This window comes from Desulfonatronum thiodismutans, assembly GCF_000717475.1.
Lineage (GTDB): Bacteria > Desulfobacterota > Desulfovibrionia > Desulfovibrionales > Desulfonatronaceae > Desulfonatronum > Desulfonatronum thiodismutans.
Window position 1 is genome coordinate 1 of the sequence record NZ_JPIK01000005.1, and the last position, 115,343, is coordinate 115,343.

A 115,343-nucleotide genomic window follows, 5' to 3' on the forward strand; every position below is an offset into this window, starting at 1 on the left:
CGTATGAATAAATACGCTTCGACTTCGAACTTTTTTTGCTCCTTGCACTTGGGGTTTTTGAACGGACTGCCGGATAAGGACTTTTTCAACACTCAGCCAGGCAGATCTGTTGTTCTCAAGCTGTCTGCGGGGTCAGCTTGCCGCTTTCAAGTCTGAAAATTCGTGTCGCGCCATTCAGAATATCTTCCAGATGATGTGTTATCTGAAGAATACCAATCCCCTTGCCACATACGGCGGATTCCAGAAGCCCCTTCATGCTTTCCCGCAATTCATGATCCAGCCCGGTGAATGGTTCGTCCAGTATGAGCAGAGTCGGCTTGATAATCAGTGCCCGCGCCAAAGACACGCGTTGCCGCATCCCGCCGGAGAGTTGTTCCGGATACAGACTTTCAGCCCCGGCAAGTCCCATGTCACGCAAGAGACGCAGTGCCTCACTTTTGTGGTGGCTTCCTGAGTCTTTCAACGGGAGCAAAACGTTCTCCAGCGCATTCCGCCAAGGCAAAAGCCTTGGCTCCTGAAAGACGAAGCCAATTCGCGTGGTATTTGTCGCGACAAGGCCGGAAAGCGGCTTCACTAATCCGGAAGCCATGCGCACCAGGGTTGACTTGCCTTCGCCGCTTGGGCCGGTAATCACAACGGACTCACCCGGAAAAACATCCAGGTCGATGCCGGTGAGAACCACCCGCCCGGAATAGCCATACTGCGCGTCTCGCAAGGAAATGAGCGGTGTCATGCCTTTTCCCCACGTTGCAGTTTCTTCCTGAACTGGCGCAAAAGAGTAACTTCAATCAGGCTGACCATGAGCATGCTGATCAAGGCCACGGCATAAAGTTCCGCCGTGTCCAGATTGGAACGGGCCACGGCCAGGGTGTAACCGAGTCCTTGCGACGCGCCCAAGGTTTCGCCAAGTATGGCGACCCGCATGGCGCCGCCAAGCGCGACAACGCATGAGGACATGAGGGGAGCGCTGACTGCGGGCAAATACAACTCGGTCAGACGCTTGCGAAAGGATAGCCGGTAGGCCCGCGCCATTTCCCGCAGATTGCCCTCCACAGCGCCAATTCCTTCCTGCATCCCGAGATAGAGTGTCGGGGTAACGGTCAGAGCCACAATGACGACAACCATTGTCGAGCCTACGCCGCACCAGAGCATGGCCAGAATGACCAGGACAATACCGGGGACACTGGAAAGTACCCAGCGAAACGGCAACAGAAATTGAGCGATATTCGGGTATATCCCCGCACTGGCGCCAAGGGAGCCGCCGACAAGAACCCCCACGACGAAACCGGCTAAAATCCGGTATAGCGTAGGCACCATGCCGGACATCCAAAAGTCTTTGTCTGACAGTAGTGTTGCCGCCGCGGAAAGCGTCTCCCAAGGAGAAGCGAAGGCGAGAGTGCCACTGCCGGAAGCAAGAAAATGCCATGTGCCGAGAAAGAATAGGCAGCCGGACAGCCTCCAACTCCAACCCTTGAGCCCGGCAGACGCCAAAAGGCGGAATCGACTACGGGGCTGCATCGCCAAGCCCCCATAAGTCCTCACCAGGCAAGCGCCCTCCCACGGAAGCGGGATTAATGGCAAAAAGCCGTTCCAACATGAATCTGGCCGCGTTTTCCCCCTCTTCTCCCGTGAGCAGGCCGAGGGAGCGTAGCTCACTTATCCCCAGACCCGGCGCGGCCTTAAACATTTGGCCGAGTTCCGGGTATTCCACTTCCGCCAACCGTAGGGCTGCTTCTCCATTTTCTTCCGTCCAGGTCGCGCCTTCCAGAAAGGCCCGCAAAACAAGAGCGCTGGCGCTTTCATCCTTCGCCAAAGGACCGACCATGACCAGCGCCGCCGTTGGCATGACGGGCTGTCCTGGGAAGACGTGAGGCCAGACATCCTTAAGCATGAAACGCTTGCTGATTCCCCCTTTTTGTGAATTTTGCATCATCACCAGAGTTGCCGCCGGTTCCGCCAGGAGGGCATGTGTCGCCCGGCCGAGTCGAAGAAGGTTGGCGGCTTCCATGATGCTGCCGCAATGGCGCAGCTTCAATTCCATGCCCTGTTCGGAGGTCAGCGCTTTCAGGGCCAGTTCGGGCATATTCCCTGGCCCGAAAGGAAGCAGGACTTCCTTGCCGTGCAATGATGCAAACTCTTCCGTCGGAGAGGAATCAAGAGCATCAGAACCAGGGGCATCCGTGGCGACAATCCATAACGGCGCGGAATAGACGGCCACAATCCGGCACGGGATTCCCTTGTTGGAGAGAACCGCCGCTGTGGGCAACGTTGTTATCACAGCGTCCACCGCTCCGTTGGCGATCAGGGTCCGCACCTGTTCCGGAGAACGCCAGGGAATGAAATCCGCGCCCATTCCCGCCGCACGGAACGCATCGCTCTTCGAAGCCCGTAAAAGAGGGACGGCCTGTGCAACCGGGGGGGCGGAAAACCGTATGGTTTTGCCGCCCCCGGTATCAGCCCAAGCGGGAAGAATCGATCCAGCGGCTATTGCAAAACAGAGTAATGCAACTTGCAAAAGCGACATTGGATACCCTCCGTCTTCAACGGCTTCTGAAAAACCTCAAGATCAGCGTCGCCGAACAGCATGGGCAAGTTTCTTTTGTAAATCCGGCTGAATCCCGCCTGTATCGCCGCATCGGCAATATAGCCCTCGACAAAGGATACGTCCTGTCCTTCAAGCGCCAGGGAAACGCGGGAAAGGGTCATCAAGGCCGGTTCGGTATTTTCACGGCGTATCCCTTCATGAATGCTGACAAAGAAACCACCAGGATTGAGTGCCGCGTAAATACGTTCCACGAAGGACGGCAAATCCTTCGCGTAGTAAAGACTCTGGCAGGTCCAGATCAGGTCATGGCCCGCGCCCCAATCAAGACGGTTGTAATCACCGGGAAGGAATGAAACCTTCCCGAGTAATCCCGCTGCGTCAGCCTCCTGTTCCGCCAACTGGAGCGCATGTGGAAAATCGCATAAAACCATATGTACCCTTGGCAGGTGTTGGCCAATGCGAAGACTGGTTATGCCCGGGCCGCACCCTAAATCCAGAACGGAACGGAACCGCTCCGCTCCGGGAAGCGAGGCGGCTATGCCGGCCATCGCGTCCGCGACTCCCGCCTTTTGGTACCCGGCAAGCCCTTTTGCGGAACGCTTCCAGTGTTCCGCATCGTGCAGACTGTCCCCGGTCGCCACGGGAGAAAACTCGGAAAACAGACAATCCTTGAACCGATGGATGTTTCTGTGCTGCATGGCTTTCAACGAGATGACGAGTTCTCCAAGATACGCCGGTTTATCTTTCCGGAGATAGGCGTCCGTGATTGTTGCGTTGCGGTAAGAGCCATTTTCTTTTTGCAGCAGTCCAGCAGCGGTCATGGCATCAAGGATATACGCGAGCTTGTCCTGCCGTGATATTCCGATCTTGGCGGCAATGGCGGGCAAGGTGCCTGTATGGGCTACAATATCAGGCAACTCAAGCTCTATAGCCAACTCCAGCAATGCTAAGCGTACCGGAGCAACAAGCCATTCAGCGAGCGTGGCGAACGGGAGCCGTCCGCCCGTGAAAAAAGCTGACGGCTCCAATATGCTGTTTGTCGGGTCATAAATCACAGCTAGAATCTCCAGGTAATGGTCGTGCCGAAAGTCATTGGGTCGCCATCTTCAACAATGGTCTGATCGTTGGCGATCAATTTTTTGATTGCGTAGCGATCATCAAAGACGTTCTTGCCCCACACGGAGAACTCCCAGTTTTCGCCTCGGTAGCCGCCTTGGAGATTTACGGTTTTGTATCCGGAGTCACTAAGAGAGTTTTCCGCATCAAAGTATTGCTTGCCGGAACCGAAGAAATCCGCTTGCGCGAAAAAGCCGGACTGATGTGTGTAGCCGATGCCGAGATTATAGGTCAGGTCAGGCGCCCAGGGCAGGCGGTTGCCCTCGTAGTTCGTGGAACCAACCGTCCATTCATCTATTTTCGAGCGGGCGTAGCCGATCCCACCTCGCAATTCCAGGCCGGTTATCGGGTACGCCTTCAGTTCAAGCTCTGCCCCGGAGGAGTGGGCTTGAGCGGAGTTGGTGAATTTCCAAGTGCCGACGCCACCAGACGGATCTTCTTCTCTGACTTGCTTGTCTCTGATTTTGGAATGGAAAACAGCCATATTGGCGAGCAGTTTGCTATCCAGCCAGTTGCTCTTCAGCCCAGCTTCGTAGTTGGTGCTGTATTCTGGATCATAATAAAAGTTGTCTTGGTTGCTGGCGGAAAATACGTTGAAGCCGCCGGGCAGATAGCCTTGCGACCATGAAACATAGCTGGTCAGATTGTCCGTGATGTCCCAAGAAGTGGAGGCCATCGGGAGAAACTCCGTAAAGTCGGTCCGTTTTCCATAATCCCGGCGGACGCCCAAACCGTTTTCCCAACTCTGGTCGCCATCAAGTCGGGTATGCTCAACGCGGAGTCCTGCCGAAAGGCGAAGATTGTCCAGCAATGAATAGGTGGCCTGCCCGAAAAGCGCTCCGGTTTTTTCCGTGTACTTGGTATGAAGATAGGTTGTTCCCGCGGCCATCATTCGCAGTCTGTCCATGTCCGTACGGGTAGAAGTCCTGGCAAGAAAAACGCCGGACACCCAGGACAGTTTTTGTTCGCCCACTGACGCAAGGCGCAGTTCCTGCGTAAAGTTGTCCTGGTCAATTTTCATGTCGGACACGCCAACCGGGGCAGGCGTCCGGTCGATATCACTTATCATCTTGTAGTCGTAGCCTATATAGCTGGTGATGGAGGTCGCTTTAACCGAATTGCCAGTATAGTCGGCGACAAGAGCGGGGACGACGAGGTTTGATGAGGCTTTGTCGGCGGCATCGGAACGCACTTCATGCCTGCCGGAGCGGTTGGGGCCGGTAGCAAGCCTCATAGTTCCCCTCCCGTCTTCATTGCGGGCGGCATCAAGCGAAAAGCGCAGATCCAACTCCTCGGTAGGAGTGACGCGCAACATAACCCGGCCTGAGTCAAGCTCATGCCGGGCAGCTTGGTCATCCCCCTTGTAGGTATTTTTTACATATCCATCTGTTTGGTGCCGCAGATAGCTCCCAGAGAAATATGCCTTGTCTTCAAGCAAGGGGGCGGCTACGGCTGCACCTACGCGAATAGTGTCATAGTTGCCGATTTCCGTGAAAACCGAGCCCTGAGTCATATTGTCTGGAATGCGACGCACCAAGTTCACTACACCGGATTCACTGTTTTTACCGTACAGCGTCCCTTGCGGCCCTCGAACCACCTCAATACGCTCAATATCGTGCAGATAGATATTCTGCATAAATGAAAGAGGATAGGGAATGCCGTCAATATATAGTCCAGCAGGAGATTGCAATGCCGTATCCCATGTCGAAAACCCGCGAATAACAATTTCATTTCCGGAACTTGTACTTTTCATGTGTACGTTAGTGAAAAGACGTGTTGCATCTTGTAGAGTTTTTGAAGAGGAGTTCTCCAAATCAATGTCACTGGCTACGGAAATACTTGAGGCAATATCCTTTACATTCTGCTCACGCTTTGTTGCTGTAACGGTTACAGTGTCCATTGTGTAGGTGTTTACGGACTGTTGCTCCCCCGCATATGCAGGCAACGCAAGAAATACTGCGGCCATTGCCGCAAATCTGATGATACGACGCATAGCTCCTCCTGATACGATATTTTGTGCTTGAAAACGAATAGCTTTATCATTATGGTAAGACGCGGCACGCGTCTACCCGAAGCGGGGACAAAAACCACCCTGCGCGGGGTCGCTCGGTAATTCAGGATGGGTATGGGAATGAAGCAGGATATAACGTCATTTGCGGGGCCGGACGTTTACGGCATGACAGGGACTGAGACTGTTAATCTCAGGCCCGGCTTGGCCATGCAAATAGCCCATGTCTCCCAGCCCTTCGCTTTCAGGACGGAATTTGCGATTCATGACTCGCCGGTTATCTTCGGGTTCTTGCTTGCCGGACTGAACTGCTGCCGCTACCTGGAAGGGCCGTTGGAAAAAAACGAACGTATCCATAGCGTTGGAAGCAATGGAATAGCGTACCTTCCGGACACGGCTGGCGTCCTGGATTGTAAGGGAGGTATGCATCGGCTGAGCATCATTGTGTCCCAAGAGATCCTTGAACCGTATATTTCTTATGAAAGCGGCAAGATTCCAATGGGATTACGCGGCGCTCTTTCCGGCGCAAAGGAAGCCTTCCATTGGGCGGGACAGCGGAGCACCGCTAAAATGCGGCTCATTTCGGAAATTTTTACAAACGCCTATTCCGGCTCTCTTCGCAGACTGCACCTTGAAACCCGAACTTTGGAGCTTATGGGCTTGCAGTTGAGGGAATATTTGGTTCCTGAACCACGATGCCCGCACCCTGCGCTCAAGGCCTCCGACATCAGCCGTATTAAGGATGCGCGGGCAATCCTGATCCAGGACATGGAAAACCCGCCATCCATGGCGCAATTGGCCAGAATGGCGGGCATCAATGAAAAGAAGCTGAAAATTGGTTTCAAGCAACTATTTGGAATGCCTGCCTTTGAATATTTCCGAAACTACCGCCTGGACATTGCCAAAGAACTGATAGCCTCCGGTATGATGAGCGTTACGGAAGTCGGTATGCACATTGGCTATCAAAACATGAGTCATTTCAGTGCGGAGTTTCGCAAAAAATTCGGGATCTCTCCCAAGAAATTCCAGAGTTATTGACCCTTGTTCTCCCGCCAGCCAGTGCAATCCAAAAAATCATGAGTGTGAAATGGGGCCAATGGAATAGGGTCAAGTCCGCCCTTAACTTCTGTGGGCTTCTTCAAGTAGTTTGACCGAATGGCAAGATCATTGCGGATTGAATATCCCGGAGCCTGGTATCACGTCACGAAACGGGGCAGGCGGTGGGAGCGGTCTTTTCCCGACGATGCGACATTGGCCGCCGCGAATCCTTCTTTTGAGTATCAAAAAACGAGATCACATGATGGGCATGAGTACGGCTTTCGTGGCGCTGGCGGCATTTTTCTGGGGGGTGTCCGGTGGAATCGGCGGCATCCTTATGGCCGACGGCTGGGACGCGTTCGTCGTCTCATTTTACCGGGGCGTGATCGGATTGCTGTGCGTCCTCGTCTGGCTGATGCTGCGCCCGCGCGGCAGCGGGCTGACAAATCGCCGGTTATGGTTCTGGTCGGCCATTGCCGGTATCGGGGTGGCAGGCAATTTTTCGTTCTATTTCGTGAGCATCGGCCAGGGAAGCGTCGCGGTTGCGGCGACGTTGATGTACTGCGCGCCGGTGTTTGTGTACCTTGTGTCGTTCGCCCTGAAGCTGGAAAGGCCCACCCCGCTGAAGTGGGCCGCCATCGCGGTGGTGATGCTCGGTATCGTGTTGCTCACCGGGATTTACGACATCGGCGCGAGCGGCGTCACGGCCATTGGCGCGGGCACCGGGCTGCTTTCCGGGCTGTCTTACGCGATATTCATTTTCGGCTTCAAATATGCGGTGCCGCATGGCAGCCCGCAGGCGATTCTCGCCATTGCGTTCGCGGTACTTGCCGTCATCCTGATCTGGCCGGGCGATGCCGACCAGGCCGTTGCGGTCCTGAGTACTCCGGATTGGCCGCTGTTCGTGGTACTGGGCGTGTTCGGCGCGGGATTGTCGTTCGTTCTTTATATCACCGGCCTGAAGCATACGGTGCCGGCCGTGGCCTCAATCGTGGCCATGGTTGAACCGGTCACCGCTTCGCTGTTCGGCGTCGTGATTTTGAACCAGACCCTGGTTGGTCCGCAAATTTTGGGCATGGGGTTGATATTGGTCACCGTGACCGCGCTAAGCGTAACTTCCCGGTCCGCAAGGCCGCCTTCCGATTTAGCTGCAAAAAGTTCAAACTCTCACATCTGAATAAATACTCTTCGATATTGGTTTTTTAGCTCTTTACATTTTGGTTTTTGAACTGGCTGTGGATAAGGACTATTTCAACACTCAGTCAGCCTAAGAACTCTCCTCAACCCGCAACCCCAAGGAGGGCATCGCCATGAAGTCGCTCGCTTGCACGCCATTGCTGCTTTTGGCTCTGACGCTTTCGGCATGGGCCGAACCAATCACCAAGATCGTGCCCTATGCCATCGGTGAGACGCAATTCGAGGGAACGATAGTCTACCAAGGCGACTCGTCCCAAAACAAGCCAGGGGTTCTGATGGTTCCCAATTGGATGGGCCCCACCGCGCAATCCGTGGAAAAGGCGGCTCGTGTTGCCGGTGATGGGTACGTCGTGTTCATGATCGACATGTACGGCAAGGAGGTCAGGCCGACGAACCGCGCCGAAGCCGCGGCGGCCGCCGGATCGCTTCGGGCGGACAGGCGGTTGATGCGCGAACGGGTCAATGCCGCGCTGGAGGTGTTCAAGGAACAAGCCGGCGACGTTCCGCTGGACCCTTCCCGGATCGCGGCCATTGGTTTCTGCTTCGGAGGAGGGGTCGTGCTGGAACTGGCCCGCGGCGGCACGGAACTGCCCGGCGTGGTCTCCTTTCACGGCAACCTGGACACGCCGGACCCGGCCGACGCGAAACGGATCAAGGCCAAAATTCTGGTGCTCCACGGCGCGAACGATCCGGCCGTGCCGGACGAACAAGTTCAGACCTTTATCCAGGAAATGCGTGACGCCGGGGTGGATTGGCAACTCATCCACTATGGCGGCGCCGTGCACTCCTTCACGGACCCGCACGCGGACACTCCCGGCAGGAACGAATACCACCCGCTGGTTGCCCAACGGGCTTTCATCGCCATGGAGGCGTTTTTCAGGGAAATATTCGAATAGCCCCGCCCTCGCGGACCAAGGGCTTGAAAGCCCAAGGGAAAGCGAGGATTGTTGAAGCGGCGTGACATGGCAGCGCGTGGACTTCGGCGCGAAAACACGACTCACTCAAGGAGCGAAAGATGGCTTACTTCAAATGCGACAACTGCGGAAACACCGTGGAGGCGCGAACGCCGCCGGAAATCTGTCCGGCCTGCGCCCACAAGTGTCTATTCGTGGACGTGACCTGCTACACGCCGGAATGCGGAGGGCCGGAATCCAGAAGCATCAACCCGGCCATGTTTGAAAAAGAACGCACCGCGGACAAGACGGAAAAATAAGCGCGGACCAGGAACGATCGGTGAGGGCGGGCCATGCCGGACGTCCGGCATGGCTCGAAAGACGTACGTTCCGCTTGAGGTCCGCACCGGAACAAGGCCATTGCAACAGCACACATTGGGCACGGCTCCCCCAGCAGTCTCTTGCCGCGCATCTCGGGCTTCAGCCGCTGTCAGCGGGATCATCAAAAAGAACGAGACAAGTTATACTGCTTGAGGTCGATTATTTAAATTTGTTGGCGTTCCAAAAGGGCCATCGCTGTTTTCGGGCTAGCGTTGCATCATTTTATGCCGCCCTTTCAGGGCTATTATTGTTGGGGGGCGTTTTACCCAGGGCGTTGCCCTGGGCTACGGTAGTTCGCCCTTTCAGGGCTTGTCTGAAGCCCCAACGGGGCGACATATTATAGCCCAGGGCAACGCCCTGGGTAGATGAAGTTAAAACAAAAATAGCCCTGTAAGGGCGGCATAAAGGCGTCATCAGATTTTTTTTTATTGTTTCACCCTAAACCAGTATAAAAAGCAAAACCTGACCCTGTTAAATGTACAACAAGCGGGACGGCAAATGGTGTGGGATTGCCCTTGAACAAGCAGCCGATTCTGATCGTTGAGGACGAGCCGAACATCGCCAGGCTGATCGAGACGTACCTCAAGCATGCCGGTTTTGCGACGATCCGGGCCGCCGACGGCCGCCGGGCTCTGGAACTGATTCGCGATGAGCGGCCGCGGCTGGTGATACTTGATCTGCTCCTGCCCGAGATCGACGGCTGGACGGTCGCGCATGAATTGCGGCGCGAGTCGGACATTCCGTTCCTGATCCTGTCGGCCCAGAAGGACGAGATCGACCGGGTGGCGGGCTTCACGGCCGGCGCTGATGACTATGTCGTCAAACCCTTCTCGCCGCGCGAGCTGGTTGAGCGGGTCCGGGCCATTCTCCGGCGTTACGAGGCCGTGTCCAGGAAGGCGCAACCGGCGGTTCTGCGCGCGGGGGGCCTTGAGCTGGATCCGGAACGCTACCGGGTCAGCCGCGGCGGGGACGAGATCGAGCTGACGCTGGTCGAATTCAGGCTGCTGCAGGCCCTGATGCGCGCCCCGGGGCGCGTACTGACCCGCGAGGCGTTGATCGCAAGCATGTACGACGACGAGCCCGATGTCATTGACCGGGTCATCGACGTGCACATCGGCAAGCTGCGGCGCAAGCTGGAACGCGATCCTTCGTCGCCGCGGCTCATCCGCACCGTGCGCGGGGTCGGCTACAGTTTCGTTCCGGAGGACAACGAGCGATGACGGATCGCGCGAAGCTTCCCTGGCGTTCCACGCTGCTGCTCAAGCTCCTGCTCGTCAACCTGCCGGTGATCGTGCTGGTGATGTTCATCGTCTGGTGGGCCATCGGCCATCTCGCCGCTGATTACTTCACGGCACTGATGCAGGAATACGACATCGCCCCGGATACGACCCACGCGATGTTCCTTGAAGCAGTGAACCGTTACCTCCTGTGGGCCGCGCTGTTTGCTCTGCTGCTCGCGACCGTGTCCTCGCTGCTGCTTACCCGCCAGGTGCTCAAACCGCTACGGGCCATGCAGGATGCCACGCGTCAGGTCTCGGCGGGTCACTACGCCGCGCGCGTACCTGTTACGACGAGCGATGAGCTGGCGGATCTGGGCCGTGCCTTCAACCGGATGTCCGAGGCCTTGGAGCGCAACGAGTACCTCCGGCGCAAGCTGGTGGCCGACGTCGCCCACGAGCTGCGTACGCCGCTGACGAACCTGCGCGGCTACCTGGAGGGTGTCGCGGATGGCGTCGTGGCCGCTGATCAGCACACGCTGGAGCTGTTGCAGGGCGAGCTGATGCGGCTGGTGCGGCTGGTCGACGACCTGCATTCGTTGACCGAAGCGGAGGCTGGCGGCTTGCGCCTGGATCGCGAGCATGTTGATCTGGCCGCTCTGGTCGAGCGCGAACTGGAACTGGCCCGACCGATGATCGAGACCGGCGCGATCGTGGTGTCACGGAATTTTTCGGCCGGTTCCGAGCGCATCCATGCCGACCCGGACAAGCTCTCGCGCATCCTGCGCAACCTGTTGGAGAATGCGTGTCGTTATACGCCGCGCGAGGGGCTGATCAGTGTCTCCGGACGGCGCAACGGCGACCGTGTACGTCTCGAGGTCGCCAACACCGGCGCGACGATCCCGGCCGCTGATTTGCCCCACATCTTTGAGCGCTTCTACCGCGTCGAACGTGCGCGCTCCCGCGAGACGGGAGGGGCCGGCATCGGATTGGCGATTGTCCGCGAGCTGGTCGAAGCGCACGACGGGCAGGTTGGCGCGAGCAGTGAGGATGGCTGGACGCGCGTGTGGATCGAGTTGCCTGAGCGCCTCGTTGATTCATCCTGATTGCTTTTACATTTCCTTTACATTGGCTTTATTCCCTCTTCACACAAGGGCGCTAGAAAACACCTCGAGGCCACGGAAACATTGCAAATTTCATCGTGAAACAGGAGGTGCATCATGTCTGTCTGGATCAAAACGGTTTTCGGAATGCTGGCTGCCATCCTGCTGCTACCGGCGATTGCCGGTGCTGAGGGAAGGATCTATGTGAAGGACGGTGTGGCGTTGGGCGGCACTGATCCGGTTGCCTATTTTGAAGTCGGAGAACCCGTCCAAGGCTCCGCGAATCACACCCATGAGTGGCGCGGTGCGCAGTGGCATTTCGCCAGTGCCGAGCATCGCGACATGTTCGCCGGGAACCCGGAGGTCTACGCGCCTCAGTACGGGGGCTGGTGCGCCTGGGCCGCGGCCGAGAACTATGCGGCGGCGACCATACCGGAGGCTTGGAATATCGTCGATGGAAAGCTCTACCTCAATGCCAGTCTGCGGGTGAAGAGCCGTTGGGAACGGGACATTGAAGGTTACATCAGGGCCGCTGACGCCAACTGGCCCAACATCTTTTGACATATGGAAAACCGGGAGGCCAAAATGCATCGTCGTGACTTTCTGCTGCTCACTCTCGGAGCGGGCGTATGCCTGATGCTGCCCGCGGGAGCGGCCATGGGCAATGTCAATGCCAATGTCAATGTCGGGGTGCGCGAGTTTCATCCCGTGACGGATCGTTCCTGGGATCTCGAACCCCTCCCGCATGACCCGGCATTCTGGCGTGACCACGTCTTTGACGCCGCATGGGACATCCTGTTCCGCGACGGGACGGAGCCCCCCTTCTCGAGCCCGCTGGACAAGCTCTACGAGGACGGCACCTACGTCTGCGCGGCCTGTCACCTGCCGCTGTTCAGTTCTGACGCCAAGTACGACAGTCGCACCGGCTGGCCGAGCTTCTACCAGCCCTTCGAAGGTCATATGGGTACGAAGGCGGATCGCAAGCTCTGGAGGGTGCGCACGGAATACCACTGCATCCGCTGCCGTGGACACCAGGGCCATGTGTTCGATGACGGCCCCAAGCCCACGGGCCAACGCTGGTGAAACAACGGGCTCGCCCTGCGCTTCGTGCCGGTCGACGAGCCGCTGCCGCAACTGCGAGGCTGAAAAATGAAACCGATAATGATACTGATTCGGAAACTGCCGTGGATCCCTGTCCTGCTGCTGGCCTGCGTGCTTGTTCCCGCGACCGGCTTTGCCGACGATGAGCAGCGGGCCACGGCCCTGTTCGCGGGGGGCTGCTTCTGGTGCGTGGAAGAGGCGTTCGACGCGGTCGACGGCGTCGTCGCCACCACGTCCGGCTTCGCCGGAGGCCATGTCGAGAATCCATCCTATGAACGGGTGGTCGCCGGGGGCACCGGCCACTACGAGAGCGTGCTGGTCGAGTACGACCCCTCGCGGGTCTCCTACGAGGAACTGCTCTACGCCTTCTGGCGCAATGTCGACCCGCTGGACGGCGGGGGGCAGTTCTGCGACCGGGGCGACCATTACCGGGCGGCCGTCTTTGTCCACGGCGAGGACGAATACCGGGCGGCCCGGAAATCAAAGGAGGAACTGGATCGCTCCGGGCGCTTCGATAAACCGATTGCCACGGAAATTCTCGAACGAACCACCTTCTACCCGGCGGAAGAGCATCACCAGAACTACTACCAAAAGAATCCGTTGCGTTATCGGTACTATGTGACCCGATGCGGCCGCTATTCGCGCCTGAACCAGGTCTGGGGAGACGAGGCCCGGCCGGGGAAGAATTGATCACCCAGTGACCGGCGGTCCGCTGAAAAATGCCGAACTGGCGCGCCGTCGCAAAGGCTTCGAACTCTCGCGTTTGAATAGCCGGACCTCGGCCTCTTTTGCTTCTCGTACTTGAAGTTTTGGGATGGTTCGCTTTGCAGTGAAAACAGGTTGACACTTTTTCGAAAGCACAAATTCGATATACCCTCGAATGAAGAAACGAACCGCCCGCTCCCGTTGGTCGCTAAAGGCACGAGGTACGCCAAGGAAAAGATTTTGGAAAGCAGGGAAAAAGCTGCTTTCCAAAAACATTGCCCCTCCCTGTCGGGAGGAATCAACATCGCCGATAGGCGGTGAGTCTTTTGGCTTCCACATCTTTCCAGCGGAAGCCAAAAAATCTCTTCTTGGCGACCTTTGCGTCCTGAGCGAAGCGGGCGGTTCAATTCCGGAAGTGTCAACAGTTTCTGAACCATCCCGAAGTTTTTCAACGGGCTGACAAGGACCGTTGCGGTACCCGGCTAGTTGAACGTGTTCTGAATCAACTCCATGGCCGGAGCGCCGTCCGGGGTTGAGACGCCCGCGAACCAGCCCGAAACAATGTCCATATTGTTTTTTATCCAGGTTCCGGCCACTTCGGCGGCGGGCAGACCTTCCTGTCCGTATGCGTTGATCCAGAGGCTTTGCGTCTCGGATGTGACCGTCATTTGCTGAAGAAACTGATATGCGTCGGGGTATTGCGCTTTAAACCCGTCGCGGACGACCGTATGGATCAGCGACGCGCTCGCGAAGCTTTCCGTGCCTTCGACAGGCTCCAGGTACTCCATGTCTATTCTGATATTCATCCAGTGCGGCTTCCAGCAGGCGAACGCGACCCATTGGCCGTTGTCGATCAGTCTCATGACCTCCGCCAGCATGATGGGAGTCGTGGTTCCCGTCTGATCCCAGTCGCCGAGCCCCGCCACGTTATTGGCGATGATTTCCTCCATGGCCGTGTGCATGGGCGATCCGACTTCGATATTGTAGATGTGGCGGCTGAATTTGTCGCCATGGGCGGCAAGGTCGGCGAAGCTTTGGACTCCTTCTTCCGCCACGTAGTCGGGCACGCATAAACTGATCAGGGCGTCGTCCAGATTGGTCTGGACGATTTCCACCGCTCCTTTTTCAAGCAAGGGAGTCAGCAGTGGATTTTGCTGCGGGGTCCAGGCTCCCAGGAACGCATCCACGTCGCCGTTTTCCATGCCCTTGTACACCACGGGAGGACCGACCTGGATCTGTTCCGTCGCATACCCCAATGCTTCCAGAAGTTGCGCCGCGATTTCGGTTTTGACCTCCACGCCGGGCCAGGGCGGCACGCCGAACCGAATGGGGGCTTGGGCCAGGGAGACGGATCCCCAGCTTAAAAAGAGAATGATGGCCAGGCACGGGATGGTGAGTGATTTCTTCATGCTTCCTCCTTGGTTGCGATTCAAAAAAGAGAGCCGGCCGGGGCCGGTCGCCCGGAAATGTCGCGGGCGATGCTCATAAAGCGAGGGACTGTTTTTTCGTAAAAATACTTCCATCCCTCGCACAGGACGCTTGCGTGGTTGTTTTTTGTCAGGCGGAACGCGGGGCAATCGCCTTTGCAAAGTTGAAGATAGGGGCAGCGGGCGCATTTTGGAGCCCAGGCCGACTTCTGATCGGAAAACTTCCGATACGCCGCTGAATCAAGAACTTCGTCAAAGGAGTCGTCGTGGACGTTGCCCAGTTTGTGCCCGGGTTGGACAAAAAAATCACAGGGATAGACGTCGCCGTTATATTCGACGACCAGATACTGATCACAACGGTCCGCCATGCGGCATTCCACCGCCTTGCCCATGACCAGTCGCGCCAGGATTGATTCGAAGTTGCGGATGCTGACCGTGCCCATGTCGCCCGCGAACCATTTTTCAAAAATCCGGAGCAAAAACTCTCCCCATTCGGGTCCGGTCAGGCCAAGGCCGGGGCCAGGGCCTGAGCCGGGCCCGTCGTTCCAGGAATCTTGCCGCAAACAGGGGATAAACTGGATATGCCTGAACCCCTGGCTCGTCAGATGGTCGTACACCGCCTCCGGATGGTGCGCGTTGGCCGAGGAAACCAGGCAGACCGCGTTTACCGGCACGCCGTGCTTCCTGAACATCCTGACCCCTTCGACGACCTTGTCATGGGTGGGCCCGCCTCGCGGCGTTTTGCGGAAGGCGTCATGCTGGGCGGCGGGGCCGTCCATGCTGCATCCGGCGAGAAATCTGTACTTCCCCATGTGAGCGGCCATTTCCGGGGTGATCAGGGTGGCGTTGGTCTGGATGCAGTTGACGATTCGGGAACCTTTTCGGGCTGTTTTTTTCTGCAGATCCGTGACCCGCTGAAAAAACTCCTCGCCCATCAGGGCCGGCTCCCCTCCCTGCCAGGTCAGGGAGTAGACCTGCTGCCTGGTTGCAAAATACCGTTCCAGCATGCGCTGAAGCGTTGCGTCGGACATCCGGGGCTTTTGGCCTTCCGGAGAGAGCCTTTTTTTATCCAGATAAAAGCAATACGCGCACGCGAGATTGCAGTCAGCGGAAGCCGGCTTCACCAGCAAGGAAAAAGGGCGCATCAGTTTGGGAGCATTACGCGTTTCTGTAAATCGGGATGGGAGCATTACACATTTTTTGATGAGCCTCACTCTTTTAGGCCGCCCCTTCAGGGCTGGATAAACTATCTCATTGATATCCCAGGGCGTTGCCCTGGGCTGTACTTGTTTCGCCCCTTCAGGGCTTGATTTCAGCCCCAAAGGGGCGACCTGTTATAGCCCAGGGCAACGCCCTGGGACAACGATGGGAAAGCAGACGAGCCCTGTAAGGGCGACCTACCTCAGCGAACGCAGAATTTTGTCATAAACGCGAAATGCTCCCCATCAATTTTCGGGAACCGGGTTTGCGTGCGGGCTGTCGCATGTTCGTGAGGCAATCCTGGCGCAATGTTCCACATCGTTGAGATCGAGGTGATTGCGCATGTATTTCTGAGATGCGTCCTGGATGGGCTGAAAATCCCACGACGTATGTTTCCCGGTCATGTGCGCCTTGAAGACGAGCCTTCTTCTTTTCTGGCTTTTCAGAATTTTGTCGTGCAGAGCATCCAGGTCCTGGTGGTGGGCGACGATGCCTTCGAACTCCAGGCACGCGTCGCGGTATGCGCTGTTGGGGGCAAGATTCTCAAGTTCGTCGGGGTCCGCCTCAAGATCAAAGAGCAGCGGAGGATCGGCGGGGCAGTGGATATATTTGTATCCGCCCTTCCTGACCATGATCATGGGCGCGACGGCGCCTTCGCCCAGGTACTCCGAAATGACCGGCCTCTCGAAATCGTCCGCTTCTCCCCGGAGCAAGGGCGCCAGGCTTCTGCCGTCCAGTTCGGCCGCCGGATTTCGCGCATGAGGGTCGGCGGACAATTCCAGCAGGGTCGGCAGAAGATCGACCAGGGAAACGGGGGCGGCGATCCTGCGCGGTTGAAAAAAATCAGGGCCGGACACGATGAGGGGCACCCTGGCCGACCATTCATGAAAGGACATCTTGTACCAGAGCCCGCGTTCACCCAGCATGTCGCCGTGATCGGCCGTAAGAATGATCACGGTGTTTTCCCGCAGCCCCGCATGCTCCAGGGCCTTCAGGATGCGTCCGATCTTGTCGTCGACGTAGCTGATCTGGCCATAGTAGGCGTGTCTGGCATTGCGGACATACTCCCCGTCCATCTCCCCCCGGCCCATTTTGCAGGCTTGGCGCAGCCTCCGGCTGTGCGGGTCGCACCGGTCATACGCGATATGCCCGACCCGGGGGGGATCGATCTTTTCGTGGTCATAACGGTCCCAGTACTCCTTCGGGCAGGCATACGGATCGTGGGGGTGGGTAAAGGACACCGTCAGGCAGAATGGGCGGTCGTCCCCGTTCCCGTCCTCGGGGCTTTTCCTGGCTCTGGTCCTGGCTCTGGCCAGATCATAAATGTGGCGTTCAGCCAGAAAACCGACCTCGTCGTCGAAATCGATCTGATTGGTCCGTTCACAGGGCCCGGCCTGGTAGACGCTGTCCATGTTGTGATACCACCAGTCAAAGCGATGGTCCGGCCTTTCCCAGTCCGGAGCCCAGCCGTGGTCGGCCGGGTAGACGTCCGTGGTCAGACGTTCCTCAAACCCGTGCAACTGGTCCGCGCCCACGAAATGCATCTTGCCGCACAAGGTGGTCCTGTATCCGTTTGCCCTGAGGTAGTGGGCAAATGTCGGAATGTCCGCCGGAAATTCCGCCCCGTTGTCATAGGCCCCGATTTTGGACGTATGTTGCCCGGACAGCATGGAGAACCGCGAAGGGGCGCAGAGCGGGTTGTTGCAGTAGGCATTGTCGAAGATCACGCCGTCCTCGGCCAATGCATCCATGTGCGGCGTCTTGGTGACCGGATGTCCATAGCAGGGCAGGGCCGGCGCGGCCAACTGGTCCAATTGGATGATCAGGATGTTCGGTTTGCTTGCAGCCATTATCAGTCCTTTTCCGCATACTGGTGGTTGAATCTCTGTTCGATGCTTTCCCTTGCTTCTACCATTCCGGAGACGATCCTGTCGCGGATTTCGCTCCTGTTGAGACGCGCCTCAAGCACCCCAAGTCCCAGAACCAGCACGGTTCGCTCCTGTTCCCTGATGGGAACGGCAAACCGCCGCATTCCCGGATAGAACAGGCCGCCGTCATCCTGGATCCGCGTTTGAAGAGCTTCCCGGATCATGGTCTTCACGTCGTCCAGGGCAATTTCTTCACGATGCGCCGCAAGCTCTTGTTGCAAAAATCCTTCGTCCCGGAGTTGCGCGGGGTCATGGAAAAACACCGAGCCCACCACGGGCAGGCTCAAGGCCAGACTCTGCCCCGCGGACCACATGGACGGCGAGTGCGGGGCCACGAAGCTTTCCAGGCAGAACAAACTGCCTTGGGAGCAGGTGAACAGATTCACGGACGCCTGGAATTCTTCATGAAGCCCGCGCATATGCGCCCTGACGATCCGCATGGGGTCGTTGCTCCTGGCCGCGGCCTTGCCCCAGAAATAGGCCCTGGTGCCCAGGACGTATGTTTTCCCGGGTGTCTTTTGCAGGACATCCATGCCCAGAAGCTCCTTCAGGATCTTGTTCACCGTGGTCGGACTGGGGTTGCCCAGGAAGATGCGGATAGCCGAGAAACCAAGACCTTCCGGATGGCTGGAAATTTCGTCGACCACTTTGAGTGCTCTGAGAAGGGTTGTTTCACTCATATTTTGTACTCATATATATAGTTAAATATGCGAATGTGTAGTGCCTAGCATCGGCGACCAAAGCTGTCAAATCTCGAAACCCACTCACTTCTCTTCGCCATGACCGCGAGGCAAGCCCGGCCAGTCATCACGGCACGGCATCGTCGCCCTGCCCACGGCTTGTTGCACGTCGAGCGGCAAGGCCCCTTTGGCCTGTACCACGCCTTTTGCGGAACAAGCTTGCAAACCCCTTCCGCTTGAATTACGGCCAATCAAATAAATGCCATACGAAAGCGGAACGGCGTTCCTTTCCCGGCCCGCGCTGGTCACGGCGCGGGCGGGAGCCACCCATTGGCCGAGCTCCATGGCCTGGGAGCATTACGCGTTTATGACACAATTCTGCTGAGTAGGTCGCCCTTACAGGGCTCTTCCTGCTTTCCCATCGTTGTCCCAGGGCGTTGCCCTGGGCTATAACATGTCGCCCCTTTGGGGCTGAAATCAAGCCCTGAAAGGGCGAAACAAGTACAGCCCAGGGCAACGCCCTGGGATATCAATGAGATAGTATACCCAGCCCTGAAGGGGCGGCATAAAAGGGTGAGGCTCATCAAAAAATGCGTAATCCTCCCATCCCGATTTACAGAAACGCGTAATGCTCCCCCATGGCCTCCAGCTTCCGATCACAGTCGGCCAGGCGGGTTCGACTTCCGTTTCCGCCATCAAAGCCGTCAGTTGACTATGGATATGTCATCCTCGCGGCCAGGACATTGGAATCGTCGAGGTGATAGGCGGTGCACTGCTTGGAGCGGAGAGTTTCACAGGGTTCACTTTAATTGCGTCGAAGTCGGCTTTATGCACCGTCCCTGAGGATGAACCCACGATTGCCGCATAATGCTGACTTCAGTCCAAGGCATAAAGCTGACTTCAGCACCAGATGAAAGCTATGATTGGCAGTTTATCGTTTTGAAATAATTTGTAAAAAATTGCAGTCGATAATTGCTTGAAACGACATTGATCAACCCAGATGGAAGGAAGTGGCTTTTTTGCGAAGTCAGGATAATAACACTGCTCGGCTAGATAGAGAATTCGCATATGGAAATATTATTGGGCGTGCTGGCCAGTTTGGCCGGGGTGATCGTCGGTGGTGTCTTACAACACATCACATCCCAGCGGAGTATAGACCGCCAGCATGCTTGGGAGCGTTCGCGGCTTGTACATGAAAAGCTAGAGTTAATCGCACAAGTGTCGACGGAGGTAGGAGGCACGTTGAGTAACGTCTACTTTAACGCAATAGTAGCAGTAGAATCTGGCGAGCGCTACAAAACGGAGGTTAATATTCCACTTGCTAAGCTAGAAATGCTTCTAAATTTTTATGCACCAGAGCTTAAAATGCATTATAAGCAGCTAATCGTACTAAGAGATGAGATGGGAAGCACTATAGCTGATCTGGTATCCGGCCGCTTACCCACGGTGAAAGCAGAAAAGCAGGCTCTTAATGAGAAGCTTATAAAAGCGAGCTTCAAGGCATCGAAGATTTGTGAAAAACTAACAGCAGAGGCTTCTCAGCTGGGACGTAAATCTCTGGAACTTAAAGCCGAACAAAGCCATGCAGCCGACGCTCGTTCCTCGCGCGGCTGATGGCGGCCCGTTATACATGAACTCGGAGGTGTTTATGGTTGACAACACAAGAGCTTGCATCGCTTTGATCGCTGTGGTTTTAATTTCAGGCAAAAGGGGCTCTTCTGTGTATGATTATACACAATCAAAGCATATCAATATTAGCGGGAATGTAGATGTGAACAATGTGAACATCTATGATTACGATAGAGGATGCCATGTTTCTGGTAATCCGGGCATTCTTTACGATTATGGAAATAGCGCACATATTCAATTAAAAATTGATGGCAATCAATTTTCTGGGTATGATTATCACAGTAGCTGTCATTTTAGCGGATCAGTTAATGGTGGATCGGTCACTATTTATGATCATGAGACATCATTGCACCATAATTTTACAGTGTAGGTGTCGCATATGAAAACTTTCAAAGAATTTATAGAACAAGAAAGAACTTCAAATGAAGTTGTCGTTAAATTTCGAAATTTACCAACAAATTTGGCACCGAAATTCTTATTTGAATCCCTAAACCTTTTCGAGGAAGGCAAAACCAAAGATTGGGGGAAAGGATATTCATACAGGTTAGATCGCAGACCTGCGAATATGGGGGGGGACCAAATCCATATCTTCAAGAAAAATCAGGCTTGGGCATATCGTGATAATGGAATGAAAAGTGAGCCAAATAAATACACTTCAAAGGCCACAAATATTGTCAAAGATATAGTTTCTGATATTTTCAAAATAAGTAAATCAAACATCGAGGAAGCTTTGATTATTAAAGCAACAGAGGAAGCGATCATAATCGAAGTAAAATTCGTATAACCACGGCATTGAGGACGACGTCAAAAAGCCGCTACGCCTTATGCCGCACGTTATTTTGCAGAGGGCATCAGTCATGAAAGGAAAATTCGGTGTTGTAGGTATTATGGATGGCTGGAAGAAGGGCGATTTGCCCGGGAATCAGATGGTCAACATCGTTCTTAATTCCTATGGGACCTTGAATGATGGTTCGGTAGCAATTACTGCCCAACTGGCATCAGATCAAGAAGTCGACTATGCCGTTGATCAATTAATAAAGGACCTTGAGGTTGCTCGCAAAAAGGCCAAGGAAAGTATCAAGAAAACGAATGAGAAGATTCGGTCCTCGCTCAGCGAAAAATAACAAGGCCAGCCACGGCGACGGCTTTTCCGTTGCAGCTTCGCCTTCACTGCAAAGCCGCGCGTTCTGGCAGCGTTAGCCAGAACAAGGGAAGCGATATGAGCGTTAAGAAGTATCTCGTCGTCAGTCCACACGAAAGTGAATTTCCTAACCCCATAACTTTCAGGAAAGGTGCTCCTCTTGTCGTTGGTGAGGAATATGAGGGATCGGAGGGCTGGGATAATTGGTTTCTCTGCAGCACGCCAGGGCAGGAACCAGGATGGGTTCCTGGTCAAATCATTGAGCGTTTGGACGGTACGGCGGGGCGTGCGCTTGATGACTACACGGCCAGAGAGCTTGATGTGCAAGAAGGAGAGGTGCTCATTGGTACAAGGGCTTTGAATGGTTGGCTATGGTGTGAAAAATCCAGCGGCTCGGCGTCGGGCTGGGTGCCATTAGAGAATCTGAAAGAGATTCCGGAGTAGCTGATTCGTGTCTACAAGGCCAAGGGTTCGCTCCCCGCGGCCACCGGACGCTCGTTCCTCGCGCTGTCTAAGGAAAGCGCTTTGGAGAAGGGTGGTTTCGGTAAGAATATGAATACTGGTGGGGCAAGGGCGACTTAACCCTTCTTCCTTTTGTTCGTGAATATCTTCTTTTGGCGCTCAAAGCGTCGGCTCGGCCATGAAACCTGTCTGAGTTTTGATCGAGAAGGGCTCCACTTCACTCCCCCTCACCCAAGATGCCGGTTTGTTCGTTGACATGTGCACAAAAAACTGTACAGAAATGTACAAAAAGGATGGTGCATCATGACAACAGTCTCCCTGACCGAATTCAGGAGCCATGCTTCGGGCATGCTCAGCCGCGTGGAAAACGGCGAGACAATCGTGGTAGTCCGGCACGGCAAACCCATTGCCGAGGTGTCTCCAATCCGATCCACCGACGCCGCTGAGCCTTCATGGAAGCGTCCGGCCTTGCGGTTGAGCACGAAAGGGGCCGCGCTCTCCACGGCCATTCTGGCTGAGCGAGAGTATGAAAACGTTTCTTGATTCCTCCGCCTTTGCCGAACGGCTCATCGAGGAGGATGGAAGCGAGCAGGTTGAATCCATCTGCCTTGATGCATCCGAACTCGGGCTGAGCGTCATCTGCGTGCCCGAAATCATCTCCGCGCTGAACCGGCGTCTCCGTGAAAACAAGTTGTCCAGGGCGCAGTACCTTGTGGTCAAGAAGCAATTACTGGCTGACGTCCGCGACGCGGACATCATTCAGTTGACCCCTTCCGTGCTGGCCGCCGCGGTTCACGTACTGGAAACGAACCCGGTTCGCGCGATGGATGCGTTGCATGTCGCCTGTGCCCTGGAGTGGAAGGCGGATTTGTTCGCCTCCGCGGACGAGCGCCAGTTGGCGGCGGCACGGCGCACCGGGTTGGCGACACGGCGAACATGATCACGCCGGGATCGGGCTGGTGCGGTCTGAAGTGGGGCCGGTAATTACAAATATCTTCGGACAGTAGCTTCGCCTTCACTACAAAGCCGCGCATGATGGCGGATTTAGGCGAATAAAGGAGAACGAAATGAATATTGAATTGCTGACACAGTTTTTCATGTGGTGCACCATCCTGAACGTGATGTTTCTGGTGATAACGTTTCTGGTCGTAGCATTTGGATTCGGCGGAGATTTCGTTTATCGAATGCACGGCAAGTGGTTTCCTATGCCTCGGGAAACATTCAATGCGGTTATCTACTCATTCATTGGCATGTACAAAATTTTCATATTCGTCTTCAACATTGTACCGTGGATTGCACTGACAATCATCGGGTGACGACGTTCACCCAACAAAACCTCGGAGTCGACTACGGGTTCCGCGTCGAGCGCTCCACCCGAAGGGGAGCATTAGGTGTTTGTCCCGCGGGATCGTTGACCCACGAGCATTTGAAATACAGGGATTATTTAGCCACCCGCTTCGCTAGACCATGCAGGACGACCAAGGCAGACGGAAGAACGTTTCAGCCCATTAACAAAAACAATGGGCTGAAACAGCTGCCTGCGCCCGCGGCGCGAAGTGTTTTTCACCAGCCAAGTCGACTGGGGAAAAGTCCTTCTTTGTCTGCCTTTCTCGTCTGTGGCAAAAAACTCTGGGAAGAGGACAAACTCCTAATGCTCCCCACCAGAAGTGCCTCAGGGCTGACTGCGTCCATCCGGCACGTTAGCCGTAATGGGATAACAAAAACGTGCATCAATACACGCGACAAGCGAGTGCTGCGAACGTAATGACTTTAAATGAATGAACAACATGATACGTCCTTTTAAATCATCGGACATGGAAGATGTCTTGCATATTTGGCTGGAAGCCTCAATCCGGGCACATCGTTTTGTTGGAAAAGAATTTTGGGAATCACGTGTTGATGATATGCGTGAAACATATATTCCGAATTCCGATACATACGTCTTTTCAGAGAACGGAACCATTAGGGGCTTTTTTTCGCTCCATGCAGATTCGTTAGCGGCGATGTTCGTTGCTCCTGATGCCCAGGGTAAAGGCATTGGGCAGCAGTTGATGAGTAAAGCTAAATCGCTGAGAAAGAAATTGAGTCTGACCGTATATCGTGAAAATGAGCAAGGCATTCGGTTTTATAGGAAATGTGGATTCAAGGCCATCAAGGAAAGCGCTGACGAACACACTGGACATATTGAAATATTGATGGAGTACAACTCATAACCGCATGGAGCGGATCGCGTCGTCGAGATCCAGCTCTTCAGATCGCTTCGTGGCGATACACTTTCTTGTATCGCGGAGGCATTTGGATACGGACCTACCGTGCGGTCAGCAGAATCCTGCTCCGCCTCCAATCCAGGCTGAAGAAGGAAAAGGCGCTTCGGAGAAAAGTGGATTCGCAGAAAAAACACTTGCGAGCCAAAGCAGACTTGACCCCGTTCCGCGGCAAACCGTAGATATGGCGCAGCCACTATGGCGACGAAGATAAATCATGACTGATGAACAATTCGAATCATTCTGGGAAATATACTCTGAATCATTTCCGGAGTGCGAGAAAAGAGATCGTGCCGGTCAACTAGCCGTACTTACAAGAAAAGAATATGCAGTGGATTTCTATTCTGAGGCTGACAGGATGATGGGTTTTATCGCCTATTGGGATATAGGCGGATATTATTTTGTTGAACACATTGCCATTGCCGAAACAGGCCGAGGGCGTGGTATCGGCTCCATTCTGATGAACAATTTGATCCAGTCTGGAAGAAATGTGGTTCTCGAAGTGGAACCGCCAGTGGATGATACAACTCTCAGAAGAATCAAATTTTATGAACGATTGGGATTCCATCTGAACCAGCACCATCACATCCAGCCTCCATTACAGGCTGGTGGCAGTCCATTGCATCTGATGCTTATGTCGTTCCCCGATAAAATCTCTGTAGACGATGCCGAATCGATTGAGATATCCCTTCGGGATATTGTCTATGGCGATCGGTAACCCAGCCTGGACAAATCAAAGTATCGTTCCTGGTCAAACCATTGAGCGCTCGGACGGTGCGGCGTGGCGTGCGCTTGATGGCTACACGGTCAGAGAGCTTGCAAAAGCTACGGCGTAAGACTTGGCTCGTCCAGCCGAAGCGCATGCAACGCGTTGAACTCTGTAGAGGAGGAGATTAAGAATTGGAAAACATTTTCCCCCCTCCGATCAAAGCTTTGCCCGAAGCTGATATACCCATCGACGGCATCACGGCGTATTTGTCGCAAGCCGCTGATCACCAACTGATATTCATGCAGTTTGAAATGGATGCTGATTTGCCGGAACATTCACATGCGGCGCAAGTTGGTTTTGTTTTGAGCGGTGTCATCGAATTGACCATCGACGGTGTAAAAAAGCAATTCAGGAAAGGCGATATTTATTCTATTCCCGCCGGCGTTTTGCATTCAGGAAAGGTTCATGCGGGATATTCGGATATAACCTTTTTCGCGGAAGCCGGTCGGTATACGGCGAAAAAATGAACTCCCTCATGTCCAGCCTTTGCAGCGGCCGGGACATGTCGGATCACAACAGTGATATTCAGGGCAATCATGATGATCGAGAAGAAAGTCAAAAATGATGAGGAAACGTTTTTCGCCGCGCTTGGGCGGGCGGGCGACGATGAACTGCGGCTGGATATCGAGATCGTCAGCAACAACCCGGTGATGACCGGGTTGTTGACGAATATCGGCGGCCTGATCGCGATACTCAACAGCCACCGGCAGATCATCTCCATCAACACCGATTTTCTCAAACTGCTGGGCATCGATGATCCGGAGACGGCCCTTGGCCTGCGCCCCGGTGAGGCGCTGAACTGCCTGCATGCCGACGATGGCCCCGGCGGCTGCGGAACCGGCAGGTACTGCTCCTCCTGCGGGGCGGCGATAGCCATTGTCGCCTGTTTGGAGCAGGAAGTCCCCATTGAGAGGAAATGCGCCCTGACGGCTCAAAAAGGGGGCGAGCCGGTCCAATTGCTGCTCCAGGTCCGGGCCAACCCGATCCGCATCAATTCCAAGGTGTACATTCTGCTCTTTCTCCAGGACGTCACGGTCCAGGAGCAACAGGCGGCGCTGGCCAGGGCGTTTTTTCACGACGTCAACAACATGCTGACCATGCTCGTCCAGTCCGGGGAATTGCTGCACATGAAAAGCCCGTCTCAGCTCAGCGAAATCATCCATCAATCTTCCGTCCGGCTGGCCGGAGAGATCGCTCTGCAAAAGGCGCTGTTCGACTCCGGGACATGCTCCTATGCCCCGAGGTGGACGGAGTGCGATCTTGGGCGTCTCTTTGTCGAACTGCGCGGTTTCTTCCAGAACCATGAGGCGGCCCGGGGCAGGGTGGTGCGATTTCCCGAGGCCTTGCCGCGGATCGTACTCAGAACCGACGGCGCGGCGCTGTACCGGATCTTGCTGAACATGGTTCTCAATGCCTTGGAGGCGACCGAGGAGGGGGGCGAGGTGAGCGTGTCGCTGGAGCAGCAGCCCGAGGCCGTCGTGTTTACCGTCTGGAACGCGGCGGTGATCCCTTCGGAAATCGCCTTGCGCATCTTTCAGCGCGGTTACAGTACGAAAAAACAATCCGGCAGGGGCATTGGAACGTATTCGATGAAGCTTTTCGGGGAGACGGTTCTGGGGGGCAAGGTATTCTTCACTTCCGGGGAAGGGGCGGGAACCAGCTTTTCATTTGTTCACCCCTTGAACGCCCCCTGAACAGTCTCAGGGCAGTCTGAAAAGGAATTCCGGAACTGCTCAATAACTCCTGGTAATTGCACCCTCCTGGGCTTGGCCGCCTCGGCCACGATTTGGCGTTTGCTTGACGGAGCTCCTTCGATGCGGCCTTCAGCATAATTGCTTGACTTCCTTCCCAAAAGAAAAAAATGCTCGTTTCCATCCGGAAATGAGCTACTTCAGAGAGGTTATTTTTATCAAACAGAATGGTGGGCTGAGTACGTCTTTCGTGGCACTTGCAGCGCTATGCTGGGGACTATCAGGCGGGATCGCCGGCATCCTTACGGCCCAGGGCTGGGATCCGGTTGTGGTGTCGTTCTACTGGGGTGCCATCGGGTTTTTGGTCGTTATCGTATGGCTATCGATTCGTCCGCGCGGCAGTGGACTAACAAGTCGTCGACTGTGGTTCTGGTCGGCGATTGCCGGTGTGGGCGTAGCTGGCAACCTGGGTTTTTATTTAGTGAGCATCGCGCAGGGCAGTGTCGCGGTTGCGGTGACCCTGATGTACTGTGCACCCGTGTTCGTCTATCTCGTTTCCTTCACACTCAAACTCGAAAGACCGGCTCTGTTCAAGTGGGTTGCTATCGCTCTGGTAATGTTTGGCGTGGTGCTGCTCACAGGCATCTATGAGGGCGAAGCGGGTGAGGTCACACCCATCGCCGCCGGTGCCGGGTTGCTTTCCGGCTTGTTCTATGCGGTATTCATCTTCGGATTTAAGTATGCGGCACCCCACGGCAGCCCACAAGCAATTCTTGTGATAGCCCTAGCTGTTCTTACAATCATACTTATGTGGCTGAGCGATGCCGATCAAGCCCTGGCAGTACTGAAAGCGCCGAGTTGGCCACTGTTCGTGGTCTTGGGGGTGCTTGGCACAGGCTTGTCGTTTATTCTCTATATCGTCGGTTTGAAACATACGACACCGACGGTAGCGTCTATTGTGGCAATGGTCGAGCCGGCCACCGCTTCGCTATTCGGCGTGTTGATTTTAAATGAAACCCTGGCCTCACAGCAGATATTCGGCATGGGACTGATTTTGGTCACTGTTACTGCCCTGAGTGTATATTCGAGCGCTCAAAACGAGCCTCTTACGACTAAACCGCTTGCTACGTATCGCCGAGCCTAAGCATTCAGGCGGCGGACCGGACGGTTTTTGAGCAATCAGTGGGTATGATCGTTGTGACGAGGGTGCAAGTACGCATTCCACTCTGCTGTTATGCCAGAACAAGTCGATTTTGTTGAGAATCGTAGTAGATGGTGGGGCTGACAAGGGGAGTGGCGACCTTGTAGCTCGCCGTGAAGCAGAGGATGATGACATCCGGGTGAATAATCTTCTGCGCCTTGACTCGCAGGTTAATATCAGTACGGAAATTCTCCCGCTCTTCGCGGATTTGTTGTTCGATCTCTGAAAGCTCCTGCTCACATCGCACCCTGGCCTTGAGCACCTCGGCCACAATTTGGCGTTTGTGCGACGGAGCTCTTTCCAGGATGCTCTTGATATCTCCGGAACCCAGGGAGTTGTAGACTTTTTGCAGGGTCTCCTCCAGTTCCTTTTTGCGCTCCATGTTGACTTCCGTTACGCGGCCCGCACCCAGATAAATCTGGGTTTCCACTCCGGCGGGCGAGCCGATTTCCTTGGCCAGGACTCCTTCTCCGCACCGCAGAATGCCGCCGATGATCTTGCCTCTTCCCTCGGTGGCGATGATGTTTCGTTTGGCGGTAACCTTGCAATTGTTGATTTCGTGGGCGATATTCACGTCACCTTGAGCCAGGAGCACGGCGTTTTGGGCATACAGCGCGGATATTCCGCCGCCGGCCTCCACCCTCCCTCCCTGATCCATGATAATGCCGCACCCCACCTGAACCTCGCCGCCGGCAATGATCACGGCGTTCTCGACCACGTCCTTGACCACCACGTTGCCGGGCGCCTCCACCCGGAAGCCGGACGGCACGGAACCGCGGATGTTGACCGACCCCCGTTCCAACTTGATGTTGCCCACTTCCAGGTTGACGTCGCCCTTGGTCTCGAAGACTTCCGTAACCTTGAGGGTGTTGCCCTGAAAAAAGACCATGCCGGAGGCCGTAGCGAAATATTCGTTGCTTTCTTGGGAGCAGCGAACGTTTTCTCCGGCCAACAGGGTGAAGGGACGACGTTCTTTGACCGGCACGGTTTTCCCGAACACGTCGATGCCCGGCTCCCCTGGTTGAGAGGGAATCAACCGACCCAGGATGTCGCCCTCATTCACGGAACGAACGATGGCCCGTGCCCGGAAGTCGATCCTGCCGTCGGCGGTTTCCTGGCCCAGTGCGTCGGGGGTGGAAATCACGGTCGGCTCGAAGCTTCCGTCAACGCCCTCTTTGGGTAACTTGCCCCAACAGAGGATGACGTTTTCCACGGGCGCTCCACGCTCCTTGGCCTTGGCCACGGCTTTGCGCACGGATTCTTCCTGGAGCGGGGCCGTGACCTGCATCCGTTGCAGAGCCTCCTGGAAATGACGAACCTCTGTAGGTTCGTCCCTGAAAGTGCGGTGGTAAATCGTAGCCTTGATGGCCATGTTCTTGTCCACAAAGGAAAAAAGCCCTTGGACGCTGACCCTGTTGTCTTCGATGCTTGGCAGCCCATACTGCTCGGCAATGATCATGGATGCCGTCCGATCCAGGCTGCATCCGTTCTCCTTGGCAATGACAATGTCCGCCTCCCCGGCGCCCGCGGGAGGAGAGACCTGTTCTCCGGTGACCAGGAGACCGGCTTTGCCGGCATATGGGGGGACGTATCCGGCAATGGCGTCTCCGGGAAAAACCGGGAAATTCCAGTCCCCCAGGGGCTCGATGGATGCGTCCTTGGCCGGACGGGCAAGAGTCCCTTTGGCAAGGACCGTCCCCGCGACATCAGATCCATGGGCGAGTTGTTCCACCACCTGCACGGCAACATCCGCGTCCGGGGAAATGCGGACTCCGGCCTCGGTGAGTTTTTTCAACAGACCTTCCAGGCTCAGGGGGCTCCCCTTGCCCTTTGCCGGTAGGGAGTCGATGATGGTGGCCTTCATTTTTTCCGGAGAGATTGTAACCTTGATATCAGCATCATGATCCAGCAGCTCGGCCTTGAACCGACCGTCCTCAAGCGCGGTAATTTCGACACTTTCCGGAGGGCACTGGAAATCGTTCACGGCCATGGCCGTTGCTTCCTCACTGCTTTCCGCGGTCAGGGTCAGGATTGTTTGGCGCATAAGAGCTCTTTCGGAGTGAGTTTACATCTTGATATTATTGTGAATGTCTTATCATTCGGCATGAATGACGAATATGCGGTAATTTGATTGCAATGCTCAATCATTCTGATTAGTTCCATATTTCATCAATGTCATGAAAACGCAAGCATACCAAGCGAGTCATGGGTAAATAACGTCGCCCGGATAACAATCAACCCCAAGGAAGAACCATGCATCCATCACAGCAACTGCTGATCAAGAATCTTTTCCAGGCCCCTGTCCAGAATCATCCGGACCAGGAAATCGTCTACGGCGAATCCCGTCGCTTTACTTACGCCGGGTTTTACGAGCGGGTGGCCCGGCTGGCGGGGATGCTGCTGGCCCGGGGGGTGAAGCCCGGGGACACCGTAGCGGTCATGGACTACGACAGCCATCGTTACCTGGAATGCTACTACGCCGTGCCGATGATCGGAGCGGTGCTGCACACCATCAACATCCGCCTTTCCCCGGAGCAGATGGTCTTTACCATCGGCCACGCCGAGGACGACGTCATTCTGGTCAACGCCGACTTCCTGCCCCTGCTGGAGCAGATCAAGGGACGGCTGGACACCGTGCGAGAGTATATTCTGCTCACGGACAACGACGCACCCCCTCAGACCGCCTTGCCTTTGTCCGGCGAGTACGAGGCCCTGCTGGCCGCCGCCGAGCCGCTGGCCGAGTTTCCGGATTTCGACGAGGACACCCGGGCCACCACCTTCTACACCACCGGGACCACGGGCCTGCCCAAGGGCGTCTTTTTCAGCCATCGGCAACTGGTTCTGCATACCCTGGCCGGACTGGCCGCCCTGAGTTCCAATGCCACCCAGGGGCGCTTGCACCGCGAGGACGTGTACATGCCCATCACGCCCATGTTCCACGTCCACGCCTGGGGCATCCCCTACATGGCGACCCTGCTCGGAGTGAAGCAGGTCTATCCGGGTAAGTACGTTCCCGAGGTTCTGGCCCGGCTGATCAGCACGGAGAAGGTCACCTTCAGCCACTGCGTGCCGACCATCCTGCACATGCTGCTTTCCGATCCCAAATGCGCGGGCTATGACCTGGCGGGCTGGAAGGTGGTCGTCGGCGGGGCGGCCCTGCCCAAGGCCGTGTGCAAGGCGGCCCTGGACCGGGGCGTGGACGTTTTCACGGGCTACGGCATGTCCGAATCCTGCCCCATCCTGACGCTGACCCACCTGTCCGACGCCGAACTGCTTCAGGACCAGGAAAGCCAGATCGCCCTGCGCACCCGGACCGGCCGTCCCTTGCCCCTGGTCCGGCTGCGCCGCGTCGACGACGCCGACCGGGAAGCGCCCGACGACGACAAAACCCCCGGAGCCCTGCAAGTCCGCGCCCCGTGGCTGACGCGGTCCTATCTCAAGGATGAGCGCAATTCGGAAAAATTGTGGACCGACGGTTGGATGAACACCGGAGACGTGGCCTGCCGCGACGCCTCGGGCAGTCTGCGGATCACGGACCGGACCAAGGACGTGATCAAGGTCGGCGGAGAATGGCTCAGTTCCCTGGAGCTGGAGGACATCATCCTGCGCCATCCGGACGTGGCCGAAGCCGCGGTGATCGGCAAGCCGGACCTGCGTTGGGGAGAAACGCCCTTGGCCCTGGTCGTGGCCAGGCAGAGCGTCGCGCTGTCGGAAAAGGCCGTGGCCCATCACGTCAAGAGCTTCGTGGACAAGGGCGTGCTGCCCAAGGAAGCGGTGCTGGTCAAGGTCCGCCTGGTGGAGGCTATCGTCAAGACCAGCGTGGGCAAGACCAACAAGGTGGCCCTGCGGGAGATGTATCTGCAGGAAGAGCGATGAGACACGAGATCAGGGAGCGGTTTTTTGCCGCTCCTTTTTCGCGTTGTTGAAAATTGTAGGCCTGCTGGACAGGCTTCGCGACTTTCGAATGAACCTCCGTTGCTCCGGAGGGAGTTTTTTGGATATTGTCTAAGCGTTGACGCCGATTTTCTTTATTGGTAAAAAGTAAAGTTTTGCGAATTCAAAGATCAGCTTGCGCAGCTCGCTGAGGGAGGACGTATGGCCAGGATTACCGTGGAAGACTGCTTGCAGCAGGTGGACAATCGATTTCTCGTGGTGCAGATGGCCATCAAGCGGGTCCAGCAGTACCGCAAGGGGTACCATTCCCTTGTGGAGAGCGACAACAAGGAAATCGTCACCGCGTTGCGTGAAATTGCCGCGGGCAAGGTGCTGCCCGCCGAGGACATTAAGGAAGCCGGCATCGTCGGCCTGACGAAGTAATCATGGCTGGTCGCAAGGATTTTTACGACGTTCTCGGCGTGGCTCGGGACGCCGCGGAAGACGAGATCAAGAAGGCCTACCGCCGATTGGCCATGAAGTATCATCCGGACCGCAATCCGGATGATCCGCAGGCGGAAGCACGTTTCAAAGAGGCCGCGGAAGCCTACGAAGTGCTGCGCGATCCGCAAAAGCGCGCCCACTACGACCGGTTCGGCCACGAAGGGCTGAACAACTCCGGCTTCCAGGGTTTCCGGAGCAACGAGGACATTTTTTCCACGTTCAGCGATATTTTCGGCGAGTTTTTCGGGTTCGGCTCCCGGGGGCCACGCCCTCAGGCCGGCGCGGACCTGCGGTACAATTTAACCCTGGCGTTTCGCGACGCGGCCAAGGGAACGGAGGTCGAACTCCAGATTCCGCGCAATGAAGTCTGTGGTGACTGCGAAGGCTCCGGCGCGGCCCCGGGCACCCGGCCCGAGACCTGCAAGCATTGCGGCGGCCAGGGGCAGATGATCCAGAATCAGGGCTTTTTCCGTCTGGCCGTGACCTGTCCGGTTTGTCAGGGCCAGGGGGAAATTATCACCTCTCCTTGCCGGGCCTGCCATGGACGGGGGATTGCCCGTAAAACCAGGGAACTGAAAGTCCGCATCCCCGCCGGGGTGGACAACGGCAGCCGCCTGCGGCTGCGCGGCGAAGGCGAACCGGGCCTGCACGGCGGACCTCCGGGCGATCTGTACGTGGTCGTCCACGTGGAGGAAGACAAGGTCTTCCGGCGCCAGGGCCAGAATCTGGTGGTCAAAAAAGACATCAGCTTCGTGGACGCGGCTCTCGGGGCGCGCATCGAGGTGCCTACCCTGGATGAGCCGGTGCCCATGGATGTTCCCAGGGGCACCCAGAGCGGGCATGTTTTTCAGATTTCGAGCATGGGCCTGCCCCATCTGGGCAGTACCCAGCGCGGGGATCTGCTGGTGGAAGTTCAGGTCAAGACCCCCACCAAGCTGACCGGCAAGCAGGAGGAACTGCTTCGGGAGTTCGCCCGCCTGGAGGAGGATCGGCCCATGAAGAAGGTCAAACGTTTTTTTGAAAAGGCCAAGGACGCGGTCAAAGGATAACGGCGATGGACGATAAATTTTCGCATCTGACCGAAGAAGGCGAGTTGACCATGGTCGACGTGGGGACCAAGGAGCAGACCCAGCGGCTGGCCATGGCCCGGGGCGAGGTGGTGCTTTCCGCCAAGACACTGGACCTGCTCATGGCCAAGGCCCTGCCCAAGGGCGACGTGCTGGCCACGGCCAAGATCGCCGGGATCATGGCGGCCAAGAAGACCGCGGAGTTGATCCCCTTGTGCCACGGCCTGAATCTGTCCTACGTGGATTTGCGGTTCGCCGTGGACGTCCAGCGGCAACGGATCGTGATCGACTCGGAAATCCGCTGCACGGACCGCACCGGGGCGGAGATGGAGGCCCTGATGGCCGTGCAGATGGCCGCCATGACCATTTACGACATGTGCAAGGCCGTGCAGAAGGACATAGTCATCGGTCCCTGCCGCCTGATTCACAAGTCCGGAGGCCGGGGCGGGACCTACGACGCCATGCCGGATGAGGACACCGAATAGAGCACTCCGTTGAAAAACACCCAATTGCGGCGTCGCCGCAAAAAGCTCAAACCCGAAGCGNNCGCTTCGGGTTTGAGCTTTTTTAGCGTCTTGGCGGCTTTTTAGAACAGCCCGGAGGCGTTCTCACCAAATCTGACGGACTTTGATCCCCTGGTTCGCCAGGATATCCTTGATGCCCCGAATCGTGTACTCGCCGTAGTGCACGATGGATGCGATCAGGGCGGCGGAGGCCAGACCCTGGGTCAAGGCGTCGGCCATGTGCTCGGGTTTGCCCGCTCCGCCGGAGGCGATCACCGGGATGGACACGGACTCGGCAATCAGCCGGGTCAGGGTCAGTTCATATCCTTCCTTGGTCCCGTCGGCGTCGATGGAGTTGAGGCAGATTTCCCCCGCGCCAAGTTCCTGGACCCGCTTGGCCCAGGCCAGGGCGTCCATCCCCGTGGGCGTTCGCCCGCCGTGAATCACCACCTCGTAACCGGAAGGGATATCCGACGTGGCGGGCACCTTGAGCACGTCCATGCCCACCACCACGCACTGCGAGCCAAAGGCCGCCGCGCCCTGGGAGATGATCTCCGGAGCGCGGACCGCCGCGGAGTTGACGGAGATCTTCTCCGCGCCAGCCAGGAGCACGGCCCGCATGTCCGCGACGTTGCGGATCCCGCCGCCCACGGAAAAGGGAATGAACGTCTTGGAGGCCACCTCCTCCACCACCCGGAGCATGATGCCGCGGCCCTCGCTGGACGCCGTGATGTCGTAGAAGACCAGTTCGTCGGCCCCTTCGTCGGAGTAGAACCTGGCCATGTCCACCGGGTCGCCGATGTCCACGTTGCCCTTAAACTTCACGCCTTTGGTCAGCCGTCCGTCCCGGACGTCCAGGCAGGGGATGATCCGCTTACTGAGCATGGGCCGCCTCCTTGCAGTAGTTATGGAAGTTGGCGAGCAGGGTCAGGCCGGGGCGGCCGCTCTTTTCCGGATGGAACTGGGTGGCCCAGAGTCCGGGCCTGCCGAAAAGCGAAGCGAACTCTTGCCCGTAGAAGGTCGTGGCCAGGACCAGTTCCGGCGACGGCACGGGGAAGTAGCTGTGCACGAAATAGAACTCCGCTTCGTCGGGGACATTGTCCAACAGGACGCACTCTTGCTTGCGGCGCAGACCGTTCCAGCCCATGTGCGGGATGATCAGGTTCCGACCGTCCTCGTCCTTCCAGGTCGGATCGAAGCGGCGACACTCGCCGGGCAGAATGGCCAGGGTTTTGGTGTCGTTTTCCTCGCTGTAGTCCAGCAGAATCTGGCAGCCAACGCAGATGCCCAGAAGCGGTTTGTCCGAACGGACCACTTCCTTGAGCACGGCGTCCAGCCCCTTGTCGCCGAGTTCGGTCATGGCTTGGCCAGCCGCGCCGACGCCGGGGAAAATCACCCCGTCCGCTTGCAGCAGCGCGTTCGGCTCCGCGGTGATCGCGCACGGGATGCCCAGAAAATCCAACGCCCTGCGGACGCTGGTCTGGTTCCCTGCCTCGTAATCCAAAATAGCCAGCATGGCTTGCTCCTCTTCTTTGGTGACGTCTCCAAGCAAACGAACCGCCGTGCGCTCAGCGGTTCTGTTTCCAATCACATATTGGCCTGTTTGTCATCCGGTCCGGACATTCGAGGCATGAAGCCCCCAACAGCAAAGCAGGTACGCTTACGACTCGCCTGAAAGGTGCCGGCGCAGGACGGCTTTCAGCTCTTGGGCGGCGGGTTCGGATTGTGTGAAAATCTGCTCGGCCTTGTGGAAGTGCAGCAGACGGACTCCGGATGTTTCCGGGCGAATGAAAATGTGGGGCTCGCGGTTTTTCACCTTTTCCGCGGTGATGGCCCGCTGCATTATTTCAAAGGTGTTGAACAGGGAGTCCAGCGCGTCGGGTTTGTCCTCGGTTGGTTCCGTTGGTTCCGCCGCTCCGCCGGAAACGTCCACGGCCACGACCAGGTCGCACCGATCGTGGAGCAGGTCAAAGGGCAACGGGTTCACCGTGCCGCCGTCCACCAGCAGCCGACCGTCCAGCTCCACCGGGGAGAACAGGCCGGGAACGGCCATGCTGGCTTTGATCGCCGGGATCAGCGGCCCCTGGTCCAGAACCACTTGTTCCCGCTTCCAGTAGTCCGCGGCCACGACCATCAGGGGGACGGCCAGCTCCTCGAAGGTGGAAACGCGGACCTTTTCATGCAGGAAATCGAGAAACCCCTGGCTGTCCAACAGTCCTCCGTCGTCCAGGTCGGGCCGGATGAGGTCCAGCAGGCTCAATCCCGCGCTGCCTTGGATCAGGGTACTCATGATGTGCCTGTCCTCGGAGGCGAAGTCCAAGGCCAACCGACGCAGGTCCGCCCCGGAAAGGCCGGAGGCGTAGAGGGCTCCGATCACGGCTCCGATGCTGGTTCCGGCGATTATCTTGGGGACGATGTCCAGCTCGTCGAAGACTTCGAGCATGGGAATATGGGCCAAGCCATTGGCCCCGCCGGAACCGAGAGCCAGGCCGACGGTCAAGTCGGCGGAAAGCGTTTCCTCGGACTGATCCCGAGCCGGGGCGGTGAGAGGCAGGGAGACGGCGAACGCCGCGGCTCCGGCCAGGAAGCGGCGACGGGAAATCACGTCTTCTTCTCGCACTTCGGCAATACTTCCTTAAGTTTGGCGACGTGCTCCAGGAGTTTGACCAGCACCTCCCGGACCTGAGCTTCGGTCAGTCCCAGACGTTCAACCACGGCCTCGGAAACAGGGTACTGCATGCCGTCCAGCCCCTGGCCGATGCCGGTCATGGCGGCGGCCGCGGAGCCGACGTGGACGAGATCCAGGGCCACGTCCCGTTCCGGGCAGGATTCGGGGGCGCGAAAATGGCGGACCACGCGCACGATCTCCTCGGGCAGGTTCCAGGAGGCCAGCAGTTCGGCCCCGATTTCCGCGTGACTCGCTCCCAGAATGCGGCGTTCGGCTTCTTCGAAGGAGACGTTCTCACACTCTACCAGTGCGTTGACCTGCTCGTATTCGTTCTCCAGAAATTGACTCAGCACGATCTTGCCGATGTTGGCCAGCAGTCCGGCGGTGAAGGTGTGCGACGGAGCGTCGATGCCCAATTCGGCGGCGGCGAGTTCCGAGGCCACGGCAATGGCCAGGGATTGTTCCAGAAGGGTGCAGGGAGCTTGATCGTAGCCTTCCAATTCCCCGCTGATCCGGGGAGTGACGGCCACGGTGAGCAGGAGCTGGGAAACCCGTTTCGCGCCGAGGCGGACCACGGCGTCGCGAAGATTGTTCACCCGGCTCATGGAGCCGAAATACGGGGTGTTGGCCAGCCGCAGGATGTTGGCGGTAATCCCTGGATCATGCTGTAAGACATTGGCCAGGGCGCCCATGTCCATCTGAGGGTCGCGCAACAGACGCATGCCTTCCTGTACGGCACTGGAAAGCACCGGTACCCGGGTGATCTGGGAGAGGATGATCTTGCGCTTGATCATAGTTCGCGTTCCTCGCGTTTGGACCGGATCAGGACCCGGCCGGTATCCGCAAGCAGATACATGGTCCTGGGGACGCTCCCGCCCATTTCACCGGCCGCGAGCTTCAGGCCGTTGTGCTCCAGCAGGGCCAGCAAGACCTCCTGGTTGCGCAGCCCGGTGTTGAACTGGTTGAGCACGTTCATCATTCGACTGCACCCGGCGGCTTTCAGGACCAGGTTTTGGCGCTGGGCGCCCAGGGCGTACATTTCCCGGATCATGGCCGGGACCCCGGTGCTGACGCACATAGCCGGATTTTCCGAGGCCTTTTTGTTGCCGGAGGGTTTCGGAAGCAGGCAGTGAATCAGCCCGGCGACCTTGAAGACCGGGTCGTAGGCCGCCAGCCCCATGCAGGAGCCCAGGGAGTGAGTGACGAGAATCACTCCGGGTTGTTTGGTCACGCGCATCTCGGAGATGCCGACGTTGATTCTCATGGCTTGATCGGGTGCTGATGGTGAATCGCGGGCCTGGGGGCAAAAGGTTGCGCGACCGGGCTCAATAGGCGTCGCAGAGCCTGCACTCCGTGTTCCCCCTGGCGGCGAGGCGCGATTTGAGATGCATGATCCGGGTGTAGGACTGGTGGATGCGCCACTCCGGCACCCGTCCTTCCCGGACCAGGTTCAGGATGATCTCGCCGGCCTTTTGGGCGATGTTTTTGTCGTAGACCAGGTTGTTGCCGAAGATGATCACGTCCGCCCCGGCCAGGATGGTCTGCTCCAGGGCGGTTTCCAGGTCGTAGTGGTCGGTGATGGCCTGCATCTGCATGTCGTCGGAGATGATCACGCCCTGGAAGCCCATCTGATTGCGAAGCAGACCCTGCATGGTGGCCGGGGAGAGGGTCGCGGGCCAGTCCGGGTCGAGGCGGGCGTTGAACACGTGGGCTGTCATAATCATGTCCGCGCCCGTGGTGCGCAGGATTTCCCGGTACGGTTCCAGCTCCTTCTCGGACCAGGTCCGGGTCACGTCGGTGAAGCCCAGGTGGGAGTCCGTGGTGGAACTGCCGTGGCCCGGAAAGTGTTTGAGGGCCGTGAGCACGCCTTCGGTCTGATGCGCGGCGATCACCGCGGCGGCGTGAACCGCCACCGTATGCGGTTCCGCGGAAAAGCTGCGTTCCAGCTTGCCGATCACCGGATTGTCCGGATTCACGTTCACGTCCACCACTGGAGCCAGATTGACGTTGATTCCCAGCCCGGAGAGCGTCTTCGCGGTCCGATGGGCGTATTCGCCCGTCAGGCTTGGGTCGTTTTGCTCGCCCAGCCAGCCCTGGGAGACCGTGGGCGGAAAGCCGTACCGCTCCTTGAGCCGGTTGACCCGCCCGCCTTCCTGGTCAATGGCCACGAATAACGGCGTCCTGGGGTTCGCGGCGCGCAGGTCCGCTACCAGTTTTTCGAGCTGCTCCGGCGAGGCCACGTTGCGCACCGGGCTGCGCAGGGCCACGTCGTAGTCGAAGATGATCACGCCACCGACCCGCCCCTCCCGGATGTCCCGGACAATGGGGCTGGTTTCGTCCACTTCCAGGCCGCGAAAGCCGATCAACAGCATCTGCCCGATCTTGGTTTCCATGTGCTCGTCCGAGTCCGCTCCTCCGGCCAGGCAGGCGGACAGGAGCAAGGTGATCAAGACGGTCAGGAGTAATCGTCGGCCGAAAAGAAGGAGTGGGAAACGCGGATGGTATTGGTTCATGTTTTTTCACGCAAATGATGGTTATAGGAAAAAGGATCGGCCCTGTTTCTTCAGTTCACGTCCGTCCTACAAAACCCGGCACCCGTCCTCCGTAACCAGGACCATGTATTCCCAGCGGACGCCGCCCCAGTCCGGATAGTACAGGCCGGGCTCCACGGTGACCACCATGCCCGGGGCCAGGATGGTCTTGGTGTCGTGGGGGCTCAGGCTTGGGCCTTCGTGGGTTTCCAGGCCGATGCCGTGGCCCAGGCCGTGGTTGAAACGCTCGTCCACGAAGTGGTCCCGAAAGAAATCCTTGACCAGTTGATAGACGCTGCACACCGGCACGCCCGGACGGATGGCGGCGATGGCCCGGTCCTGGGCCTCGCGGACCAGGTCCATGGTCCGCTTGAACGGGTCCGAGGGGCGCTCCCCCGCCCAGAAGGTCCGGGTCTGGTCCGAGCAGTAGTTCCCCAGCCGGGCTCCGGCGTCCACCAGCACCAGGCAGTCGTCCCGGACCGGGGTGTCGTTGGGCACGGCGTGAGGCTGGGCAGCGTTGGCGTTCACGCCCACGATGGTCGGAAAGGCCAGGTCTTCGGCCCCGCGTTCCCGGAACAGCTTTTCCATGCCCCAGGCTATCTCCCGTTCCGTGCGTCCTGGACGCAGCAGATCCGGGACCAGGGCGAAGACCTCGTGGTTGAGGCGACACGACGCCTCCAGCAGGGCGATTTCCCCGGGGTCCTTGACCAGCCGCAGGGGTTCCACCACGTTCGTGGTCGGCATGAAAGCCACTTCTTCGGAAAGCTCCCCGTGGAGATCAACGCTCAGGGCCCTGGCCTCGAACCCTAGGGGCCGGTGGCCCAGACCGGCCAGGAATTCACGGATCTGTTTGATTTTGGGGCTGGTGTAGATGAACAGCCGTTCCTTGGGCCAGACCTTGCCGGCGACGATTTCGTAGCGCGGGTCCGTGAGCAGCCAGTCCTCGCCGCTGGCCGCGATCACCAGCATGCCCGCGCTTTCATTGCATTGCGGGTCGTGGAGTTCGAAGCCGCTGAGGTAGAATCGGTTGGCCGGACTGGAAACCAGCAGGGCCGGAAGTCCGGCATTCTTGAGCTTTTCACGCAGCTTTTCGCGGCGTTGGGCGTGGATTTCGGGCATGGAGGGGGCAGGGTTGAAGGTCGGTCGGGTGAAAAAGCCGGTGCGCGTATCGGGCGCACGCTTCCGGATTCCCTAAACCATTCAAAGTTGCCCTGCAATCCTCAATCCGCTATGGACTGGAAAGCCGTCCCGATTCATCCAAGTCCTCGGGCGACATCACGATAAGGAGACCACAGCACGATGAAAAAAGCACTGATCACCGGCATAACCGGTCAAGACGGAGCCTATCTGGCCGAATTTCTGCTGGAAAAGGGTTACGAGGTCCACGGCGTCAAACGTCGCTCCTCGCTGTTCAACACCCAGCGGGTGGACCATCTCTACCGCGACCCCCACGAGGAAAACGTCCGCTTCCTGATGCATTACGGGGACCTGACCGACGCCACCAACCTGACCCGGATCATTCAGGAGATTCAACCGGACGAGGTTTACAACCTGGCGGCCCAGAGCCACGTCAAGGTCTCCTTCGAGAGCCCGGAATACACGGCCAACGCCGACGCCCTGGGCACCCTGCGGATGCTGGAGGCCATCCGTCTCCTGGGCCTGACGGACAAGACCCGTTTCTATCAGGCCTCCACTTCGGAACTTTACGGCAAGGTCCAGGAAGTGCCCCAGCGCGAAACCACGCCGTTCTATCCCCGTTCCCCCTACGCCGTGGCCAAGCTCTACGCTTTCTGGATCACGGTGAATTACCGCGAGGCCTACAACATTTTCGGCTGCAACGGGATCCTTTTCAACCACGAATCCCCGGTGCGCGGGGAAACCTTCGTCACCCGGAAAATCACCCGGGCCGCGGCCCGGATTGCCCTGGGCCTGGAAAAGGATCTTTTCCTGGGCAACCTGGGTGCGTTGCGGGACTGGGGGCACGCCAAGGATTTCGTCCGCGCCCAGTGGCTGATCCTCCAGCAGGACCAGCCCGAAGACTTCGTCATCGCCACGGGAGAACAGCATTCGGTGCGGGAGTTCTGCCAACTGGCCTTCCGGGAAGTGGGCATTGAACTGCGCTGGGAAGGAGAGGGCCTGAACGAAAAGGGCATCGTCGCCAAATACGAGCCCTCCCCGGTGATCCAATCCTGCCTGGAGCGCATCGGCAAACAGGTCGCCTTTGCCGAGGGCGACGTGCTGGTGTCCGTGGACCCCCGCTACTTCCGGCCCACGGAAGTGGAAAGCCTCCTGGGAGACCCGACCAAGTCACGGGAAAAGCTGGGCTGGACCCCGGAGATCAGCTTTCCGGAAATGGTCACGGAAATGGTCGCCTACGACGTCCGGGAAGCTTCCCGCGAATCCATCTGCCTCCACAGCGGCTTCCCCCTGCCCGGCAGTTGCGAGGCGTTTATGTAGCGCCACCCTGCCGCTTTGAAGACCGAAAGGCCCGACATCCGTGTTTTCTACGCGGACGTCGGGCCTTTTTTTGTGCTCCCGGCGAGTATGCCGCAAAAGTCGCGGACGAACGATCTCGACGGGTGGCCGGGCTGATCACTTCAGCCCGGCCACCCGTGGTTGTCTTTAGCGTTCTTCCGTCATGTCCTTGACCAGGTTGTGCAGCATCCGGACCTGGTCCAGCAGTTCCCGGATGGCTTGGTCGGAGCGGTTCATGGCTTCGGTGGTTTCCGAGGACAGGCGACTGATGTCCTCCAGGCTGACCTTGATCTGGTCGCTGGCCGCGGACTGTTCTTCCGTGGCCGTGGCGATGGAGTGGACGTCCGTGGCAGCGGCGCTGACCAGGGTGACGATCTGCTCCAGGGCTTGGCCGGACTTCTTGGCCAGTTCCGTGGCCTCATGGACCACGGCCACGGCGTTTTCCATGGCCTGGATGTTGGTTTTCGTGCCGTGTTGGATGGAGGCTATGGCTTGGCCGACCTCCTTGGTGGCATGCATGGTCTTTTCCGCCAGCTTCCGAACCTCGTCCGCGACCACGGCGAAACCGCGTCCGGCGTCTCCGGCCCGAGCCGCCTCAATGGCCGCGTTCAGGGCCAGCAGGTTGGTCTGGTCCGCGATGTCCTCAATCACGTTCATAATGTTGCTGATGCCTTCCGCCTCCTTGCCGAGTCCGCCCAGATTGTCGCGCAGCGATTCGGCCTGATGCTGGACCTTGACGATGGCTTCGACGGCTTTCTGGACGATCTCCGAGCCCTGCAGGGCCTGTTTGTGAGACTCATCGGCCCGACCGGCAACATTGGAAGCGTTTCTGGACACCTCCAGGACCGTGGCGTTCATTTCCTCCATGGCCGTGGAACTTTCGGAAACCCGTTCGTTCTGGCCCTGCGCGCTCTGGGCGGAATGCCGGACCTGGGTGGAAAGCTCGTGCAGTGATTCGTTCAGCCGATCCACGATGGTCTCGACGCTGGACGCGGCGTGTTGAATGCCTTCGTCCTTGGCCTGCTCCGCCCTCTGCTTGGCCTCAAAGGCCTCCTGGGCCGCCTCCATGGCCCGTCGCGACTCGGTTTCGGCTTCCCGCGACTTGTCTTCGGCTTCGAGAATTTTTTCCTTGAGCTTGCCCACCATGCCCTGGACGGACTGTTTGAGCGAGGCCAGTTCGCCGCGGAAGTTTCCTCTGATTTCCTTGTCCAGGTTGCCCTGTTCCACGGCCAGGGAGTACGCCTGCAAGCGGCCCAGCGGATTGCTGATCAGCCGGGAGAACAGCAGGTACACGGCGACCACGATGGCCAGAAGGCCCGCCGCGCCCAAGGGGAAAAAGACCTGGTTGGCCGCGGCGATGGTGGCATAGATGGAGGACATGGGGATGAAGACGATTTCCGCGGTTTCCACCCGGTTTTCCAGCCTGGCCGGATAGTCGAAGGTATAGCGCTGCTGCATGGACAGGGGGGCATCCTCGGGTGCGGCATGGCAAGGAATGCAGCTTGCGGCGTTAACCGCTCCCTGGGCGATGATGAAGTGGTCCACGCCGTTTACCTGCCGGACGCCGCGCCACTCCAGCTCTTTCTCTCCGGCAAGGTGCATCCGGTCCAGCAGTTCGATCAGTTCGGCCTCCACCGGGGTGGCCTTGTTCTTGGGGTTCATGGGTTTGGTGGATGGGGTCCGGAACTGGATTTCATACTTGCGGTCCTCGGGCATGACCTCGAAGACCCGGTTGGCGGCGTACGAGGTGGACTGCAATTCCACCACGAACTCGTCCGGGCCGAGAATGCGCGTGGCCTCGGGACGGACCACCGAGCCGATATGGCTGCGCACGGCCTTCATGCTGAACAGAATCATGTCCGCCTTTTGTTCGTATTGAGTCGTGATTTCCTGTTCCATGATTCTGTTGATGCTCAGAATCAGGGTGCCCACCGCCAGGAAACAAAATCCGGCGGACAGCAGAATGAAAATTCTGCTCAGCTTCATGTTCTTCTCCTTGAGTGCAAATATTTATGGCTAAACGTCGACATGGTTTACGTGGGCCAGGGCCGTCGAGAGGCCGTCAAAATCGGTTGCTTTTGCTTACCAGCGACTTGCTGGAAAAAGCAACCAAAAAGGTCAAGAATTGGAGCCATCGAAGCGTCAAGACGGTCCGAGGGCATGCATTGCGAAACGGCCATGATTTTTCGAAGAATGTCCGGGAATCGTCGCTCAACCGTTTAGCTCGGGAAACGGGGCCAGATCTTCCCCAATGAAGTCCATGCCTCGTGGAGGGTGGAGAATTTCCAGGCTGGTTGTCGAGTGGTCGAGCAGGGCCGAGGAGACGAGCAGGAGCTCCAGATATTTGGTGTTTTTGATGCGGACCATCCGCAGCTCTTCCGGCGAAACCGCCCCCAGGGTGTGGATTGTCGCGGCCAGAGCCAGGCGGTCAGTTGGTAAGTGCAAGGGGAGGGCGGCTTTTTCCGGGCTCAGGCCGGTCAGGGCGTTGATCGCGGTTTTTTCGCGGTCCATGGCCCGGGCCACCCGGTCCGTGGTCACGTCCGCGAATCCGATTCCCAGAGCGTTGCCCGTTGTGCCGGGGCTCAGGTCCCGGACGAAAATGCGTTTGATGCATGGCGTGGAGGTGAAGTCGCCCAGGATGTCCCGGTTGCGGCCGGTGACATTGGTGTCCATGCCGGTGCCGCTGACGTCCTTGCCGATCTCGTCCACCACGAGCACGTCCAGCTCATCAAAAGGCAGCTTGGGTGCCAGGCGCTTGGCCAGGGCCAAAAGCCGCGGCTCCTGCTCTGGAATTTCGTTTGGCGGCAGCAGGCGCAGGGTATGCAGGCGACCCAGGCCGTTTTCCACCAACCCGACCCCGCAAAGCAGATTGCCGCGTTCCAGGATCACCCGGGCCGCGGCGTCGATCAGCGCGTACATCCCATGCACCGGAGCCAGGCCGTGCAGGAGCCGGGCTCCCTCGTCGTTGCCCAGGCCCACGGCCAGCATTTTCATCAGCCCGCTTTCCACCGGGGCCTTGAATTTGGTGTGTGCCTTGATCCGATTCACGACCACCAGGTGATCCGCCTCGGCGGCCTGGGCGTCTACGAGCACGGGCATACCTAGGTCGGAATCGCCCAGGCGGACTGTTCCCAGGCCGATGCGCAAAGGCGTGTCCATGGTCAGTTCCGAGATTCCCAGGTCGGCCAGGACTCGGGTCTGGCCCTCGGACGTGGCCCCGCCGTGGCTGCCCATGGCCGAAACGATGAACGGCCGGGCCCCCAGGCCGCGAAACAGGTCGCACAGGCTTCGGGCCACATGGGCCAGACGGTCGATGCCCCGGCTGCCCACGGCAATGGCCACGCTCTGCCCGGGTCGGACACATCGTTCCAGGCCGATGCGCGCGGCCTCTTCGGCCACGGTACGGGGCACGTCGTCCAGGGTTTCGTTTTCCAGTCGTTGTCTGACCAACGCCATGTCCGGCAGATGAATTCGGGCCAGGAGGGCGGGCAGAGCCGAAGCGTTCATGGTGTTCCGCTCAGGTACCCGGCGTATCGGATTCGGCGGCGACCATGGTCCTGATCCGGCAAACTCCGCAGACCTCCGCGGAGGTGGGATAACCGCAAACAGTGCAGGGCGAGAGCGGGTCCTCCCGGTGCTCGGCCCAGGCGGCGAAAACCGGGCGTCCGTCGCGCAGGAAGTTCTCGTAAAACTGGACCTTGGCCCCATGCATGCGTTCTTCCAGGTTGGACCAAAGGTTCTTGTAGACCGGAAAGCTGGCCCTGCCGCTGTAGGGGCACCCGGCAATGACGTGGTCGATGCCGCGCAGAAAGCTGAAATTGGCGATTTCGAACTCGGTCAGCCGGTACATGGGCTTGACCTTGCGGGCAAAGCCGTCCGCGGCCGGCAGGACCGGGCCCTGGTCGCTGAGATAGGATGCGTCCCAGCGCACGGTGTTGGCGAACAGCCGACTGACCTCGTCGTCCAGGTTGTGGCCCGTGGCCAGTACGGAGAAGCCGTTTTCCAGGGCGAACTTGTTGAAGTAGTGGCGCTTGAGCTTGCCGCAGACCGAACAAATGGGCCGCTTGATCCGGGACTTGACCAGGGGAATGGCCAGCCCCTCCCGGCGCAGCTCGACGACCGCAAGCGGCAGACCCAGCTTGGCGAAAAAGCCTTCGCAAGCCGCCCGGGCGTCCGTGGAGGAGCCCGGAATGTCCAGATCCACGTGCAGCCCGTGGACGTCGTGGCCGAGTTCGTGGAGCAGCAAGGTCAGGGCCAGGGAGTCCTTGCCTCCGCTGACCGCCACCAGCACCCGGTCATCCGGGGCGATCATCTTATGGCGATGGATGGCCCGCTCCACCTGGGAGCGGACGAAAACCGGATAGCAGTCGGGACAGAACGCGGTATTGTGGCTGGGCAGGGCCACGGCCGCTAGGGCTTTGCATTTACGGCATTTCATGGGGTCATCCTCGGGAAGCGACGGTCCGGACGACGATTTCGTCGCCGATGTTCAGGCGGCGATCCGGCGTGAGCAACTCGCCGTCGCGGATGACCAGCGCGGAGTTGACGCCCAGTCCCAGTTCGCGCAGCAGCTTGAGCGCCGTGCAGGCCTTGGGCAGCCGTAGTTCCCGGCCCTGGGGTTCCAATCGTACATGAATCATATTCTCACCTCGACAAAAAGATCGTCTTTGTCTATCCGTGAACCCGTGTAAACTCAACCGCGTCGCCGTGGCGACAAGTTGGAAGACTCTTGGCCTTGAGCCCCAAATGTCGAAATCGGGATCGGTATCGATATTGAAAAAGCAATGCACTACCCTGTGATAACGTCATCTTCTTGGGCATGACGTTCGACTTGGATTTCGATTCAGATAGCAGGTAAGGATCGAGAACAAATCTGCTCTGCCCAGACGAATATTCGCGGTTGAGTGTCGTGACCGTTCCGTGTATGGTTGAAGAGATTTATGGTAGTTTTCGGACTGATCGGACGCCTGTCTTCCCGTCCGGCACGGCGGCTCCGGTCGCTGAATACGAGGGCCGTCGGGCGGGAGCACGATGGCTGATTGAAAATACGCCGAACATACCGCAACCCCGTCGCATTTCATCGCTGAAGCCGTGAAAGCTGGATGCGTCCTATCCCAAGGAGGGCACTATGGCTAAAGGAAAAATTCTCGTCGTCGACGATGAGCACCACATTCGGTTGTTGTACCAGGAAGAACTCCAGATGGAGGACTACGACGTCGTCACCTCGGACGGCTCGGAAAACATTCTGGAGGTGCTGTCCCGGGAAAAACCCCAGGTGGTGGTCCTGGACATCAAGCTGGAGGGCAATCGCTCGGGCTTGGATCTGCTTCAGGAGATTCGCGGCCAGGATCAATCCATTCCGGTTATTCTCTGCACGGCCTACGATAGCTTCCAACACGACCTGAAATCCATCGCCGCCGACTTCTACGTGGTCAAGTCCGTGGACCTGACCGAGTTGAAGAGCAAGGTGGAACAGGCCTTGAAAAAGGCCGAAAAGCAGAGCAGCGGTTCCGGCGAGAACCAACCGTCCTATTTCTGATCATTGATAAGCATCGTTTGAGCGCAAAAAAAAAGCCGGGCCTCGCAAAAGGTCCGGCTTTTTTTTCGGCGACGCAAGAGTCGGAAGTTTTCAATGGACTGCTATCTGCCCTGGCCGCGGCGAAATTGCCGAACGGCCCGGTTGTGCTCCTCCAGGGTGCGGCTGAAGGTGTGCGAGCCGTCGTTGTTGGAAACGAAGTAGATCAGGTTGTGTTCTTCGGGCTGGAGCGCGGCCCGCAGCGAGGCCAGGCCGGGAGAAGCGATGGGCCCCGGCGGCAGCCCCGCGTGCATGTAGGTGTTGTAGAGATTGCTCGGGTCGTCCAGGTGCCTTCTGAACAGCGGCCCGGAAAAGTCCGGCCCCAGGCCGTAGATGGTCGTGGGGTCGCATTGCAGGCGCATGCCGATGCGCAGCCGGTTGGCGAAAACCCCGGCCACCCGTTCGCGCTCCTCGGCCAATCCGGTTTCCTTTTCCACCAAGGAGGCCAGAATTACCAGGTCCCGCACCGTTTCCGGGTCGGGACGGCCTTTTGGCCAGAGGTGCTGATCCGTGGCCCTTCGGAACATCTCCAGCATCATTTCCACGATGGGCCGGGCGTCCTGGTTTCGAGGCCGAGGAAGAAAATAGGTTTCAGGGAACAGGAAGCCTTCGGCGTGGTCAGCGGGGATGTCGAACCGGCGCAGCAGTTCCGGGTCCGATACGGCCTGGGCGAAGTTTTCGAAGCTGGCCAACCCGGATTCCTCCACGATCCGTCCGGTCTGCCACCAGGTCAGGCCCTCGGGGATCCGCAACCGGTGCAGGTGGACCCGGCCGGAGGTCAGGACGCCCAGAACCTGGCGAGGCGTCCAGCCGGTGTTCAACTCGAATTCACCCGCCTGGACCGACGCGCCGAGCCCCATGAGCTGCGCGTAAAAGCGAAACCGTTGCCCGCTGGAAACGATGTTTTCCCGCTCCAGGAGCCCGCTGATTCGAACCATGGACATGCCCGGGACGATGTCCACCAGGCGGGTTTCCCCCGGCTGCTCCGGCGGAACATGCAGGAATCGGTAAGCGTCCCAGGCCGCCGCGCCGCCGACAAGCAGCAGGACGACCAATAAAAAAAGAAAAGCCTTGCGCAACCGGCCCCCGGGTTTGCCGACAGGCGTTGCGACCTGGAGGTCCGGACCGGGCTGCTCGGCTTTAAAATCGGGATTCGGGCGATCAACCGTCACGGGCCAGCACCTCCATGGCCTGGTCCACGCTCAGATCGTCGTGGACGATGCCGTGCATGGCCCTGAGCAGGGATTTCGGATTTTCAGCCTGAAAGATATTCCGGCCTATGGATAGTCCGGCTCCTCCAGCCTTGATGGAGTCGGAAACGACCTGGAGCACGTCGCGAACACTGTTCATCTTCGGCCCCCCGGCAATGACCACGGGTACGCAGCAGGCGTCGACCACCTGCTGGAAGGTGTCCATATCCCCTGTATACGGCACCTTGACCAGATCCGCGCCCAACTCCACGCCCACCCTGGCGCAATGGGCCACCACTTCCGGGTCATACTCGTTGGGCACCTTTGGCCCCCTGGCGTACATCATGGCCAACATGGGCATGCCCCAGGAGGCCGCGGCGGCGCTGACCCGGCCCATGTCCTCCAGCATCTCCCGCTCGTTCTCGTCGCCCAGATTGACGTGCACGGACACCCCGTCCGCGCCCAGGCGCAGAGCTTCCTCCACCGAGGCCACCAGGGTCTTTGCGTTGGGGAAGGGGGAGAGGGAGGTGCTGGCCGAGAGGTGAATGATCAGCCCGATGTCCGGCCCGCTGCCTCGGTGCCCGCAGCGCACCAACCCTTTGTGCATGACCACGGCGTTGGCCCCGCCCCCCGCGATCTGGCTCAGGGTCCGGCGCATGTCGGTCAGGCCCGACAACGGCCCCACGGTCACGCCGTGATCCAAGGGCACGATGATGGCCCGCCGGGTATCGCGATTCAGAATCCGTTCCAGTCTGATCTGTTTTCCAAGATGCATGGCGCTGACTCCTGTGAGGGCGGTTGAAAGGGCGGAAACCCGGAATAATCCGTTGAAGGGATGATCTAGCCAGGAGTGGTTCCAAAAATCAAGCGCAAAGGCGCGCTCATTGCGTCAGGCGATCAATCCGTCGACTCCCGGATGCAAGGCTGAACATGAAGCGGGCAAATCCGGAAGATAAAAAAAGATCCAATCTTGCTTTGCGTCCGCGCCCGGCCTATCGTTTCCGCACCCATGAACCATAATGACCCAAAGCAGTGAGAGGTTCCTTGCATGCTGGACAACGAAACCCTGCGTACCATCGCGGCCCGCCGCAGCATCCGGCTCTTCACGGACCGGGAGGTCAGCGACGAAACCGTCCACGCGGTCCTGACCGCTGCCAACCAGGCCCCTTCGGCGCATAACGAGCAATCCTGGCGTTTCATCGTGCTTCGCGGGGACAAGAAGATGGAGCTGGCCCGGCTGACCACGGAACGAGCCGCCGACTTTCCCAAGCCTTCGTCCTCCCTGCTGCGCATGGCGGCCCGGAGCATCACCAGCGCGCCCATCGTGGTGGCCGTGGTGAACACCGGCAACCTGATCGCCCGGGGCGAGAAGCTGTTCAAGCTGGACATTTCGGAAGCGCGCGACTTCTTCCGGACCATGGAAATCCAAAGCTCCGCCGCGGCGGTGCAGAACCTGCTCCTGGCGGCCACTTCGCTGGGCTTGGGCTCGGTCTGGCTGGGGATACTCTTCCTGATCAAGGAGGACGTGCGTCGGTTCCTGGGCGAGCCCGAGGGTGAATTCATGGCCGTCATTCCCCTGGGCTACACGGAACGCACGATCAAGGGGCCGAACAAAGTCCCAGCGCAAGAGGTCACGCGGCATCTCGCCTGAGAAAACGGAGTACGTGGGTGAAGGAGTACCTCCTTCATGCATTCCGCCGTCCGCCGGTTTTGATCGCTATGCCTTCCAAAAGGCCGGCAGCAGGAAGATGATCACGGCGTAGAGTTCCAGCCGCCCCAGGAGCATGCCCCAGGCGAGCAGCCATTTGGCGGCGGCGGGCAGGTGGGCGAAGTTCTGCGCCGGGCCCACGCCGCCGAAGCCCGGGCCGATGTTGCCCATGGCCGCGATGGCCGCGCTGAAGGCCGTGATCAGGTCCAGGCCCATGGCGGCCAGCATCAGGGACAGAACCAAGTACAGAGCCGCGAACAGCCCCAGAAACCCCCAGACCCCGCTGATCACGCTTTCCTCCACGGGCTTGCCGCTCATCTTGACCTGGACCACGGCCTGGGGATGGATGACCCGAAAGCCTTCCCTGTACATATGTTTGGCCGCCAGAAGAAGCCGCATGCACTTCACGCCTCCGGCAGTGGACCCGGCGCATCCGCCGATGAACATGGTCAGGAAAAGGACGGCCACTGCCAGAGGCGGCCAGAGGGCGAAGTCCGCTGTGGCGTAGCCGGTGGTGGTGATGATGGAGACCAGGTTGAAGGCGCTGTACAGGAAGGCCTCGCCGAGGGTTTCGTACGACCGGTTCGCCCAAAGAGTCAGGGCGATCACGGTGACGGTCCCCAGCACGAGCAGCGTGAAAAACCGGACCTCGGAATTGCGCCACAAGGCCAGGGGGCGTCCGCGCAGGGCCTGATAGTGCAGGGCGAAATTGATCGCGCCCAGGAACATGAACACCGTGACCACCAACTGCAGATAGACGCTCTGGTAGTGGCCCATGGACAGGTTTTTGGTGGAGTAGCCGCCCGTGGCAATGGTGGCGAACATATGGCACAGGGCGTCAAAGAGGTTCATCCCGCCCAGCAGCAACAGAACCACCAGCACGGTGGAAAACAGCAGGTAGACCTTCCACAGGGACAAGGCCGCGGCCCGGACCCGTGGCTTGATCCGGTCCTGTCTGCCCCCGGAAAATTCGGCCCGGTAGAGATGCATGCCGCCCACCCCGAGAATAGGCAGGACGGCAACGGACAGCACGATGATGCCCATGCCGCCGATCCACTGGGTCATGCTCCGCCAGAACAGCAGGCCCGGAGCCACGGCCTCGATGTCCGTGAGCACCGAGGAGCCCGTGGTGGTGAAGCCGGAGACCGACTCGAAAAAAGCGTCCGCGAAGGTGTCGAACATTCCGCCGAGATAAAAGGGCAGGGCCCCGACCAGCCCGGCGCTGACCCAGCACAGGGCCACCACGGCCATGGCCTCCCGGCTGGTCACGATTTCCGGGGCGTGCTTGCGCCAAACCAGGTACAGGGCTCCCCCCCCGAGGCTGACCGAGACCATGGAGAACAGCAGGGGCGTGACGCCCGCGTCTCCGTAATACAACGAACAGGCCAGGGCCGGAATCATAAGCAGACCCACGGCGGCGATGATCGCGCCGGTGTAGGAGAAGATGCCTCGCCAGTGCATGAAGTCGCCTCGCGTCGTGGATCAGATGTATTCCAGTTTGACGGCCAATGCCCGTTCCACCTTGGAGATGTTCGCCCGGATGGAGAGGATCACGATTCTGTCGCCGGGCCGGATCACGCTGTCCCCGTCCGGAATGATCACCTCTTCGCCGCGAATCACGCAGAGGATCAGCGCGCCCTTGGGAAACCGCAGATCCTTGATCGGCTTGTGCACGATGGGCGACTTCTCCTGGGCCACGGCTTCCAGGGCCTCGGCCTCCTCGCCGCGGATGAAGACCGAGGAAATGACCTTGCCTCGGCGGACATGGCGAAAAATGGTGTGGACCGCGGAAATCCGGGGACTGATCACGTTTTCCAGGCCGATGGCCCGGACCAGGGGAATGTAGGCGAACTTGTTGATCCTGGTGATGGTTTTGGCCGCGCCCAGCCGTTTGGCCAGCAGGGAAAGCAGGACGTTGGTCTCTTCGCCGCCGGTCAGGGCGATGAAGGCGTCGATTTCCCGGATGCCCTCCTCCTGAAGCAGATCCCCGTCCGAGCCGTCGCCGTGGAGCACGATGGTCTTGTCCAGTTCCCCGGCCAGCTTTTCACAGCGTTGCGGGTCGCGTTCGATGAGCTTGACGGACAGGCCTTTGCGTTCCAGGGCTTTGGCGGCCAAGAGCCCCACGCTGCCTCCGCCGACGATCATGGCGTTGCGGATCTTTGTCGTGCAAGGGGAAAACAGGGGCAGGACGCGTTCGACCCGGTCGCCGCCGCAGATGAAGTAGACCACGTCTTCCCTGCGCAAGGCGTCCGGCCCGGTGGGGATCAGCAGTCTCTCGTCGCGGACGATGGCCGCGACGATGAACCGGTCGTCCCGGTAGCGGTCCGGGATGTCCATCAGCCGCACGCCGATCAACGGGCTGTCCGGACAGACCCGCACCCCGATCAGTTTGACCCGGCCCCCGGCAAAGTGGTTGACCTCCATGGCTCCGGGAATCTCCAGCATCCGTTCCAGAGCCAGGACCACTTCCTGATCCGGATTGATCACGTGGGCGATGTTCAGGATTTCCCGAGTCAGGGTGGATTTGTAGTGCAGGTACTCCTGGTTGCGGATCCGGGCCAGCTTGGTCAGTTCCGGGGCCAGGGATCGGGCGAACAGGCAGGCCGTGAGGTTGGTTTCATCGCTGTCCGTGACCGCCAGCAGCAGCTTGGCCTCCTGGATCCCGGCCTGCTCCAGAAGCACCGGGCTGCTCCCGGACCCCAGAATGGTCTGCACGTCCAGATGATCGTTGATCCGCCTGAGAGCCTCCGGGCTCTTGTCGATGACCACCACGTCCTTGTGCTCCAGCGAAAGACGCTGAGCCACGTGAAACCCGATCTCCCCGGCCCCGATGATCACGATGCGCATGCGGCGGATGCTCCTTGTGGAAATTGTCGGTCCGTTTCGCGAACCTTCCCGGTGGGTTCCATAGGCCCGGCAAGACCTTCAGGCAAGAAAACTTTGCCAGGGACAAATCGGCGTTTTCTTGATGTTTGGATGGGGTTTTGACACAAGCCGTTTGGCGTTGCTCACGGAACCATGGCAGGGGGTTGCCGGAAACGCAAAAAAAGACCTGACCCTCGTCCAGTCCCCATCCTGGGGCGATTATGGCGGCTAAAAAGTGTCCGCCATTTTTTTAGCCCCCGTGAACCACCCCTTTCAAGGAAAGAGAAATCCGGCGACGCTCCAGGTCCACTTCCAGGACCCGGGCCCGGACGTGCTGGCCTGTGCGGACCACTTCCGCGGGATCGCGCACGAAGCGGTCCGCCATCTGGCTGACATGGACCAGCCCGTCCTGGTGCACGCCCACGTCCACGAAGGCCCCGAACCGGGTCACGTTGGTCACGATGCCCGGCAGGACCATGCCCGGGGAGAGGTCTTCCGGACGATGCATGCCCTCGGCAAAGGCAAAGTGTTCAAAGGTCGGCCGGGGGTCCCGACCGGGGCGGTCCAGTTCGGCCAGGATGTCGGTCAGCGTGGGCAGCCCCGCCTCTTCGGACAGATAGCGATGCGGATCAATCCCCGCCCTGGTTCGGCCATCCCGTATCAGTTCGCGCACCCCGACGCCCATGTCACGGGCCATGCGCTCCACTAGGCCGTACCGCTCGGGATGGATGCCCGAGGCGTCCAGGGGATTGTCCGCGTCCCGGATGCGCAGGAAGCCGGCGGCCTGCTCAAAGGCCTTGGGGCCGAGCCGCTTCACCCGGAGCAGGTCCCGCCTGGAGCCAAATGCTCCGTTTTCATCTCTCCAGGCCACGATGTTCCTGGCCAGGGCCGGCCCCAGCCCGGAAACAAAGGACAACAGGGCGGCGCTGGCCGTGTTCAGCTCCACGCCCACCGCGTTGACGCAACTGACGACGGTATCGTCCAGGGCCCGTTTCAACGCCGCCTGGTCCACGTCGTGCTGGTATTGGCCCACGCCGATGGCCTTGGGATCGATCTTGACCAGCTCGGCCAGGGGGTCCATCAACCGCCGCCCGATGGACACGGCCCCGCGCACGGTCAGGTCCAGGTCCGGAAACTCCTCCCGGGCGATGTCCGAGCCGGAATACACCGAGGCCCCGGATTCGTTGACCATGACCACGAAGACGCCTTGCAGTCCCAGAGAGCGGACAAAAGCCTCTGTCTCCCGCCCGGCGGTGCCGTTGCCCACGGCCACGGCCTGGACGGCGAACCGCTCCACCAACTCCCGGATGCACCGCGCTGATTCCGCTGCCTGCCGTTCCGACCCGACCACGAAAACGGTCTCGTGATGCAGCAGCCCGCCCTGCTCGTCCAGACAGGCCAGCTTGGCCCCGGTGCGAAATCCCGGGTCCAGGGCCATGGTCCGCTTGCGGCCCAGGGGCGGGGACAGGAGCAGCTCGCGCAGGTTCGCGGAAAACACGCCGATCGCCTCCGCATCAGCCCGGGTTTTCAGGTTCGCCCGCAGTTCCGTCTCCATGGACGGCGCGAGCAGTCGCCGGTATCCGTCCTGAACAGCCAGGCGCACCTGCCGTGCGCAGGCTCCCCCTCCGCGCACGAAGCGGCGTTCCAGCTCGGCCGCGGCCAACACCTCGTCCGGACGCACCTCCACGGAAAGAACAGCCTCCCGTTCGCCCCGGAACAGGGCCAGAATCCGATGGCCGGGAGCGGTTGCCGCGGGCTCCTCCCAGTCGTTCCAATCCCTGAACTTGGCCGCCACGGCCGGGTCGATCTTGGCCGCGCCCCTGGCCGGACGGGACCGCAGCCGGGCCTTGGTCGTGAACAGGGCGCGCATCGCGGCTCTGGCCCCGGCATCCTCGGAAATGCGCTCAGCCAGGATATCCCTGGCCCCGGCCAGGGCCTGTTCCGTTGTTTCCACGCCCCTGGGCGGATCGACAAAAGAGGACGCGGCAACAACCGGGTCCGCGGCCCGCTGTTCCATGAGCAGGTCGGCCAGGGGTTCCAGCCCCTTCTCCACGGCCATCATCGCCCGGGTGCGCCGCTTGGGCCGATGGGGAAGATAGACGTCCTCCAGTTCGGTCAGGGACCGGGCCCCCTCCAGGGCGGCGCGCAAGGCCTCGGACAACAGCTCCCGTTCCTCCAGGGAGGCCAGCATGGCCGCCCGACGCTTGTCCAACTCAGCCAACGCCTCCAGCCCGTCGCGCACCTTGCGCACGACCACCTCGTCCAGGGAACCCGTGGCCTCCTTACGGTACCGGGCGATGAACACCTCGGTGGAGCCTTCCCGGAGCAAATCCGCCACGGCCTGAACCTGTCGCGTCGTCAGGCCGAGCTGCGCGGCCACCTGATTGATATGGGTCAAATGCGTTGTTCCTTTAAAGAAATTAATGTGTTGTCGCGTTCAGCGGACAAGGTTGCGGAGGCCATGGGTGGCCTTTGCTGGGATCGCGAGGCTCTGCACTCGCGGGTTTTGAAGAGCGGGTACGGAGCCCCGCGTTCCCAGGTATTGCGTTCCCGGCGCTGCTCCAGGGGCAGTCTTCGGGACGGGTTGCGAGTCCGGCGGTTTTCGATGTCGCGCCGACTCGGATCCAGTTGCTGATTTTTCGCCGGTAGACGCTCGACGGTTTCCTTCGGCAGACATCTCGGCGAGATGAAAAGTGACATGCTGAACCACGTCATTGGAGTCGAAATGCAGCAGGTATCCGCGCGAATGCCATCCGCGGGGCTCCGCTTCAGTGAGGGATTTCATGTTCATGGCGGGCTCGCGAGACGTGCTTCCTCGAATCAATTTTCTCTGGAAAAAGCACAAGGCATGACCCGTGTCAACGTACTGGGCGGACAGGGAGGGTATGGCGCGCTCGCGTCCTAGTCATTGCCAGCATCGGTCAATACGACTATTCTTGCGAACTCGTTTCCGTGCTTGAGCCGTGTAACGTCCCGTCATCTTAGCTCCTTGCCCGTTATGTTTCAGGAGGTTCCCGCTTATGGAAGTCGCCACCGTACTTGATCAGGTCGCCAATCTACAGATCCTGAACCAGTTCCTGTTGTCCTTGTTTTTACTCATCCCCATGGTTCTGGTGGCCAGGACGGCCGTGGCCGGAACGCGGTATTCGCCGATTCTGATCATCGTCATTTTCGGTCTGACCATGGGCTACGTCCTGGTGGCCAGCGGAGTTTCCACTCCAGGGCTGCCCCAGTTCTCGCTGATCGATCTGATCAGCAGGGCGACCATCGTGGCTCTGACCGTCTCCTTTTTCGTGGGCGGCCAGGAGCTGCGCAAGATTCTGGGCGGCATCGAGCTGGATCCGGACGACATGGTGACTCCGTCCAAGGAAGAAACCTTCGTGGGAACGGGGCGGACGCAATTGATCTTTATTGTCCGGGCCTTTTTTCTGCTCATCGGGATCGAGGCCTTGTACCGGCTGACACTTGGCCTGAGTTTTTCGGACCTGAGCCGGTTCTATCCGCTGATCGCCTACCTTGGCTTGGTGGGCGCGGTGATCATGATCGACCATAAGGCCCAGGTTGCCAACAAGCGACTGTACATCAAGATGGGCATCGTGGAAATGGTGGCTATTCTCGGTATTCTTTTGGGATCCTACACCATTGCCATGTGGATCAAGCCGATCATCGCCCTGCCGCAGATCTTCTTCGCCATGATCATTTCCGCCGGGCTGGGGGCGTTGATGTACCGCTGGCGGTTCGGGCCGACGATCCGGGCCTTGCTCTTCGCCGGCATTCCCGTGGTCTTGGCGGCCAACTTCATGATCGGCGGGTCGCGGATCACCGAAGCTTTCGCCATCACCGGAATGAACGCCGTGCTGGCCTACGGCTTTTTCGGCCAGATGTTCTGGATGTTCGGCGGCATCGCTTTGTTGATGCTTTTCGGCAAGACCGAGCACGCCCGGAACCTGGCGCCGGGCATGGCCGGGGCGTTGTCCCACTCCGGGCTGACCGGGGCCTGCACGGCCGGAGACCTGGGCAAAACAGCGGCCTATCGGGCGCCGATCATGATCAACGTTCCGTTTTTCGGACACATCTTTGTCTTTTCCGTCCTGGCCATGAGCGCCCAGCAGGGCAGCCTGATGATGTGGCCCTCCCTGTTGATCGTCCTGGCCGGAGTGATCTTGACCGTCTTCTCCCTGAAGACCATGAGCAAGGCCGACGGCAAGGACGCCAACGAGGTCAAGGGACTGATGCAGTTTTCCTTCGGCTGGCAATTGTGCGCGGTGTTCGGAGGATTCGTGCTGCTCAGCGTTGTCGGCATGCCCTTGGGCTTTACGGCCATGTCCGTCTCCTCGGGGATTTCCCACTTCGGACTTTTCGCCGCCACCCAGGGCGGAATGTTCGGTGAAGAGGCGTCTCTGCTGATTCCCTTCATCTTCTCCATGCCGTTTTTGGTCCACCCCCTGGTCTTTTTCATGTTCGGTCGGGCCATGGAAAGCGACGGCCAAATGCCCCGCGTCCCGGTCTTCATCCTGGCGGGCATTGGGCTGTTGGGCGTGCTCTACTCCATGATCGCCGTGTAGCAGTCCGTTGAAAAACTCCCAATTGCCGCGTCGCCGCAAAAAGTTCAAACTCTCACGTATGAAGAAATACGCTTCGATCTTGAACTTTTTTTGCTCCTTGCACTTGGGGTTTTTGAACGGACTGCCGGATTTCGAACCCAGGACCGGGAACCGCTGAACCGTTGAACCCACTCGCCACCATGTCCGACCATCGCGTAACCAAGTTCGCCATTCCGGAAATCATCTTCGGCCAGGGCAGCATCGGCTATCTGGCTCAATGCTCGCGCCGACTGGGGGCGAAGCGGGCTTTGTTGGTTACGGACCAGGGGCTGATCGATTCCGGGTGGGCTGGGCACGTGATGGATATTCTGCGGGGCGATGGGTTGGACTTTCTCCTCTTCGACAAGGTCAACTCCAATCCCCGGGACTATCAGGTCCATGAAGGCGCGGACCTGTACACCCTGGAAAAGGCGGACGTGATCATCGCCCTGGGCGGGGGCAGTCCCATGGACACGGCCAAGGGCGTGGGGACCATCGTAGGCAACGGCGGGCGGATCGCGGACTATGAGGGAGCGAACCGGATCATGCGGCCCCTGCCGCCGATGATTTTCATCCCCACCAACGCCGGCAGCGGTTCGGATATTTCCCAATTCTGCATCATCACGGACGTGGAGCGGCAGGTGAAGATGTCCATCATCAGCCGGTCCCTGGTACCCAACGTCTCCATCATCGACCCGAATTTGCTGATGACCAAGGGCAATCAACTGGTCGTTTCATCGGCCATCGACGCCCTGGCCCATGCCATCGAATCCTTCGTCTCGCCCCTGGCTTCGCCCTTCACGGAAAACCAAGCCTTAAAAGCCATCGAATTGATCGCCAAGAACCTTCAACCAGCCCTGGAAAACCGCACGCCGCAAGTCATGGAGCAGCTCTCCATCGCCAGCACCGCCGCGGGGATGTCCTTCAGCAACGCCGGGTTGGGCATCGGCCACGCCCTGGCGCACTCTCTGGGCGGAATCTTCGACACTTTGCACGGCTTGGTGCATCCCATCGTGCTGCCGGCGGTGATGCGCTACAATCTTCCGGCCTGTCCGGAAAAGATGTGCACCATCGGGCGGATCATTCAAGGAGGGGTGGAAAGTTGCTCTCCGAGCCAGGGAGAGGAAGGCATCTCCCAATTGGAGGAGCTTTTTGCCCGGCTGGACGTGCCGCACCGGATGAGGGACATCGTGCCCGATGCCTCCAAGCTGGAGCAAATCTGCCGAATGGCCGTGCACGACGCCTGCATGTTGACCAACCCCCGCAAGGCCGACTGGGAGGACCTCTTGGCCATTTGCAGGGAGGCATGGTGATGGTCCAACCTACGGACCTGCAGGACCTGATCGGCATCGAGCACAGCAAGCTCGGCTTTTTTCAGGAACTGCGCCAGAAGGTGGAGGAACTCAAGGAGTCCAACAAGCGTTCCGAGGAGCAGCGCCGAGAAATCGCGGCGATTCTGGACGGGATCACGGACGTGATGATGGTCTTGTCCGAGAACCTTCGGATCATCTCGGTCAATCACGTTTTTCGGCACTTGTTTGATGATCCCCATCCCGAGGGAAAGTTCTGCTACGAACTCTTTCGCCATGAGGATCACCCCTGCCCGGAATGTCCGGCGTTTCGTTCCCTGGCCACCAACTCCGTCTGCCGGGACACGGCAATCTTCAAACTCAAGGGCCGCAATCTGCAATTCGAGATGGTCGCTTCGCCGCTGAAAAATCCAGAGTGGCCGGAACACCGGGTGCTGATATTCAAGCGCGATGTGACCTTGGAGAAGGAATATCAGGCCAAGTATTACCAGGTGGAAAAGATGGCCACCATGGGCATGCTGGCCGCCGGCGTGGCCCACGAGGTGAACAACCCCATGGCGGCCATTCGCGGCTTTGCCGAGGGCCTGCAGCGGAGGCTGCCTCGGATCGAGGGAGAGGTGGACCCGGAGTTGGCCCAGGACTTTCGCGAGTATACGGACATCATTCTCAAGGAATGTCATCGCTGTCAGAAAATCATCCAGACCCTGTTGACCTTTAGTCGCCCGGTTTCCGCCGCTTTTTACCCTCTGGCCCTGAATATGATCGTCACGGACACCCTGCGCCTGGTGGACCATCATCTGCGTAAGCGCGAGGGGTTGAAGATCCAGCTGCGGCTGGCCGATGAACTCCCGCTGATCTACGGGGATGAGTCCCAGCTCAAGCAGGTGATCCTGAACCTGTTGGTCAACGCCTTGGATGCCATCCAGGGCGAGGGGACCATCCAGATTCGGACCCGTTTCGTGGGCGAGGCGGAGGTTTGCCTCTGCGTCGAGGACACCGGCTGTGGCATTCCTCCGGAAAATTTGGATAAGATGTTCGAGCCCTTTTTCACTACCAAGGCCGTGGGCAAGGGAATCGGGATCGGACTGGCCTCCTGCTACAATATCGTCCAGGAGCACGGCGGGGATATCTCCGTCACCAGCGAGGTGGGCAAAGGGTCCCGATTTACCGTCTGCCTCCCATTGAACGCGAATGAAGGATCTCGTGAGCGAGCACTATTCAGTCCTCGTCGTTGACGACGAGGAATCCATCCTCAAGCTGTTTCAGAAGGAGTTCTCCCGTCCGGAGCGGACCATTCACGTCGCGCCTTCCGCGGCCCAGGCGCGGCAGTTGACCCGGCGCAACCTCTACGACGTGGTGATCCTGGACATCCGCCTGCCGGACGCGGACGGGCTGGATTTATTCACCGAGTTCAAGGAACGGCTCCAGGATGTGGAAATCATCCTGATCACCGGCCACGGGAACATCGACAGCGCGGTCCAAGCCATGAAAATGGGGGCCTACGACTACATCACCAAGCCCTTCAATCTGGACAAGCTGGAACTGGTCATTGAGCGGGCTTGGCAACGGGCCTGCATGCAACGGGAAAACCGCGGCTACAGGTTGTCGTCGGTCAGTCAACGGGCGCACCGGATGGTGGGCAACTCGGAAAGCATCAAACAGGTCCGTTACCTGGCGAGCCGGGCCGCGCCCACGGACGTTCCGGTCCTGCTGACCGGGGAAAGCGGGGTGGGCAAGGATGTGGCGGCCCAGGTCATCCATTCCGGCAGCAAGCGGGCGGACAAGCCGTTTATCATTAAAAACTGCGCGGCCCTGGTCAAAGAGCTGGCCCGGAGCGAGCTGTTCGGCCACGTTAAAGGTTCCTTCACCGGGGCCACGGAGTCCCGAGAGGGGCTGATGGCCTTCGCCCACAAGGGCACGCTGTTCCTGGACGAAATCGGCGAACTGCCCATCGAGGTCCAGGCCTCGCTGTTGCGGGTCCTGGAGAACAAGACCTATCGCCGGGTGGGGGAAAAAGAGGAGCGAACCATCGACATCCGGTTCATCTTCGCCACCAGCCGCAACCTGTTCACCGAGGTGGAGGAGGGCCGATTTCAGGAGGCCCTGTTGCACCGGATCAACGTGTTCAACATCCATACGCCGCCCCTACGGGAGCGCAAGGAAGACATTCCCCTGCTGGTGGAGCATTTCCTGGCCAGTTTGCCAACCACGCCGACCCGCTACCGGATTACGGACAAGGCCATGCACTGTCTGCTGAACTATTCCTGGCCCGGCAACGTGCGCGAACTGCGCAACGTATTGGAGCGGAGCATGATTCTGGCCGACGAGGGGATTATTTCGGACCGGGCCTTGCCCCGGGAACTGGTGGATCAGTCGCCGCATCTGGCGGAAGGGGAGGACGCCGATGGGCTCTTTTCTCTGCGGGTCATGGAACGAGAGCACATTACGCGGGTTTTGAACCATTTCGAGGGCAACCGGCAGCAAGCGGCCAAGGCCATGGGCATTGGCCGGAAAACCCTCTACCGCAAGATAAAGGAATACGAACTGAACTGACGGGTCTGGTTGCGTGTCTTTTTGACCCAAGAGGCGGTTTGTTCCGTGTCAAGGTGATACACGGCTTTTAACCGTCCGAGAAAGAAAGCTATTGCCTGCTTTGGACGAGCGGTTTGCCTCTGAAAACGGTGGGTTGACCCCCGGCGCGCCCTCCAAAGTGTCCCCTTGGGGCCGGGCTTGGCGCGGGGGTATGAACGACCCATGTGAATTTACTGGATTTTTCTGTATGGCCCGGAAGTTGCTGTAGGGGAGCCAACAGTCGCTGCAGCGGAAAGCAAGAGTGAATGTTGTGTTTCTTCTCCCCTTTAACCAAAAGGATGGTTAGCATTATGGCCGTACGTGAACAAGTTTATGGATTTTTCATTCCCAGCGTGACGTTGATCGGCATCGGCGCCCACAAGGAAATCCCCGCCAAGATCAAGGCCTTGGGCGGCAAGAAGCCCCTGCTGGTCACCGACAAGGGCATCACCGGAATCGGGATGACCGACCAGATCGTGAAGCTGCTCAAGGACGCCAAGATGGACTGCGTGGTCTACGACGAGACCATCCCCAACCCCACGGACGACAACGTCCATGCCGGCGTGGAAGTCTACAAGAAAAACAAGTGCGACAGCCTGATCACCCTGGGCGGCGGCAGCTCCCACGACTGCGGCAAGGGCGTCGGCCTGGTCATCGCCAACGGTGGCAAGATTCACGATTTTGAGGGCGTGGACAAGTCCACCAAGCCCATGCCTCCGTATGTCGCCGTGAACACCACCGCCGGCACGGCTTCCGAAATGACCCGCTTCTGCATCATCACCGACACGTCCCGCAAGGTGAAGATGGCCATCGTGGACTGGCGCGTCACCCCGGGCGTGGCCGTTGACGATCCGCTGCTGATGATGGGCATGCCCCCGGCGCTGACCGCCGCCACCGGCATGGACGCCCTGACCCACGCCGTGGAAGCCTACGTTTCCACCATCGCCACCCCGATGACCGACGCCTGCGCCGAAAAGGCCATCGAACTGATCTTCCAGCACCTGCGTCCCGCCGTGGCCAACGGTCAGGACATCAATGCCCGCGAAGGCATGTGCTACGCCCAGTACCTGGCCGGCATGGCCTTTAACAACGCCAGCCTGGGCCACGTGCACGCCATGGCTCACCAGTTGGGTGGCTTCTACGACCTGCCCCACGGCGAGTGCAACGCCATCCTGTTGCCCCACGTGGAGAAGTTCAACCTGATCGCCAAGGTAGAGCGTTTCGCCAAGATGGCGCAGTTGATGGGCGAGAACATCGAGGGCCTGAGCCCGCGCGCCGCGGCGGAAAAGGCTCTGGACGCCATCAGGGAGCTTTCCGCCGACGTGGGCATCCCCTCCGGCCTGGTCGAACTGGGCAAGCGTTACGGAAAGAAGGTAAAGAAGGAAGACATCGCCGTGATGACCGGCAATGCCCAGAAGGACGCCTGCGGGTTCACCAACCCCCGGTGCCCCAAGGACGCCGACGTGGCCGCCATCTTCGAGGCCGCGCTGTAAGACTCGCTTTTATGGTTTGGTCGGGAAGGTCGGGCCGTTGGCTCGGCCTTCCTGGTTTTTAGGGTTTTCACGGTTCAACGGTTGACATGAAAATTGCCGGACAACTGAAATATTCCGCCATCGTCAGCATGACTTGAATGGCTTGATTGAACCGTGAACCATTGAACCATGAACCTAAATCAGATCTCGAGGAGGTCCGGTCGTTGACGAAGTTTGTTCGGGTACGCTACCTGACTTGCTTTCAAGGGTCTGATCTCCTTTTCCTCTGATTCCCCCGCCAACCCTCCCTCCAAGGAGCCGAGAACACATGGAAGTCGTCGACATTCATGCTTCGTGCGATCACGAATTCATAGCCCAGGTCGAAGCGGAGAGCGAACAAAAAGTCCGGCTCTGCTACCAGTGCGGCAACTGTACCGCCGGGTGTCCATACACCTTTGCCTACGACATTCCGGTCAGCCAGGTGATGCGTCTGCTGCAAGCCGGTCAGAAAGTGCGCCTGCTGTCCTGCAAGTCCATCTGGCTGTGCGCCACCTGCGAATCCTGCACAACTCGCTGTCCCAACGAAATCGACGTGGCTCGGATCATGGACGTGCTCCGGCACATGGCCCGACGCGAAGGCTACGCCACGGAGAAGAACGTAAAGACGTTCTGGGACACGTTTCTGGATTCCGTGGAAAAGCATGGCCGCGTCTTCGAGATGGGCCTGCTGGCGACGTACGTGGCCAAGACCGGTCGGTTCTGGACGGACATGGATCTTGGTCCGAAAATCCTGCCCAAAGGCAAGCTCTCCTTCAAACCCCATGAAATTCAAGGCAAGGACAAGGTCGCCGAGATTTTCAAACGCTTCAGGGAGACGCAGCAATGACCAAATACGCCTATTATCCCGGTTGTTCCGGACAGGGCACCTCCCAGGAGTACGACTCCTCCACCCGGGCGGTTTGTCGCGCCCTGGGCGTGAATCTCGTGGACATTCCGGATTGGAGCTGTTGCGGCTCCACCCCGGCGCATACCGTGGATCACCTGCTTTCCTCGGCCTTGGCGGCCCGGAACCTGGCCCTGGCCGAGGATATGGACGCGGCCGCGGTGATCACGCCTTGCCCGAGCTGTCTGACCAATCTGAAGGCCGCGGTGCACCGGATGAGCGACCGGGAGTTTCGCCTTCAAGTGAATAAGCTCCTGGACAAGCCCGTGGACCGCTCCACCCCGGTGAAGTCGGTATTGCAGGTCCTGGCCGAGGACGTGGGGTCCGATGCCGTGGCTGAAATGCTCCCGAACAAACCCCTGGCCGGGCTGAAGCTCGCCCCGTACTACGGGTGCATCATGAACCGCCCTCCGGAGGTAATGCAGTTTGACGACCATGAGAATCCAACCGCCATGGACAAGCTCATGGCCGCTCTCGGCGCGGAAGTTTTGCCGTTCCCATTGAAAGTAGAGTGCTGCGGCGCCTCTTTCGGCATTCCGCGTAAGGACATCGTGGCCAAGCTTTCCGGCAAGCTGCTGGAGGCGGCCGCGGGCCTCGGCGCCCATGCCGTGGTCACGGCCTGCCCGCTGTGTCAGATGAATTTGGATCTGCGTCAGGGACAGGCCTCCGCGGCCATGGGGCGCAAATTTCAGCTGCCCGTGTTCTACTATACGCAGTTGCTTGGTCTGGCCCTGGGTATTCCGCAGAGCGAACTGGGATTGTCCAAGCTCTGCGTCAATCCCCGGCTGGCTCTTGATGCCATGTACGCGGCACAAGCCGAGAAGCGGGAGCGGGAAGCCAAAAGCGAGGCCGACAAGCAAACCCTCAAGGCCAAGGCCGCCTAGTTGTCCGTTGGACTTGGGATTTTTGAACGAACAGCAAGATACGGTTTTTTCAACACTCAGCTGGAGCGTAGGGCGAAGCTGGAGGAACGTTCATGAAGATCGGAGTTTTCATCTGTCATTGCGGCAGCAATATCGGTGGAACGGTGGACGCGGCCAAGGTCGCCGAGGCCGCTCGCGCCTTTCCCGACGTGGTTTTCACGTCGGATACCATGTACGCCTGTTCCGAGCCGGGACAGGACGGAATCATCCAGGCCATCAAGGACAACCAACTCGACGGCGTGGTGGTGTCCTCCTGCACGCCCAGGATGCACGAGCCCACGTTCCGGCGCACCGTGGAACGGGCAGGGCTGAACCGGTTTATGTTCGAGATGGCCAACATCCGCGAGCACGTCTCCTGGATCGGCAAGGACAAGGAAGCGAACACCAACAAGGCCATCGAGCTGACCGGCATCGCCGTGGAAAAGCTGCGCCAGGACCAGCCCCTGTTCGCCAAGCAGTTCGACATCAACAAGCGGGTTATGGTCATCGGCGGCGGCGTGGCCGGGATTCAGGCCGCCCTGGACTGTGCCGACGGGGACCGGGAAGTGGTCCTGGTGGAGCGCGAATCTACCATTGGCGGCAAGATGGCCAAGCTGGACAAGACCTTTCCCACCGTGGACTGCAGCAGCTGCATCCTCGGCCCGAAGATGGTGGACGTGGCCCAGCATTCCAAGATCAAGCTTTACGCCATGTCCGAGGTGGAGGAGATCTCGGGCTACGTGGGCAACTTCGAGGTCAAGATCAAGCGCAAGGCCCCCTACGTGAACTGGGAATTGTGCACCGGATGCGGTCTGTGCATGGAGAAGTGTCCGAGCAAAAAATCCAAGGATCGCTTTAACGAACAGGTGGGCACGACCACGGCCATCAACATCCCCTTTCCCCAGGCCATTCCCAAAAAAGCCGTGATCGACCCGAAATTCTGCATCAAGCTCACCAAGGGCAAGTGCGGAATCTGCGCCAAGGTCTGTCCGACCAAGGCCATTGTCTTTGATCAACAGGAAGAGATTGTCAGCGAAAGCGTCGGGGCCATCGTCGCGGCCACGGGATATGACCTGTTCGACATCAGCAAGTACGGCGAATATGGCGGCGGACGTCTGCCGGACGTGATCACCGGGATGCAATACGAGCGACTGCTTTCAGCCTCCGGGCCTACGGGCGGGCACGTCAAGCGGCCTTCCGACGGCAAGGAACCCAAGACCATCGTCTTCGTGCAGTGCGTCGGCTCCCGGGACAAGAGCGTGGACCGGCCCTACTGTTCGGGGTTCTGCTGCATGTACACGGCCAAGCAGGCCATCCTGACCAAGGACCACATCCCGGATTCCACCTCCTATGTCTTTTACATGGACATCCGCGCGCCGGGAAAGATGTACGACGAGTTCACCCGCCGGGCCATGGAGGAATACGGCACCCAGTACGTCCGGGGCCGGGTTTCCATGATCTATCCCAAGGGCGACAAACTGCTGGTCCGTGGCGCGGATACCCTGATGGGCACGCAGGTGGAAGTTGAGGCCGATCTTGTGGTCCTGGCCGCCGGGGCCGAGGCCTCTGTCGGCGCACCGCAGTTGGCGGAAAAGCTGCGCATTTCCTACGACAAATACGGCTTCTTCATGGAGAGCCACCCCAAGCTGCGGCCCGTGGAGACCAACACCGCCGGGGTGTACCTGGCCGGAGCCTGCCAGGGTCCGAAGGATATCCCGGCCTCCGTGGCCCAGGGCAGCGCCGCCGCGGCCAAGGTTCTGGCCTTGTTCGCCAAGGACAAGCTGGAAAACGATCCGATGATATCCTTCGTGGACATCAAGAGGTGCGTTGGCTGCGGCAAGTGCGTCCAGGTCTGTCCCTTTGGCGCGATCAAGGAAGTGGACTTCCGGGGCGAGCCCAAGGCCGAGGTTATTGAAACCGTCTGTCAGGGCTGCGGCCTGTGTACCGCCACTTGTCCCCAGGGCGCGATCCAGCTCTCCCATTTTACCGACAACCAGATTCTCGCCGAGGTGAACGCCTTATGTCAGCTCTAGCCGGAAAAGAACTTCGAATCGTTGGCTTTTTGTGCAACTGGTGCTCCTACGGCGGAGCGGACACGGCCGGAGTGGGGCGGTTTTCCCAGCCCACGGACCTGCGAATCATCCGCGTGCCCTGTTCGGGCCGGATCAATCCCCTGTTCGTGGCCAAGACGCTGCTCTCCGGTGCGGACGGCGTTCTGGTATCCGGCTGTCACCCCCGGGATTGCCACTATGCCGAGGGCAATTTCTACGCCCGCCGTCGGCTGGAAGTTTTCAAGAGGCTTTTGCCGACAATGGGCATCGATCCGGACCGGTTCGAGTACACCTGGGTTTCCGCGTCCGAAGGGCAACGGTGGCAGAAGGTGGTGACCACCTTCACGGAGCAGATTCACAAGCTCGGCCCGGCACCCCGGTTCGGCTTGGCCCACGAACAGAACCCGGCAACCGCGGCGGCGTGCTAAGGAGCGCAACAGTGACGATTCTCACGCAACTCAAGGAACAGATCACGGCGCAACTGCCGAAGCTGGACATGGTCATCGGCTGGGAGCGGGGCTACGACGCGCTGCACGCCACGCCCTTGTTCATGCGCTCCGTGGAAGACGTGGAGCGGCTGCAAATCGGGCCCCTGGCCGTGCACAACACCGCGACCTACCTCACGGGCTTGAAAAACAAGAAGGTCGGACTGGTGGTCAAGGGCTGCGACAGTCGGGCCGTGATCCAGTTGCAGCAGGAAGGATTGATCAACCGCGAGAACGTGGTGGTCTTCGGCTTTCCCTGCGACGGGGTGGTGGACCTGACCAAGCTGCGCCACCATATCGGCGATATCGGCCGGGTCAAGGAGGTCAAGGCCTCATCCTCGGAATTGCAATTGACCCTGGACGGCCAGGAGCAGCAGGTGACCTTGGCCGACGTTCTGGCGGACAAGTGTACCCGTTGCCGCTTTCCCAACGCCCTGGTCCACGATCACTTCGCGGGCGCGCCCCGGGAAGCCCATGCCGCGAGCGACGACTACGCCGACGTTCAGGCTTTCGAATCACAGCCCCTGGAAGCCCGGTTCGAGCATTGGAAGCAGGAAATGAGCCGCTGCATCCGGTGCTACGCCTGCCGCAACGCCTGCCCGATGTGCGTCTGCCGGGACCACTGCGTGGCCCAGAGCCGTGATCCGCACTGGGTGACCCAGGAGGACGCGGTTCGGGAAAAATGGTTGTTCCAGGTAATCCACGCCATGCACTTGGCCGGGCGTTGCGTGGAATGCGGGGAGTGCCAGCGGGCCTGTCCGGTGGACATCCCGATCCTGGCGCTGAAGCGCAAGCTGAACAAGGAAATCAAGGAAGTTTTCAACCACGATGCCGGTGTTGATCCCAACGCAATACCGCCATTGCTCTCCTTCCAGGTGGAAGAGGAGAACATCAACGAGCGAGGTTGGTGATGGCCGAGGCCAAATTCATAGCAAACGACAAGCTGACGGCCTGGCTGGACGAATTGTCCGCGACGATGCGGGTGCTCGCTCCGGCCAGACAAGGCGACGCGGTGGTCTTTGCCCCGTATGTCGCGGGCCAGAATGTGGAATTGGGACAGGAGGCAACGGCCCCGCCCAAAAGCGCCGTCTTCCCGGCCAGCGAGGATCTGCTGCGCTACGACTACCGCAAGAACCCGGAAGACCTGGGTCAGGTGGACGTGGAGCTGTTTCCGACTATTACTCCGGAGCCTACCCTGGTTTTCGGTTCCCGGCCCTGCGGCGCGCGGGGATTCCTGATTTTTGACCGGGTTTATGACGGCGCGAAGTACAAAGACCCGTACTATCTGGCCCGCAGGGAAGCCACGGTGTTTGCCACGATAGCCTGCCTCCAAACCGAGAACGCCTGTTTTTGTCACAGTGTGGGCTCAGCTCCGGGGGATGCGACGGGTTCGGATTTGTTGCTGACGCCCCTGGATGACGGATACGCGGTGGAGGCGGTCAGCAAGAAGGGCGAAGCCCTGCTGGGCAGCTCCCTGCTCGCGGCCGGGAAGAAAAAGGCCGCTCAGGCCAAGAAGCTGCGGGAGCAGGCCCTGAAAGACATGGGCGAACCGCAAGACTTCGGTCCGGCCAAGGACAAACTGCTGGCGCTGTTCGACGACATGGGGTTCTGGGAGGACGTCTCGGCCAAGTGTATCAGTTGCGGGGCCTGCACCTATCTCTGCCCCACCTGTTACTGTTTCAACATCACCGACGAAAATGCGGGGTTGACCGGCCGGCGGGTGCGCTCCTGGGACAACTGCATGTCCTTTCAGTTCACTCTGGAAGCCAGCGGTCACAACCCCCGCCCCACCAAGGCCCATCGCCTGAAGAACCGGGTCGGGCACAAGTTCAGCTACTATCCGGCCCTGCATGAGGGGATCATCGCCTGTTGCGGTTGCGGCCGGTGCATCAAAAGCTGTCCCGTGAGCGTGGACATCCGGGAAATCGTGACCAAGGCCATGGCCCATGAACCACCGGCTGTCGAGGAGGCCGCGAAATGACCCAGAACCCGAAACAGTCGCCGCTGATGGCCAATCCCTATCTACCGGAGATCGGCACGATCATCGAGACGATCCAGGAAACGCACAACATCAAAACTTTCCGGATCGTCCTGGGCAGTGAAGAGCGGATGCAAAACTTCCACTACGAGCCGGGTCAGGTGGGGCAACTCTCCGTGTTCGGCATCGGCGAGGCCACCTTTGTGATCAACTCCCCGCCCACGCGCAAGGAGTACCTGCAATTCAGCGTGATGCGCGCCGGCGAGGTGACCGCCAAGCTGCATTCCCTGTCCAAGGGCGACCGGATCGGCGTGCGCGCCCCGCTGGGCAATCACTTCCCCTATGAGTCCATGAAGGGCAAGGACGTCGTCTTCATCGGCGGCGGAATCGGCATGGCTCCGCTGCGCACCCTGCTCCTCTTCATGCTGGACAACCGCGAGGACTACGGCAAGATCAGCGTGCTGTACGGCGCGCGCAGCCCCCAGGACATGGCTTTCAGCTACGAACTGCCCGAATGGCTGGAGCGCAAGGACATGGAGACCGTGCTGACCATCGACCGGGAGGCTGAAGGCTGGGAGCACAAGGTCGGGCTGATCCCCAACGTGCTCCTGGAGATGGCCCCCAAGCCCAAGAAGACCATGGCCGTGACCTGCGGCCCGCCGATCATGATCAAGTTCACCCTTCAGGCCCTGAAGAAACTGGGTTTCAAGGACGACCAGATCGTCACCACCCTGGAAAAGCGCATGAAGTGCGGCGTGGGCATCTGCGGACGCTGCAACATCGGCACGAAATACGTTTGCGTGGACGGGCCGGTGTTTACCTACGAACAATTGCGCGAACTGCCCAATGAACTTTGATCCGGGCGCGCTCGGTTTTGGCTTGCGACGGATTTGAACCAAGGAGAGAGCCAATGGCTGGATTTTTTCAGGCGGCCGAAATTGCCGAAGCCGCCGTGACTATCGAACAACAGGGGCAGGCCTTTTACGTCAACGCGGCCCAGGCCGCGAAGAACCCGGACGTGAAGGACTTCTTTCTATTCTTTGCCAAGGAAGAAGCCCGGCACGAACAAATTTTCCAGCAGCTCAAGGACAGGCTGGGCAAGGTCGAATTGCCGGCGTGGAGCACGACGGAAGAGTACGGGATGTACTTGCGAGCCCTTATCGATTCCCATTCGATCTTTTCTCCGGAACTGCAAAAAAGATTGGCCGAAGCCGCCAGTGAAAACGAGGCTGTTCGTCTGGCCATGGGCTTTGAAAAGGACACTATCCTGTTTTTCATGGAGATGAAGGAACTGGTTCCGGATTCAGAAAAGAAGTTCGTGCAGCAGTGCATCGACGAGGAACGCTCGCACTTGCGTCAGCTTTCGAAAATGCTGGCGTAGCGAGCGGTTCCCGCCCCCTCGTCCTTTAGGTCTTTTGCCGGATTCCTTGAATTTGTGAGCGTGCACGAGGACGAGGACGATATATTCTGGCTAACCGTTGGATTGATTTGCGTTTGAGCCGGACGCTGCGACTCGGGGCTGGCTGCCCAGCTGTTTACATCCCGGTGATCGGGACGTAAATTGGACCTGCTGGATGGATATTCGGCGGTCCGGGGATTTGGCGGAGTGTTTTTTTGCTTGCAGGCATAACATATCAAGGAGGTTCTTCGATGGACAAGATTTTACGAATTGATGTTGGCGCGCAGGGTGGTCCCAAGGCCACAGTGGAGCCGGTGGGCGACTACGCAGGCATGGGCGGTCGGGGCATGACCACCATGGTGGTGTACAAGGAAGTCCCGGCTGATTGTCATCCCTTGGGACCGGAAAACAAGCTGGTTATTTCCCCCGGCTTGATGAGCGGTTCGGCTGCCTCTTCCTCCGGCCGCCTTTCCGTGGGCTGCAAGAGCCCGTTGACCGGAACCATCAAGGAATCCAACGCCGGCGGCACCGCTGCCCAGGCCCTGGGACGTCTCGGCTACGCCGCGGTGATTCTGGAAGGCGAGCGCCAGGGCGACGACATGTACAAGGTGTTCATCGACGATCAGGGCGTGAAGATCGAGAAGGCCAACGAACTGAAGATGCTGCCCAACTACGACCTGATCGACAAGCTGAAGCCAGTTTACGGAGAAAAGGTTTCCGTGATCTCCATCGGCACGGCTGGCGAGATGCGCTTTTCCAACTCCTCCATCGCCGTGACGGATCCGGAATTCCGGCCCACCCGGCACTGCGGACGCGGTGGCGTCGGCGCGGTCATGGGCTCCAAGGGCATCAAGTGCATCGTAGTTGACGCTTCCAACACCAAGATGCGCCAGCCCGTGAATCCGGAAGGGTTCAAGGAAGCCAACCGCAAGTTCGTGGAAGGACTGAAGCAGCACGCGGTCACCGGCCAGGGCCTGCCCACCTACGGCACCAACGTGCTGACCAACGTGCTCAACGAAGCCGGCGGCTATCCCACCTACAACTTCCGCGAGGGCCGTTACAAACACCATCAGAACCTGTCCGGCGAACTCCAGGCCGAGAACATGAAGAACCGCGAAGGCGGCCAGCCCACCCACGGCTGCCACCGCGGCTGCGCCATCCAGTGCTCCGGAATCTACACGGACAAGGACGGCAACTACATGACCAAGCAGCCGGAATACGAGACCGTCTGGTCCCACGGCGGCAATTGCGGGATCGACGATTTGGACGTGGTGGCCAAGCTGGACTACCTGGACGACAACTATGGCCTGGACACAATTGAAATGGGCGTGACCATCGGCGTGGCCATGGAAGCCGGGGTGATCGAGTTCGGCGACGGCGAAGGAGCCATCAATCTGGTCCACGAAGTGGGCAAAGGCACTCCGCTGGGTCGTATCCTGGGAGCAGGCACCGCCACCACGGCCCGCTGCTACGGCCTGGAGCACGCTCCGGTGGTCAAGGGCCAGGCCATGCCGGCTTATGATCCGCGTTCGGTCAAGGGCATCGGCGTGACCTACGCCACGTCCACCATGGGCGCGGACCACACCGCCGGATATGCCGTGGCCACGAACATCCTCAAGGTCGGCGGCGACGTCGATCCTCTGAAAGTGGAAGGCCAGGCCGAGCTGTCCCGGAACCTGCAGGTGGCCACCGCGGCTCTGGACGCCACGGGCTACTGCCTGTTCATCGCCTTCGCCATTCTGGATCAGCCCGAGACCTTCAACGCCATGGTTGATTCCATCAACCAGATGTACGGTCTGAGCATGACCGGCGACGACGTGGTCGCCCTGGGCCAGAAGATCCTGAAGATGGAGCAGGAGTTCAACAAGAAGGCAGGATTCGGTCCGGAACACGACCGCCTGCCCCGATACTTCTCCCGCGAGCCGTTGACCCCGCACAACGTGGTCTTCGACGTGCCAGCCGAAGAGCTGGACAAGGTCTACAACTTCTAGCTTCTCCCCGCACCATGCGGTGCTTTCGCGGGAGACCCCGTAACGGGGTCTCCCGCGTTTTCTCCTTCAACTTCCCTATTCCGCCATGACCTACACCGCCGATTTCCCGGAACCCTACGACAAGACACTCGATAATCTCCCCATGGTGCTGATGCGCCACGACGCACCGGAGCGGTTCAGTCTGCTGCTCCAGGGCGGATTTTTGATGCCCGTGCCGGAGCCTTGCACCCTGCGGGAGTTTCTGTGTGAGCTGGTGGGGGTCTGCGGGGTGTACACCGAAAAGACAATCCAGACCATTTTCCTTGACGGCCTGGCCATCGACGATCTGGACACGGCCATGATCAAGCCCGGCGCCCGCTTGGCCCTTTCCGCGGCCATGCCCGGCCTAGCCGGAGCGACCATGCGGCGGGGCGGTTATTATCGCAAAATGCGTGAGGGCATTTCCCAGAAAGTCCTGGACGGGGCCGAGGCCACCGCCAAGGAGGCCTTCCGGTTGCAAGTCCGATTGTACAACGCCGTGGGCAGGGATCTGGCCGGTCTCTTCCTACATTTGGGCATTCTCGTACCCACCACGGATTTCAAGAAATTCCTCGCTTCCCAACCCCAAAAATTTTTCGACCACCTTCATGCCGTTGAACTGGACGGCGTCCCGCTGCCCCACACTCAGGACGCCGTCGATTCCTGGCCCCTGCCCGAGGGATATCTCGGACTCCGGGTCGCTGACGTTGCGTAGGGACGAACATGCCCTGCAGCCTTTCCTGAGTGGCTGACCGTTTCCATTTCTTTCAACTCCCATCTTCAAGCAAGGGCACTGGCGCGAAAAGCGACGGGGAAAATCCTTGACCTTGTTTCGGATAATTATTATCCATAGAGAAACTTTTTCCAAAAAGGCTTCGCCCTGATGACCAATCACCACCACGCAACAGATTCTAAAGCCCGCCAAGAGCAGATGACCGCCCGGCTCAAGGAACGCGATTTTCGGCTGACCCCGCAGCGGTTGGCCGTGCTCAGGATATTGGCTTCCAGCGACGGACATCCCTCGGTGGAACGGATTTACGAGCAGGTCCGCCGGGATTTCCCGACCACGAGCATTGCGACGGTTTACAAGACCGTGGCCCTGCTCCGGGAACTGGGCGAGGTCCTGGAATTGGGTTTTCCCGATGGCAGCAACCGCTACGACGGCAGCAAGCCTTATCCCCATCCCCATGTCATCTGCACTAAGTGCAAGACGATTCTGGATCCGGAACTGAACGGCCTGACCGATCTGACCAAAGAGGTCAGCCAGGAAACCGGCTTTCGGGTCACCACGCATCGTGTTGATTTTTTCGGGGTCTGCCGGGCCTGTCAGGAAGCGGGGGCCGGGAAAGAGACGGAAGGTATCGGTTCGTAGGAGATGGCAACCAAATCGTTATCAGCACCTCAACCGTTCACGGAACGAAAGGAGACTGCAGTATGAGTGAAACAGGAAAATGCCCCGTCACGGGCAAGACGCACGACCATCCGGCCGCCAAAGGCACGTCGAATCGCGAATGGTGGCCCAATCAAATGGACTTGGACATTCTGCACCAGCACGCCCCGGCTTCCAACCCATTGGGGCCGGATTTCAACTACGCCGAGGAGTTCAAGAAGCTTGACCTGGCCGCGGTGAAAAAAGATCTCGTCGCCCTGATGACCGACTCCCAGGAGTGGTGGCCGGCGGACTGGGGGCATTACGGCGGGCTGATGATCCGCATGGCCTGGCACAGCGCGGGCACCTACCGCACGGCGGACGGACGCGGCGGCGGGGGCACCGGGAACCAGCGCTTCGCGCCCATCAACAGCTGGCCGGACAACGTCAATCTGGACAAGTCCCGGCGATTGCTCTGGCCGATCAAGAAAAAATACGGCAACAAGCTTTCCTGGGCCGACCTGATGATTCTGGCAGGCAACTGCGCGCTGGAGTCCATGGGCTTCAAGACCTTTGGCTTCGGCGGCGGACGAGAGGATATCTGGCAACCGGAAGAGGATATCTACTGGGGTTCGGAGGCTGAATGGCTGGGCGACAGGCGCTACAGCGGAGATCGTGACCTGGAAAATCCGCTGGCCGCGGTGCAGATGGGCCTGATCTACGTGAACCCCGAAGGCCCGAACGGCAACCCTGATCCGGTGGCCTCGGGCCGCGACGTGCGGGAAACCTTTGCCCGCATGGGGATGAATGATGAAGAGACCGTGGCCCTGACTGCCGGTGGTCACACCTTTGGCAAGTGCCACGGCGCGGGACCTGCCGACCACGTAGGCCCTGAACCAGAAGCTGCCCCGATTGAAGAACAGGGCTTCGGCTGGAAGAGCAGCTTTGGCAGTGGAAAAGGCGGCGATACCATCAGCAGTGGCATCGAGGGAGCCTGGAAGCCCAACCCGACGAAGTGGGACATGGGCTATCTCAAGGTGCTGTTCAAATACGAGTGGGAACTGGTCAAAAGCCCGGCCGGAGCGAACCAGTGGCTGGCCAAGGACGTGGAGGACGAAGACATGATCGTCGACGCCCACGATCCTTCGAAGAAACGCCGTCCGATGATGACCACGGCGGATCTGTCGCTGCGCTTCGACCCGATCTACGAGCCCATTGCCCGGCGCTACCTGAATGATCCGGAAGGTTTCGCGGATGCGTTCGCCCGAGCTTGGTTCAAGCTGACCCACCGGGACATGGGCCCCAAGGCTCGCTACCTCGGCCCGGAAGTCCCGTCCGAAGACTTGATCTGGCAGGATCCGGTTCCGGCTGTTGATCACCCCCTGATCGAGGCCAAGGACGTGGCCGACCTCAAGGCCAAGGTTTTGGCTTCCGGCCTGTCCGTGGCGGAGTTGGTCTCCACGGCCTGGGCCTCGGCCTCCACCTTCCGCGGCTCCGACAAGCGCGGCGGGGCCAACGGCGCACGGATTCGTCTGGCACCGCAAAAGGATTGGGCCGTGAATCAGCCAGAGCAACTGGCCAAGGTGCTGGATGTGCTGGAATCCATCCAAAAGGGGTTCCACGCGGCCCAGTCCGGCGGCAAGAAAGTCTCCCTGGCGGACCTGATCGTCCTGGCCGGTTGCGCTGGCGTCGAGGCCGCGGCTAAGGCCGCGGGACATTCCGTGGAAGTGCCCTTTTTTCCAGGCCGTACGGACGCCTCGCAGGACCAGACCGATCAGGAATCCTTCGCTCTGCTGGAACCCGAAGCCGACGGCTTCCGCAACTATCAGAAGAAGGCCTATTCCGTGTCCGCCGAGGAGATGCTGGTGGACAAGGCTCAGTTGCTGACTCTGAGCGCTCCGGAAATGACCGTGCTCGTTGGCGGTTTGCGGGTGCTGGGCGCCAATGTCGGTGGATCGGCCAACGGTGTGTTCACGAACCGACCTGGAGCCCTGACCACCGACTTCTTTACCAATCTGCTGGACATGGGCACGGTGTGGAAATCCGCTTCCGAGGCCGGAGACACCTTTGAAGGCCGGGACCGCAAGACCGGGGACCTGAAGTGGACCGGTACCCGCGTGGACCTGATTTTCGGCTCCAACTCGCGATTGCGCGCCCTGGCCGAAGTTTACGCCCAGGACGACGCCCAGGAAAAATTCCTGCGCGACTTCGTCGCGGCCTGGACCAAGGTCATGAACCTGGATCGATTCGACCTGATCTGATCCCGGTCTCACTGCCGAGATGGTTCAAAATGGTGAACGGACCACAGCACCATCTTTCGGGCATTCATTCGGCGTAGGGGCGGGTTTGAAACCCGCCCCTACAACGACAGGCCGCGGATAATCCGATGAAATCCCCGCGGTAGCGGCACACGCTGCTACTCAAATGTCAACAGGCTCTGAACAATCCTTCATGATTAACAGGACATTTATTCCTTGTCATTTGGAAGATCGGCCTTATCTTTTGTCTCGAACATGCTTGACGAGTGTCGCTGTTCATGATTGCAAGGCTTGCGGTGAACATTATGCGTTTTGTGGGCTACATGCCTTGACCACCCTTTCATCAACCAGATTGCAAGGAGATTTTGAAAATGTCTGAAAAGCGTTGCTGCCCCCATTGCGGCGTGGAGTTGACCTCGACCTTGGGACCGCCGGAGTCCGGCTGGGGGGCGCTGTTGGTCTGTGAAAACAATGATTGCACAGTCTTCAGGGGCTCCAATGAGAACATCAAATACAAGCCCGGCGATTCTCCACTGGGTTGCCGCTATGCAGAAGACGTGGAAGGCGGATATAAGTCTTTCAATATGCTGGCGTTTCGTGGATTCTAGCCTTTTACTTCTTCGCTCAAGCTCCCTGGGGACGATTGTTCTCGGGGAGTTTTTTTTGTATCGTTCAGGCCATGGAACATGACCCACCCTCCCAATGGCTGGATTGGTCCAGGGAGATTCAAGCCTTGAGCCAGACCGGCCTCGCCTTTGCCCAGACCCACTACGAGCGAACCCGATACCATCGCCTGTTGGAGTTAGCCTCGGAAATGGTTTCCAGCCAGACTTGTCTGGGAGCCGACGATGTCTTGCGCACCTTTCTGGTGCAGCCCGGCTATGCCACGGTCAAAGTTGACGTGCGCGGGGCCGTGGTCCGGGACGACCGCATTCTGCTGGTCCGGGAGCGGACCGACGGCAAATGGGCCATGCCCGGCGGCTGGGCCGACGTTGGTGAGTACCCTTCGGCCATGGTCGCCCGAGAGATTCTCGAGGAAAGCGGATACGAAGCCAAGCCGGTCCGGCTGATCGGCGTGTACGACGCTAACCGGGCCGGACGGCCCATGGAGTTCTTTCACGCCTACAAGGTACTGTTTCTCTGTGAACTGACCGGCGGAGCGCCTTCGGCCAGCGATGAAACCTCGGACGTGGGCTTTTTTCCCTTCGACGATCTGCCGCCGCTTTCCGAGCACCGCACTAACCACATCCATCTCTCGGAGGTCCGTCGCCATCTGGCGGACCCGACCCGCCCGGCCGCATTCGATTGATCGCGGTCATGTTCCTTGTCCAACCTCGAGCCGCTCTTTCCGACAGGCAACCCGTCGGATGGTGGCTCCGTACACGGATTGATTCATGAAACCGATTGTTCCGCTTGCCGTGATTTTGATGATCTCCCTCGTGGCCGGATGCTCCGGCAAGAACCCACACTACGACCCTGACAAGCCGCATCACACTCCCTCGGGCTTTCAGAACAACTATCCCCATTCCCGGCCCAGCGGCCTGGACTTCTGGCGCTGGTTCTTCCAGAGACGGTTGGCCGGACTGCCAAAAAAGCCCACATTGGAACTGGCCCCGGTGGCTCCGGACCTGGAGTATCTGCAAGCCAACCGCTCCGAGCCGACCGTGACCTGGGTTGGGCACGCTACTGTTCTGATGCAGATGGGCGGGCTGAACATTCTCACGGACCCCATCTTCTCGCAGCGAGCTTCCCCGGTGCAATGGGCCGGGCCAAAGCGCTGGCAGCCGCCCGGAATAGCCCTGGCCGACCTGCCGCGTATCGATCTGGTGCTGATCTCCCACAGCCATTACGACCACTTGGATATCCGTTCGGTGCGTGGGCTGGCGGCTCAACCCGGCGGCTCGCCGGAGTTTATGGTTCCCTTGGGCCTCAAGGAATGGTTCGAGCGCAACGTCCCCGCCTCCCGCGGCCACGTGCGGGATTTTGACTGGTGGGACAATCTGGAAGTGGATGACGAAGAGCGTCGGGCCACGGTCCACTTCGTCCCGGCCCAGCACTGGTCCCAGCGCACGTTGCGGGATCGAAATCGGACTCTGTGGGGCGGCTGGGTGGTGGAGCAGCCGGACTTCGTCTTTTATTTCGCCGGAGACATGGGCTATTCCCAGGATACCAAGGACATCGGAGAACGCTTCGGCGGCTTCGACTTGGCGGCCATTCCGGTGGGGGCCTATGAGCCGCGGTGGTTCATGCGCAGCCAGCACATCAATCCGGAGGAAGCGGTGCTGGTGCACCAGGATGTCCAGGCTCGCCGCTCCATTGGCGTGCATTGGGGAACTTTTCACGGGATCACGGACGAGCCCTTGGATCAGCCCATCGCCGATCTGGCAGAAGCCCGGCAACGGCACGGCCTGGCCGAAGACGACTTCTTTTTACTGCGCCACGGCGAAACGCGGCGACTTGACGATAACAGGTGACCAAGGAGTCTGATCCATGCCCGGAATCCGCAAAAGCCTTTTGCAGCTCATCTTCTCCGGATCGTTCATGAAGCGCTGGAACGACAAACTGCGGCCCATGGAATTGATGGAGGTGGACAAGCAGGCCCATAAGATGATCGTGGCCTGGATGCTCTTTGAGCTGAACACCCGGGAGATGTCCGCGGAAGAGAAGTTGGCTATCGGCGAGCGGATCGTGGAAGGCGGGATTTTCGAGTATCTGTACCGTCTGGTGATCACGGACATCAAACCGCCGGTGTTTTATCAGATCAAGGCCAATCCGGCCCATTACCGCCAATTGACGGACTGGGTCCTGGACCGGCTCAAGCCTCGGGTGGAGTGCCTCGGAACGCCCTTCTGGGACCGGTTGCGGCTGTGGCTGGATCACCCGGAAGAAGGGGATCTGGCGCGGCGGATTCTGGACGCGGCCCACAGTTACGCCAGTCGGTGGGAATTTCACCTGATTACTCACGTTCAGAACTACGACGACGAATTGGAGGAGATCGAGGAGAGCTTTCGCGGACAACTGGAGACGCACCGCGACTTGGCGGGCATGCCGGAGCTGCTTCAAGGCACGGGAAGCCATCTGGGTCGTCTGGCGCATCTCAGCGGACAGTTGCGCTTCCAGAAACGGTGGTCCCAGACCCCGAGGGTCCCGGAGACCTCGGTCCTGGGGCATATGTTCGTGGTGGCCTGTTTCGGCTACTTTTTCAGTATGGCGGTGGGGGCGTGCCGGGCCAGAGCACAAAACAACTTTTTCGCCGGACTGGTCCACGATCTGCCGGAGCTGCTGACCAGGGACATCATTTCGCCGGTGAAGCGCTCGGTGGCCCGGATCGGTGATCTGATCCGGGAGTATGAGTTCAAGGAGTTGGAGCGGCGGGTCTTCGCTCCTTTGGAAAAGGGCGGATATTCCGATCTGTCGGAACGGCTGTCCTATTTTCTAGGCTTGGACGTGGGCTCGGAGTTTGTGAGCACGGTCATCCTGGATGGTTTGATCCGGGAAGTGAACTGGGACCAACTTCAGACCACCTACAACCAGGACCGTTTCGACCCCAAGGACGGCAACCTGCTCAAGGTTTGCGACAATCTGGCCGCCTTTATGGAGGCATACACTTCCTTGCGTAACGGCATCAGCAGCGACCAACTTCAGCAGGCCCTCTGGCGCATCCGGGCCGAATACCAGCAGACCAGCCTGGGCGACGGAGTGCACATCGGCGCTCTGCTGGCCGACTTCGACTGATCCGTCTCCCGTCCTTCCGTCCTCATCCCATCATCATGCCCATCAAGGCGCGGACCATTTTGTCGTTGTAGCCGGGGCTCTGACTCAGCGCGTTCAGTGCGCTGCCCGAGGTCAGGGCCTCGGCGTACGGGCGATCGGTGATCATGGCGCAATAGGAATCCACCACCGCGCACAACTGGCCGATCATGCTGAGTTCCTTGCCGGGCAGCTTTTGCGGATAGCCCTTGCCGTCCAACCGTTCATGGTGTTCCAGAGCCTGTTTGAGGATCAAGTCCGAGCGGACCTCCAAGGAGTGGAGCATTTTTCCACCGATCCAGCAGTGTTCCCGGATTTTTTCCAGTTCGTCCCGGGTCAGCGGCATGGCCTTGGCACGAATGAAGGCCGGAATCTTGGACATGCCCAGGTCGTGGACCAGCAGCCCCATGGCTACCTCGTCCAGATGCTTGCGGCGCAGATCGCCGTCATTGAGGCGCAGGTACAGGGCCAATCCGATGAAAAGGGAGTTGACGCCGTGATTGGCAAGGGAGTGCTCTTTCCAGAGATTTTTTCTGAGTTGCTTGATCCGATACGGGTCCTGCCACAGGTATTCGGTCAGAACGAGCAGGTCGGTTTGCAGGGCTGAGAGCACCGGGGCCACGGGCTGATCCAGAAAGGCGTTAAGGCGATCGGTCAAGCCTTGCTGGAAAATCAGGGCGATTTCCACGCTTTTCAAGCTGGAGTCCACCAAGACCAAGTCAAGTTGCTTGCTGATATGCTGGGCGTAAACCGGGTGGTCCTTGCGGGCGACGAAGACCAGCCCCTGGGCGCATTTGTCCAGGATCATCTGACGTTGATCCGCCGAGATCCGTTGACCGGACTGGGTCAAGGGGATCAGCTGGGCAACCTGCTCCCTGAATTCAAACGTATCCAGGGGCAGACGAAATTTCGGAAAACTCTCCAGGATCACCGGGCTGACCTGATAATATTCCTCATGCAGGTCTTCGTTCGGCTCTATGGCTTTGTTACGCATGCGCGTTCCTCGTCAGACAATGGTGCGTCTTTTCTCATTTTTTCCTCGCTGTTCCACTTAATGGCAATCCCTATCAAAAGCAACCCGCTCCTTCTGTGCTTCATGGGGGGATTTGTTCTTGATTATCACGCCCCACCGGATTGATATCGAAATCATGATCGAAATCGGCCACGGGACTGTTTTTGCCTCTTGGTGCTTGACGAGCCTCGCGGTCTATATTTTTGGTATTTTATTGTGAACGCTTGGTTTTTCTGTAAAATTGAAAAATGCTTGACATTTAGAAAGATGTGCGGAACAAGGTGGGAAAAAGTGGGAAAATGTGGGGATGAGTGGAAAGATGGTGACCTTTCGCGGACATGCATATCGCAGCCTGGACCCCAAGGGGCGTCTGGTGCTTCCTGCGGAATTTCGGGATGTTATCCTCTCCGCTGGGACGCATGCTCGGGTCATTCTGACGAATTTCGATGGATGCGTGGTGGGATACTCACTTCAGGAGTGGGAACGAATCGAAGAGAGTTTTCAGCGCATCAACATGCTGAATCGACAGTTGCGGGATTTTCAGCGTTTTTTCATCTCCGGGGCCATGGAAGTGGAACTGGACAAACAGGGCCGAATTCTCATTCCTCCTCATTTGAGAACCTACGCCGGTCTCACGCGGGAAGTCGCCTTGGCCGGCGTTGGACGAAAATTCGAGATCTGGGACTTGGAGCGGTTTGAAGAACAACGGCGCAAAATGGAAGAGAGCTTTGATCTGGTCATGGACGCCCTGGCTCAGACAGAGTGCGATCTGCGTCTGTAGTCGCGTCGGCTCCGTGTCCGCCGATGCTCGTTGCGGGTTCCCTCTCCCGCGACTTCGTCTTTACGCCTTGAGAGGTCGTCATGACGTCCTTGCCTGAATCCTCTGCTCTCCCCGCGCATCAACCGGTCCTGGTCGAAGCGGTCCTGACGCATCTCGCTCCACGCCCTGGCGGGCGCTACCTGGACGGGACCCTGGGACTGGGCGGGCACGCCGGGGCCGTGTTGGAGGCGACCGGCGGCGCGGCTCGTATCTTGGGGCTGGACCGCGATCCATTGGCCTTGGAGGCGGCGACAAAGAGGCTTCGCGGGACTTGGCCAACGGCCGAATTGACATTGCGTCACGAGTGTTTCAGCCGGTTTTCGGACATCATGGATGAGCTGGGCTGGGAACGACTGGACGGCGCGTTGCTGGATCTCGGCTTCTCCTCCTTTCAGGTGGACACTCCGGCGCGTGGGTTCAGCTTTCTTGCCGACGGCCCCTTGGACATGCGGATGAATCCTCACGGCGCAGGAGTGACGGCGCGAGAAGTGGTCAACGCGTATCCCGCACGACAACTCGCGAAGATCATTTATGAGTTCGGTGAAGAACCTTTGGGCGGAAGAATTGCCAGGGCCATCGAAACAGCGCGTCGCGACGATCCCATCGAAACCACCCTGGAATTGGCGCATATCGTTGAGCAGGCCTATCCTCCAGCAAGGAGGGCCCGGGCTCGCAACCATCCGGCGACCCGTACCTTTCAGGCTCTGCGGATGTTCGTCAACGATGAGACCGGAGAAATCAGCCGGTTTTTGGGACAGATTGTGCCGCGACTGGCTGAAAACGCACGAATCGTAATCATATCGTTTCATTCCATCGAGGATCGTATCGTCAAGCGGTATTTCGTGGAGCAGGCCAAGGCGTGTCTGTGTCCGCCCAGGCAGCCCTTTTGCTTGTGCGGCCATCGGGCGACATTGAAAATACTGACCAAGAAGCCGTTGATCGCATCCAGCGCCGAATTGACCGCCAATCCTCGTAGTCGTAGCGCGAAGCTTCGGGCGGCCGAACGGATCGCCGACTGAGGAGTTCTTTTCCGCTCCAAATTTTCAGGTTCGCATCATGAGTGCAAATGCCAATGCTCCCAGAAGAAAACGACCAACCGGCTGGTATTGGGCCACGTCATTGTTGGGGCTTTGCGGGTTGGTCCTGGGGTTGGCGGTGGTCTGGGTCAATATTGAACGTCTGGACCTAGCCTATGAATTGAAACAACTTCAGACCGAACTGGAGCGTAAGAATGACCTCCAGGCCAAGCTGGAAGTGGAACGTATGAACCTGTTGTCTTCGTCCCGACTGCGGGCGTTGGCTGAAGAAAACGGACTCCGCCAAGCCGAACCCGGCCGGATCAGGCTTCTGAGTCCTTGAGTTCGGCAGGCCGTTGATGGTGTTAGACACATGAAAAACGACCGACTGAATAAAGCCTCGTCCCGTGACTGGGTCCAGATTCGCATGGCTCTGTTGGGGGCTTGCGTACTCTTGATCTGGGGAGGGCTGTGGTATCGAGCGTTTCAGGTGCAGGTCGTGCGCGGGCCGGAATTGACGGCCATGGCCGCCAGGCAGCACAAGGCCGCGGAATTCGAGCGGGGGATGCGAGGCGAAATTTTCGACCGTCAAGGGAGACTACTGGCCAAAAGCACGGGAATCCAGTCCGTGTACGTCCGTCCCTTGGAGCTGGAAAACCCTGAGGCGGCGGTTCCGATTTTGGCGGCCGCCCTGGAGATGCCCGCCGGTCAGGTCCGGACCTTGCTCGGAAGACCTCAAAATTTCATCTGGCTGTCTCGCCAGATCAGCGACCGCAACGCCCGGAACATCATCAACGCCGGGCTGCGAGGTGTGTATCTGGCCGAGGAGTCAGCCAGATTCTATCCCCATGGACATTTGGCCGGGCAGGTACTCGGCTTCGTGGGACTGGACGGAGAAGGACTGGAGGGTGTTGAAAAGACCTACGACGAAATGCTGGCCGGTCGCAAAGCCACCTTTGTGGCCCAGCGGGATGCCTCCGGACGGCGGATGTATCTGGACGCCCAAGGCCGTGAAGAGGACCTGCGGGGCCGCAACGTCACCTTGACCTTGGACGCGCAGATTCAGTTCTTCGCCGAGGAAGCCCTGGCCGTGACCGTCAAGTCCTTCAACGGCAAAACCGGGATGGCCCTGGTGGTCCATGTGCCCAGCGGAGATATCCTGGCCATGGCCAACTACCCGTTTTTCAATCCGAACATGCCGCGCCAGAATGCGGAACAGTGGCGCAATCGAATCCTTTTGGACGCCCTGGAACCGGGGTCTACGCTCAAGCCCATGTTGATGGCCGCGGCCCTGGAAGAACGAGTGATCACCAACGACACGATCTATTACTGTGAGGAAGGTCAATGGCGGCTGACCGGGGTGAACATTCGCGACGTTAAAGGACGGGGGTGGCTCCCGGCGAACAAGATCCTGCGGTATTCCAGCAATATCTGCTCGGCCAAAATCGGACTGGATCTCGGCGCGACAAAATATCACGACTATCTCCAAAAAATGGGTTTCGGCGAGCGGTCCGGCTTGCCTCTGCTCGGCGAGAACCCCGGTCTCCTCAGGCCTCCCAAATCATGGTATCCGGTGGACCTGGCCGCCGTCTCCTTTGGACAAGGCATGTCCGCCAACGCCCTGCAGATGGCCAGGGCGTATCTCGTTTTGGCCAACCGCGGAGTGATGCGTCCGTTGCGGCTCATCCGCGATCCGGAACAGGACGTCGGCAATCTATCCGTGGTTTTTCGGGAAGAGGTCGCTCAGACCGTGATGCGCATGCTCCGGGAAGTGGTGGAGGAAGACGGTACGGGCACGCAGGCCCGGATTCCCGGAGTGATCGGTGCCGGCAAGACCGGCACGGCCCAGAAGGCCACGGCCTCCGGTCGCTATGGAGATCGGTACGTGGCTTCCTTTGCGGGTTTTTATCCGGGTGATAATCCGGAATATTTCATCTACGTGGTGGTCGATGAGCCCCATCCCCAGCACTATGGAGGAGTTGTGGCCGCGCCCGCTGTACGTGACATTGGTCTGCGATCCCTGGCCTACGCCGGGAAACTTCCGGAAGGAACCGTTTTCAGCGCTCAAGAGGGCGCACGAGGTCAGATACAAAGTCTGAGCGTTCAGGGAACAGGAGTTGCCAGGGCAGGCCTGGAACGGAGTCTCGACCCTTCCCTTGAAGACAACACGGCAATCGATTTTGCATTGGCGGATGCGCTGACAATTGGCCAAGACATGGTCCCCAACGTGACGGGAATGAGCGTTCGCCGGGCCGTGGAGCGACTGCGCGGCTTCGGTGTGCTGCCCGAGGTTGAAGGCGGCGGTGGGATCGTTTCCCGGCAGGTTCCAGAGCCGGGGCAGCCTTGGCCCGCTCATGAACGGCGACTCACCCTGTGGCTGGAGGTGTCATGAGCCAGACGACCAAGCCGAGGGTTGATCTTTGGGGAACGCTTCTCCAAAAGGTTCGCGATGGATTGATGATTCGAACTCACTCCAAAGCAGTCCAGCCCGGGGAAGCTTTTCTCGCGTTGCCGGGGTCGCGAACGGACGGAGCGGCGTTCATCGCGGAGGCGGTGACGCGCAAAGCCGGATACGTGATCGCCCCGGAGGGATGTGAGTATGATCCGGCCGACGAAGATGCAAAAGGGACGATGATTCTGGAACATCCTGACCCTCGGCGGGCTTTGGGAGAACTGGCCGCGGCCCATCACGGCACGGACCTGGACTGTCCTGTGCTGGTGGGAGTGACCGGGACCAACGGTAAGACCACCGTGGTTTCCCTGACAGCCCATTTGTTGCGGTCTGCGGGGATGCGTGTCGGGACCATCGGGACCATCGGCGCCCATTGGCCCGGCGGGGAATGCGATCTCGGCATGACCACTCCGGACTGCTGGCGGCTGCACGGAGTTTTGGCCCAGATGCGGAAAGCCGGGGTGACCCATGTCTGCATGGAAGTCTCCTCCCATGCCCTGGATCAGCAACGCACCGCCGGTTTGAATTTCGAGGTCGCGGTACTGACCAACGTCACCCAGGACCACTTGGATTATCACCAGGACATGGAAAGCTATTTTCAGGCCAAGGCTTTGTTGTTCGCTTCAGGAGCTTCTGGTCCGAAGCATCGCGTGGTGAACATGGACGACGACCATGGTCGTCGCTTGTTCAGCCGCTGGGGCGGGTTGGGATATAGTTTGGAACAGGGCTTGAACCGTGTTCCGGATAGGACGCGGCCGGACGTGGGAGAGCCAGCGGAGCTTCTCCAAGGCGAGATCCTGGCCTGCGACCGATCCGGGCTGCACCTCGGGATGAGCTGGAGATCGTCCGCGTGGTCGCTGCGTTCTTCCCTGGTCGGGCGGTATAACGCGGCTAACCTGCTGGCGGCTCAGGGAGTCGGGTTGCGGCTGGGAATCGCGTCAAAACAAATGGAGGCACTGGAGAGCTTTTTCGGCGTTCCCGGGCGGCTGGAGCGGGTTCCCAACCGACAAGGTCTGGATATTTTCGTGGATTACGCCCACACCCCCGACGCCTTGGAAAACGTTGCCGATGCGTTGCGAAAAGCGGGATTTCAGCGTCTGATCATCGTGTTTGGGTGCGGTGGGAATCGGGACAAAACCAAGCGTCCCTTGATGGGGCAAGCCGTAGGCCGCCATGCGGACGTGGCTGTCCTGACCTCTGACAACCCCCGGCGTGAAGACCCGAAAGCGATCCTGGTCGACGTCCTGCCCGGCCTCACGGACTGTCCGCGAGTGGTCACGGAAGTGGATCGAAGGCTGGCTATTCAACTCGCCCTGGACATGCTGCGTCCTGGCGACGCGCTGTTGGTGGCCGGCAAGGGGCACGAGTCGACGCAGCAGATCGGCGACGAAAAACACCCTTTTCACGATCCCACGGTCATTCGTCGGATTTTGGGTGAGATTGATACCGAGCCTGCTTTTAGTGACGCGGAGGCGGCCTCATGCGCATGAGTCTGGGCAATATAGCCGGAGTCCTGGGACTTACAGAGCCGATCGGTGCCGATGGCCTCTCGGTTACCGGTGTTGGCATCGACAGCCGGGACATTCGGCCTGGAGATCTGTTTTTTTGTCTTCCAGGCGATCGCAGCGACGGCCATCATCATGCGGTCCAGGCCGTGGACAACGGAGCCGTGGCCGTAGTGGCCACGAGGGCCGTGCCCGATTTGGCTGGACGAACTCCGGTGTTGGTGCTCCGCGATGGTGTGACCGCCCAAGCCGCTCTGGGCGAGGTAGCCTCGACCTGGCGCGAAGAATTCGCGGGACGGGTGGTCGGCGTGACCGGCTCCGCAGGCAAGACCACGGTCAAGGAAATGGTGGCCCAAGTCTGTTCCAGGGCCGGGACCACGTGCCGAAACCGGTTAAACTTGAACAACCAGATCGGACTGCCCTTGTCCTTGTTGGCCTGCACCGGGGAAGAGGATTTTTGGGTCATGGAAGCCGGGATCAGCCGCCCCGGGGACATGGATGAACTGGGCGCGATTCTGCGTCCGGATTTGGCGATCCTGCTCAATGCCGGCCCCGCGCACCTGGCCGAGCTGGGTGGCGTGCCCGGAGTGGCCGCGGAAAAGTCTCGGCTGGCTACGTATCTCAGTCCAGAGGGTAAGGCCTTGGTCAACATGGATTGCCCGGAGTTATGGCGGGAAAGCTTGGCCTCCACGGACCGAATTCACGGATTTTCCACGCTGGCCCCGGATGCGGAGTTCTGGTGCGGGAAGCCGTTCCGGATCGGTTCGGACCGGATGGGGCTGGAGTTGCGTCTGCAAGGCCAGAATCTGGCCCTTTCCTGGCCGACGGAGCGCACTCCCGTGGCGCAGAACGTGCTGGCCACGGCCGCCGCGGCCACCCTGCTGGGCATCGACCCGGGCGCGATTCAGGATGGTTTGAGCGTTGATTTGGCCCTGCCGGGACGCTTCAATGTTGAACGTCACGGAGCTTGGATCCTGGTGGACGACACCTATAACGCCAATCCCCTGTCCATGCGTTTGGCTCTGAGCAGGGCTCATGCCCTGGCCGAGGGGCGCCGCCTGGTTTGCGTTCTGGGAGACATGCTGGAATTGGGGGCCTCGGCCGGGGCCGAGCACTACGAGCTTGGCCGGGTCTTGGGCGGAGTCTGCTCCGAGGTCTTCTATCACGGCGGACACGGTGCGGACGTCCGGAACGGATTGGCGACGGTGAAGGCAATGGCGGGGTTCACGGTATGTGAAACTCCTGAACACTTCCTGGAAGCGTGGCGCAAGTCAGTTGTGACCAGAGGAACCGTCCGTGGAGCCGGTCAAGACGAGAGTGCAGGCGTGATCCTGTTCAAGGGATCCCGGGCCGGAAAAATGGAACTTTATCTTGAAGCCCTGCGAACGGAGCCGAACGCATGATCTATCACCTCCTCTACCCGCTGGGGAGCGAATACATCGTTTTTAACGTGTTTCGCTACATCACCTTTCGATCCGTGTACGCCCTGCTCACCGCGTTGCTGATATCCATCGTCCTGGGGCCACTTTTCATCGCCTGGCTGCAACGGTTGAAGTGCGGCCAGCACATCCGAGAGGACGTGCCCAAGCACAACGGCAAGGCCGGAACTCCGACCATGGGCGGCCTGCTGATCGCTTTTTCCCTGCTGACCAGTGTCCTGCTCTGGGGGGACCTGACCAACGTCTACCTCTGGCTGACCATTTTCGTCTTCGTGGGTTTCGGTCTGGTGGGCTTGTGGGACGACTTCCTGAAGGTGGTCAAAAAACGTAATCAGGGCTTGAGCGCCGGAGGCAAGCTGCTGGGACAGATCGTGGTAGCCCTGGGGGCGATATCGCTATTGTTGCTCCAACCGGCCTATTCCACGATCCTGTATTTTCCGTTTTTGAAGATGCTTCAGCCGGACATGCTCTGGATGTACATCCCCTTCGCCGTGCTGGTGATGGTCGGCTCGTCCAACGGAGTCAACCTGACCGATGGGCTGGACGGCCTGGCAATTGTGCCGTTGATCGTGGCCGCGGCATGCTTCGGCATCTTCGTTTACGTAGCCGGTCACGTGCAGATCGCCAAGTATCTCCAAGTGGCCTACGTGCCCGGTGTCGGCGAGGTGACGGTTTTCTGCGCCGCCTTGGTGGGCGCGGGGCTGGGCTTTTTGTGGTTCAACGCCTACCCGGCCCAGGTGTTCATGGGCGACGTGGGCAGTCTGAGTCTGGGCGGCGTCCTGGGGTTCATCGCCGTGTTGGCCAAGCAGGAACTGCTGCTGTTGATTGTGGGAGGGCTTTTCGTGATAGAGACCCTCTCCGTGATCCTTCAGGTAGGGTATTTCAAGGTGACAGGTGGCAAGCGCATCTTTCGGATGGCGCCCCTGCACCACCATTTTGAACTCCAAGGCGTGCCGGAGTCCAAGATCATTGTCCGGTGCTGGATTTTTTCCATCATCATGGCCCTGATTTCCTTGAGCGCCTTGAAACTCCGCTAATAAGTTCGAGCACGACACATGTCCAACCCGCACCAGTTATTGCCCGGTTCAGCGCCGTCACGGGTCCAACCCGGAAAAATAGCCGTGGTCGTCGGCACGGGCCAATCTGGCATGGCCGCGGCCGCCTTGCTGGACCATCTGGGCGGCGCGGTTCGATTGGTGGATTCCGGGAAGGTGAGTCGAGAGGTCCGTGACCAGGCTGAAAAGCGGGGCTGGGACGTGCGGGAGGGCGGTCATTGCACTGAGCAGTTCGACCACGCCGCTTTGGTGGTCCTCAGTCCGGGCGTGAACCGGCGCAAGCTGGAGCCCTGGTTGACCGGCCTTGGGACGGATCAGGTGATCTCGGAACTGGAACTGGCCCTGGGTTTTGTGGACGAACCGATTATTGCGGTGACCGGAACCAACGGTAAAACCACGACCACCACCCTGATCGGACGCTTTCTGGAAGCCACGGGCCGCCGTGTGTTCGTAGGCGGAAACATCGGGACACCGCTGTCCCGGTATGTTTGGGAACGCATGCTGGCCGCGGAAACCGGTTCACCCTCGGATTTCAAGAAAGCCGATATCCTTGTTTTGGAAGTAAGCAGTTTTCAACTTCTGAACACGCGTTCGCTGTGTCCCAATGTCGGCGTGCTGCTCAACGTCAGTCCGAACCATTTGGATTATCACCAGGATATGGAAGAGTATCTTCAGGCCAAGCTGTCCCTGTTCGCCAGCCAGGAACCCGAGGATACGGCTGTTTTTCCCGAGGAAATGCGGGAGCTGGTCCAGGCGCGTCGCGTGACCCTGGCCAGGACCGAGTATTTTGGCACGCAATCCGATTTGACCTGTCCGGCCCTACCCGGACGGCACAATCAGGCCAACATCGCCGCCGCGTTCCAGGCCTGCCTGCCCTTCGGCCTAACCCGCGCCGCTGCCCAGACGGTCCTGGACGGGTTCACCGGCTTGCCCCACCGGCTGCAAATCGTGGCCGAGCAGAGCGGCGTGGTTTTCGTGGACGACTCCAAGGGCACCACGGTCCAGGCCCTGCGGGCCGCTCTGGAGGCCTTTGACCGTCCGGTGCTACTGCTGGCCGGAGGTGTGTTTAAAGGTGGCGACCTGGCTGGCCTGAAACCTCTCGTGCAAAGCAAGGCTCGGGCCGTGGGGCTGTTCGGGGCCAGCCGGGAAATTTTCGAGGCGGCCTGGGCCGATGCCGGGACGCCGCTGTTTTGGGAACCGACCCTGGAACGGGCCATGGACCGGCTCTGGCTCCAGGCCCGTCCCGGGGACGTGATATTGCTCTCGCCGGCCACGGCCAGTTTCGACCTCTTCCGGGACTACAAGCATCGCGGCATGACGTTTCAGAATCACCTCCAGACCCTTGCGGAGCGAGACCATGGTTAGGCTTGCCGCTGTGTCCGCCCGCGGGCCCGGAGCAGGGCGCGGCGAAGGAGTTGATTTCTGGTTGCTGTCCGTGGCCCTGCTGCTCTCCGGTTTGGGCCTGGTAATGGTACTCAGCTCCACCGGAATCATGGCCGAACGTTTCTACGCGGATAAATACTATTTTTTCAAGCGACACCTGGTCTTTCTGATCATCGGGCTGGGCGTGATGAGTGCGGCCGCGGCCATTCCCCGTCAGTTGTATCTTCGACTCACGTATGTCTGGCTGGCCCTGGCCGGAGGCCTGCTGGTTCTGACCCTGGTTTCGCCCTTGGGGGTGCAGGCCGGAGGGGCGACACGCTGGCTGTCTTTGGGACCAATCATGATCCAGCCCCTGGAAGTTGCCAAAGTGGCCCTGGTCCTTTATCTGGCCTCGTTTTTCAGCCGCAAGCAGGAAATGATCCGCACCTTCGGGGTGGGCTTTTTGCCGCCGGTGTTCATCACCGGGGCGTTGTGCCTTTTGCTCCTGGCCCAGCCGGATTTCGGCGGAGCGGCCTCGCTAATGCTGATCCTTTTTTGCATCAGTTTCGTAGGGGGAACCCGGCTGGTCTATTTAGGGGCGACCTCGTTCATGGCCCTGATGGGAGCGATTTTCCTGGTGATGAGTTCCCCCTACCGCTTCCGACGCTGGTTCGCGTTTCTGGACCCGTTCCAGGACGCCCAGGACGTAGGCTATCAACTGGTTCAATCCCTGTACGCCCTGGGCGGTGGAGGCTGGCTGGGCGAGGGATTGGGGGCCGGGAAGCAGAAGCTGTTTTTTCTGCCCGCGGCGCATACGGATTTTATCATGGCCGTGATCGGCGAGGAGCTGGGCTTTGTCGGCGTATCCGTGATTTTCGTCCTGGTGGGCGTCTTGCTCTGGCGAGGACTGCGCATCGCCAGGTTGCAGGACGGCTTGCAGGAGCGGTTCGTCGCCTTCGGCATGCTGTTGATTCTTGCTCTGGGAGCCGTGCTGAATATGGCCGTGGTTCTGGGCGTGGTCCCGCCCAAAGGCGTTCCCATGCCGTTTCTGAGCTACGGAGGGTCCAGCCTGGTCATCTCCTTGCTCTGCGTGGGCGTGTTGTTGAACCTGTCACGGAGCGCCGGAGCGTCGGCAGGTCGGCTAAACGGAGCAACGCTATGAACCGGGTGATCCTGACTACCGGGGGAACCGGAGGGCATATTTTCCCGGCCCTGGCCGTGGCCGAAGAGCTGCGAGAGCGGCATCCCGACATCCGGTTGCTCTTCGTGGGCGGTGGGCGCGGGCCGGAAGGCGGGTGGGCGGCTAGCGCCGGCCTGGACTTCCAGGCCCTCCCGGTCTCCGGCGTACTGGGACGGGGTTGGCGGGCCCTGGGCATATTGTGGTGGTTGCCGCTCAGCGTGTCGCGAGCCATTGCCATTGTTCGCGGGTTCAAGCCGGATGTGGTGCTGGGCTTGGGCGGCTATGCCGGGTTTCCCCTGGTTCTGGCGGCCTGGATGATGCGCGTGCCGACGGCGATTCACGAGCAGAACGGTCTGCCCGGGATGACCAACAGGCTGCTGGGAAGGCTGGTACGCCGAGTGCTGCTTTCCCTGCCGGACGATAACCATCTGTTCGATCCTCGGAAGGTGGTAGTCACCGGGAATCCGTTGCGCAAGGCGGTTCGCCTCCTGCGCTCCGCCCAACCCGAAGGGGACAGCCCGCGGCGTAATGTGTTGATCCTCGGCGGAAGCCAGGGGGCCAGGGCCTTGAATCAAGCCGTATTGGACTCCATGGACGGGTTTCGCGAAGAGCGGATCTCCCTGTGGCATCAGACCGGGAAGGCGGACTGGGAGAGGATTTCCGGGGAGTATGCCCGGGCCGGCTGGAAGCAGGTCCGCGTGGAGCCGTTCATTGAGGACGTGGCCGAGGCCTACGCCTGGGCGGATTTGGTGGTGTGCCGGGCCGGAGCGACGACGCTGGCTGAATTGACGGTCATGGGCAAACCCAGCGTCTTGGTTCCCTTCCCCTATGCCACCCATGACCACCAGATGCTCAATGCCCGGAAGTTGGAGCAGGCCGGGGCGGCCATGGTGTTGGTGGAAAGCTATCTGGCTCAGGTCCAATTATGGACCGTGATCAAGGATTTGTTGGATATTCCCGGCAAGTTGCGGGACATGCGCAAGGCAGCCTGGGAATTGGGGCGGCCGGAGGCCGGGGCTGACGTGGTTCGAGAACTTGAAGGATTGGTGCAACGGGGATGAAGTCAAAAGTCACGTCCATCCACATGGTCGGCCTGGGCGGTTCCGGAATGAGCGGCATCGCGGAAGTGTTGCTGAATTTGGGCTATAGCGTCTCGGGTTCGGACGTGGCCCCCAGCCCAGTGCTGGATCACCTGCGGACCCTCGGCGCGGTCACGTATGTCGGGCATTGCAGGGGGCGCTTGGATCAAGCCCAGGTGCTGGTCAAGTCCACGGCGGTGCGGGACGACAATCCGGAGGTCCAGGAAGCACGGGACCTGGGAATTCCAATCATTCCCAGGGCGGAAATGCTGGCCGAACTGATGCGGCTGCGGACCGGAATCGCCGTGGCCGGAACCCACGGCAAGACCACCACCACGTCAATTCTGGCGACCCTTTTTAAGGAAGCTGAGCTGGACCCCACGGTGATCATCGGCGGACGGCTGCGCAATTACGGCAGTAACGCCTTGCTGGGCCAGGGAGAGTACCTGATCGCCGAAGCGGATGAATCCGACGGCTCGTTTCTGTGCCTGTTTCCGATCATCAGCGTGGTGACCAACATCGACGCGGACCATCTGGATTTTTACCCGGACTTGGCGAGCATCAAGGAGGCCTTTGTCCAGTTCATGAACAAGGTGCCGTTCTACGGACTGAACGTGGTCTGCGGCGACGATCCAGGTGTCCAGGAAGTTTTGCCCCAGGTCCGTCGTCCTGTTGTGACCTATGGGTTTGGTGCGGACAACGATGTGCGCGGAGAACTACTGGAAGGTCGCCCGGGCAATCCCTTCCAGATCAGTTGGCGCGGAGAAACCTGGGCCGAAGTCAATTTGGCTCAACCGGGGCGGCATAATGTGCTGAATGCTTTGGGCGCTGTGGGCGTGGCCATTGAAATCGGCATGCCCAAAGAAGCGGTGCTGCGCGGTTTGACCAACTTTGGCGGTGTGGGGCGGCGTTTCGAGATCAAGGGCGAGCGTGACGGCGTGACCGTGGTGGACGACTATGGGCATCACCCCAAGGAAATAGTCGCGACATTGCGCACCGCGCGGGAGTTTTTTCCGGGGAGACGGCTGGTGGTGTTGTTTCAGCCCCACCGTTTTTCCCGAACCAAAGCCCTGTTCGGTGATTTTTGCCGGGCCTTCGACCAAGCCGACCGTTTGTTGTTGCTGGAGATTTATCCGGCATCGGAAGCTCCTTTGCCCGGCATCAGTGGAAGCAGTCTGGCTCAGGGCATTCGGCAGGTCAGCCAGACCCCGGTGGACTTCTTCCCGGATATGGGCACGGCAGGTGAGGCTCTGCCGGACATCCTGCGACCGGGCGACGTGCTGTTGACTTTGGGGGCCGGCAATGTGTGGCAGGCTGGACAAGGTTTTTTGGCGGCTGCGTGAGGATGATCCCGTGAAGGTAACGAGAGGCCCGCTTCTGGCCGACCGGACGACTTTGCGATTGGGCGGCAAGGCCATGGCCGAGATCGTGGTCCGTGAATCCCCGGACTTGGATGACCTAGCCGGCCTGTTGGCCGAGCAAACGGCCAAACTCGGTGCCCGGCCTATGGTCTTGGGGGAAGGAAGCAACATCCTGGCCGCGAACCGGGATCTGGACCTGGTTTTGCTCCGACTGGAAGGCGGCGGTGATCCTGAGATCATGGAATTGGGCGGGGATGGAAACCAGATTCCAGGAAAGGACCGGGAAGGGGTCCGGATTCGGGTCCCAGGAGCCTTGCGGCTTCCGCGGCTGCTGGGCTGGTGCGCGGCTCGCGGCTTGCGCGGCTTGGAGCCATGGGCGGGGATTCCCGGATCCGTGGGCGGGGCCGTGGCCATGAATGCCGGTTCGTACGGGCTGGAGATGGGCCAGGTTCTGGAGCGAGTTTTGATCTGGACCCCGGAGCGGGGTGGCCGGTGGCTTGATGCCGCTGATCTCCAGTTCGGATACCGGCGGTTCGACTCGGGGCTTGACGATGCGGTTCAGCTGGTGCTGGCCGCGGAATTGCGGGTCGAAAGCGACGTGCCTGATGAAGTCCGAGCGCGGATGCGCAAATGGTTCGATCGGAAGAAACAGACTCAGCCGATCACCATGGCCTCGGCCGGGTGCGTGTTCAAGAATCCCGACGAGGAGAACCCGGCGGGCAGGCTTCTGGACCTGGTCGGGTTGCGCGGGTTTCAGAGAGGCGACATGGCCTTTTCCGAGCTGCACGCGAATTTTTTGATCAACCTCGGGGGCGGGTCTGCTGACGACGCCTTTGCTCTGCTGGATCTGGCACGGGAACGGGTTGCATCTCGCTTCGGTCTGGAACTGGAAACCGAGGTCAAGGTGCTGGCATGAGCGTGGCCGCCGCGAGGCTCCGATCCGGCGGTTGGTTCAGCCCCGGAGCGCGCCAAAGCAACAAGTGGGCGCGCAAGCAAAGCTCGAGCTCCGTGCCAAAGCGAACGGCAAAGCCGACAGTGAAGCCGGCCCGGAACAAAGCAACCAGGAAACCGCTGCGTATCGGCGCGCTGTTGGCGGGGCTGGTCCTGTTCATGTTACGTTTTTTCGGCTGGACCTTGGGGCTGCTGCTGGTGGCGACGCTGCTGGGGAGCATCAGCCTCGGGCTGGTCTACGGTTACCGGGCGTTGACCACGTCCACCCATTTTGCCGTCTCAAACGTGGAGATTATCGGCAACAGGCAGCTCAGCACCCCGGAAGTGCTGAATCTGAGCGGCGTGACCGTGGGCATGAACATCCTGGAGGTCAGTCTGGGTGAAATCAGTCGCAAACTGCAGCACAACCCATGGATTGAAAGCGCTTCGGTCCGACGGGTGCTTCCGGACGGGGTGGCCATCGACATCGTGGAGCGCGAGCCGTTTTTCTGGGTTCAACAGGGTGGATCGCTGTATTACGCGGATCGCAAAGGGGGCCCCATCGCCGCGCTGGAACTGGGTCGCTTCGTGTCCTTGCCGGTCCTGATCCTGGAGGACGGCGCGGAACCGAATTGGCCATTGATGGAAGAGTGGGTGCGGGCCGTGGAGCGTTTGGAGTTCCCGTTCGGGTTTTCAGAGGTGGCTTGGTTAAAGGTGGAGGACGCGAATCATTTACGCATCCATCTGGAAGATCGGGGCTTGGTGATTCATTTTGATCTGAGCGACTGGCGCGGGCATCGTGCAATTATGAATCAGGTTTGGGAAGATTTGCGCTCTCGTGGAGAGCTGAACAATATTGAACGGTTGACCGTCATGTCGGGCAAGGCCTGGGTCCTGTTGAAACAGCCCTGACAGCGAAATCGAGGAGCGGAAAATGGCGAAAAAATCATCATCCAAATCCGATCTGATCGTCGGGCTGGACATCGGAACCACCAAGATCTGCACCGTGGTAGGAGAGGCCACGCCCAACGGCGTGGACGTGGTGGGCATCGGCACGGCTCCGTCCTCGGGCCTGCGCAAAGGCGTGGTGGTGAATATCGAGCAGACCGTGCAGTGCATCAAAAAGGCTCTGGAAGAGGCCGAACTGATGGCCGGCTGCGAGATCCGTTCGGTGTATTCCGGCATCGCCGGCAGCCACATCAAGGGCTTCAACAGCCACGGCGTAATCGCGGTCAAGGGCGGAGAAGTGACGCCCAAGGACGTGGAGCGGGTCATCGACGCGGCCAAAGCCGTAGCCATTCCCCTGGACCGCGAGGTGATCCACATCCTGCCCCAGGAGTTCATCGTCGACGAACAAAACGGTATCGCCGACCCCATCGGGATGGCCGGGGTGCGGCTGGAGGTCAAGGTGCACATCGTGACCGGAGCCGTGAGCAGCGCCCAGAACATCATTCGTTCCTGCCATCGGGCCGGCCTGGACGTGGCGGACATCGTCCTGCAGTCCCTGGCATCCACCGAGGCCGTGTTGACTCCGGAGGAGCGAGAAATCGGCGTGGCCCTGGTGGATATCGGTGGAGGGACCACGGACGTGGCGATTTTCTCCAACAATTCCATTAAATATACATCGGTCCTGGCTTTGGGCGGCAGCAACCTGACCAACGACATCGCCTTCGGCCTGCGCACGCCGATGCTGGCCGCGGAAAAAATCAAGATAAAATACGGCTGCGCCCTGACGGACATCGTGCAAAAGGACGAGATCATCGACGTGCCCAGCGTGGGCGGTCGTGAGGCCCGGCGGGTTTCCCGACGGGTGCTGGCGGAGATCTGCGAGCCGCGGATGGAGGAAATTCTAGCCCTGGTGGAACAGGATCTGAACCAGTCCGGGTGCAAAAATCTGATTGGAGCCGGAATCGTCCTGACCGGAGGATCAGCTTTGCTGGATGGGATGTCTGAGCTGGGCGAGCAGATTTTCAACCTGCCCACCCGCGTCGGCTATCCGCGGGAAGTGGGCGGGTTGAAGGACGTGGTGATGAACCCGATGTATTCCACCGCCGTGGGGCTGCTGATGTACGGGGCACGCAAGGAAGGACTGGATCAGCGGTTCCGGATTCGGGACACCCATATTTTCAACCGTATCCTGAACCGGATGCGCAAGTGGTTTTCGGATGTTTCCTGAGTGGAACGCGGGATGATAAAATTTGAAATTTGAAATTTGAGATTCACCGAGTGTGCGCGGTGATGCCTCGTCGGAACGCTGAGCGACGGAGATGAGTGAGAAGGGCGATAACGGAGCGGACGGGGAAATCGCCCAAGGATATGGAACAACATTTTTTGACCATCAGGTAAGCGAACAGGGAGGAGAAGCGTATGCAGTTCATGGAACTTGAGAACGACATCAATGCAATGATCAAGGTCGTCGGGGTCGGCGGCGGGGGCAGCAACGCCGTGAACAACATGATTTGTTCTTCTTTGAAGGGCGTCACGTTCATCGCGGCCAATACGGACGTACAGGCCTTGAACAGATCTCGGGCTGAATTCAAGATTCAATTGGGCGAGAAGCTGACCAAGGGGCTGGGAGCCGGGGCGAATCCGGACATTGGTCGCGAGGCGGCTCTGGAAAGCGTGGACGAAATCCGCAAGATTCTGGAGCCGGCGGACATGGTCTTCGTCACCGCGGGCATGGGCGGCGGTACCGGCACCGGCGCGGCCCCGGTCATCGCCCAGGTGGCCCGGGAAATGGGCGCCTTGACCGTGGCCGTGGTGTCCAAGCCGTTCTATTTCGAGGGCAAGAAACGATTGCTTCAGGCCGAGAAAGGGGCCGCGGCCCTGGCCGACGCCGTGGATACGATCATCACCATTCCCAACGATCGGCTGCTCTCCCTGGCTGCCCAAAAGGCCGCCTTCCTGGACATGCTCAAGAAGGCCGACGAGGTGCTGTTCTACGCGGTCAAAGGTATTTCGGACCTGATCATGGTCCCTGGGCTGATCAATCTGGACTTCGCGGACGTCAAGGCGGTCATGTCCGAGATGGGGCTGGCCATGATGGGCACGGGCATCGCCAAGGGCGAGGGCCGGGCTCGGGAGGCCGCTCTGAAGGCCATCAACAGTCCGCTGCTGGAGGACGTGAGCATTGACGGAGCCAAGGGCGTGCTGCTGAACATCACCTGCGCTCCGGATATGACCATTGATGAAGTTAGCGAGGCGGCCAGCATCATTCATGAGGCGGCCCACGACGACGCCAAGATTTTCTTCGGCACCGTGTTTGACGAGGATGCCGGCGACGAGATGCGGATCACAGTGATCGCCACGGGCATCGGCACGAACGCCGCTACTGTCGGGCGAGGCGAGGATTCGTCCCGAGTGATTGATCTGGGCGGGGTGCGCAACAACGCGGGCAACTCCGGCAATATCGTCCGACGTCCGTACGTTCCTTCCAGCGCTGAGGATCGCAGCATCCCGGCCTATCTGCGCAAGGGACTACGCAGTGAACACGGTCAACTCAACCAAGGACAATCTCAGGGTCCTTCCAGAGGATTGGCCCAGCCCCATACTCAAGCGCCGAACAGGATGCTTCGTGTGGCCTCCGGCGGGGGGGGAGAGGATTTCGTCTTTGATGAAGAGGAGTTCGAGATTCCGTCCTTTCTGCGCAAGCAGGCGGATTGATTCAGTTCGCGGAGTTTCAAAGCCTGACCTCGACAATCAAGTGGACCATGGCCGGTGCGTCGTCGGTGTGCGTACCGCCACAACAACGCCGGAGTAACGGGTGAAACGCGGTCGCCGTCCCCCCGGCTCGCGGGCCACTCCAGAGCAGGAATGGGGCGGTCGCCTGCCCATTGCCCTGGTCTTTCCCCAGAAGCCCGCTTTGGCCTATTCCAGCCTGGGATGGCAGGCGGTGTTGGAGCTGTTGCGGTCTCGTCCGACGTTGGCAGTGGAGCCGGTGTTCTGGGACCCGGACCGGTTCGAGTTGGTCCGGCCCTTTGGAAAACGCGGACTGGGCGCCTTTGGCATCGTGGCTTTCAGCCTGACCTACGAGTTCGATTACCTCCATTTGTTCCGTATCCTGACGGCATCCGGGATCGCCCCCGACGCCGTGCGACGCCCCTCCTGGCCACTGGTCATGGCCGGAGGGGCGCTCGCGTTTATGAACCCCGCCCCCATCGCTCCCAGCGTGGATCTGTTCTGGGTGGGGGAGGCCGAGGCCGGTCTGGCCGACTGTTTGGAGGTCTTGGCTGAAGCGTATGTCCGTAACGGCTCCCGTGACGAGGCTCTGGACTTGGTCGGGGCCATGCCTGGGGTCTACGTTCCCGGAAAAAGCAGGTCGCCCGTACGTCGAGCCATGCACCTGCATTCCTCACCCCTGGGCGGACTGGAAGCCCCGGTCAGCTCCAGTTTCATCACCCCGGACGCCGTGTTCCGGGACACCCTGCTACTGGAAGTCAACCGGGGCTGTCCGCACGGTTGCCGGTTCTGCGCCGCGGGATACGTGTACCGTCCGCCCAGACTTGCTTCCCTGGACGACCTCCAGGAAATCGTGCTGCGTAAACAGCCGCGTAAAGTGGGGCTGGTGGGCACGGCCTTGACGGACTGGCCGTACTTGGAACGTTTTCTTACCTGGCTGGGCGAGCGAAAGGTCGACGTCTCCTTGTCCTCCTTGCGGGCCGAGGGTCTAACCGAAGAGCTGCTGGACACCCTGCGCGCCCTGGGAACGCGCACGATCACCTTGGCCCTGGAAGGGGCCGGCCGGACGTTGCGGGACTCGATGAACAAGCACGTCCGTGAAGAGGCCTTTCTGCGAACCGTGGAACGGCTTTCCCGTAAAGGGTTCAATCATCTGAAAATTTATCTGCTTGTGGGCTGGCCTGGGGAGACCGACGCGGACTGGGAAGAGTTCGGCCTGTTCCTGCGGGAAGTGGACCGGGTCCGGGTTAGTGGCGGCGGGCGAGGCAAAACCAACCTGAAGTTGATCACCCTGGGGCTGGGTTGCTTGGTGCCCAAACCCTGGACGCCTTTGCAATGGGCGGCCATGGCCGATGAACAGGCCTTCAAGGATCGAATTTCCCAAGTCCGTAAGGCGACCAAAAGCATGACCGGGGTTCAGGTCCGCTCGGACGCTCCGGGGTTGGCCAGGATTCAAGGGCTCTTGGCCCGTGGTGACGAGCGGGTTCACGAGTTGATCCGGCTTGCCGCCGACCTGAAAGGTCGTGAACTGGAGGTGTGGACCGCGGCTTTGGCACGGTGGCCGGGCGATCCGGCTTGGTATCTGGACCGGGAACGGGCGCGGGACGAGGTTTTTCCGTGGGAAGTGATCGATCCGGGGGTGGACCGGGAATACCTATGGCGGGAATGGGAAAAGGCCGGGACGCGACGCATGTCGCCGCCCTGCCCCATGGATTTCGCCCCGGACGGACTTCAGGCTGGGTGCCTGAAGTGCCGCCGGTGCGGACTGCAAAAAAGGCTTCAGACCTGAAGCCAGACTACACGCCTCAGGAAAAGCCTCTTCCCGGAGCGCATCCGGAGCTCGGAGCAAAACTGGAGGGCGAGGTTTCAACGAAGGGTCCGGACGTGGATGCACGGCAGACGGACATGACTTTCACGGCTTGTCCCGAGCCACACTTCGGGCAGAACTTGGTTTCCTGGTCCGAAAGCCGGGCCAGTTCCTCGAAAACATGGTTGCACTGGGGACAGGCGTATTCGAAAATGGGCATGGGCGTGCTCCTTGGGATTAAGAGTGACGGTAGATCGAGGCAGCGGTGCGCCCCGGCCCAGGTTGTTTACTTTGCAGGTTCGAATATTTCAACTTCCATGAACGCCCAAAGGATGATCCAACGTTGACGAGGTCGTGGCATGCGTCTTTGCGTCATTAATTGCTCGCTTCAAAAAGAGTTCCAATCCTTGGGACATACGGTTCTGGGGCTGCACCCCAAGCCTGGGATTCACGATCTGCCCCGCCTGCTGGAAGAGCATCGCTTCGAGCCGGACGTGGTGATTCAACAGGAAAGCCTTGGCCCGCGGGTGCTTCTGAAGGGCCTGGGGAAGGTTTCCGGGCTCAAGGTCTTCTGGTCCATTGACACGCATTTGAATGTTTTCTGGCAGATGGAGTACGTCCGTCTGTTCGATTTGGTCTGCTCCACGCAACGGAACTGGAGCGATTCTCTGCAAAAGCTGACCAACGTCCCGGCATTCTGGCTGCCATGGTTTGGACGTCGCCTGTCTTGGAAGGGGTGGAGTCAGCGGCAGCGTGCGGTCTGTTTCGTGGGCCGGGTGACCGAGCATCGTCCTTCCCGGAAACGATTCGTCGATTTTTTGCGCCGCGAGTTCCAAATGGAACTAATCCAGGACGTCTCTTTTCAACAGATGCTGGAGGTCTACCAGGAAACGCAATTGGCGCCTAACGAGTCCATTTTCGGGGAAATCAATTTCCGGTTGTTCGAGGCCGCGTCCTGCGGATGCCTCGTGCTCAATCCTTCCGGGATTCCAGGGCTGGAAGAAACCTTTGCACCGGACAGAGAAATCGGGGTATTCAGCCACGCCCTGGAACTCAAGTCCAAGATCAACCATTACTCTCGTAATGAACGTTTGGCTGAACAAACAGCCAAGGCGGCCTGGGCCAGGATCCAGGAAGAGCATCTGGCGATCCATCGCGCGCAAAAGCTGCTTGAGACCGCAACCCAAGCCCCGGCCAGATCATCGACGTTGTCCGAACCTCCCGCTCTGCCGTGGGCATTGACGCTGTATCGCCTGTGGCAGGCTCGGCGGGCGCCCCTGGGCGAGGAAGGCTTGCGTCACCTGTTGCTTGATCTGCCCGAGTCTCCACGCAAGCGAGAGGCTTTGTTGGGTTTCTGGTTGGGGACGTACCAACGGGGTTTGGTCCTTCACGACCTCAGGGCGCTACTCCAGCCCGACCTGCCTTTTGAAAATGACCTGGCACTCGCTCGGACAGCTTCCCTGGCGGCCTTGCATCTGGGAGAACTCGCCTTGGCCAAGGCTTTCTGGATGCGCCATCAAAAGCTTTCCGGGCGTTCTCCCAGACCCCCCCTGAGTCCGCTGGATATGTATTGTTCCTGGGCCGGAACGTTTCAGCGACAGAACCTGCTGTCTCGGCCCGGGCTGCCTTTTGACCACGAGCGCCATCTTCCCGAATCCGCCCTGGAATGTCTGATCCTGGCCCATCGTCTGGATTCCCGGAACATGACCGTTTGCCGGTCCATGGACGCATTGCTGGATAAGCAACCGGGCTTTGAACCGCTGCGGCTATCCTTGCTGTCCCATCTCACTCTGCATCAACCCGGTAACTGGCTGGCGGGGTTGAAACTGGGTCTGGTCAACCTCCAAGGGTTCAGGCTAGAAGAAGGTTTGGAGGAGTTGCTTCTGGCAGCTTCGAGGGCCGAACAGCACAGTGAAACGCGAAAATTCAACAACGCCCTGGCCACGGCCGACCCGGACGGCTCGATCCGCGCGGCCCTGGGTATTCAACCCGGTGCATAGCGATTAATCCGATGCCTTTGTCTCATGCTTGAACTGCTGCGCATTCGCAACCTCGCCCTGATCGACGATCTGGAACTTGAATTCGGTCCAGGCTTGAATGTGATCACCGGTGAAACCGGGGCTGGAAAATCTTTCATCCTCCGGGCTCTGGATTTTCTGCTTGGTGAAAAGCTGGCCGTGAACCTTGTGCGTCCGGGCCATGACAAGGCACGGGTGGAGGCGGTTTTCGTTAGCGGTGAGAATGGCTCCTGCGCCGAAACGGTGATCCGGCGCGAACTGTCAGCGCAGTCCGGTCGTTCTCGGGTCTGGGTCAACGATGAACTGGCTTCCCAGGAGAGTCTGAAACGGTTGCGTTCCAGGTTGATCCTTCACGCCAGCCAACATTCTCAGCAGCAACTCCGCTTGCCCTCCTTCCATGCCCGCCTGCTGGACCGGTTTCTGGAACAGCCGGAATTGGTCCGGGAAAAGGATCGCCGCCTGGCCGCGTTGTCCACCCTGGTGGATCGCCAACGCGAATTGGAAGAGCGCTTGCGGGATTTGCTGGAACGCAAGGATCTTCTGGAATACCAGCGCTCGGAAATCGCCAAGGTTGATCCGAATCCCGGGGAAGAAGAAAAATTGGAATCGCGCAAACAGGTCCTGCGCGACCAGGCCCAGGCCCAGCAACACGTCGATTCAGCCATAGAACTGCTTTGCACACCGGATACCGGCCTGCACGACGCCCTGGGAAAGTTGCGCAAGGCCGTACTGAATCTGGAAAGCACGGTTTCACCGCGAATTTCGGAGACGGTTTCAGGGGCTGCGGAGGTGGAGGCGGGTGAAGCGGCTCCAAAGCCGGTTTCCGAGGCCGAAGCGCTGCTTCAGTTTGGCGAGCACCTCCACGACTTGGAGCGCCGCCTGCGCGGCAGGGCCAGGACCCAGACCGCCCAGGGAGAACTGGAATCCATCGAGGCCCGGCTCTGGGACCTCTCTCAACTCAAACGCAAACTGAAACGCCCACTGGAGGAAATCGTCCGCCTCAAGGAAGAAGTGGACGCCAATTTGTCCTATCTGGACGCTTCCGGGCTGGACCTGAAGCAATTGGAGCGCGACATCGAAAAGGCGCGAAGCGACCTGGCCGAAACCCTGGCCGCGCTGGACGCGGATCGACGACGTACCGCTACGGACGTCGGAGGACGCTTGGGCAGAGACTTGCGGGACCTGGGCTTTTCCGAACATCTGAATATTGAATTCACCTTCGCCCCCCTGGAAATCTTTCCCGGTCTGACCGAACACCGCCCTCGCTTGCTCTGGGCCCCCAACCCCGGTCAGCCCTTCCAACCCCTGGAGGAAATTGCCTCCGGCGGCGAGCTGTCCCGCGTGCTCCTGGCGATCATCGGCCTGATGGCCGACGCTGACAATCCAACCCTGATCTTTGACGAAGTGGACGCCGGCATCGGCGGCATGACCCTGAACAAGGTCGCCGACCGCCTGCGCTCCCTGGCCTCGGTGCAGCAAGTCCTGGTGATCACCCACTGGCCACAGCTGGCGGCCCAGGGCGAGATACACTTTCAGGTCCGCAAGGAAGTCGTGGACGGGGCCACCTTTACCCGCTGCACGGTCCTGGAAGGGACAGCCAGGGAAGAGGAACTGCGGCGGATGACCGGTGGCGGATGGAGTGTTGAGGATGACCGCGGTGAATGATATGTTCCCACTGAATATTGGAAAAATGACACATAATGATGCAGACGATGCCGGGAATTTTCGAACGACTATTTTGCCGTCACGACTGAACCCTGAAGATAAGGAGAGCCCCCATGCCCAACCAATTGGACCAACTCAAGGCCCATTCCATTGTTGTCGCGGACACGGGTGATTTTGCCAGCATCAAGGAGTATCAGCCCCAGGATGCCACCACCAACCCCAGTCTGATTCTCAAGGCCGCGGGGATGAAGGAGTACGGGGATATGGTGGACGGGGTCATAGCCCAGGCACGGGGTGACGCCGGATCGACGGAGGCTTTTTTGGCTGAGGCCATGGACAAGCTGTTCGTGGCCTTTGGCGTGGAAATCCTGAAGATCGTGCCGGGGCGGGTCTCCACCGAGGTGGACGCCCGGTTGAGCTTTGACGTGCAGGGCTCGGTGGACAAGGCTAGGCGACTGATAGAGCTGTACGAGCGGGCCGGAGTGGATCGGGAGCGGGTGTTGATCAAGCTGGCCGGAACCTGGGAGGGGATCGTCGCCGCCAAGGTCCTGGCCAAGGAGGGCATCCGCTGCAACATGACCCTGCTGTTTTCCTTTGCCCAGGCCGTGGCCTGCGCCGAGGCCGGGGTGCAGCTGATTTCCCCCTTCGTGGGCCGGATCATGGATTGGTACAAGAAGCATGAGGGTCGGGACGGATACGCCCCTCAGGACGATCCCGGCGTCCACTCCGTGACGCGGATCTACAACTACTACAAAAAACACGGCTACCCCACCGAGGTCATGGGGGCCAGCTTCCGCAACGCCGGAGAAATACTGGAGTTGGCCGGCTGCGATCTGCTGACCATCAGCCCGGACTTGCTTCGGGAGTTGCATGACGGCCAAGGCACGCTGGAGCGCAAGCTGAGTCCCGAATCTGCGCAAAGCCTCGGGGAGGAGAAGCTGTCCCTGGATGAAAAAGCCTTCCGCTGGATGCTCAACGAGGATCAGATGGCCACGGAAAAACTCTCCGACGGCATCCGCCTGTTCGCGGCGGACGCGGTCAAGCTGGAGCGGATGATCCTGGACAAGGGCTGACCTTGTAAAAAAATCGGCGACGACAGGGGCGTCCGCGATACGCCCCTACCTTCCAAAGCCTTCCATGATCTCTCCATCCGGGGCCGAGCCGAAGCCCAGGGAGAGGAGGAAGCGTTCGTCCTCGCTCCATCTGGACCGGATCTTGACCCAGAGTTCCAGATAGACCTTGGTTCCCAGCAATTCTTCCAATTCCAGCCGGGCGTTTTGTCCGATCTGCTTCAGGTTGCGGCCCTGCTTGCCGATGACCATGGCCTTGTGGGTGTCCCGCTCCACGAAGATCACGGCGTGAATCCGGGTCAGGCCGGGCTTGCTCGTGTCGTCCCAATTTTCGATGTCCACGGCGGTCCGGTAGGGCAGTTCCTCGTGCAGGTTCAAAAAGAGTTTTTCCCGGATGATTTCCGAGGCCATGAACCGCACCGGCACGGTGGAAAGCTGGTCTTCGGGAAACAGGGGTGGGCCCAGGGGCAGGGACTTGGCGATGCCGGCGATCAGGGTCTCCACGTTTTCCCCGGTGGTCGCGGACAGGGGGATGATTTCAGCTTCCGGCCACGTTCCGGCGATCTGCTCCATCAGGGGCAACAGCCGCTTGCGATCCTTGACCCTGTCGATCTTGTTCACCGCGACCAGCAGCGGCTGAGGCAAGCGAACCCGTGAACCGTGCAAAGGTTGGAGGTCCTCGGAAAAAAGGTGGGGGCGGTCCGTGTACAGCGCTCCATCCAGGACGATCACGGCCATATCCGCCCGGGCCAGGGCCTGCCAGGCGGCCTTGAGCAGAAAAGAGTTCATCTTGCCCCGCAGGCGGTGCAGGCCGGGGGTGTCCAGAAACACGACCTGCAAGCCGTCCCTGGTCAGAATTCCGGTGACCTGGTTGCGGGTTGTCTGGGGTTTGGGACTGACGATGCTCACTTTCTGACCCAGCATGGCGTTGAGCAGGGTGGATTTTCCGGAGTTGGGGGGGCCGAGCAGGGCCGTCCAGCCGGTCCGGAAGGTATCCAAGTCGTGCGCTTGGTTCGTTTTGGTCAGGTCATGGGGGACGGAGGTGTCTTGATGGGACATGGTTTTTTCCTTGTGTGGCGAAGGTGGAGTCGTGATCGTGTCATGGCGATTTATGGAATTCATTGTATCCAGAAATCGTCACCCTCACCCTGGCGGAGAGGGAGGTGAAGGATGTTTTTTTCGAAAATCTCCTCATAGGTTTGGTGTCGCGGCGGCGGCCTGGAGCCAGACCAGCTCATCCAGTTGGCGGACGATGCGGCCGAACAGGCCGCCGTATCCGGGAAAGCGGCCGATCAGCTCCCGGCGTTGTTTCTGGACCTGGTCGCAGGCGCTGCCTTCCGGGGAAGAAGGCGTACGCTGCATGACCAGGCGTTCGGCGATGAGGTAGGCTTCCATTTTTTTGCGAAACTCGTGAACCAGGGCTTCCATGTCATCGGCGTGACGTGTCCAAAGGGCCTCGGTTTCGGCATGGGGCGGCAGGGAGCGAATGGTCTGAACCTGGGCGTAGAGGGTGGTCAGTACGAAGCCGGGGATGCCACGCCGCCAGCCCAAAAGCCAGGGGTGCCGCCAGAACAGGAGAAAATGCCGCATGCCCAGGGCGATGATCGCCTCCAGGTGAGCGGCGATACGGGCCAGGCGCGGATCATCCCAGACGATGGGCGTTTCAGCGAAGTTCCAGGCCGGAGCGGTCCGATTTCCGAAAAGACACGGGGGTTGCCCCATAAAGAAAGAAAGCATATGGCCCAGCCAGGAATTGGCCGCCGGGGAGTTGGGGGTTTCCAGATGGGCATAGCTCAGGATATATCGCCCCGTTCCGGCCGGGCCCGTGACGATGCACGGTTCGTCGCGAAGCCGTTCCGGATCCAGGTTGATCCCGTAGAGCCGTTCCCAGGCGGAGCGCTCCGGTGCAGCCACCTGCTCCAGGGCCAGGTCGGAAACCCAGAAGTCCGGGCCGGGGCGGACATAGGCGGCCAGAACCTCGATGCCCGTGGTCGTGTCCTTTGGGATGGCGAACTGGGAAGGCCACCAGACCGGAAGATCGATCAGGGTGGGGATGTCTTGCGGAACCAGCGGGTGGCCTTGTTGAGGCGCGCAAGCCACCGAGCCGCTGAAGTTGGGCAGACGCTGGGCCATAGGTTTGCGGCATAAGGGACATACTGCCAGCCCGTGGTTGTCAGGCAGGGCTAGGCCCGCGCCACCGCACAAGCCGACGTAGACGCCGCCGGAACGCAGATAGTCGCCCACGGCCTTGCGCCCGTCCGGCCCCAAGGCTTCGGCCTTGAATCTGGCCCATCCTCCGGGTACGAACAGGGCCGCCGGAGGCTGGTCGCGCAGCAGGCCCGCCGCGATTTCCGAGGCCCTGGCCAAGCGCAAGGGGACGCCCCAGGCGGCCAGGCACCTCCAGAGCAGGATCGCCCAAAGATGCGACTCGTCCCATAAGAGACAGATGGAGCCCGATCCTGGGCCTGAGCCTGAGCCCGTGGGGCGCGGAAAGTGCCTTGTTCCCAAAATTTTCATGTCGGGGGCGTCCATGGGCTGGTGGAGTACCAGGACCGCCGACGCGAAACAAGCCATGGCAGTCCACTTGAGTGTAAAACAAGTCCTAATTCAGCAGGCCGTTCAAAAACCTCAAGTGCAAGGAACAAAAAAAGTTCAAGGTCGAAGCGTATGTGTTGATACGTGAGAGTTTGAACTTTTTGCAGTGACGCAGCAATTGGGAGTTTTTCAACGGGCTGCCGCCGTTCACGACGAATGAGAGGGAGAAGACATCCAATGACCGAAACCAAATTGTCCAAGGGGTACGAACCCCGTGACGTGGAAGCCAAATGGCTGGAATACTGGGAGGAGCAGGGTACGTTCACTGCTCCGGCCCAGGCGGATCGACCAACCTATTCCATGGTCATCCCGCCGCCCAACGTCACGGGCTCCCTGCACATGGGTCACGCCCTGAATCTGACCCTCCAGGACATCCTGGCCCGGTTTCATCGCCAGCAAGGCCGTGACGTGCTTTGGGTGCCGGGGACCGACCACGCCGGGATCGCTACCCAGAACGTGGTGGAAAAATCACTGGCCGCTCAGGGCAAAAGCCGGGAGGAACTGGGCCGTGAAGCCTTCGTGGAGCGGGTCTGGGCCTGGAAGGAGGAGTACGGCGGCAAGATTTTGAACCAGGTGCGTCGTCTGGGGGCTTCGGTGGACTGGACCCGGCTGCGCTTCACCATGGACGACGGGTTGTCCAAGGCCGTGCGGGAGGTGTTCGTCCGGCTGTACGAGGAAGGGCTGATCTACAAGGGCGACTACATCATCAACTGGTGCCCCCGGTGCCATACGGCCCTGGCCGACCTGGAGGTGGAACATGCCCAGGCCGACGGTCGACTGCATGCCATTCGTTACCCGTTGGCCGACGGCTCCGGAGGCCTGACGGTGATGACCACCCGGCCGGAAACCATGCTCGGCGACACCGCGGTGGCCGTGCATCCCGAGGACGAGCGGTTCGCGCACCTGGTGGGCAAGGAGGTCATCCTGCCCCTGGTGGGCCGCAAGCTGCCGATCATCGCCGACGCCTACGTGGACCGGGAGTTCGGCACGGGCTGCCTGAAGGTCACCCCGGCCCACGACATGAACGATTTTGAACTGGGCCGACGCCACGATCTGGCCGTGGTCAAGGTCATCGACGATCACGGTCGGATGAGCGCCGAAGCCGGGATGGAGTACGCCGGTCTGGATCGCATGGAATGCCGCAAGCGCATCGTCGCGGACCTGGAGGAAAAAGGGTTTCTGGTTCGCGTGGAAGACCACCCGCACAGCGTGGGGCATTGTTACCGTTGCCGGACAGTGATCGAGCCCGCGGTCTCCAAACAGTGGTTCGTGGCCGTAGGGCCTTTGGCCGCCAAGGCCCGCAAGGCCGTGGAGGACGGGCGGACGGCGATTTATCCCCGGCAGTGGGAGCGGACCTATTTCGACTGGCTGGACAACATCCGGGACTGGTGCATTTCTCGTCAGATATGGTGGGGCCATCGTATCCCGGCCTGGACTTGCCAGTCTTGCGGCGAGATGATCGTCTCCCGGGAAGATCCAAAAAGCTGTCCCAAATGTCCGGGCAAGCTTGTCCAGGAAAGCGACGTGTTGGATACGTGGTTCTCCTCGGCCCTCTGGCCCTTTTCGACTCTGGGCTGGCCGGACGAGACCTCGGAACTGAAAAGCTACTATCCCACCTCGGTGCTGGTCACGGGGTTCGACATCCTCTTTTTCTGGGTGGCCCGGATGATGATGATGGGCCTGCACTTCCGCGATGAGGTCCCCTTTCAACACGTCTACATCCATGCCCTGGTCCGGGACAGCGACGGCCAGAAGATGAGCAAGTCCAAGGGCAACGTGATCGACCCTCTGACCATGGTCGATCAGTACGGCACGGATGCCCTGCGGATGACCCTGACGGCCATGGCGGCCATGGGCCGGGACATCAAGCTGTCCGAGGACCGGATTCAGGGCTATCGGTTTTTCGTGAACAAGCTTTGGAACGCAGCCCGCTTCGCCCTGATCAACCTGCCCCAGGACGGAGCCGGGGACGTGCTTCCCGCTTCGGCGGACCTGGATCTGCGCCACCGTTGGATCCTGACCCGTCTGGAGCAGGTCAAGCAGGAAAACGCCGCGGCCATCACCGAATACCGGTTCAACGACGCGGCCATGGGGCTGTACCAGTTCATCTGGCATGAACTCTGCGACTGGTATCTGGAAATGGTCAAACCGGATCTGCCCGGAGCCGTCCAGGCTGAAAAAGGTGAAGCCCAGGAACAGAATAAAGCCGAGTCCCAGGCCACGGCCCAGGTTTGCCTGCAAACCGTGCTTTCCGAAGTGCTGCTCCTGCTCCACCCCGTCATGCCCTTCGTGACCCAGGAAATTTGGAACTCCCTGCCCGCCCGCGGCGCCAGAGCCAATCTGGCCGCCCAACCCTATCCTCCGGCTCGGCCTGGCCAGTTGGACGAACAGGCCTTGCGGGACATGGGGCTGATTCAGGAGGTCGTGGTCAGCGTGCGCAACATTCGGTCCGAACTCAGCATTGGGCCGTCTCAAAAACTGGACGTGCTGGTGCGTTGCCGGGAGGCCTCCCTGGCCGAAGTCCTCTCGACGAACCGGGAGACCATCGTTCATCTGGCCCGTCTTGAGGGATTTCAGGTCGAAGCGGACCTGAACCCGCCCAAGGCCTCGGCTTCCGCCGTGGTTCAGGGGGTGGAAGTGTTCGTGCCCCTGGCCGGGGCCGTGGACTTCCAGACCGAACTGGCCCGCCTGGAGAAGGAATTGAACAAGGCGGCCAAGGAACTGGACATCGTCACCCGCAAAGTGAACAATGATGATTTTCTGGCCAAGGCACCGGCCGAAGTGGTGGAAAAAGAGCGGGCTAAGGCCAGGGATATCGCCGAAAAACAATCCAAACTGCTGGCCCTGCGCGAACGGTTGCAGGGGCTGATGGAGTAGGAGCATTCATGTCCAAAGTCTACCTGCTGGGCGCCGGGCCCGGCGATCCGGAGTTGATCACGCTCAAGGCCAAGCGGTTGTTGGAGAGCGCGGATACGGTGGTTTACGACTATCTGGCCAATCCGCGATTTCTGGCTTGGTGCCGACCGGACGCGGAAATATATTACGTCGGCAAGAAAGGCGGCGACCATACCCTGCCCCAGGACAAGATCAACGATCTGTTGGTGGAGCGGGCCAAGGCGGGGAAGGTCGTGGCCCGGCTCAAGGGGGGAGATCCGTACGTCTTCGGGCGGGGGGCGGAGGAGGTTGAGGAGCTTTTGGAGCACGGCATCGAATTCGAGGTGGTCCCCGGGGTGACCTCGGCCGTGGCCGCTCCGGCGTATGCCGGGATTCCGCTGACCCATCGCCGTTTCGCCTCTTCGGTGTCCTTCATCACCGGCCACGAGGACCCGACCAAGGCCGAGAGCGCTCATGACTGGGAGGCTTTGGCGCGAAGCACCAGCACCCTGGTTTTTTTCATGGGCGTGAAGAACCTGCCGGAAATTTCGGCCAATCTGATCAAGGCCGGACTGCCCGGAAGCACCCCGGCGGCCCTGGTCCGCTGGGGAACAACCTGCCGGCAGCGCTCGCTGATTTCCACATTGGCCGATATTGCCGAGGAGTCCCAAAAACAGGGGTTCAAGCCTCCATCCTTGTTGGTGGTGGGCAAAGTGGTTTCCCTGCACGACAAGCTGAACTGGTTCGAGCGGCGACCTCTGCTGGGCAAGGGCGTGGTGGTCACCCGCTCCCGGGAGCAGGCCAGCGACGTGGTGGCCACCCTGGAGAACCTGGGAGCCTGTTGCTATGAGTTTCCGACCATTGCCGTGGAACCCATGAAGGATGCGGCGCCCATTCAGGAAGCCGCCGGACGGCTGGGCGACTACGACTGGGTGGTCTTCACATCGGTCAATGGCGTGCGCATGTTCTGGGACGTGCTGGAAGGCCAGGGGCTGGACGCCCGGGCCTTTGCCGCAACCAGGGTGGCGGCCATTGGCCCGGCCACGGCCGAGGGGCTGGCTGGGCGGGGCATCCGGGCCGATTTCGTCCCGGAAAAGTACGTGGCCGAGGACATCGTCCAGGGGCTGCTGGCCAGGGACGTAGTCGGCAAGCGGGTGCTGATTCCCAGGGCCGAGCTGGCTCGTGAAGTCCTGCCCGAAGAATTGCTCCGGGCAGGAGCCCAGGTGGAGGTGCTGCCGGTGTACCGGACACTGCCGGTGGCCAAGGGCGCACAGGACGTGACGACCGCCCTGGAGAACGGAGAGATTCAGTACATTACGTTCACCAGTTCCTCCACGGTGACCAACTTTTTCGCGGCCATCCGCCCGGACTTGATTCAAAAGCACCGCGCCGCGCTGAAACTGGTCTGCATCGGGCCGGTTACCGAACGCACCTTGCAAAACCATGGCTTTCAGGGCGACATTCAGCCCGAGGACTATACCATTCCGGCCATGGTTCAGGCCATCCTGGATCATGCCGGTCAAGGCCGCTCCGGGGGCGCGGGGGCATGACCCTACCCATTGGCGTGCTCATTTCCGGAAGCGGGTCCAATCTCCAGGCCCTGATCGACCGGATGGAAGCCGGGGTACTGGATGTGACCATCCAGACAGTGATTTCCAACATCCACGGAGTCAAGGGGTTGGAACGGGCAGCGAAACATGGCATCTTCTCTCAGACTCTGTCCCATCGGGACTATTCGGACCGGGAGTCCTACGACCGGGTATTGGTCCGCGCCCTACGCGACGCCGGGGTCCAGGCCTTGGTCCTGGCCGGATTCATGCGTCTTGTGGGGCCGGAACTCCTGGCCGCCTTCCCTGGGCGGGTGCTGAACATCCATCCGGCGCTGCTGCCGTCCTTTCCCGGGCTGCACGCCCAGGACCAGGCCGCGGCGTACGGAGTCCGTTTGGCCGGATGCACGGTGCATTTCGTGGATGAAGAGGTGGACCACGGCCCGATCATCATCCAGGCCGCGGTCCCGGCCTTGCCCGGTGAGGAGGCCGAAGCACTGGGCGGCCGCATCCTGGCTTTGGAGCATCGTATTTTTCCTCAGGCCCTCCAATGGCTGGCCGAAGGCAGGCTGGACGTCCAAAATCGTCAGGTGGTGGTCCGTCCCGGAGAGCGACCCTTAGCCACCAGGAACGACCTGCCGCCGTGTCTGGTTTTTCCGCCGTTGGAAGAGGGGTTTTAGGGAGAACGAACATGAGCGAATTTGAGTTTGAACTGTCCCAGGCGGAGCGGGATTATCTGCGGGAGTTGGCCCGGCTGAGCATTGCTTCCCGGTTTGACGCGAACGTGATGCTGCCGAAGCCGATTTCGGAAAAGCTGGAGCAGCCATTCGGCGCGTTCGTGACCCTTAAGAAGCAAGGCCATTTGCGCGGGTGTATCGGACATGTCATCGGCGACCAGCCGATCCGGGAAACCATCATCCGCATGGCCGCGGCCGCGGCCTTCAACGATCCCCGGTTTCCCCCGGTGAACAAGGAGGAACTCACCGATCTGAGCGTGGAGATTTCAATCCTCAGCCCGCTGGTCCCCTGCGCTGCCGAGGATGTCGTTCCGGGCCGACACGGACTGCTGGTGCGCCGCGGCCCGCATTCCGGCCTGCTTTTGCCCCAGGTGGCCGCGGAACACGTCTGGGACCGGGAGACGTTTCTAGCCCAGACCTGCCGAAAAGCCGGACTCCCCGGCAATGCTTGGCAGCAACAGGGCACGGAGATATTTTGCTTCGAGGCGGTCATTTTTTAGCTGACCGGCAAGGTCGTTTCAGCGTTGCATGGAGGGTTTGTCATGAATTCTGATCACACCCAGTCCCCTTTGATCCTTATCGTTGACGACGAGGCGGTGAACAGGCTGATTCTGGAGTCCAACTTGAAACGGCAGGGGTTTCGGACCATCTCCACGTCGTCGGGTCAGGAGTGCCTTGATCTGGCCCGACGGGATCAGCCGGATCTGGTACTCCTGGACATCATCATGCCCGGAATGGACGGCTTTCAGACCTGCCAACTCCTCAAGGACGCTCCTGAAACCCGGGACATTCCAGTCATCTTCCTCTCCGCGCTCACGGATACCGGCGTGAAGACCAAGGGGTTCGAGGCCGGCGGGGTGGATTACGTCAGCAAACCCTTTGACGCCAAGGAACTCCTGGCCCGGGTGCGCACGCATCTGACGTTGCGCAATCAGGAACGACAGCTACGGGTCTATTCGGAGAAGCTTGAGGAGATGGTCGACGAGCGGACCACCAAGCTGAAGCAGGCCGAACAGGAGCTGCAACGCAATTACGACATGCAGACCGCTTTGAATCAACTGCTCCACCTTTCCTTGCAGGAGCTGCCCTTGGAGGAACTGCTGCAACAGTGTCTGGACAGCATCCTGGGCATTTCCTGGCTGACATTGCAGAATCGAGGCTGCGTCTACCTCCAGGAGGACGAAGGAAGCGTTTACCGCATGGTGGCGCAGCGCAATTTGCCGGAACACGTTCAGGACCAATGCGCGACCATCGTTCCAGGAGAGTGCGCTTGCGGAAAGGCCATCGAGGAACAACGCGTTCTGGTGGTCCCGGATGAGGATATCGAGCACAACAAGCTTGCACCGGAAGGCGTCGAACCGCACAGTAATATCTGCGTTCCAATTCGATCCCAGCACGCGACATTGGGAGTTTTGAACCTCTATGTCCATCGGGGTGCTCGGATGACGCAGCCGGAGTCGATCTTTTTCGGGGCCGTGGCCAACACCCTGATGCAGATGATCCTCTACAAACGGGCCGAGCAGCGCATGCTGCACCATGTCCTTCACGAGCCGCTGAGCAACCTGCCCAACAGGACGGCCTTGTTGGACGGCCTGAACATGGAGATCAAACAGGCCCGCGACGTGGAAGGCTATCGATTCGCCCTGGTGTTGATTAATCTGGACCGCTTCAATCGGTTCAACGAAAGTTTGGGTTACGATCTGGGCGACAAATTGATCCTCTCCAGCATTCAGCGCATTCTTGATGAACGCAAGGCGGACGAGGACGTCTTTCACTTGGGCGGGGACGGGTTCGCCGTTTTGAACCGTCGGTTGCAAGAGGTTGCCGATCCGCTGCTCCTGGCTGAGCGGATACTGGACAGCCTGAAGCACCCGCATCAACTTGACAACCATGAAATCCAGACCTCGGCCTCGGCCGGGGTGGTGCTCTCCGATGCCCGGTACAATCAAGGCGAGGATCTGCTACGGGACGCGGACATCGCCTTGCATTTGGCCAAGTCCCGTGGGCGGGGCCGGTTCGAGGTCTTCAGCCATGTGATGCACGAAAAAGCCAGGCAGACCATGCAGACCTTCATGGATCTGCGTTTGGCCCTGCAACGGGACGAATTCGTCCTGTTCTATCAGCCCATCATTTGTCTGACCACACGACGGATTGTTGGGGTGGAGGCGCTGATTCGTTGGATTCACCCCGTCCGGGGCATGATCAGTCCCGCGGAATTCATTCCCTTGGCCGAGGAGACCGGATTGATCCTGCCCATGGGGCGCTGGGTCCTGGGAAAAGCTTGCCTGGATATGCGCGATTTCACCGGGAGCAAAGATTCGCCGAACTCTCCGAAGCCGTTCATGGTCAGCGTGAACTTATCCGGAAAGCAGTTCGCCCAGTCAGATCTCTACGAGCAGGTGGAGG

105 protein-coding genes (1 of these 105 running past the window's edge) are annotated in these 115,343 nt (G+C 59.6%); 74 read left to right on the forward strand and 31 right to left on the reverse strand.

Annotation, left to right across the window (positions count from 1 at the left end):
* Positions 1-115: 115 nt before the first annotated feature.
* From GY33_RS0103285 to GY33_RS0103305, 5 genes are all read right to left on the reverse strand, one after another.
* Positions 116-733, reverse strand: coding sequence for an ABC transporter ATP-binding protein (locus GY33_RS0103285; protein ID WP_051822251.1), 618 nt, complete (start codon positions 731-733; stop codon positions 116-118).
* On the reverse strand, positions 730-1,317 hold the full coding sequence (locus GY33_RS0103290) for an ABC transporter permease (RefSeq protein WP_235185450.1): 588 nt from the start codon (positions 1,315-1,317) through the stop codon (positions 730-732). Before GY33_RS0103290 ends, GY33_RS0103285 begins: the two co-directional genes overlap by 4 nt.
* A gap of 187 nt (positions 1,318-1,504) precedes the next feature.
* Complete coding sequence (locus GY33_RS0103295) at positions 1,505-2,353, reverse strand: substrate-binding domain-containing protein (RefSeq protein ID WP_031385966.1); 849 nt, start codon at positions 2,351-2,353, stop codon at positions 1,505-1,507.
* A gap of 131 nt (positions 2,354-2,484) precedes the next feature.
* Complete coding sequence (locus tag GY33_RS0103300; protein ID WP_031385967.1) at positions 2,485-3,600, reverse strand: class I SAM-dependent methyltransferase; 1,116 nt, start codon at positions 3,598-3,600, stop codon at positions 2,485-2,487.
* A 2-nt stretch (positions 3,601-3,602) separates the two neighbouring features.
* On the reverse strand, positions 3,603-5,654 hold the full coding sequence (locus tag GY33_RS0103305) for a TonB-dependent receptor (RefSeq protein ID WP_031385968.1): 2,052 nt from the start codon (positions 5,652-5,654) through the stop codon (positions 3,603-3,605).
* A gap of 138 nt (positions 5,655-5,792) precedes the next feature.
* Here GY33_RS0103305 and GY33_RS0103310 point away from each other — a divergent pair, with 138 nt between their 5' ends.
* From GY33_RS0103310 to msrA, 9 genes are all read left to right on the forward strand, one after another.
* Positions 5,793-6,707 carry a helix-turn-helix transcriptional regulator gene (locus GY33_RS0103310; RefSeq protein ID WP_235185451.1) on the forward strand — a complete coding sequence of 305 codons (915 nt, stop codon included), beginning with the start codon at positions 5,793-5,795 and terminating at the stop codon, positions 6,705-6,707.
* Between the two features lie 259 nt (positions 6,708-6,966).
* Positions 6,967-7,884: a DMT family transporter gene (locus GY33_RS0103315; RefSeq protein WP_031385970.1), complete on the forward strand. Its 918-nt coding sequence runs from the start codon at positions 6,967-6,969 to the stop codon at positions 7,882-7,884.
* Between the two features lie 133 nt (positions 7,885-8,017).
* Positions 8,018-8,800, forward strand: coding sequence for a dienelactone hydrolase family protein (locus GY33_RS0103320; protein ID WP_031385971.1), 783 nt, complete (start codon positions 8,018-8,020; stop codon positions 8,798-8,800).
* Positions 8,801-8,919: 119 nt separating this feature from the next.
* A complete protein-coding gene (locus tag GY33_RS0103325; RefSeq protein ID WP_031385972.1) occupies positions 8,920-9,117 on the forward strand; it encodes a rubredoxin-like domain-containing protein in 198 nt (65 codons plus the stop codon).
* A gap of 576 nt (positions 9,118-9,693) precedes the next feature.
* The gene (locus tag GY33_RS0103330; RefSeq protein WP_031385973.1) at positions 9,694-10,398 is read left to right on the forward strand and encodes a response regulator transcription factor; all 705 of its coding nucleotides are present in this window, start codon (positions 9,694-9,696) and stop codon (positions 10,396-10,398) included.
* Positions 10,395-11,501 carry a sensor histidine kinase gene (locus GY33_RS0103335; RefSeq protein ID WP_035271179.1) on the forward strand — a complete coding sequence of 369 codons (1,107 nt, stop codon included), beginning with the start codon at positions 10,395-10,397 and terminating at the stop codon, positions 11,499-11,501. Before GY33_RS0103330 ends, GY33_RS0103335 begins: the two co-directional genes overlap by 4 nt.
* 114 nt (positions 11,502-11,615) lie before the next feature.
* On the forward strand, positions 11,616-12,059 hold the full coding sequence (locus GY33_RS0103340) for a YHS domain-containing (seleno)protein (protein WP_031385975.1): 444 nt from the start codon (positions 11,616-11,618) through the stop codon (positions 12,057-12,059).
* Between the two features lie 24 nt (positions 12,060-12,083).
* Positions 12,084-12,581 (forward strand): peptide-methionine (R)-S-oxide reductase MsrB, encoded by a 498-nt coding sequence (gene msrB, locus GY33_RS18945; protein ID WP_035271320.1) that lies wholly within the window; start codon positions 12,084-12,086, stop codon positions 12,579-12,581.
* Between the two features lie 78 nt (positions 12,582-12,659).
* Positions 12,660-13,289: a peptide-methionine (S)-S-oxide reductase MsrA gene (msrA, locus tag GY33_RS0103350; RefSeq protein WP_031385977.1), complete on the forward strand. Its 630-nt coding sequence runs from the start codon at positions 12,660-12,662 to the stop codon at positions 13,287-13,289.
* Here the strand turns inward: msrA and GY33_RS0103355 are convergent, their stop codons facing one another.
* From GY33_RS0103355 to GY33_RS0103375, 5 genes are all read right to left on the reverse strand, one after another.
* The gene (locus GY33_RS0103355; RefSeq protein WP_031385978.1) at positions 13,290-13,580 is read right to left on the reverse strand and encodes a hypothetical protein; all 291 of its coding nucleotides are present in this window, start codon (positions 13,578-13,580) and stop codon (positions 13,290-13,292) included. It lies immediately after the preceding gene.
* A 206-nt stretch (positions 13,581-13,786) separates the two neighbouring features.
* A complete protein-coding gene (locus tag GY33_RS0103360; protein WP_031385979.1) occupies positions 13,787-14,713 on the reverse strand; it encodes an ABC transporter substrate-binding protein in 927 nt (308 codons plus the stop codon).
* Positions 14,714-14,733: 20 nt separating this feature from the next.
* Positions 14,734-15,921 carry an anaerobic sulfatase maturase gene (locus GY33_RS0103365; protein ID WP_326923839.1) on the reverse strand — a complete coding sequence of 396 codons (1,188 nt, stop codon included), beginning with the start codon at positions 15,919-15,921 and terminating at the stop codon, positions 14,734-14,736.
* Positions 15,922-16,176: 255 nt separating this feature from the next.
* Complete coding sequence (gene betC / locus GY33_RS0103370) at positions 16,177-17,781, reverse strand: choline-sulfatase (protein WP_035271181.1); 1,605 nt, start codon at positions 17,779-17,781, stop codon at positions 16,177-16,179.
* Positions 17,782-17,783: 2 nt separating this feature from the next.
* Positions 17,784-18,539 (reverse strand): IclR family transcriptional regulator, encoded by a 756-nt coding sequence (locus GY33_RS0103375; RefSeq protein WP_031385982.1) that lies wholly within the window; start codon positions 18,537-18,539, stop codon positions 17,784-17,786.
* Positions 18,540-19,607: 1,068 nt separating this feature from the next.
* Here GY33_RS0103375 and GY33_RS0103380 point away from each other — a divergent pair.
* The 13 genes from GY33_RS0103380 (at position 19,608) to GY33_RS0103440 (ending at position 27,639) form a co-directional block, all read left to right on the forward strand.
* Entirely contained in the window at positions 19,608-20,153 is a 546-nt protein-coding gene (locus tag GY33_RS0103380) for a hypothetical protein (protein ID WP_031385983.1), read from the forward strand.
* Between the two features lie 34 nt (positions 20,154-20,187).
* On the forward strand, positions 20,188-20,538 hold the full coding sequence (locus GY33_RS20260; RefSeq protein WP_084184799.1) for a hypothetical protein: 351 nt from the start codon (positions 20,188-20,190) through the stop codon (positions 20,536-20,538).
* Between the two features lie 9 nt (positions 20,539-20,547).
* Positions 20,548-20,952, forward strand: coding sequence for a hypothetical protein (locus tag GY33_RS20865; RefSeq protein ID WP_152555061.1), 405 nt, complete (start codon positions 20,548-20,550; stop codon positions 20,950-20,952).
* A gap of 73 nt (positions 20,953-21,025) precedes the next feature.
* Entirely contained in the window at positions 21,026-21,292 is a 267-nt protein-coding gene (locus GY33_RS0103395) for a hypothetical protein (RefSeq protein ID WP_152555062.1), read from the forward strand.
* 95 nt (positions 21,293-21,387) lie between these two features.
* Positions 21,388-21,753, forward strand: a complete 366-nt coding sequence (locus GY33_RS0103400) for an SH3 domain-containing protein (RefSeq protein ID WP_031385986.1) — start codon at positions 21,388-21,390, stop codon at positions 21,751-21,753.
* A 321-nt stretch (positions 21,754-22,074) separates the two neighbouring features.
* Positions 22,075-22,314 (forward strand): type II toxin-antitoxin system Phd/YefM family antitoxin, encoded by a 240-nt coding sequence (locus tag GY33_RS0103405; protein ID WP_031385987.1) that lies wholly within the window; start codon positions 22,075-22,077, stop codon positions 22,312-22,314.
* The gene (locus GY33_RS0103410) at positions 22,298-22,711 is read left to right on the forward strand and encodes a type II toxin-antitoxin system VapC family toxin (RefSeq protein WP_031385988.1); all 414 of its coding nucleotides are present in this window, start codon (positions 22,298-22,300) and stop codon (positions 22,709-22,711) included. The genes GY33_RS0103405 and GY33_RS0103410 overlap by 17 nt, the downstream gene beginning before the upstream one ends.
* A 127-nt stretch (positions 22,712-22,838) precedes the next feature.
* A complete protein-coding gene (locus GY33_RS0103415) occupies positions 22,839-23,087 on the forward strand; it encodes a DUF6868 family protein (RefSeq protein WP_031385989.1) in 249 nt (82 codons plus the stop codon).
* A 462-nt stretch (positions 23,088-23,549) separates the two neighbouring features.
* Positions 23,550-23,984: an N-acetyltransferase gene (locus GY33_RS0103420; RefSeq protein WP_200874827.1), complete on the forward strand. Its 435-nt coding sequence runs from the start codon at positions 23,550-23,552 to the stop codon at positions 23,982-23,984.
* Positions 23,985-24,252: 268 nt separating this feature from the next.
* Positions 24,253-24,753, forward strand: coding sequence for a GNAT family N-acetyltransferase (locus GY33_RS0103425; protein WP_051822252.1), 501 nt, complete (start codon positions 24,253-24,255; stop codon positions 24,751-24,753).
* Positions 24,754-24,935: 182 nt separating this feature from the next.
* Positions 24,936-25,271 carry a cupin domain-containing protein gene (locus GY33_RS0103430; protein WP_031385992.1) on the forward strand — a complete coding sequence of 112 codons (336 nt, stop codon included), beginning with the start codon at positions 24,936-24,938 and terminating at the stop codon, positions 25,269-25,271.
* 69 nt (positions 25,272-25,340) lie between these two features.
* On the forward strand, positions 25,341-26,498 hold the full coding sequence (locus GY33_RS0103435; protein ID WP_084184757.1) for a sensor histidine kinase: 1,158 nt from the start codon (positions 25,341-25,343) through the stop codon (positions 26,496-26,498).
* A 142-nt stretch (positions 26,499-26,640) separates the two neighbouring features.
* The gene (locus GY33_RS0103440) at positions 26,641-27,639 is read left to right on the forward strand and encodes a DMT family transporter (protein WP_235185452.1); all 999 of its coding nucleotides are present in this window, start codon (positions 26,641-26,643) and stop codon (positions 27,637-27,639) included.
* Positions 27,640-27,727: 88 nt separating this feature from the next.
* Here GY33_RS0103440 and GY33_RS0103445 read toward each other — a convergent pair whose 3' ends face one another.
* Positions 27,728-29,740 (reverse strand): FapA family protein, encoded by a 2,013-nt coding sequence (locus GY33_RS0103445; RefSeq protein WP_031385995.1) that lies wholly within the window; start codon positions 29,738-29,740, stop codon positions 27,728-27,730.
* A 209-nt stretch (positions 29,741-29,949) separates the two neighbouring features.
* On the opposite strand from GY33_RS0103445, the gene GY33_RS0103450 reads away from it, so the two are divergent.
* The 4 genes from GY33_RS0103450 to moaC all read left to right on the forward strand — a co-directional run bounded on the left by GY33_RS0103450 (position 29,950) and on the right by moaC (position 33,625).
* Positions 29,950-31,572, forward strand: a complete 1,623-nt coding sequence (locus GY33_RS0103450) for a long-chain fatty acid--CoA ligase (RefSeq protein WP_031385996.1) — start codon at positions 29,950-29,952, stop codon at positions 31,570-31,572.
* Positions 31,573-31,791: 219 nt separating this feature from the next.
* Entirely contained in the window at positions 31,792-32,013 is a 222-nt protein-coding gene (gene rpoZ / locus GY33_RS0103455; RefSeq protein ID WP_031385997.1) for a DNA-directed RNA polymerase subunit omega, read from the forward strand.
* Between the two features lie 2 nt (positions 32,014-32,015).
* A complete protein-coding gene (gene dnaJ, locus GY33_RS0103460; RefSeq protein ID WP_031385998.1) occupies positions 32,016-33,122 on the forward strand; it encodes a molecular chaperone DnaJ in 1,107 nt (368 codons plus the stop codon).
* A 5-nt stretch (positions 33,123-33,127) separates the two neighbouring features.
* Positions 33,128-33,625 carry a cyclic pyranopterin monophosphate synthase MoaC gene (gene moaC / locus GY33_RS0103465; RefSeq protein ID WP_031385999.1) on the forward strand — a complete coding sequence of 166 codons (498 nt, stop codon included), beginning with the start codon at positions 33,128-33,130 and terminating at the stop codon, positions 33,623-33,625.
* Positions 33,626-33,748: 123 nt separating this feature from the next.
* Here moaC and hisF read toward each other — a convergent pair whose 3' ends face one another.
* The 7 genes from hisF to GY33_RS0103500 all read right to left on the reverse strand — a co-directional run bounded on the left by hisF (position 33,749) and on the right by GY33_RS0103500 (position 39,961).
* Positions 33,749-34,528: an imidazole glycerol phosphate synthase subunit HisF gene (hisF, locus tag GY33_RS0103470; protein WP_031386000.1), complete on the reverse strand. Its 780-nt coding sequence runs from the start codon at positions 34,526-34,528 to the stop codon at positions 33,749-33,751.
* On the reverse strand, positions 34,518-35,159 hold the full coding sequence (gene hisH, locus GY33_RS0103475) for an imidazole glycerol phosphate synthase subunit HisH (RefSeq protein ID WP_031386001.1): 642 nt from the start codon (positions 35,157-35,159) through the stop codon (positions 34,518-34,520). Before hisH ends, hisF begins: the two co-directional genes overlap by 11 nt.
* A 144-nt stretch (positions 35,160-35,303) precedes the next feature.
* Positions 35,304-36,263, reverse strand: a complete 960-nt coding sequence (locus tag GY33_RS0103480) for a patatin-like phospholipase family protein (RefSeq protein WP_200874828.1) — start codon at positions 36,261-36,263, stop codon at positions 35,304-35,306.
* Positions 36,245-37,105 (reverse strand): HDOD domain-containing protein, encoded by an 861-nt coding sequence (locus tag GY33_RS0103485; RefSeq protein ID WP_031386003.1) that lies wholly within the window; start codon positions 37,103-37,105, stop codon positions 36,245-36,247. The genes GY33_RS0103480 and GY33_RS0103485 overlap by 19 nt, the downstream gene beginning before the upstream one ends.
* Entirely contained in the window at positions 37,102-37,575 is a 474-nt protein-coding gene (locus GY33_RS0103490) for a chemotaxis protein CheD (RefSeq protein ID WP_031386004.1), read from the reverse strand. The genes GY33_RS0103485 and GY33_RS0103490 overlap by 4 nt, the downstream gene beginning before the upstream one ends.
* A 61-nt stretch (positions 37,576-37,636) precedes the next feature.
* Positions 37,637-38,824, reverse strand: coding sequence for a glycoside hydrolase family 3 protein (locus tag GY33_RS0103495; protein ID WP_051822254.1), 1,188 nt, complete (start codon positions 38,822-38,824; stop codon positions 37,637-37,639).
* A 66-nt stretch (positions 38,825-38,890) separates the two neighbouring features.
* Positions 38,891-39,961, reverse strand: coding sequence for a M24 family metallopeptidase (locus GY33_RS0103500; RefSeq protein ID WP_031386006.1), 1,071 nt, complete (start codon positions 39,959-39,961; stop codon positions 38,891-38,893).
* 180 nt (positions 39,962-40,141) lie between these two features.
* Between GY33_RS0103500 and gmd the strand changes: the two genes are divergently transcribed.
* Positions 40,142-41,299, forward strand: a complete 1,158-nt coding sequence (gene gmd, locus GY33_RS0103505; protein WP_031386007.1) for a GDP-mannose 4,6-dehydratase — start codon at positions 40,142-40,144, stop codon at positions 41,297-41,299.
* 165 nt (positions 41,300-41,464) lie between these two features.
* On the opposite strand, the gene GY33_RS18950 is transcribed toward gmd, so the two are convergent.
* The 4 genes from GY33_RS18950 to GY33_RS0103525 all read right to left on the reverse strand — a co-directional run bounded on the left by GY33_RS18950 (position 41,465) and on the right by GY33_RS0103525 (position 45,957).
* Complete coding sequence (locus GY33_RS18950) at positions 41,465-43,303, reverse strand: methyl-accepting chemotaxis protein (protein ID WP_035271187.1); 1,839 nt, start codon at positions 43,301-43,303, stop codon at positions 41,465-41,467.
* Between the two features lie 225 nt (positions 43,304-43,528).
* The gene (locus tag GY33_RS0103515; RefSeq protein WP_031386009.1) at positions 43,529-44,824 is read right to left on the reverse strand and encodes a nickel pincer cofactor-dependent isomerase, group 22; all 1,296 of its coding nucleotides are present in this window, start codon (positions 44,822-44,824) and stop codon (positions 43,529-43,531) included.
* A gap of 10 nt (positions 44,825-44,834) precedes the next feature.
* The gene (locus GY33_RS0103520) at positions 44,835-45,755 is read right to left on the reverse strand and encodes an ATP-binding protein (protein WP_031386010.1); all 921 of its coding nucleotides are present in this window, start codon (positions 45,753-45,755) and stop codon (positions 44,835-44,837) included.
* Between the two features lie 4 nt (positions 45,756-45,759).
* On the reverse strand, positions 45,760-45,957 hold the full coding sequence (locus tag GY33_RS0103525; RefSeq protein ID WP_031386011.1) for a ubiquitin family protein: 198 nt from the start codon (positions 45,955-45,957) through the stop codon (positions 45,760-45,762).
* A gap of 488 nt (positions 45,958-46,445) precedes the next feature.
* Here GY33_RS0103525 and GY33_RS0103530 point away from each other — a divergent pair, with 488 nt between their 5' ends.
* Entirely contained in the window at positions 46,446-46,856 is a 411-nt protein-coding gene (locus GY33_RS0103530; protein WP_031386012.1) for a response regulator, read from the forward strand.
* A gap of 101 nt (positions 46,857-46,957) precedes the next feature.
* Here GY33_RS0103530 and mltG read toward each other — a convergent pair whose 3' ends face one another.
* Positions 46,958-48,064 (reverse strand): endolytic transglycosylase MltG, encoded by a 1,107-nt coding sequence (gene mltG / locus GY33_RS0103535; protein WP_235185453.1) that lies wholly within the window; start codon positions 48,062-48,064, stop codon positions 46,958-46,960.
* The gene (locus GY33_RS0103540; RefSeq protein ID WP_031386014.1) at positions 48,054-48,857 is read right to left on the reverse strand and encodes a 2-amino-3,7-dideoxy-D-threo-hept-6-ulosonate synthase; all 804 of its coding nucleotides are present in this window, start codon (positions 48,855-48,857) and stop codon (positions 48,054-48,056) included. Before GY33_RS0103540 ends, mltG begins: the two co-directional genes overlap by 11 nt.
* 273 nt (positions 48,858-49,130) lie before the next feature.
* Between GY33_RS0103540 and GY33_RS0103545 the strand changes: the two genes are divergently transcribed.
* The gene (locus GY33_RS0103545; protein WP_031386015.1) at positions 49,131-49,733 is read left to right on the forward strand and encodes a nitroreductase family protein; all 603 of its coding nucleotides are present in this window, start codon (positions 49,131-49,133) and stop codon (positions 49,731-49,733) included.
* Between the two features lie 66 nt (positions 49,734-49,799).
* Here GY33_RS0103545 and GY33_RS0103550 read toward each other — a convergent pair whose 3' ends face one another.
* The 3 genes from GY33_RS0103550 to GY33_RS0103560 all read right to left on the reverse strand — a co-directional run bounded on the left by GY33_RS0103550 (position 49,800) and on the right by GY33_RS0103560 (position 55,053).
* Positions 49,800-51,251 carry a TrkH family potassium uptake protein gene (locus GY33_RS0103550; protein WP_031386016.1) on the reverse strand — a complete coding sequence of 484 codons (1,452 nt, stop codon included), beginning with the start codon at positions 51,249-51,251 and terminating at the stop codon, positions 49,800-49,802.
* A 21-nt stretch (positions 51,252-51,272) separates the two neighbouring features.
* On the reverse strand, positions 51,273-52,637 hold the full coding sequence (gene trkA, locus GY33_RS0103555; RefSeq protein WP_031386017.1) for a Trk system potassium transporter TrkA: 1,365 nt from the start codon (positions 52,635-52,637) through the stop codon (positions 51,273-51,275).
* Positions 52,638-52,905: 268 nt separating this feature from the next.
* Entirely contained in the window at positions 52,906-55,053 is a 2,148-nt protein-coding gene (locus tag GY33_RS0103560; RefSeq protein WP_031386018.1) for a Tex family protein, read from the reverse strand.
* A 622-nt stretch (positions 55,054-55,675) separates the two neighbouring features.
* On the opposite strand from GY33_RS0103560, the gene GY33_RS0103570 reads away from it, so the two are divergent.
* The 21 genes from GY33_RS0103570 (at position 55,676) to GY33_RS0103675 (ending at position 79,720) form a co-directional block, all read left to right on the forward strand.
* Positions 55,676-57,220, forward strand: coding sequence for a hypothetical protein (locus tag GY33_RS0103570; RefSeq protein ID WP_031386020.1), 1,545 nt, complete (start codon positions 55,676-55,678; stop codon positions 57,218-57,220).
* A gap of 179 nt (positions 57,221-57,399) precedes the next feature.
* A complete protein-coding gene (locus GY33_RS0103580; protein ID WP_031386021.1) occupies positions 57,400-58,551 on the forward strand; it encodes an iron-containing alcohol dehydrogenase in 1,152 nt (383 codons plus the stop codon).
* Positions 58,551-59,783 (forward strand): two-component system sensor histidine kinase NtrB, encoded by a 1,233-nt coding sequence (locus tag GY33_RS0103585; protein ID WP_031386022.1) that lies wholly within the window; start codon positions 58,551-58,553, stop codon positions 59,781-59,783. Before GY33_RS0103580 ends, GY33_RS0103585 begins: the two co-directional genes overlap by 1 nt.
* Positions 59,752-61,101 carry a sigma-54-dependent transcriptional regulator gene (locus tag GY33_RS0103590; protein WP_031386023.1) on the forward strand — a complete coding sequence of 450 codons (1,350 nt, stop codon included), beginning with the start codon at positions 59,752-59,754 and terminating at the stop codon, positions 61,099-61,101. Before GY33_RS0103585 ends, GY33_RS0103590 begins: the two co-directional genes overlap by 32 nt.
* 329 nt (positions 61,102-61,430) lie before the next feature.
* Positions 61,431-62,612 (forward strand): iron-containing alcohol dehydrogenase, encoded by a 1,182-nt coding sequence (locus GY33_RS0103595; protein ID WP_031386024.1) that lies wholly within the window; start codon positions 61,431-61,433, stop codon positions 62,610-62,612.
* 307 nt (positions 62,613-62,919) lie between these two features.
* Positions 62,920-63,477, forward strand: a complete 558-nt coding sequence (locus GY33_RS0103600; protein WP_031386025.1) for a 4Fe-4S dicluster domain-containing protein — start codon at positions 62,920-62,922, stop codon at positions 63,475-63,477.
* The gene (locus GY33_RS0103605; protein WP_031386026.1) at positions 63,474-64,418 is read left to right on the forward strand and encodes a CoB--CoM heterodisulfide reductase iron-sulfur subunit B family protein; all 945 of its coding nucleotides are present in this window, start codon (positions 63,474-63,476) and stop codon (positions 64,416-64,418) included. The genes GY33_RS0103600 and GY33_RS0103605 overlap by 4 nt, the downstream gene beginning before the upstream one ends.
* A 92-nt stretch (positions 64,419-64,510) precedes the next feature.
* Entirely contained in the window at positions 64,511-66,469 is a 1,959-nt protein-coding gene (locus GY33_RS0103610; protein WP_031386027.1) for a CoB--CoM heterodisulfide reductase iron-sulfur subunit A family protein, read from the forward strand.
* Positions 66,457-66,915 (forward strand): hydrogenase iron-sulfur subunit, encoded by a 459-nt coding sequence (locus tag GY33_RS0103615; RefSeq protein ID WP_031386028.1) that lies wholly within the window; start codon positions 66,457-66,459, stop codon positions 66,913-66,915. The genes GY33_RS0103610 and GY33_RS0103615 overlap by 13 nt, the downstream gene beginning before the upstream one ends.
* 11 nt (positions 66,916-66,926) lie before the next feature.
* Complete coding sequence (locus tag GY33_RS0103620) at positions 66,927-67,883, forward strand: 4Fe-4S dicluster domain-containing protein (protein WP_031386029.1); 957 nt, start codon at positions 66,927-66,929, stop codon at positions 67,881-67,883.
* Positions 67,883-68,953 (forward strand): 4Fe-4S dicluster domain-containing protein, encoded by a 1,071-nt coding sequence (locus GY33_RS0103625; RefSeq protein WP_031386030.1) that lies wholly within the window; start codon positions 67,883-67,885, stop codon positions 68,951-68,953. The genes GY33_RS0103620 and GY33_RS0103625 overlap by 1 nt, the downstream gene beginning before the upstream one ends.
* Positions 68,950-69,807 (forward strand): FAD/NAD(P)-binding protein, encoded by an 858-nt coding sequence (locus GY33_RS0103630; protein ID WP_051822255.1) that lies wholly within the window; start codon positions 68,950-68,952, stop codon positions 69,805-69,807. The genes GY33_RS0103625 and GY33_RS0103630 overlap by 4 nt, the downstream gene beginning before the upstream one ends.
* Before the next feature lie 53 nt (positions 69,808-69,860).
* Positions 69,861-70,331 (forward strand): ferritin-like domain-containing protein, encoded by a 471-nt coding sequence (locus tag GY33_RS0103635; RefSeq protein ID WP_031386032.1) that lies wholly within the window; start codon positions 69,861-69,863, stop codon positions 70,329-70,331.
* A gap of 269 nt (positions 70,332-70,600) precedes the next feature.
* Positions 70,601-72,340 (forward strand): aldehyde ferredoxin oxidoreductase family protein, encoded by a 1,740-nt coding sequence (locus GY33_RS0103640; protein ID WP_031386033.1) that lies wholly within the window; start codon positions 70,601-70,603, stop codon positions 72,338-72,340.
* A gap of 85 nt (positions 72,341-72,425) precedes the next feature.
* Positions 72,426-73,073 (forward strand): hypothetical protein, encoded by a 648-nt coding sequence (locus GY33_RS18955; RefSeq protein ID WP_152555063.1) that lies wholly within the window; start codon positions 72,426-72,428, stop codon positions 73,071-73,073.
* Positions 73,074-73,241: 168 nt separating this feature from the next.
* Entirely contained in the window at positions 73,242-73,730 is a 489-nt protein-coding gene (locus GY33_RS0103650) for a Fur family transcriptional regulator (RefSeq protein WP_051822257.1), read from the forward strand.
* Between the two features lie 62 nt (positions 73,731-73,792).
* Positions 73,793-75,988 (forward strand): catalase/peroxidase HPI, encoded by a 2,196-nt coding sequence (gene katG / locus GY33_RS0103655; protein ID WP_031386036.1) that lies wholly within the window; start codon positions 73,793-73,795, stop codon positions 75,986-75,988.
* A 368-nt stretch (positions 75,989-76,356) separates the two neighbouring features.
* Complete coding sequence (locus GY33_RS0103660) at positions 76,357-76,593, forward strand: hypothetical protein (RefSeq protein ID WP_031386037.1); 237 nt, start codon at positions 76,357-76,359, stop codon at positions 76,591-76,593.
* A 71-nt stretch (positions 76,594-76,664) separates the two neighbouring features.
* Positions 76,665-77,294: an NUDIX hydrolase gene (locus GY33_RS0103665; protein ID WP_031386038.1), complete on the forward strand. Its 630-nt coding sequence runs from the start codon at positions 76,665-76,667 to the stop codon at positions 77,292-77,294.
* 85 nt (positions 77,295-77,379) lie between these two features.
* Positions 77,380-78,459, forward strand: a complete 1,080-nt coding sequence (locus GY33_RS0103670) for an MBL fold metallo-hydrolase (protein WP_051822258.1) — start codon at positions 77,380-77,382, stop codon at positions 78,457-78,459.
* A 16-nt stretch (positions 78,460-78,475) separates the two neighbouring features.
* Complete coding sequence (locus GY33_RS0103675; protein WP_031386040.1) at positions 78,476-79,720, forward strand: HD domain-containing protein; 1,245 nt, start codon at positions 78,476-78,478, stop codon at positions 79,718-79,720.
* A gap of 22 nt (positions 79,721-79,742) precedes the next feature.
* Here the strand turns inward: GY33_RS0103675 and GY33_RS0103680 are convergent, their stop codons facing one another.
* Entirely contained in the window at positions 79,743-80,729 is a 987-nt protein-coding gene (locus GY33_RS0103680; protein ID WP_031386041.1) for an HD-GYP domain-containing protein, read from the reverse strand.
* Positions 80,730-81,054: 325 nt separating this feature from the next.
* Here GY33_RS0103680 and mraZ point away from each other — a divergent pair, with 325 nt between their 5' ends.
* From mraZ to GY33_RS0103760, 16 genes are all read left to right on the forward strand, one after another.
* Positions 81,055-81,528, forward strand: a complete 474-nt coding sequence (gene mraZ / locus GY33_RS0103685) for a division/cell wall cluster transcriptional repressor MraZ (RefSeq protein ID WP_031386042.1) — start codon at positions 81,055-81,057, stop codon at positions 81,526-81,528.
* A gap of 80 nt (positions 81,529-81,608) precedes the next feature.
* Complete coding sequence (gene rsmH, locus GY33_RS0103690; protein WP_031386043.1) at positions 81,609-82,586, forward strand: 16S rRNA (cytosine(1402)-N(4))-methyltransferase RsmH; 978 nt, start codon at positions 81,609-81,611, stop codon at positions 82,584-82,586.
* Positions 82,587-82,623: 37 nt separating this feature from the next.
* Positions 82,624-82,926 (forward strand): hypothetical protein, encoded by a 303-nt coding sequence (locus GY33_RS0103695; protein WP_235185454.1) that lies wholly within the window; start codon positions 82,624-82,626, stop codon positions 82,924-82,926.
* A gap of 30 nt (positions 82,927-82,956) precedes the next feature.
* Entirely contained in the window at positions 82,957-84,975 is a 2,019-nt protein-coding gene (locus tag GY33_RS0103700; protein WP_031386045.1) for a penicillin-binding transpeptidase domain-containing protein, read from the forward strand.
* The gene (locus GY33_RS0103705) at positions 84,972-86,525 is read left to right on the forward strand and encodes a UDP-N-acetylmuramoyl-L-alanyl-D-glutamate--2,6-diaminopimelate ligase (protein WP_051822259.1); all 1,554 of its coding nucleotides are present in this window, start codon (positions 84,972-84,974) and stop codon (positions 86,523-86,525) included. The genes GY33_RS0103700 and GY33_RS0103705 overlap by 4 nt, the downstream gene beginning before the upstream one ends.
* Positions 86,516-87,943: a UDP-N-acetylmuramoyl-tripeptide--D-alanyl-D-alanine ligase gene (locus tag GY33_RS0103710; protein ID WP_031386047.1), complete on the forward strand. Its 1,428-nt coding sequence runs from the start codon at positions 86,516-86,518 to the stop codon at positions 87,941-87,943. The genes GY33_RS0103705 and GY33_RS0103710 overlap by 10 nt, the downstream gene beginning before the upstream one ends.
* On the forward strand, positions 87,940-89,016 hold the full coding sequence (gene mraY, locus GY33_RS0103715; protein ID WP_031386048.1) for a phospho-N-acetylmuramoyl-pentapeptide-transferase: 1,077 nt from the start codon (positions 87,940-87,942) through the stop codon (positions 89,014-89,016). The genes GY33_RS0103710 and mraY overlap by 4 nt, the downstream gene beginning before the upstream one ends.
* Before the next feature lie 18 nt (positions 89,017-89,034).
* Complete coding sequence (gene murD, locus GY33_RS0103720; RefSeq protein WP_084184758.1) at positions 89,035-90,399, forward strand: UDP-N-acetylmuramoyl-L-alanine--D-glutamate ligase; 1,365 nt, start codon at positions 89,035-89,037, stop codon at positions 90,397-90,399.
* Positions 90,392-91,558, forward strand: coding sequence for a putative lipid II flippase FtsW (gene ftsW / locus GY33_RS0103725; RefSeq protein WP_035271212.1), 1,167 nt, complete (start codon positions 90,392-90,394; stop codon positions 91,556-91,558). The genes murD and ftsW overlap by 8 nt, the downstream gene beginning before the upstream one ends.
* Positions 91,555-92,637 carry an undecaprenyldiphospho-muramoylpentapeptide beta-N-acetylglucosaminyltransferase gene (gene murG / locus GY33_RS0103730; protein WP_031386051.1) on the forward strand — a complete coding sequence of 361 codons (1,083 nt, stop codon included), beginning with the start codon at positions 91,555-91,557 and terminating at the stop codon, positions 92,635-92,637. Before ftsW ends, murG begins: the two co-directional genes overlap by 4 nt.
* A complete protein-coding gene (gene murC, locus GY33_RS0103735; RefSeq protein WP_031386052.1) occupies positions 92,634-93,998 on the forward strand; it encodes a UDP-N-acetylmuramate--L-alanine ligase in 1,365 nt (454 codons plus the stop codon). The genes murG and murC overlap by 4 nt, the downstream gene beginning before the upstream one ends.
* A gap of 10 nt (positions 93,999-94,008) precedes the next feature.
* Positions 94,009-94,932, forward strand: coding sequence for a UDP-N-acetylmuramate dehydrogenase (gene murB, locus GY33_RS0103740; RefSeq protein ID WP_031386053.1), 924 nt, complete (start codon positions 94,009-94,011; stop codon positions 94,930-94,932).
* Between the two features lie 92 nt (positions 94,933-95,024).
* The gene (locus tag GY33_RS0103745; RefSeq protein ID WP_161788436.1) at positions 95,025-95,858 is read left to right on the forward strand and encodes a cell division protein FtsQ/DivIB; all 834 of its coding nucleotides are present in this window, start codon (positions 95,025-95,027) and stop codon (positions 95,856-95,858) included.
* A 22-nt stretch (positions 95,859-95,880) separates the two neighbouring features.
* A complete protein-coding gene (gene ftsA, locus GY33_RS0103750) occupies positions 95,881-97,122 on the forward strand; it encodes a cell division protein FtsA (RefSeq protein ID WP_031386055.1) in 1,242 nt (413 codons plus the stop codon).
* A gap of 191 nt (positions 97,123-97,313) precedes the next feature.
* Positions 97,314-98,609, forward strand: coding sequence for a cell division protein FtsZ (gene ftsZ, locus GY33_RS0103755; protein WP_031386056.1), 1,296 nt, complete (start codon positions 97,314-97,316; stop codon positions 98,607-98,609).
* A gap of 100 nt (positions 98,610-98,709) precedes the next feature.
* A complete protein-coding gene (locus GY33_RS0103760) occupies positions 98,710-100,413 on the forward strand; it encodes a radical SAM protein (RefSeq protein ID WP_031386057.1) in 1,704 nt (567 codons plus the stop codon).
* 16 nt (positions 100,414-100,429) lie between these two features.
* Here the strand turns inward: GY33_RS0103760 and GY33_RS0103765 are convergent, their stop codons facing one another.
* Positions 100,430-100,651: an FmdB family zinc ribbon protein gene (locus tag GY33_RS0103765; RefSeq protein WP_031386058.1), complete on the reverse strand. Its 222-nt coding sequence runs from the start codon at positions 100,649-100,651 to the stop codon at positions 100,430-100,432.
* A 139-nt stretch (positions 100,652-100,790) separates the two neighbouring features.
* Between GY33_RS0103765 and GY33_RS0103770 the strand changes: the two genes are divergently transcribed.
* From GY33_RS0103770 to tal, 3 genes are all read left to right on the forward strand, one after another.
* A complete protein-coding gene (locus GY33_RS0103770; RefSeq protein ID WP_051822262.1) occupies positions 100,791-102,431 on the forward strand; it encodes a glycosyltransferase family protein in 1,641 nt (546 codons plus the stop codon).
* 24 nt (positions 102,432-102,455) lie between these two features.
* Positions 102,456-104,114, forward strand: a complete 1,659-nt coding sequence (locus tag GY33_RS0103775; protein WP_031386060.1) for a DNA repair protein RecN — start codon at positions 102,456-102,458, stop codon at positions 104,112-104,114.
* A gap of 113 nt (positions 104,115-104,227) precedes the next feature.
* Complete coding sequence (tal, locus tag GY33_RS0103780; protein ID WP_031386061.1) at positions 104,228-105,187, forward strand: transaldolase; 960 nt, start codon at positions 104,228-104,230, stop codon at positions 105,185-105,187.
* A gap of 45 nt (positions 105,188-105,232) precedes the next feature.
* Here the strand turns inward: tal and era are convergent, their stop codons facing one another.
* Positions 105,233-106,243 carry a GTPase Era gene (era, locus tag GY33_RS0103785; RefSeq protein WP_084184759.1) on the reverse strand — a complete coding sequence of 337 codons (1,011 nt, stop codon included), beginning with the start codon at positions 106,241-106,243 and terminating at the stop codon, positions 105,233-105,235.
* A 132-nt stretch (positions 106,244-106,375) separates the two neighbouring features.
* The gene (locus tag GY33_RS0103790; RefSeq protein ID WP_152555064.1) at positions 106,376-107,758 is read right to left on the reverse strand and encodes a type 1 glutamine amidotransferase family protein; all 1,383 of its coding nucleotides are present in this window, start codon (positions 107,756-107,758) and stop codon (positions 106,376-106,378) included.
* Between the two features lie 198 nt (positions 107,759-107,956).
* Between GY33_RS0103790 and GY33_RS0103800 the strand changes: the two genes are divergently transcribed.
* The 5 genes in view from GY33_RS0103800 to GY33_RS19615 are tightly spaced (at most 42 nt apart) and all read left to right on the forward strand, a layout consistent with a single transcriptional unit that may run on beyond the window.
* Complete coding sequence (locus GY33_RS0103800) at positions 107,957-110,656, forward strand: valine--tRNA ligase (protein ID WP_031386064.1); 2,700 nt, start codon at positions 107,957-107,959, stop codon at positions 110,654-110,656.
* Between the two features lie 8 nt (positions 110,657-110,664).
* Positions 110,665-112,203 (forward strand): uroporphyrinogen-III C-methyltransferase, encoded by a 1,539-nt coding sequence (gene cobA / locus GY33_RS0103805; RefSeq protein WP_031386065.1) that lies wholly within the window; start codon positions 110,665-110,667, stop codon positions 112,201-112,203.
* On the forward strand, positions 112,200-112,880 hold the full coding sequence (purN, locus tag GY33_RS0103810; RefSeq protein ID WP_031386066.1) for a phosphoribosylglycinamide formyltransferase: 681 nt from the start codon (positions 112,200-112,202) through the stop codon (positions 112,878-112,880). The genes cobA and purN overlap by 4 nt, the downstream gene beginning before the upstream one ends.
* Before the next feature lie 11 nt (positions 112,881-112,891).
* Positions 112,892-113,437 (forward strand): AmmeMemoRadiSam system protein A, encoded by a 546-nt coding sequence (gene amrA, locus GY33_RS0103815; RefSeq protein WP_031386067.1) that lies wholly within the window; start codon positions 112,892-112,894, stop codon positions 113,435-113,437.
* A 42-nt stretch (positions 113,438-113,479) separates the two neighbouring features.
* Positions 113,480-115,343, forward strand: the 5' portion of a protein-coding gene (locus tag GY33_RS19615; protein ID WP_051822264.1) for an EAL domain-containing protein. 521 nt of this gene lie beyond the right edge of the window; only the first 1,864 of its 2,385 coding nucleotides appear in the window; it begins with the start codon at positions 113,480-113,482; the stop codon falls past the right edge of the window.

Bases quoted from the DNA above. Each gene is read 5' to 3' on its own strand.
- GY33_RS0103285 (WP_051822251.1), bottom strand. From the start codon at position 733: ATGACACCGCTCATTTCCTTGCGAGACGCGCAGTATGGCTATTCCGGG.
- GY33_RS0103290 (WP_235185450.1), bottom strand. From the start codon at position 1,317: ATGGTGCCTACGCTATACCGGATTTTAGCCGGTTTCGTCGTGGGGGTT.
- GY33_RS0103295 (WP_031385966.1), bottom strand. From the start codon at position 2,353: ATGGGCGCGGATTTCATTCCCTGGCGTTCTCCGGAACAGGTGCGGACC.
- GY33_RS0103305 (WP_031385968.1), bottom strand. From the start codon at position 5,654: ATGCGTCGTATCATCAGATTTGCGGCAATGGCCGCAGTATTTCTTGCG.
- GY33_RS0103310 (WP_235185451.1), top strand. From the start codon at position 5,793: ATGAAGCAGGATATAACGTCATTTGCGGGGCCGGACGTTTACGGCATG.
- GY33_RS0103315 (WP_031385970.1), top strand. From the start codon at position 6,967: ATGATGGGCATGAGTACGGCTTTCGTGGCGCTGGCGGCATTTTTCTGG.
- GY33_RS0103320 (WP_031385971.1), top strand. From the start codon at position 8,018: ATGAAGTCGCTCGCTTGCACGCCATTGCTGCTTTTGGCTCTGACGCTT.
- GY33_RS0103325 (WP_031385972.1), top strand. From the start codon at position 8,920: ATGGCTTACTTCAAATGCGACAACTGCGGAAACACCGTGGAGGCGCGA.
- GY33_RS0103335 (WP_035271179.1), top strand. From the start codon at position 10,395: ATGACGGATCGCGCGAAGCTTCCCTGGCGTTCCACGCTGCTGCTCAAG.
- GY33_RS0103340 (WP_031385975.1), top strand. From the start codon at position 11,616: ATGTCTGTCTGGATCAAAACGGTTTTCGGAATGCTGGCTGCCATCCTG.
- msrB (WP_035271320.1), top strand. From the start codon at position 12,084: ATGCATCGTCGTGACTTTCTGCTGCTCACTCTCGGAGCGGGCGTATGC.
- msrA (WP_031385977.1), top strand. From the start codon at position 12,660: ATGATACTGATTCGGAAACTGCCGTGGATCCCTGTCCTGCTGCTGGCC.
- GY33_RS0103355 (WP_031385978.1), bottom strand. From the start codon at position 13,580: ATGTTTTTGGAAAGCAGCTTTTTCCCTGCTTTCCAAAATCTTTTCCTT.
- GY33_RS0103360 (WP_031385979.1), bottom strand. From the start codon at position 14,713: ATGAAGAAATCACTCACCATCCCGTGCCTGGCCATCATTCTCTTTTTA.
- GY33_RS0103365 (WP_326923839.1), bottom strand. From the start codon at position 15,921: ATGCTCCCATCCCGATTTACAGAAACGCGTAATGCTCCCAAACTGATG.
- betC (WP_035271181.1), bottom strand. From the start codon at position 17,781: ATGGCTGCAAGCAAACCGAACATCCTGATCATCCAATTGGACCAGTTG.
- GY33_RS0103375 (WP_031385982.1), bottom strand. From the start codon at position 18,539: ATGAGTGAAACAACCCTTCTCAGAGCACTCAAAGTGGTCGACGAAATT.
- GY33_RS0103380 (WP_031385983.1), top strand. From the start codon at position 19,608: ATGGAAATATTATTGGGCGTGCTGGCCAGTTTGGCCGGGGTGATCGTC.
- GY33_RS20260 (WP_084184799.1), top strand. From the start codon at position 20,188: ATGGTTGACAACACAAGAGCTTGCATCGCTTTGATCGCTGTGGTTTTA.
- GY33_RS20865 (WP_152555061.1), top strand. From the start codon at position 20,548: ATGAAAACTTTCAAAGAATTTATAGAACAAGAAAGAACTTCAAATGAA.
- GY33_RS0103395 (WP_152555062.1), top strand. From the start codon at position 21,026: ATGAAAGGAAAATTCGGTGTTGTAGGTATTATGGATGGCTGGAAGAAG.
- GY33_RS0103400 (WP_031385986.1), top strand. From the start codon at position 21,388: ATGAGCGTTAAGAAGTATCTCGTCGTCAGTCCACACGAAAGTGAATTT.
- GY33_RS0103405 (WP_031385987.1), top strand. From the start codon at position 22,075: ATGACAACAGTCTCCCTGACCGAATTCAGGAGCCATGCTTCGGGCATG.
- GY33_RS0103410 (WP_031385988.1), top strand. From the start codon at position 22,298: ATGAAAACGTTTCTTGATTCCTCCGCCTTTGCCGAACGGCTCATCGAG.
- GY33_RS0103415 (WP_031385989.1), top strand. From the start codon at position 22,839: ATGAATATTGAATTGCTGACACAGTTTTTCATGTGGTGCACCATCCTG.
- GY33_RS0103420 (WP_200874827.1), top strand. From the start codon at position 23,550: ATGAACAACATGATACGTCCTTTTAAATCATCGGACATGGAAGATGTC.
- GY33_RS0103425 (WP_051822252.1), top strand. From the start codon at position 24,253: ATGACTGATGAACAATTCGAATCATTCTGGGAAATATACTCTGAATCA.
- GY33_RS0103435 (WP_084184757.1), top strand. From the start codon at position 25,341: ATGATGATCGAGAAGAAAGTCAAAAATGATGAGGAAACGTTTTTCGCC.
- GY33_RS0103445 (WP_031385995.1), bottom strand. From the start codon at position 29,740: ATGCGCCAAACAATCCTGACCCTGACCGCGGAAAGCAGTGAGGAAGCA.
- GY33_RS0103450 (WP_031385996.1), top strand. From the start codon at position 29,950: ATGCATCCATCACAGCAACTGCTGATCAAGAATCTTTTCCAGGCCCCT.
- rpoZ (WP_031385997.1), top strand. From the start codon at position 31,792: ATGGCCAGGATTACCGTGGAAGACTGCTTGCAGCAGGTGGACAATCGA.
- dnaJ (WP_031385998.1), top strand. From the start codon at position 32,016: ATGGCTGGTCGCAAGGATTTTTACGACGTTCTCGGCGTGGCTCGGGAC.
- moaC (WP_031385999.1), top strand. From the start codon at position 33,128: ATGGACGATAAATTTTCGCATCTGACCGAAGAAGGCGAGTTGACCATG.
- hisF (WP_031386000.1), bottom strand. From the start codon at position 34,528: ATGCTCAGTAAGCGGATCATCCCCTGCCTGGACGTCCGGGACGGACGG.
- hisH (WP_031386001.1), bottom strand. From the start codon at position 35,159: ATGCTGGCTATTTTGGATTACGAGGCAGGGAACCAGACCAGCGTCCGC.
- GY33_RS0103485 (WP_031386003.1), bottom strand. From the start codon at position 37,105: ATGATCAAGCGCAAGATCATCCTCTCCCAGATCACCCGGGTACCGGTG.
- GY33_RS0103490 (WP_031386004.1), bottom strand. From the start codon at position 37,575: ATGAGAATCAACGTCGGCATCTCCGAGATGCGCGTGACCAAACAACCC.
- GY33_RS0103495 (WP_051822254.1), bottom strand. From the start codon at position 38,824: ATGAACCAATACCATCCGCGTTTCCCACTCCTTCTTTTCGGCCGACGA.
- GY33_RS0103500 (WP_031386006.1), bottom strand. From the start codon at position 39,961: ATGCCCGAAATCCACGCCCAACGCCGCGAAAAGCTGCGTGAAAAGCTC.
- gmd (WP_031386007.1), top strand. From the start codon at position 40,142: ATGAAAAAAGCACTGATCACCGGCATAACCGGTCAAGACGGAGCCTAT.
- GY33_RS18950 (WP_035271187.1), bottom strand. From the start codon at position 43,303: ATGAAGCTGAGCAGAATTTTCATTCTGCTGTCCGCCGGATTTTGTTTC.
- GY33_RS0103515 (WP_031386009.1), bottom strand. From the start codon at position 44,824: ATGAACGCTTCGGCTCTGCCCGCCCTCCTGGCCCGAATTCATCTGCCG.
- GY33_RS0103520 (WP_031386010.1), bottom strand. From the start codon at position 45,755: ATGAAATGCCGTAAATGCAAAGCCCTAGCGGCCGTGGCCCTGCCCAGC.
- GY33_RS0103525 (WP_031386011.1), bottom strand. From the start codon at position 45,957: ATGATTCATGTACGATTGGAACCCCAGGGCCGGGAACTACGGCTGCCC.
- GY33_RS0103530 (WP_031386012.1), top strand. From the start codon at position 46,446: ATGGCTAAAGGAAAAATTCTCGTCGTCGACGATGAGCACCACATTCGG.
- GY33_RS0103540 (WP_031386014.1), bottom strand. From the start codon at position 48,857: ATGCATCTTGGAAAACAGATCAGACTGGAACGGATTCTGAATCGCGAT.
- GY33_RS0103545 (WP_031386015.1), top strand. From the start codon at position 49,131: ATGCTGGACAACGAAACCCTGCGTACCATCGCGGCCCGCCGCAGCATC.
- GY33_RS0103550 (WP_031386016.1), bottom strand. From the start codon at position 51,251: ATGCACTGGCGAGGCATCTTCTCCTACACCGGCGCGATCATCGCCGCC.
- trkA (WP_031386017.1), bottom strand. From the start codon at position 52,637: ATGCGCATCGTGATCATCGGGGCCGGGGAGATCGGGTTTCACGTGGCT.
- GY33_RS0103570 (WP_031386020.1), top strand. From the start codon at position 55,676: ATGGAAGTCGCCACCGTACTTGATCAGGTCGCCAATCTACAGATCCTG.
- GY33_RS0103580 (WP_031386021.1), top strand. From the start codon at position 57,400: ATGTCCGACCATCGCGTAACCAAGTTCGCCATTCCGGAAATCATCTTC.
- GY33_RS0103585 (WP_031386022.1), top strand. From the start codon at position 58,551: ATGGTCCAACCTACGGACCTGCAGGACCTGATCGGCATCGAGCACAGC.
- GY33_RS0103595 (WP_031386024.1), top strand. From the start codon at position 61,431: ATGGCCGTACGTGAACAAGTTTATGGATTTTTCATTCCCAGCGTGACG.
- GY33_RS0103600 (WP_031386025.1), top strand. From the start codon at position 62,920: ATGGAAGTCGTCGACATTCATGCTTCGTGCGATCACGAATTCATAGCC.
- GY33_RS0103605 (WP_031386026.1), top strand. From the start codon at position 63,474: ATGACCAAATACGCCTATTATCCCGGTTGTTCCGGACAGGGCACCTCC.
- GY33_RS0103610 (WP_031386027.1), top strand. From the start codon at position 64,511: ATGAAGATCGGAGTTTTCATCTGTCATTGCGGCAGCAATATCGGTGGA.
- GY33_RS0103615 (WP_031386028.1), top strand. From the start codon at position 66,457: ATGTCAGCTCTAGCCGGAAAAGAACTTCGAATCGTTGGCTTTTTGTGC.
- GY33_RS0103625 (WP_031386030.1), top strand. From the start codon at position 67,883: ATGGCCGAGGCCAAATTCATAGCAAACGACAAGCTGACGGCCTGGCTG.
- GY33_RS0103630 (WP_051822255.1), top strand. From the start codon at position 68,950: ATGACCCAGAACCCGAAACAGTCGCCGCTGATGGCCAATCCCTATCTA.
- GY33_RS0103635 (WP_031386032.1), top strand. From the start codon at position 69,861: ATGGCTGGATTTTTTCAGGCGGCCGAAATTGCCGAAGCCGCCGTGACT.
- GY33_RS0103640 (WP_031386033.1), top strand. From the start codon at position 70,601: ATGGACAAGATTTTACGAATTGATGTTGGCGCGCAGGGTGGTCCCAAG.
- GY33_RS18955 (WP_152555063.1), top strand. From the start codon at position 72,426: ATGACCTACACCGCCGATTTCCCGGAACCCTACGACAAGACACTCGAT.
- GY33_RS0103650 (WP_051822257.1), top strand. From the start codon at position 73,242: ATGACCAATCACCACCACGCAACAGATTCTAAAGCCCGCCAAGAGCAG.
- katG (WP_031386036.1), top strand. From the start codon at position 73,793: ATGAGTGAAACAGGAAAATGCCCCGTCACGGGCAAGACGCACGACCAT.
- GY33_RS0103660 (WP_031386037.1), top strand. From the start codon at position 76,357: ATGTCTGAAAAGCGTTGCTGCCCCCATTGCGGCGTGGAGTTGACCTCG.
- GY33_RS0103665 (WP_031386038.1), top strand. From the start codon at position 76,665: ATGGAACATGACCCACCCTCCCAATGGCTGGATTGGTCCAGGGAGATT.
- GY33_RS0103670 (WP_051822258.1), top strand. From the start codon at position 77,380: ATGAAACCGATTGTTCCGCTTGCCGTGATTTTGATGATCTCCCTCGTG.
- GY33_RS0103675 (WP_031386040.1), top strand. From the start codon at position 78,476: ATGCCCGGAATCCGCAAAAGCCTTTTGCAGCTCATCTTCTCCGGATCG.
- GY33_RS0103680 (WP_031386041.1), bottom strand. From the start codon at position 80,729: ATGCGTAACAAAGCCATAGAGCCGAACGAAGACCTGCATGAGGAATAT.
- mraZ (WP_031386042.1), top strand. From the start codon at position 81,055: ATGAGTGGAAAGATGGTGACCTTTCGCGGACATGCATATCGCAGCCTG.
- rsmH (WP_031386043.1), top strand. From the start codon at position 81,609: ATGACGTCCTTGCCTGAATCCTCTGCTCTCCCCGCGCATCAACCGGTC.
- GY33_RS0103695 (WP_235185454.1), top strand. From the start codon at position 82,624: ATGAGTGCAAATGCCAATGCTCCCAGAAGAAAACGACCAACCGGCTGG.
- GY33_RS0103700 (WP_031386045.1), top strand. From the start codon at position 82,957: ATGAAAAACGACCGACTGAATAAAGCCTCGTCCCGTGACTGGGTCCAG.
- GY33_RS0103705 (WP_051822259.1), top strand. From the start codon at position 84,972: ATGAGCCAGACGACCAAGCCGAGGGTTGATCTTTGGGGAACGCTTCTC.
- GY33_RS0103710 (WP_031386047.1), top strand. From the start codon at position 86,516: ATGCGCATGAGTCTGGGCAATATAGCCGGAGTCCTGGGACTTACAGAG.
- mraY (WP_031386048.1), top strand. From the start codon at position 87,940: ATGATCTATCACCTCCTCTACCCGCTGGGGAGCGAATACATCGTTTTT.
- murD (WP_084184758.1), top strand. From the start codon at position 89,035: ATGTCCAACCCGCACCAGTTATTGCCCGGTTCAGCGCCGTCACGGGTC.
- ftsW (WP_035271212.1), top strand. From the start codon at position 90,392: ATGGTTAGGCTTGCCGCTGTGTCCGCCCGCGGGCCCGGAGCAGGGCGC.
- murG (WP_031386051.1), top strand. From the start codon at position 91,555: ATGAACCGGGTGATCCTGACTACCGGGGGAACCGGAGGGCATATTTTC.
- murC (WP_031386052.1), top strand. From the start codon at position 92,634: ATGAAGTCAAAAGTCACGTCCATCCACATGGTCGGCCTGGGCGGTTCC.
- ftsA (WP_031386055.1), top strand. From the start codon at position 95,881: ATGGCGAAAAAATCATCATCCAAATCCGATCTGATCGTCGGGCTGGAC.
- ftsZ (WP_031386056.1), top strand. From the start codon at position 97,314: ATGCAGTTCATGGAACTTGAGAACGACATCAATGCAATGATCAAGGTC.
- GY33_RS0103765 (WP_031386058.1), bottom strand. From the start codon at position 100,651: ATGCCCATTTTCGAATACGCCTGTCCCCAGTGCAACCATGTTTTCGAG.
- GY33_RS0103770 (WP_051822262.1), top strand. From the start codon at position 100,791: ATGCGTCTTTGCGTCATTAATTGCTCGCTTCAAAAAGAGTTCCAATCC.
- GY33_RS0103775 (WP_031386060.1), top strand. From the start codon at position 102,456: ATGCTTGAACTGCTGCGCATTCGCAACCTCGCCCTGATCGACGATCTG.
- tal (WP_031386061.1), top strand. From the start codon at position 104,228: ATGCCCAACCAATTGGACCAACTCAAGGCCCATTCCATTGTTGTCGCG.
- era (WP_084184759.1), bottom strand. From the start codon at position 106,243: ATGTCCCATCAAGACACCTCCGTCCCCCATGACCTGACCAAAACGAAC.
- GY33_RS0103790 (WP_152555064.1), bottom strand. From the start codon at position 107,758: ATGGCTTGTTTCGCGTCGGCGGTCCTGGTACTCCACCAGCCCATGGAC.
- GY33_RS0103800 (WP_031386064.1), top strand. From the start codon at position 107,957: ATGACCGAAACCAAATTGTCCAAGGGGTACGAACCCCGTGACGTGGAA.
- cobA (WP_031386065.1), top strand. From the start codon at position 110,665: ATGTCCAAAGTCTACCTGCTGGGCGCCGGGCCCGGCGATCCGGAGTTG.
- purN (WP_031386066.1), top strand. From the start codon at position 112,200: ATGACCCTACCCATTGGCGTGCTCATTTCCGGAAGCGGGTCCAATCTC.
- amrA (WP_031386067.1), top strand. From the start codon at position 112,892: ATGAGCGAATTTGAGTTTGAACTGTCCCAGGCGGAGCGGGATTATCTG.